The organism is Microbacterium sp. JC 701, from assembly GCF_021026215.1.
Classification (GTDB): Bacteria; Actinomycetota; Actinomycetes; order Actinomycetales; family Microbacteriaceae; genus Microbacterium; species Microbacterium algihabitans.
On the sequence record NZ_JAJNCV010000001.1, the window covers coordinates 1,554,538 to 1,665,808 of the forward strand.

Annotated in this window: 119 protein-coding genes (2 of these 119 running past the window's edge); 75 read left to right on the forward strand and 44 right to left on the reverse strand. The window is 70.2% G+C overall.

Annotated elements, in window-relative coordinates; translation table 11 throughout:
* The 3 genes in view from LPW41_RS07345 to def are tightly spaced (at most 46 nt apart) and all read left to right on the forward strand, a layout consistent with a single transcriptional unit that may run on beyond the window.
* On the forward strand, positions 1–1,077 hold the end of the coding sequence (locus LPW41_RS07345) for a pyruvate carboxylase (RefSeq protein ID WP_230704449.1). 2,331 nt of this gene lie to the left of the window's left edge; 1,077 of the gene's 3,408 nt are visible here — the last part of the coding sequence; its start codon lies beyond the left edge, outside the window; the stop codon is at positions 1,075–1,077.
* Between the two features lie 46 nt (positions 1,078–1,123).
* Entirely contained in the window at positions 1,124–3,700 is a 2,577-nt protein-coding gene (locus tag LPW41_RS17050; RefSeq protein WP_230704450.1) for a MinD/ParA family protein, read from the forward strand.
* Positions 3,697–4,188, forward strand: coding sequence for a peptide deformylase (gene def / locus LPW41_RS07355; RefSeq protein ID WP_144828016.1), 492 nt, complete (start codon positions 3,697–3,699; stop codon positions 4,186–4,188). Before LPW41_RS17050 ends, def begins: the two co-directional genes overlap by 4 nt.
* Positions 4,189–4,492: 304 nt before the next feature.
* Here def and LPW41_RS07360 read toward each other — a convergent pair whose 3' ends face one another.
* Positions 4,493–6,319, reverse strand: a complete 1,827-nt coding sequence (locus LPW41_RS07360; protein ID WP_230704451.1) for a long-chain fatty acid--CoA ligase — start codon at positions 6,317–6,319, stop codon at positions 4,493–4,495.
* 156 nt (positions 6,320–6,475) lie between these two features.
* On the opposite strand from LPW41_RS07360, the gene LPW41_RS07365 reads away from it, so the two are divergent.
* Genes LPW41_RS07365 through LPW41_RS07375 form a run of 3 tightly spaced genes read left to right on the forward strand, consistent with a single transcriptional unit; the run spans position 6,476 to position 9,474 of the window.
* A complete protein-coding gene (locus LPW41_RS07365) occupies positions 6,476–7,411 on the forward strand; it encodes an ROK family glucokinase (RefSeq protein ID WP_144828010.1) in 936 nt (311 codons plus the stop codon).
* Positions 7,412–7,413: 2 nt separating this feature from the next.
* Positions 7,414–8,127: a 1-acyl-sn-glycerol-3-phosphate acyltransferase gene (locus tag LPW41_RS07370; RefSeq protein WP_154095852.1), complete on the forward strand. Its 714-nt coding sequence runs from the start codon at positions 7,414–7,416 to the stop codon at positions 8,125–8,127.
* 9 nt (positions 8,128–8,136) lie between these two features.
* A complete protein-coding gene (locus LPW41_RS07375; RefSeq protein WP_230704452.1) occupies positions 8,137–9,474 on the forward strand; it encodes a class II 3-deoxy-7-phosphoheptulonate synthase in 1,338 nt (445 codons plus the stop codon).
* A 137-nt stretch (positions 9,475–9,611) separates the two neighbouring features.
* Here the strand turns inward: LPW41_RS07375 and pknB are convergent, their stop codons facing one another.
* Positions 9,612–11,561, reverse strand: a complete 1,950-nt coding sequence (pknB, locus tag LPW41_RS07380; protein ID WP_230704453.1) for a Stk1 family PASTA domain-containing Ser/Thr kinase — start codon at positions 11,559–11,561, stop codon at positions 9,612–9,614.
* Between the two features lie 72 nt (positions 11,562–11,633).
* On the reverse strand, positions 11,634–12,629 hold the full coding sequence (locus tag LPW41_RS07385; protein ID WP_144827999.1) for a LysM peptidoglycan-binding domain-containing protein: 996 nt from the start codon (positions 12,627–12,629) through the stop codon (positions 11,634–11,636).
* A gap of 136 nt (positions 12,630–12,765) precedes the next feature.
* Between LPW41_RS07385 and LPW41_RS07390 the strand changes: the two genes are divergently transcribed.
* Positions 12,766–13,110 carry an Rv2175c family DNA-binding protein gene (locus LPW41_RS07390; protein ID WP_144827995.1) on the forward strand — a complete coding sequence of 115 codons (345 nt, stop codon included), beginning with the start codon at positions 12,766–12,768 and terminating at the stop codon, positions 13,108–13,110.
* 68 nt (positions 13,111–13,178) lie between these two features.
* Here the strand turns inward: LPW41_RS07390 and LPW41_RS07395 are convergent, their stop codons facing one another.
* Entirely contained in the window at positions 13,179–14,261 is a 1,083-nt protein-coding gene (locus tag LPW41_RS07395; RefSeq protein ID WP_154095849.1) for a polyprenyl synthetase family protein, read from the reverse strand.
* A 64-nt stretch (positions 14,262–14,325) separates the two neighbouring features.
* Between LPW41_RS07395 and LPW41_RS07400 the strand changes: the two genes are divergently transcribed.
* The 24 genes from LPW41_RS07400 (at position 14,326) to LPW41_RS07515 (ending at position 41,430) form a co-directional block, all read left to right on the forward strand.
* Positions 14,326–14,706 carry a DUF3040 domain-containing protein gene (locus LPW41_RS07400; RefSeq protein ID WP_144827989.1) on the forward strand — a complete coding sequence of 127 codons (381 nt, stop codon included), beginning with the start codon at positions 14,326–14,328 and terminating at the stop codon, positions 14,704–14,706.
* A 365-nt stretch (positions 14,707–15,071) separates the two neighbouring features.
* Positions 15,072–15,503, forward strand: a complete 432-nt coding sequence (gene mraZ, locus LPW41_RS07405; RefSeq protein ID WP_013583202.1) for a division/cell wall cluster transcriptional repressor MraZ — start codon at positions 15,072–15,074, stop codon at positions 15,501–15,503.
* Between the two features lie 98 nt (positions 15,504–15,601).
* Positions 15,602–16,555 (forward strand): 16S rRNA (cytosine(1402)-N(4))-methyltransferase RsmH, encoded by a 954-nt coding sequence (gene rsmH, locus LPW41_RS07410; RefSeq protein ID WP_187358342.1) that lies wholly within the window; start codon positions 15,602–15,604, stop codon positions 16,553–16,555.
* Entirely contained in the window at positions 16,552–17,181 is a 630-nt protein-coding gene (locus LPW41_RS07415) for a hypothetical protein (protein WP_154095847.1), read from the forward strand. Before rsmH ends, LPW41_RS07415 begins: the two co-directional genes overlap by 4 nt.
* 5 nt (positions 17,182–17,186) lie before the next feature.
* Positions 17,187–18,986 (forward strand): penicillin-binding protein 2, encoded by a 1,800-nt coding sequence (locus LPW41_RS07420; protein ID WP_144827980.1) that lies wholly within the window; start codon positions 17,187–17,189, stop codon positions 18,984–18,986.
* Between the two features lie 64 nt (positions 18,987–19,050).
* On the forward strand, positions 19,051–20,463 hold the full coding sequence (gene murF / locus LPW41_RS07425; protein ID WP_154095845.1) for a UDP-N-acetylmuramoyl-tripeptide--D-alanyl-D-alanine ligase: 1,413 nt from the start codon (positions 19,051–19,053) through the stop codon (positions 20,461–20,463).
* On the forward strand, positions 20,460–21,566 hold the full coding sequence (mraY, locus tag LPW41_RS07430) for a phospho-N-acetylmuramoyl-pentapeptide-transferase (RefSeq protein ID WP_144827974.1): 1,107 nt from the start codon (positions 20,460–20,462) through the stop codon (positions 21,564–21,566). Before murF ends, mraY begins: the two co-directional genes overlap by 4 nt.
* A complete protein-coding gene (murD, locus tag LPW41_RS07435; RefSeq protein WP_144827972.1) occupies positions 21,563–23,080 on the forward strand; it encodes a UDP-N-acetylmuramoyl-L-alanine--D-glutamate ligase in 1,518 nt (505 codons plus the stop codon). Before mraY ends, murD begins: the two co-directional genes overlap by 4 nt.
* Before the next feature lie 10 nt (positions 23,081–23,090).
* Positions 23,091–24,341 (forward strand): putative lipid II flippase FtsW, encoded by a 1,251-nt coding sequence (ftsW, locus tag LPW41_RS07440; RefSeq protein ID WP_144827969.1) that lies wholly within the window; start codon positions 23,091–23,093, stop codon positions 24,339–24,341.
* An 85-nt stretch (positions 24,342–24,426) separates the two neighbouring features.
* Positions 24,427–25,500, forward strand: a complete 1,074-nt coding sequence (locus LPW41_RS07445) for a glycosyltransferase (protein WP_230704454.1) — start codon at positions 24,427–24,429, stop codon at positions 25,498–25,500.
* Between the two features lie 238 nt (positions 25,501–25,738).
* On the forward strand, positions 25,739–27,145 hold the full coding sequence (gene murC, locus LPW41_RS07450; RefSeq protein ID WP_144827963.1) for a UDP-N-acetylmuramate--L-alanine ligase: 1,407 nt from the start codon (positions 25,739–25,741) through the stop codon (positions 27,143–27,145).
* A 2-nt stretch (positions 27,146–27,147) separates the two neighbouring features.
* A complete protein-coding gene (locus LPW41_RS07455) occupies positions 27,148–28,074 on the forward strand; it encodes an FtsQ-type POTRA domain-containing protein (RefSeq protein WP_144827960.1) in 927 nt (308 codons plus the stop codon).
* A gap of 151 nt (positions 28,075–28,225) precedes the next feature.
* Positions 28,226–29,413, forward strand: coding sequence for a cell division protein FtsZ (ftsZ, locus tag LPW41_RS07460; protein ID WP_144827957.1), 1,188 nt, complete (start codon positions 28,226–28,228; stop codon positions 29,411–29,413).
* 66 nt (positions 29,414–29,479) lie between these two features.
* Positions 29,480–30,166: a YggS family pyridoxal phosphate-dependent enzyme gene (locus LPW41_RS07465; RefSeq protein WP_144827954.1), complete on the forward strand. Its 687-nt coding sequence runs from the start codon at positions 29,480–29,482 to the stop codon at positions 30,164–30,166.
* 31 nt (positions 30,167–30,197) lie between these two features.
* Entirely contained in the window at positions 30,198–30,668 is a 471-nt protein-coding gene (locus tag LPW41_RS07470; RefSeq protein ID WP_144827952.1) for a cell division protein SepF, read from the forward strand.
* A 2-nt stretch (positions 30,669–30,670) separates the two neighbouring features.
* Positions 30,671–30,973 (forward strand): YggT family protein, encoded by a 303-nt coding sequence (locus tag LPW41_RS07475; RefSeq protein ID WP_154095839.1) that lies wholly within the window; start codon positions 30,671–30,673, stop codon positions 30,971–30,973.
* 134 nt (positions 30,974–31,107) lie between these two features.
* Positions 31,108–31,740, forward strand: a complete 633-nt coding sequence (locus LPW41_RS07480; RefSeq protein WP_144827946.1) for a DivIVA domain-containing protein — start codon at positions 31,108–31,110, stop codon at positions 31,738–31,740.
* Positions 31,741–31,749: 9 nt separating this feature from the next.
* Entirely contained in the window at positions 31,750–32,334 is a 585-nt protein-coding gene (gene lspA / locus LPW41_RS07485) for a signal peptidase II (RefSeq protein ID WP_144827943.1), read from the forward strand.
* 1 nt (position 32,335) lies between these two features.
* Complete coding sequence (locus LPW41_RS07490; protein WP_230704455.1) at positions 32,336–33,259, forward strand: RluA family pseudouridine synthase; 924 nt, start codon at positions 32,336–32,338, stop codon at positions 33,257–33,259.
* 136 nt (positions 33,260–33,395) lie between these two features.
* Entirely contained in the window at positions 33,396–36,908 is a 3,513-nt protein-coding gene (gene dnaE, locus LPW41_RS07495) for a DNA polymerase III subunit alpha (RefSeq protein ID WP_308071706.1), read from the forward strand.
* A gap of 107 nt (positions 36,909–37,015) precedes the next feature.
* On the forward strand, positions 37,016–38,356 hold the full coding sequence (locus LPW41_RS07500) for a hypothetical protein (protein ID WP_230704456.1): 1,341 nt from the start codon (positions 37,016–37,018) through the stop codon (positions 38,354–38,356).
* 211 nt (positions 38,357–38,567) lie between these two features.
* Complete coding sequence (gene hisD, locus LPW41_RS07505; RefSeq protein ID WP_144827934.1) at positions 38,568–39,869, forward strand: histidinol dehydrogenase; 1,302 nt, start codon at positions 38,568–38,570, stop codon at positions 39,867–39,869.
* A gap of 12 nt (positions 39,870–39,881) precedes the next feature.
* Positions 39,882–40,394, forward strand: coding sequence for a transcriptional regulator NrdR (gene nrdR, locus LPW41_RS07510; RefSeq protein ID WP_144827930.1), 513 nt, complete (start codon positions 39,882–39,884; stop codon positions 40,392–40,394).
* A gap of 10 nt (positions 40,395–40,404) precedes the next feature.
* Positions 40,405–41,430, forward strand: a complete 1,026-nt coding sequence (locus LPW41_RS07515) for a quinone-dependent dihydroorotate dehydrogenase (protein ID WP_154095836.1) — start codon at positions 40,405–40,407, stop codon at positions 41,428–41,430.
* A gap of 194 nt (positions 41,431–41,624) precedes the next feature.
* Here LPW41_RS07515 and LPW41_RS07520 read toward each other — a convergent pair whose 3' ends face one another.
* Positions 41,625–42,197 (reverse strand): DUF3043 domain-containing protein, encoded by a 573-nt coding sequence (locus LPW41_RS07520; protein WP_144827925.1) that lies wholly within the window; start codon positions 42,195–42,197, stop codon positions 41,625–41,627.
* A gap of 46 nt (positions 42,198–42,243) precedes the next feature.
* Here LPW41_RS07520 and LPW41_RS07525 point away from each other — a divergent pair, with 46 nt between their 5' ends.
* From LPW41_RS07525 to LPW41_RS07550, 6 genes are all read left to right on the forward strand, one after another.
* Entirely contained in the window at positions 42,244–43,638 is a 1,395-nt protein-coding gene (locus LPW41_RS07525; protein WP_144827923.1) for a dipeptidase, read from the forward strand.
* A gap of 72 nt (positions 43,639–43,710) precedes the next feature.
* Positions 43,711–44,076, forward strand: coding sequence for an iron-sulfur cluster insertion protein ErpA (gene erpA / locus LPW41_RS07530; protein WP_056227791.1), 366 nt, complete (start codon positions 43,711–43,713; stop codon positions 44,074–44,076).
* 165 nt (positions 44,077–44,241) lie between these two features.
* Positions 44,242–45,126, forward strand: a complete 885-nt coding sequence (gene coxB / locus LPW41_RS07535; protein WP_144827919.1) for a cytochrome c oxidase subunit II — start codon at positions 44,242–44,244, stop codon at positions 45,124–45,126.
* Between the two features lie 2 nt (positions 45,127–45,128).
* Positions 45,129–46,892: a cytochrome c oxidase subunit I gene (gene ctaD / locus LPW41_RS07540; RefSeq protein ID WP_144827916.1), complete on the forward strand. Its 1,764-nt coding sequence runs from the start codon at positions 45,129–45,131 to the stop codon at positions 46,890–46,892.
* A gap of 4 nt (positions 46,893–46,896) precedes the next feature.
* A complete protein-coding gene (locus LPW41_RS07545; RefSeq protein WP_144827913.1) occupies positions 46,897–47,313 on the forward strand; it encodes a cytochrome c oxidase subunit 4 in 417 nt (138 codons plus the stop codon).
* A 4-nt stretch (positions 47,314–47,317) separates the two neighbouring features.
* Entirely contained in the window at positions 47,318–48,109 is a 792-nt protein-coding gene (locus tag LPW41_RS07550) for a PP2C family serine/threonine-protein phosphatase (protein ID WP_154095834.1), read from the forward strand.
* Between the two features lie 67 nt (positions 48,110–48,176).
* Here LPW41_RS07550 and LPW41_RS07555 read toward each other — a convergent pair whose 3' ends face one another.
* The 7 genes from LPW41_RS07555 to LPW41_RS07585 form a co-directional block, all read right to left on the reverse strand.
* Positions 48,177–48,797 carry an SdpI family protein gene (locus LPW41_RS07555; RefSeq protein WP_230704458.1) on the reverse strand — a complete coding sequence of 207 codons (621 nt, stop codon included), beginning with the start codon at positions 48,795–48,797 and terminating at the stop codon, positions 48,177–48,179.
* A 47-nt stretch (positions 48,798–48,844) separates the two neighbouring features.
* A complete protein-coding gene (locus LPW41_RS07560) occupies positions 48,845–49,795 on the reverse strand; it encodes an alpha/beta fold hydrolase (protein ID WP_230704459.1) in 951 nt (316 codons plus the stop codon).
* A 38-nt stretch (positions 49,796–49,833) separates the two neighbouring features.
* Positions 49,834–50,241 (reverse strand): rhodanese-like domain-containing protein, encoded by a 408-nt coding sequence (locus tag LPW41_RS07565; protein WP_230704460.1) that lies wholly within the window; start codon positions 50,239–50,241, stop codon positions 49,834–49,836.
* A 143-nt stretch (positions 50,242–50,384) separates the two neighbouring features.
* Positions 50,385–52,229 (reverse strand): cytochrome bc complex cytochrome b subunit, encoded by a 1,845-nt coding sequence (locus tag LPW41_RS07570; RefSeq protein ID WP_144827899.1) that lies wholly within the window; start codon positions 52,227–52,229, stop codon positions 50,385–50,387.
* On the reverse strand, positions 52,226–53,284 hold the full coding sequence (locus tag LPW41_RS07575) for a ubiquinol-cytochrome c reductase iron-sulfur subunit (protein ID WP_144827897.1): 1,059 nt from the start codon (positions 53,282–53,284) through the stop codon (positions 52,226–52,228). The genes LPW41_RS07570 and LPW41_RS07575 overlap by 4 nt, the downstream gene beginning before the upstream one ends.
* 39 nt (positions 53,285–53,323) lie before the next feature.
* Positions 53,324–54,136, reverse strand: a complete 813-nt coding sequence (locus LPW41_RS07580) for a c-type cytochrome (protein ID WP_144827894.1) — start codon at positions 54,134–54,136, stop codon at positions 53,324–53,326.
* Positions 54,137–54,151: 15 nt separating this feature from the next.
* On the reverse strand, positions 54,152–54,787 hold the full coding sequence (locus LPW41_RS07585; protein WP_144827891.1) for a heme-copper oxidase subunit III: 636 nt from the start codon (positions 54,785–54,787) through the stop codon (positions 54,152–54,154).
* A 181-nt stretch (positions 54,788–54,968) separates the two neighbouring features.
* On the opposite strand from LPW41_RS07585, the gene trpD reads away from it, so the two are divergent.
* Both trpD and LPW41_RS07595 read left to right on the forward strand, forming a co-directional pair.
* The gene (gene trpD, locus LPW41_RS07590) at positions 54,969–56,030 is read left to right on the forward strand and encodes an anthranilate phosphoribosyltransferase (protein WP_144827888.1); all 1,062 of its coding nucleotides are present in this window, start codon (positions 54,969–54,971) and stop codon (positions 56,028–56,030) included.
* Between the two features lie 3 nt (positions 56,031–56,033).
* Positions 56,034–57,026, forward strand: a complete 993-nt coding sequence (locus tag LPW41_RS07595; RefSeq protein WP_230704461.1) for a PHP domain-containing protein — start codon at positions 56,034–56,036, stop codon at positions 57,024–57,026.
* A gap of 3 nt (positions 57,027–57,029) precedes the next feature.
* Here LPW41_RS07595 and LPW41_RS07600 read toward each other — a convergent pair whose 3' ends face one another.
* Positions 57,030–57,950: a 5'-3' exonuclease gene (locus tag LPW41_RS07600; protein ID WP_230704462.1), complete on the reverse strand. Its 921-nt coding sequence runs from the start codon at positions 57,948–57,950 to the stop codon at positions 57,030–57,032.
* 463 nt (positions 57,951–58,413) lie between these two features.
* On the opposite strand from LPW41_RS07600, the gene LPW41_RS07605 reads away from it, so the two are divergent.
* A complete protein-coding gene (locus LPW41_RS07605; RefSeq protein ID WP_230704463.1) occupies positions 58,414–60,177 on the forward strand; it encodes a DUF262 domain-containing protein in 1,764 nt (587 codons plus the stop codon).
* 509 nt (positions 60,178–60,686) lie between these two features.
* Here the strand turns inward: LPW41_RS07605 and LPW41_RS07610 are convergent.
* The 5 genes from LPW41_RS07610 to LPW41_RS07630 all read right to left on the reverse strand — a co-directional run bounded on the left by LPW41_RS07610 (position 60,687) and on the right by LPW41_RS07630 (position 67,038).
* The gene (locus LPW41_RS07610) at positions 60,687–61,190 is read right to left on the reverse strand and encodes a YjbH domain-containing protein (protein ID WP_230704464.1); all 504 of its coding nucleotides are present in this window, start codon (positions 61,188–61,190) and stop codon (positions 60,687–60,689) included.
* Between the two features lie 354 nt (positions 61,191–61,544).
* Complete coding sequence (locus LPW41_RS07615) at positions 61,545–61,937, reverse strand: hypothetical protein (protein ID WP_230704465.1); 393 nt, start codon at positions 61,935–61,937, stop codon at positions 61,545–61,547.
* 61 nt (positions 61,938–61,998) lie between these two features.
* Complete coding sequence (locus LPW41_RS07620; RefSeq protein ID WP_230704466.1) at positions 61,999–62,910, reverse strand: P22 phage major capsid protein family protein; 912 nt, start codon at positions 62,908–62,910, stop codon at positions 61,999–62,001.
* Positions 62,911–63,212: 302 nt separating this feature from the next.
* Positions 63,213–64,667: a hypothetical protein gene (locus tag LPW41_RS07625; protein ID WP_230704467.1), complete on the reverse strand. Its 1,455-nt coding sequence runs from the start codon at positions 64,665–64,667 to the stop codon at positions 63,213–63,215.
* A gap of 877 nt (positions 64,668–65,544) precedes the next feature.
* The gene (locus LPW41_RS07630) at positions 65,545–67,038 is read right to left on the reverse strand and encodes a recombinase family protein (protein ID WP_230704468.1); all 1,494 of its coding nucleotides are present in this window, start codon (positions 67,036–67,038) and stop codon (positions 65,545–65,547) included.
* Between the two features lie 98 nt (positions 67,039–67,136).
* Here LPW41_RS07630 and LPW41_RS17055 point away from each other — a divergent pair, with 98 nt between their 5' ends.
* From LPW41_RS17055 to LPW41_RS07650, 3 genes are read left to right on the forward strand one after another with little or no spacing between them, the layout of a single operon-like run.
* Positions 67,137–68,018, forward strand: a complete 882-nt coding sequence (locus LPW41_RS17055) for a TIGR03618 family F420-dependent PPOX class oxidoreductase (protein WP_308071707.1) — start codon at positions 67,137–67,139, stop codon at positions 68,016–68,018.
* Position 68,019: 1 nt separating this feature from the next.
* Positions 68,020–68,694: an SDR family oxidoreductase gene (locus tag LPW41_RS07645; RefSeq protein WP_144827880.1), complete on the forward strand. Its 675-nt coding sequence runs from the start codon at positions 68,020–68,022 to the stop codon at positions 68,692–68,694.
* Positions 68,691–69,467: an isocitrate lyase/phosphoenolpyruvate mutase family protein gene (locus tag LPW41_RS07650; protein WP_230704469.1), complete on the forward strand. Its 777-nt coding sequence runs from the start codon at positions 68,691–68,693 to the stop codon at positions 69,465–69,467. Before LPW41_RS07645 ends, LPW41_RS07650 begins: the two co-directional genes overlap by 4 nt.
* A gap of 11 nt (positions 69,468–69,478) precedes the next feature.
* Here the strand turns inward: LPW41_RS07650 and LPW41_RS07655 are convergent, their stop codons facing one another.
* The 3 genes from LPW41_RS07655 to LPW41_RS07665 all read right to left on the reverse strand — a co-directional run bounded on the left by LPW41_RS07655 (position 69,479) and on the right by LPW41_RS07665 (position 71,695).
* Positions 69,479–70,138 (reverse strand): LON peptidase substrate-binding domain-containing protein, encoded by a 660-nt coding sequence (locus LPW41_RS07655; protein ID WP_144827875.1) that lies wholly within the window; start codon positions 70,136–70,138, stop codon positions 69,479–69,481.
* 130 nt (positions 70,139–70,268) lie between these two features.
* Positions 70,269–71,324, reverse strand: coding sequence for an aromatic acid exporter family protein (locus tag LPW41_RS07660; protein ID WP_230704470.1), 1,056 nt, complete (start codon positions 71,322–71,324; stop codon positions 70,269–70,271).
* Between the two features lie 2 nt (positions 71,325–71,326).
* A complete protein-coding gene (locus LPW41_RS07665) occupies positions 71,327–71,695 on the reverse strand; it encodes a helix-turn-helix domain-containing protein (protein WP_144827872.1) in 369 nt (122 codons plus the stop codon).
* Positions 71,696–71,788: 93 nt separating this feature from the next.
* Between LPW41_RS07665 and LPW41_RS07670 the strand changes: the two genes are divergently transcribed.
* A complete protein-coding gene (locus LPW41_RS07670) occupies positions 71,789–72,649 on the forward strand; it encodes an SDR family oxidoreductase (RefSeq protein WP_144827870.1) in 861 nt (286 codons plus the stop codon).
* A gap of 71 nt (positions 72,650–72,720) precedes the next feature.
* On the opposite strand, the gene LPW41_RS07675 is transcribed toward LPW41_RS07670, so the two are convergent.
* Positions 72,721–73,080 carry a DUF2834 domain-containing protein gene (locus LPW41_RS07675; RefSeq protein ID WP_154095824.1) on the reverse strand — a complete coding sequence of 120 codons (360 nt, stop codon included), beginning with the start codon at positions 73,078–73,080 and terminating at the stop codon, positions 72,721–72,723.
* 52 nt (positions 73,081–73,132) lie between these two features.
* On the opposite strand from LPW41_RS07675, the gene LPW41_RS07680 reads away from it, so the two are divergent.
* The 3 genes from LPW41_RS07680 to LPW41_RS07690 all read left to right on the forward strand — a co-directional run bounded on the left by LPW41_RS07680 (position 73,133) and on the right by LPW41_RS07690 (position 75,131).
* A complete protein-coding gene (locus tag LPW41_RS07680) occupies positions 73,133–73,474 on the forward strand; it encodes a TraR/DksA C4-type zinc finger protein (RefSeq protein ID WP_144827864.1) in 342 nt (113 codons plus the stop codon).
* 38 nt (positions 73,475–73,512) lie between these two features.
* Positions 73,513–73,728, forward strand: coding sequence for an SCO4848 family membrane protein (locus LPW41_RS07685; protein ID WP_144827862.1), 216 nt, complete (start codon positions 73,513–73,515; stop codon positions 73,726–73,728).
* A gap of 125 nt (positions 73,729–73,853) precedes the next feature.
* Positions 73,854–75,131 carry an MFS transporter gene (locus LPW41_RS07690; RefSeq protein WP_154095823.1) on the forward strand — a complete coding sequence of 426 codons (1,278 nt, stop codon included), beginning with the start codon at positions 73,854–73,856 and terminating at the stop codon, positions 75,129–75,131.
* Here LPW41_RS07690 and LPW41_RS07695 read toward each other — a convergent pair.
* Together LPW41_RS07695 and LPW41_RS07700 are read right to left on the reverse strand one after the other, a co-directional pair.
* Entirely contained in the window at positions 75,103–75,834 is a 732-nt protein-coding gene (locus tag LPW41_RS07695) for a membrane protein insertase YidC (RefSeq protein WP_230704471.1), read from the reverse strand. The two genes, LPW41_RS07690 and LPW41_RS07695, sit on opposite strands and share 29 nt — an antisense overlap.
* A 115-nt stretch (positions 75,835–75,949) precedes the next feature.
* Entirely contained in the window at positions 75,950–76,228 is a 279-nt protein-coding gene (locus tag LPW41_RS07700) for a DUF6412 domain-containing protein (RefSeq protein WP_144827854.1), read from the reverse strand.
* A gap of 64 nt (positions 76,229–76,292) precedes the next feature.
* Between LPW41_RS07700 and LPW41_RS07705 the strand changes: the two genes are divergently transcribed.
* Positions 76,293–76,805, forward strand: a complete 513-nt coding sequence (locus LPW41_RS07705; RefSeq protein WP_144827851.1) for a glycine cleavage system protein R — start codon at positions 76,293–76,295, stop codon at positions 76,803–76,805.
* A 36-nt stretch (positions 76,806–76,841) separates the two neighbouring features.
* Here the strand turns inward: LPW41_RS07705 and LPW41_RS07710 are convergent, their stop codons facing one another.
* Positions 76,842–77,225 (reverse strand): DUF3054 domain-containing protein, encoded by a 384-nt coding sequence (locus tag LPW41_RS07710; protein ID WP_230704472.1) that lies wholly within the window; start codon positions 77,223–77,225, stop codon positions 76,842–76,844.
* 111 nt (positions 77,226–77,336) lie between these two features.
* On the opposite strand from LPW41_RS07710, the gene LPW41_RS07715 reads away from it, so the two are divergent.
* A complete protein-coding gene (locus LPW41_RS07715; protein WP_230704473.1) occupies positions 77,337–77,762 on the forward strand; it encodes a VanZ family protein in 426 nt (141 codons plus the stop codon).
* Between the two features lie 116 nt (positions 77,763–77,878).
* Here LPW41_RS07715 and LPW41_RS07720 read toward each other — a convergent pair whose 3' ends face one another.
* Positions 77,879–78,961, reverse strand: a complete 1,083-nt coding sequence (locus LPW41_RS07720; RefSeq protein ID WP_154095819.1) for a HAMP domain-containing sensor histidine kinase — start codon at positions 78,959–78,961, stop codon at positions 77,879–77,881.
* Positions 78,954–79,622: a response regulator transcription factor gene (locus LPW41_RS07725; RefSeq protein ID WP_230704474.1), complete on the reverse strand. Its 669-nt coding sequence runs from the start codon at positions 79,620–79,622 to the stop codon at positions 78,954–78,956. The genes LPW41_RS07720 and LPW41_RS07725 overlap by 8 nt, the downstream gene beginning before the upstream one ends.
* A 78-nt stretch (positions 79,623–79,700) precedes the next feature.
* Here LPW41_RS07725 and LPW41_RS07730 point away from each other — a divergent pair, with 78 nt between their 5' ends.
* Both LPW41_RS07730 and LPW41_RS07735 read left to right on the forward strand, forming a co-directional pair.
* Positions 79,701–80,204, forward strand: coding sequence for a metallophosphoesterase (locus LPW41_RS07730; RefSeq protein WP_230704475.1), 504 nt, complete (start codon positions 79,701–79,703; stop codon positions 80,202–80,204).
* An 80-nt stretch (positions 80,205–80,284) separates the two neighbouring features.
* Positions 80,285–80,890 (forward strand): M15 family metallopeptidase, encoded by a 606-nt coding sequence (locus tag LPW41_RS07735; RefSeq protein WP_230704476.1) that lies wholly within the window; start codon positions 80,285–80,287, stop codon positions 80,888–80,890.
* 47 nt (positions 80,891–80,937) lie between these two features.
* On the opposite strand, the gene LPW41_RS07740 is transcribed toward LPW41_RS07735, so the two are convergent.
* From LPW41_RS07740 to LPW41_RS07750, 3 genes are all read right to left on the reverse strand, one after another.
* Positions 80,938–82,122 carry an acyl-CoA desaturase gene (locus LPW41_RS07740; RefSeq protein ID WP_144827835.1) on the reverse strand — a complete coding sequence of 395 codons (1,185 nt, stop codon included), beginning with the start codon at positions 82,120–82,122 and terminating at the stop codon, positions 80,938–80,940.
* A gap of 218 nt (positions 82,123–82,340) precedes the next feature.
* Positions 82,341–82,544 carry a cold-shock protein gene (locus LPW41_RS07745; RefSeq protein WP_094733682.1) on the reverse strand — a complete coding sequence of 68 codons (204 nt, stop codon included), beginning with the start codon at positions 82,542–82,544 and terminating at the stop codon, positions 82,341–82,343.
* Positions 82,545–82,560: 16 nt separating this feature from the next.
* On the reverse strand, positions 82,561–82,845 hold the full coding sequence (locus LPW41_RS07750; RefSeq protein WP_144827832.1) for a hypothetical protein: 285 nt from the start codon (positions 82,843–82,845) through the stop codon (positions 82,561–82,563).
* A 229-nt stretch (positions 82,846–83,074) separates the two neighbouring features.
* Between LPW41_RS07750 and LPW41_RS07755 the strand changes: the two genes are divergently transcribed.
* Positions 83,075–83,413 (forward strand): biopolymer transporter Tol, encoded by a 339-nt coding sequence (locus tag LPW41_RS07755; protein WP_154095814.1) that lies wholly within the window; start codon positions 83,075–83,077, stop codon positions 83,411–83,413.
* A 54-nt stretch (positions 83,414–83,467) separates the two neighbouring features.
* Positions 83,468–83,959, forward strand: coding sequence for a pyridoxamine 5'-phosphate oxidase family protein (locus tag LPW41_RS07760; protein WP_144827826.1), 492 nt, complete (start codon positions 83,468–83,470; stop codon positions 83,957–83,959).
* 38 nt (positions 83,960–83,997) lie between these two features.
* Here LPW41_RS07760 and LPW41_RS16835 read toward each other — a convergent pair whose 3' ends face one another.
* Positions 83,998–84,129, reverse strand: coding sequence for a hypothetical protein (locus LPW41_RS16835; RefSeq protein ID WP_260979653.1), 132 nt, complete (start codon positions 84,127–84,129; stop codon positions 83,998–84,000).
* 111 nt (positions 84,130–84,240) lie between these two features.
* Between LPW41_RS16835 and LPW41_RS17160 the strand changes: the two genes are divergently transcribed.
* Both LPW41_RS17160 and LPW41_RS07765 read left to right on the forward strand, forming a co-directional pair.
* Positions 84,241–84,396, forward strand: coding sequence for a DUF2256 domain-containing protein (locus LPW41_RS17160; protein WP_144827823.1), 156 nt, complete (start codon positions 84,241–84,243; stop codon positions 84,394–84,396).
* The gene (locus LPW41_RS07765; protein ID WP_230704477.1) at positions 84,393–85,832 is read left to right on the forward strand and encodes a cryptochrome/photolyase family protein; all 1,440 of its coding nucleotides are present in this window, start codon (positions 84,393–84,395) and stop codon (positions 85,830–85,832) included. Before LPW41_RS17160 ends, LPW41_RS07765 begins: the two co-directional genes overlap by 4 nt.
* Before the next feature lie 289 nt (positions 85,833–86,121).
* Here LPW41_RS07765 and LPW41_RS07770 read toward each other — a convergent pair whose 3' ends face one another.
* Complete coding sequence (locus LPW41_RS07770; RefSeq protein WP_154095812.1) at positions 86,122–86,337, reverse strand: DUF2945 domain-containing protein; 216 nt, start codon at positions 86,335–86,337, stop codon at positions 86,122–86,124.
* 179 nt (positions 86,338–86,516) lie between these two features.
* Here LPW41_RS07770 and LPW41_RS07775 point away from each other — a divergent pair, with 179 nt between their 5' ends.
* On the forward strand, positions 86,517–87,011 hold the full coding sequence (locus LPW41_RS07775) for a VanZ family protein (RefSeq protein ID WP_230704478.1): 495 nt from the start codon (positions 86,517–86,519) through the stop codon (positions 87,009–87,011).
* An 80-nt stretch (positions 87,012–87,091) separates the two neighbouring features.
* The gene (locus tag LPW41_RS07780) at positions 87,092–87,346 is read left to right on the forward strand and encodes a hypothetical protein (protein ID WP_154095810.1); all 255 of its coding nucleotides are present in this window, start codon (positions 87,092–87,094) and stop codon (positions 87,344–87,346) included.
* Between the two features lie 175 nt (positions 87,347–87,521).
* Here the strand turns inward: LPW41_RS07780 and LPW41_RS07785 are convergent, their stop codons facing one another.
* From LPW41_RS07785 to LPW41_RS07795, 3 genes are read right to left on the reverse strand one after another with little or no spacing between them, the layout of a single operon-like run.
* The gene (locus LPW41_RS07785) at positions 87,522–88,097 is read right to left on the reverse strand and encodes a hypothetical protein (RefSeq protein ID WP_230704479.1); all 576 of its coding nucleotides are present in this window, start codon (positions 88,095–88,097) and stop codon (positions 87,522–87,524) included.
* Positions 88,098–88,122: 25 nt separating this feature from the next.
* On the reverse strand, positions 88,123–88,956 hold the full coding sequence (locus tag LPW41_RS07790; protein ID WP_230704480.1) for an endonuclease/exonuclease/phosphatase family protein: 834 nt from the start codon (positions 88,954–88,956) through the stop codon (positions 88,123–88,125).
* Positions 88,953–89,720, reverse strand: a complete 768-nt coding sequence (locus tag LPW41_RS07795; protein ID WP_230704481.1) for a glycosyltransferase family A protein — start codon at positions 89,718–89,720, stop codon at positions 88,953–88,955. Before LPW41_RS07795 ends, LPW41_RS07790 begins: the two co-directional genes overlap by 4 nt.
* A 116-nt stretch (positions 89,721–89,836) precedes the next feature.
* Between LPW41_RS07795 and LPW41_RS07800 the strand changes: the two genes are divergently transcribed.
* Genes LPW41_RS07800 through LPW41_RS07810 form a run of 3 tightly spaced genes read left to right on the forward strand, consistent with a single transcriptional unit; the run spans position 89,837 to position 92,026 of the window.
* Positions 89,837–90,574, forward strand: coding sequence for a sulfurtransferase (locus tag LPW41_RS07800; protein ID WP_230704482.1), 738 nt, complete (start codon positions 89,837–89,839; stop codon positions 90,572–90,574).
* A 1-nt stretch (position 90,575) separates the two neighbouring features.
* A complete protein-coding gene (locus LPW41_RS07805; RefSeq protein ID WP_230704483.1) occupies positions 90,576–91,529 on the forward strand; it encodes a dipeptidase in 954 nt (317 codons plus the stop codon).
* Positions 91,526–92,026 carry a GNAT family N-acetyltransferase gene (locus LPW41_RS07810; RefSeq protein WP_230704484.1) on the forward strand — a complete coding sequence of 167 codons (501 nt, stop codon included), beginning with the start codon at positions 91,526–91,528 and terminating at the stop codon, positions 92,024–92,026. Before LPW41_RS07805 ends, LPW41_RS07810 begins: the two co-directional genes overlap by 4 nt.
* 155 nt (positions 92,027–92,181) lie before the next feature.
* Here LPW41_RS07810 and LPW41_RS07815 read toward each other — a convergent pair whose 3' ends face one another.
* The gene (locus tag LPW41_RS07815; protein WP_154095804.1) at positions 92,182–93,417 is read right to left on the reverse strand and encodes an NAD(P)/FAD-dependent oxidoreductase; all 1,236 of its coding nucleotides are present in this window, start codon (positions 93,415–93,417) and stop codon (positions 92,182–92,184) included.
* A 49-nt stretch (positions 93,418–93,466) separates the two neighbouring features.
* Positions 93,467–93,853, reverse strand: coding sequence for a metalloregulator ArsR/SmtB family transcription factor (locus tag LPW41_RS07820; protein ID WP_230704485.1), 387 nt, complete (start codon positions 93,851–93,853; stop codon positions 93,467–93,469).
* Between the two features lie 64 nt (positions 93,854–93,917).
* Here LPW41_RS07820 and LPW41_RS07825 point away from each other — a divergent pair, with 64 nt between their 5' ends.
* From LPW41_RS07825 to LPW41_RS07835, 3 genes are read left to right on the forward strand one after another with little or no spacing between them, the layout of a single operon-like run.
* Positions 93,918–94,325, forward strand: a complete 408-nt coding sequence (locus tag LPW41_RS07825; RefSeq protein WP_144781910.1) for an arsenate reductase ArsC — start codon at positions 93,918–93,920, stop codon at positions 94,323–94,325.
* Positions 94,322–95,617 carry an FAD-dependent oxidoreductase gene (locus LPW41_RS07830; protein WP_230704486.1) on the forward strand — a complete coding sequence of 432 codons (1,296 nt, stop codon included), beginning with the start codon at positions 94,322–94,324 and terminating at the stop codon, positions 95,615–95,617. Before LPW41_RS07825 ends, LPW41_RS07830 begins: the two co-directional genes overlap by 4 nt.
* A complete protein-coding gene (locus tag LPW41_RS07835) occupies positions 95,584–96,111 on the forward strand; it encodes a GNAT family N-acetyltransferase (protein WP_230704487.1) in 528 nt (175 codons plus the stop codon). The genes LPW41_RS07830 and LPW41_RS07835 overlap by 34 nt, the downstream gene beginning before the upstream one ends.
* A gap of 46 nt (positions 96,112–96,157) precedes the next feature.
* Here the strand turns inward: LPW41_RS07835 and msrA are convergent, their stop codons facing one another.
* Entirely contained in the window at positions 96,158–96,712 is a 555-nt protein-coding gene (msrA, locus tag LPW41_RS07840; protein ID WP_144784491.1) for a peptide-methionine (S)-S-oxide reductase MsrA, read from the reverse strand.
* A 53-nt stretch (positions 96,713–96,765) separates the two neighbouring features.
* Positions 96,766–97,224, reverse strand: coding sequence for a peptide-methionine (R)-S-oxide reductase MsrB (gene msrB / locus LPW41_RS07845; protein WP_144781908.1), 459 nt, complete (start codon positions 97,222–97,224; stop codon positions 96,766–96,768).
* A 189-nt stretch (positions 97,225–97,413) separates the two neighbouring features.
* Between msrB and LPW41_RS07850 the strand changes: the two genes are divergently transcribed.
* Entirely contained in the window at positions 97,414–98,241 is an 828-nt protein-coding gene (locus LPW41_RS07850; RefSeq protein ID WP_154095802.1) for an SDR family NAD(P)-dependent oxidoreductase, read from the forward strand.
* Between the two features lie 73 nt (positions 98,242–98,314).
* Here LPW41_RS07850 and LPW41_RS07855 read toward each other — a convergent pair whose 3' ends face one another.
* Genes LPW41_RS07855 through LPW41_RS07865 form a run of 3 tightly spaced genes read right to left on the reverse strand, consistent with a single transcriptional unit; the run spans position 98,315 to position 100,981 of the window.
* Complete coding sequence (locus tag LPW41_RS07855; RefSeq protein WP_154095801.1) at positions 98,315–99,538, reverse strand: MFS transporter; 1,224 nt, start codon at positions 99,536–99,538, stop codon at positions 98,315–98,317.
* Positions 99,522–100,622 (reverse strand): cation diffusion facilitator family transporter, encoded by a 1,101-nt coding sequence (locus tag LPW41_RS07860; protein WP_230704488.1) that lies wholly within the window; start codon positions 100,620–100,622, stop codon positions 99,522–99,524. The genes LPW41_RS07855 and LPW41_RS07860 overlap by 17 nt, the downstream gene beginning before the upstream one ends.
* Positions 100,619–100,981: a metalloregulator ArsR/SmtB family transcription factor gene (locus LPW41_RS07865; protein WP_260979650.1), complete on the reverse strand. Its 363-nt coding sequence runs from the start codon at positions 100,979–100,981 to the stop codon at positions 100,619–100,621. The genes LPW41_RS07860 and LPW41_RS07865 overlap by 4 nt, the downstream gene beginning before the upstream one ends.
* Before the next feature lie 90 nt (positions 100,982–101,071).
* Here LPW41_RS07865 and LPW41_RS07870 point away from each other — a divergent pair, with 90 nt between their 5' ends.
* The 5 genes from LPW41_RS07870 to LPW41_RS07890 all read left to right on the forward strand — a co-directional run bounded on the left by LPW41_RS07870 (position 101,072) and on the right by LPW41_RS07890 (position 105,078).
* Positions 101,072–101,767: a YafY family protein gene (locus LPW41_RS07870; protein WP_230704489.1), complete on the forward strand. Its 696-nt coding sequence runs from the start codon at positions 101,072–101,074 to the stop codon at positions 101,765–101,767.
* Positions 101,768–101,860: 93 nt separating this feature from the next.
* Entirely contained in the window at positions 101,861–102,235 is a 375-nt protein-coding gene (locus LPW41_RS07875) for a VOC family protein (protein WP_144827770.1), read from the forward strand.
* Positions 102,236–102,351: 116 nt separating this feature from the next.
* Entirely contained in the window at positions 102,352–103,782 is a 1,431-nt protein-coding gene (locus tag LPW41_RS07880) for a ferric reductase-like transmembrane domain-containing protein (RefSeq protein ID WP_230704490.1), read from the forward strand.
* Positions 103,783–103,792: 10 nt separating this feature from the next.
* Entirely contained in the window at positions 103,793–104,296 is a 504-nt protein-coding gene (locus LPW41_RS07885; RefSeq protein ID WP_230704491.1) for an FMN-binding protein, read from the forward strand.
* Positions 104,293–105,078, forward strand: a complete 786-nt coding sequence (locus LPW41_RS07890) for an FAD:protein FMN transferase (RefSeq protein ID WP_144827761.1) — start codon at positions 104,293–104,295, stop codon at positions 105,076–105,078. Before LPW41_RS07885 ends, LPW41_RS07890 begins: the two co-directional genes overlap by 4 nt.
* A 10-nt stretch (positions 105,079–105,088) precedes the next feature.
* On the opposite strand, the gene LPW41_RS07895 is transcribed toward LPW41_RS07890, so the two are convergent.
* Positions 105,089–106,564, reverse strand: a complete 1,476-nt coding sequence (locus LPW41_RS07895; RefSeq protein ID WP_230704492.1) for an ATP-binding protein — start codon at positions 106,562–106,564, stop codon at positions 105,089–105,091.
* Positions 106,561–106,872 carry a hypothetical protein gene (locus tag LPW41_RS07900; protein ID WP_056227956.1) on the reverse strand — a complete coding sequence of 104 codons (312 nt, stop codon included), beginning with the start codon at positions 106,870–106,872 and terminating at the stop codon, positions 106,561–106,563. The genes LPW41_RS07895 and LPW41_RS07900 overlap by 4 nt, the downstream gene beginning before the upstream one ends.
* Positions 106,873–107,037: 165 nt before the next feature.
* Between LPW41_RS07900 and LPW41_RS07905 the strand changes: the two genes are divergently transcribed.
* The 6 genes in view from LPW41_RS07905 to pgi are tightly spaced (at most 42 nt apart) and all read left to right on the forward strand, a layout consistent with a single transcriptional unit that may run on beyond the window.
* Positions 107,038–108,018, forward strand: a complete 981-nt coding sequence (locus LPW41_RS07905; protein WP_154095795.1) for a 3,4-dioxygenase subunit beta — start codon at positions 107,038–107,040, stop codon at positions 108,016–108,018.
* A 26-nt stretch (positions 108,019–108,044) separates the two neighbouring features.
* Positions 108,045–108,278, forward strand: a complete 234-nt coding sequence (locus LPW41_RS07910) for a twin-arginine translocase TatA/TatE family subunit (RefSeq protein WP_230704493.1) — start codon at positions 108,045–108,047, stop codon at positions 108,276–108,278.
* On the forward strand, positions 108,275–109,084 hold the full coding sequence (gene tatC / locus LPW41_RS07915) for a twin-arginine translocase subunit TatC (RefSeq protein WP_230704494.1): 810 nt from the start codon (positions 108,275–108,277) through the stop codon (positions 109,082–109,084). The genes LPW41_RS07910 and tatC overlap by 4 nt, the downstream gene beginning before the upstream one ends.
* Positions 109,072–109,575 carry a Sec-independent protein translocase TatB gene (locus LPW41_RS07920; protein ID WP_230704495.1) on the forward strand — a complete coding sequence of 168 codons (504 nt, stop codon included), beginning with the start codon at positions 109,072–109,074 and terminating at the stop codon, positions 109,573–109,575. The genes tatC and LPW41_RS07920 overlap by 13 nt, the downstream gene beginning before the upstream one ends.
* A gap of 9 nt (positions 109,576–109,584) precedes the next feature.
* On the forward strand, positions 109,585–110,286 hold the full coding sequence (locus tag LPW41_RS07925) for a CoA pyrophosphatase (protein WP_154095794.1): 702 nt from the start codon (positions 109,585–109,587) through the stop codon (positions 110,284–110,286).
* Positions 110,287–110,328: 42 nt separating this feature from the next.
* On the forward strand, positions 110,329–111,271 hold the 5' portion of the coding sequence (pgi, locus tag LPW41_RS07930) for a glucose-6-phosphate isomerase (RefSeq protein WP_230704496.1). The gene runs 758 nt beyond the window's last position; 943 of the gene's 1,701 nt are visible here — the first part of the coding sequence; it begins with the start codon at positions 110,329–110,331; the stop codon falls past the right edge of the window.

The following is a 111,271-nucleotide window of genomic DNA, read 5'->3' on the forward strand; positions in this document are numbered from 1 at the left end:
GCGCTCGTCGCCGCGCTCGCGCACACCGATCGCGACACGGGCCTCGATCTCGGCGCCGTGAGCGATCTCGAGCCGTACTGGGAGGCCGTGCGCCACCTGTACCGCCCGTTCGAGTCGGGACTCGCCGGTCCGACGGGGCGCGTGTACCGTCACGAGATCCCGGGCGGACAGCTGTCGAACCTGCGGCAGCAGGCGATCGCGCTGGGCCTCGCCGACGACTTCGAGCTCATCGAGGACATGTACGCCGCGGCCGACCGCATCCTGGGCCGGGTGCCCAAGGTCACGCCGTCGTCGAAGGTGGTGGGCGACCTCGCGCTGCACCTCGCCGCGGTGAAGGCCGACCCCGCCGACTTCGAGCGGAACCCCGAGAAGTACGACGTGCCCGACTCGGTCGTGTCGTTCATGGCGGGAGAGCTCGGCGACCTGCCGGGCGGCTGGCCGGAGCCGTTCCGCTCGAAGGTGCTCGCAGGACGCGAGGCCAAGATCGGCGTCACCCCGTTGACCGACGACGACGCCGCCGCGCTGGCGGGGGAGTCGGCCGAGCGCCGCGCCCGCCTCAACACCCTGCTGTTCCCGGGGCCCACGCGCACCTTCCTCGAGACCCGCGCGACCTTCGGCGATCTCAGCGTGCTCGACACGGCCGACTACCTCTACGGCCTGCAGGCCGGCGGCGAGCACACCGTCGAGATCGAGCGCGGCGTGCAGCTGTTCGTGGGCCTCGAAGCCGTCGGCGACGCCGACGACAAGGGCATGCGCACGGTCATGACGACCTTGAACGGTCAGCTGCGTCCGGTGTTCGTGCGCGACCGGTCGATCGACGTCGAGGCGCGTCAGGCCGGGAAGGCCGACACCTCGAAGCCCGGTCAGGTGGCGGCGCCGTTCTCGGGCGTCGTGACGATGAAGGCCGCTGTCGGCGACCGCGTCGCAGCCGGTCAGGCCGTCGCCTCGATCGAGGCCATGAAGATGGAGGCGGGCATCACCGCCCCCGTCGAGGGAGTGGTCGAGCGGGTCGCGATCGGTACCACACAACAGGTGGAAGCAGGAGATCTTTTGCTGGTAATCCGCCAAGCGCAGTAGCCTGGGAGGGGGCGCTTTCGCGCCCTCTTCCCGTTTGGAGACTGCAGTGACCCCCGACCGCACCGATGCGAACCACGACGAGAGCGCCGAGCACGGCGTTCTCGACGACGGCGGCAATCTCGACACTGCCAGCATCACCATCCTCGGCGGACACATCGCACAGGTCAGTGTCGACCTGCCGATGGCCGCTGACGACGATGATCTCGATGACGACGTCATCGAGGACGAGATCCCGGTCGGCGACGTCGACCTGCCCGCGTTGATCACCTCCCACGACGTCTACGAGCCGCACGACGACGAGACCGACCACCGTGAGGTCGAGCAGCTCGACACCGGCGACATCATCCTCGAGCCCCACGACGGCGAGGAGTCCTCGTCGACCGAGGGCGACGCCGACACGGTGACGCACGATGACGTGCACGAGGCGGAGCTGGTCGACGAGCCCGAGCACGAAGGCTTCTCGCACGACGCTCGCGCCGACGACCTGCACGACGCCGAGGTCGTCGACGACGTCGAGCTCTTCGAAGCGGATGCCGCCGAGCCCGCCGACGAGGCGCTCACGCACGCGCCGTGGATCCCCGAGCAGTCGGACGAGACGGATGCCGCGTCGGACGAGACGATCGTGGGCGATGACGCCGGGCACGAGGGCGTGGAGGGCGACGCCGACCACGCCGCCCCGCATGACGATGCCGAGGGCGAGTCGTTCGTCGCGGAGGAGGACGCGGCCGTCGAGGTGGCCGAGCCCTCGGACGAGACCGCCGTCGAGGAGGACGACGCCGACGCCGGCGACGCTGAGGAGCCTGTCGCCGCGGACGCGGAGGCAGAGGCTTCCTCCCCGGAGGACGAGCTCGAGGCGGGTGACTTCCACGAGGTGGAGGGTGATTTCACCGCTTCTTCGGAATCGTCTTCCGACGAGCCTGCCGCTGAGGAGTCGATCACCGACGACACGTTCGTCGGGGACACGTTCGTCGGGGACACGCTCGTCGAGGAGCCGGTCGCCGACGAGCAGGCTGCTGACGAGCCGATTGCTGACGACCCGATCGCCGACGAGCCGGCGGTGGAGGACGTCATCGTCAACGAGGCGTCTTCCGACGAGCCGGCGCTCGATGAGCCCGCCGTCGAAGAACCCGCCGTTGAAACCCCTGCCGTCGACGGACCTGCCGTGGTCGAGCCCAACGTCGACGAGCCTGTTGGCGCCGAGCCCGCCGTCGAAGAGCCCGCCGACGCGGGCTCGAGTGACGCCGAGCTTTCGGCCGCGGCGTCACCCGCCGCACCTGCAGCCCCGAGCGCGTCGGACGAGGCCACAGCCCCCGCCACCGGTCCTGTCGCCCCGCCGAGCGTCGCGGCCTCGGTCGTCGCCGCCTCGGTCGCCGCGGCCGCCGGCCCCCGCGCGGCCGCCTCGACCGGTCCGGTTTCGACCGGAACCGTCCCGACGGGCTCCGTCCCGACGGCCCCCGCCTCGACGGGCCCCGTGACGACGCGTCGCGAGCGGGCGGCGACGGGTGTCATCGGCACCGTGCCCCTGACGCGCCGCAGCGCCCAGCAGGCCGACGACGCCACCCGCGGATCCGACGAGGCCGCGCGCGTCGACCGCGCCCACGCTATGGAACGCGTGCGTACGCAGACGCCCGAGGTGACGCTCACCTCGAAGCGCATCGGGCAGATCGACGATGCCCGCGAGAGCTCCGACCTGCTGACCGCCGACCGCCTGCTCGACCCGCGTCAGATCGCGCGGCCCGAGCCCGAGGGCGCCTGGCAGCAGCTGGTCTACTCGGCGACCGGAGGCCGGGTCAACCTCGGCGACGGTCGTCGCGCGCGCCAGCGCAAAGACCTCGACCGCCGCATCTCGACCCCGTTGACCGGCGGCGCGCGCTTCGTGCCCGTGCTCTCGCGCAAGGGCGGCGTCGGCAAGACGACCGTCACGTCGCTGCTCGGCATGGCTCTCGCCGACGCCCGCGACGACCGCATCATCGCCGTCGACGCGAACCCCGACCGCGGCACGCTGGCCGATCGCGTCGGTCGGCCCAACGGCCGCACCGTGCGCGACCTGGTGCGCGCGCACGACGAGATGGTCGGGTTCAACGACGTCTCGGCGATCGTCGCGCGTGACGCGACGCGGCTCGACGTGCTGGCATCCGATGCCGATCCCCGGGTGTCGGAGGCGTTCAGCGACGACGACTACCGCCAGGTCGCCGACGTCGCCGCGCACTACTACTCGATCGTGCTGACCGACACGGGCACCGGCATCGTGCACTCCGTGATGGGGGCGACCCTCGAGCTCGCCGACACTCTCGTGATCGTCGCGGGTCTGTCGGTCGACGAGGCGCGACTGGCCTCCGAGACGCTGACCTGGCTCGAGACCAACGGCTACGCCGCGCGCGTGCGCGACGCGATCGTCGTGCTCAACAACTCGCGCCCCGGCACGCCGCTGGTGCGCGAGAGCGAGCTCGAGGCGCACTTCCGCTCGCGGGTGCGCACCGTGATCCGCATGCCGTACGACGCGCGCATCGCCGCGGGAAGCGCCATCGCCTTCCGCGACCTGCAGCCCTCGACTCGTCAGGCCGCGCGCGAGCTCGCCGCCGCCGTGGTGGAGGGTCTGCGCGCCCCGGTGTCCGCCGCATGACCGTCCGCCCGATCCGCCTGTTCGGCGACCCCGTCCTGCGCGCCACGAGTGCGCCCATCGAGACGATCGACGACGGCATCCGCGCCTTGGTGCAAGACCTGCTCGACACCGTGGAGCTGCCGGGCCGCGCGGGCGTCGCCGCCCCGCAGATCGGCGTGGGACTGCGCGCCTTCAGCTACAACATCGACGGCGACATCGGCTACGTGCTGAACCCCGTGCTGATCGAGACCCGCGGTGAACCCGAAGCCGTGGGGGAGGGCTGCCTGTCGGTGCCCGGCCTGTGGCACGACGCGATCCGCTACCCGTGGGCCAAGGTCGTCGGCATCGACCTCGACGGCGAAGAGGTCGTGCTCGAGGGGGAGGGGCTGCTCGCTCAGGCCCTCCAGCACGAGACCGACCACCTCGACGGCATGCTCTACCTTTCGCGGCTCCCCGCCGAGACGCGCCGCGAGGCGATGCGCCAGGTGCGCGAGAGCGACTGGTTCTGACCTGATCTCTGCGGAAGGGCCCGGATGCCGGCATCCGGGCCCTTCGCCCGTCTCTGCTCGCGCATTTCCTCCGCGATTCGCGCAACCTCCGTCGGTTTCGACCCTTCCGAGCCGAGGTTGTGCAGATCGCCGAGGGCGTGCGATCGGTGACGGTGTCCCGGGGCGCACACAACCTCCGCGATTCGCGCAACCTCGGTGATTGTGCCTCGTTCCGGACTGACGTCGTGCGGATCGCTGAGGCTGTGCGCTCGAGAACGAAACGGCCCGGCCCCGCGAGGGGACCGGGCCGTCATCGTCGCGCGCGTCAGGGCAGCGAGACGTTGGTGGTGTTGACCGGCACGGCGTAGATGTCCTCGATGTCGTCGGCGAAGTCCGACGTGATGACGTTGCGCTTGATGCTCATCTTCGGGGTGAGGTGGCCGCTGGCCTCGGTCCACTCGGTCGGCAGGATCGTGAACTTGCGGATCGACTCCGCGCGCGAGACGCGCGTGTTGGCCCGGTCGATCGCGCCCTGCACCTCGGCGCGCACCTTCTCGTTCTGTGCTGCCTGCTCGAGCGTCATCTCGGCGGGCAGGCCGTTGTTGGCCAGCCACGTGGGCAGCATCTCGGGGTCGAGGGTGATGAGGGCGGCGATGAACGGCTTGTGGTCGCCGACCACCACGACCTGGCCTACGATCGGGTTCGCGCGGATGGGGTCTTCGAGAGCGGCGGGGGCGACGTTCTTGCCGCCGGCGGTCACGATGATCTCCTTCTTGCGACCGGTGATCGCGAGGAAGCCGTCGCTGTCGAAGGCGCCGATGTCGCCCGTCTTGAACCACTCGCCGTCGAAGGCCTCCGCCGTGGCATCCGGATTCTGCCAGTACTCGCGGAAGACGTTGATGCCGCGCACCTGGATCTCGCCGTCGTCGGCCAGGCGCACCCCGACGCCGGGGAGCACCGGACCGACCGTGCCGATCTTCGACTTCGTGGCGAGGTTGACCGTGGCCGGGGCCGTCGTCTCGGTCAGGCCGTAGCCCTCGAGGATCACGACGCCGAGGCTGCGGAAGAAGTGCCCCAGGCGCGGGCCGAGCGGAGCCGAGCCCGACACGGCGTACACGACGCGGCCGCCCATGGCCTCGCGCAGCTTCGAGTAGACGAGCTTGTCGAACAGGGCGAACTTGACCTTGAGCGCCAGCGAGATCTTCTTGCCGTCCTGCAGGCGCTGCGAGTGCTCGATCGCGGTGTCGGCGGCGGCGCGGAAGATCTTGCCCTTGCCGCCGGCCTCGGCCTTCTGCTCGGCGGAGTTGTAGACCTTCTCGAACACGCGCGGCACGGCCAGCAGGAACGTCGGCTGGAACGTGCCGAGCGCGGGCAGGAGCTGCTTGGTGTCGGGCTGGTGGCCGGTCTTCACGCCCGCGTGCACGTTGAGCAGCGAGATGAAGCGGGCGAAGACGTGCGCCGTCGTGATGAACAGCAGCGTCGAGGCGCCGGGGGTCTCGACGACCTCGTGCAGCGCCTTCGCGGAGTTACGTGCGAGCTCGACGAAGTTGCTGTGCACCAGCACGCAGCCCTTGGGGCGGCCGGTGGAGCCCGAGGTGTAGATGAGCGTCGCGATGTCGGAGGCCTTGGCCAAGTGACGGCGGCGCTCGATCTCTTCGTCGGTGATGTGCGTGCCGTTCGCGACGAGGGTGTCGAGAGCGCCCTCGTGCATGGCCCAGACCTCGCGGACGAGGGGGAGGTCGCTGCGGACCTCGTCGAGGCGCGCGGTGTGGTCGGCCGACTCGACGACGACGGCAATGGCGCCCGAGTCCGACAGGATCCACGAGATCTGCGACGGCGAGCTCGTCTCGTACACGGGCACCATCACGGCGCCGGCGTAGAAGAGGGCGAAGTCGACCAGCGTCCAGTCGTAGGTGGTGCGGGCGATGAAGCCCACCTTCTCGCCCGGCTGGATGCCGGCGGCGACGAAGCCCTTGGCGAGCTTGACGACTTCTCGCTCGAACTCGGCGGCGGTGATGTCGCGCCATCCGTCGGCGTGGGGGATGGCGAACAGGGGGCGGTCGGGCGTCGAACGCACACGGTCGGCGAGCAGGTCGGATGCGTTGGCATCCGGGTCTGCGGCGACGACGGCGGGGAGGTCGAACTGGATCACGGCAACTCCTTTGGCACCGGAAGAAAGGTCGAGCGGGTCTGTCGAGTCTATGCGCACGGATGCCGTGGCCCCAGGACGTCGCATTCCGATGCGGGTCGCGCGGCATGGCTAGACTTCTCCGGGCCGAGCCGCACGGTCGGCCCGGAAGGGAGCGCGGTGCGCAACGTCGGCATCGACATCGGGGGCACGAAGATCGCGGGAGGCGTCGTCGACGACGACGGCACCATCATCGAGAAGCTCCGCGTCGACACCCCCATCGACCCTGCAGCCCTGGTGGACGCCGTGGTCGACATGGCCGACCACCTGCGTCGCGCGCACGAGATCCACGCGATCGGCGTGGCCGCGGCGGGCTTCATCAGCCGCGACCGCAGCACCGTCATCTACGCGCCCAACATCGACTGGCGCGACGAGCCGCTGCGTGCCCGCCTCGAGCAGCGCCTGAACGCCCCCGTCACGATCGAGAACGACGCGAACGCGGCCGGGTGGGGCGAGTACCGCTTCGGCGCGGGGCAGGGCGTGCGCGACATGGTCATGCTCACGATGGGCACGGGCGTCGGCGGGGCCGTCGTCACCGACGGCGAGCTGTTCCGCGGCGGCCACGGCATCGGCGCCGAGCTGGGGCACATGCGCTTCGTGCGCGGCGGCCACCCGTGCGGGTGCGGGCAGAACGGCTGCCTCGAGCAGTACGCCTCGGGACGTGCCCTGCAGCGCGAGGCCAACGCCATCGCCGACGAGGGCGGCATCGGCGCGGCCCTCGCGGCGATCCGCGACGAGAAGGGCGCGATCCCGGGTCCGGCTGTGTCTCGCCTCGTGCTCGCGGGTGACCCGGGCGCCGTCGAGGCACTGCGCCGCGTGGCCACGGCGCTCGGCGAGGCGTGCGGCGGGTTCCAGGCCGTGCTCGACCCCGAGCTCTTCGTGATCGGCGGCGGTGTCGCCCAGCTGGGCGCGGATCTGCTCGTGCCGGTGAAGCTCGCATACGAGACCTCGCTCCCGGGGTACGGTGAACGTCCGGTCGCGGAGTTCGCGATCGCGCGCCTGGGCAACGACGCCGGTCTCATCGGGGTCGCAGACCTCGCCGGGAAGGAGCGCTGACGATGTTCTACTGGCTCATGAAGTACGTGGTGATCGGGCCGGTCATCAAGGCCGTGTTCCGCCCGTGGATGGTGGGCCGGCGCAACATCCCCACCGAGGGTGCGGCGATCCTCGCCAGCAACCACCTGTCGTTCTCGGACTCGATCTTCCTGCCGCTGATGATCGACCGCCGCATGGCGTTCCTCGCCAAGAGCGACTACTTCACCGGCAAGGGCATCAAGGGCTGGGCGACCCGCATGTTCTTCACCGCGACGGGTCAGCTGCCCATCGACCGCTCGGGCGGCAAGGCCTCGGAGGCGTCGCTCAACACCGGCCTCGGCGTGCTCGGCCGCGGAGAACTGCTCGGCATCTACCCCGAGGGCACGCGCAGCCCCGACGGCACTCTCTACCGGGGCCGCACGGGCATCGCCCGCATGGCGCTCGAGGCCCGCGTTCCGGTCGTGCCCGTCGTCATGGTCGACACCGGAGCCGTCATGCCCATCGGCCAGCGCCTGCCGCGAGTGGGGCGCGTGGGCATCGTGATCGGCGAGCCCCTCGACTTCTCGCGCTTCGAGGGCATGGAGGGCGACCGCTACGTGCTCCGCTCGGTCACCGACGAGATCATGGTCGCCCTGCAGCGCCTCGGCGAGCAGCGTTACGAAGACGTGTACGCCTCGACCGTGAAGGACCGTCTGGCCACCGCGCAGGCGGCGAAGGCGCCGACCTCGCGCCACTAGACTTCAGGGGTGAATCAGCAGCTCCACGACCTCGACCACTGGCGAACCCTGCCCATCAAGCAGCAGCCCCAGTGGTATGACGAGGCCGCTGTGGCCGCGGCATCCGCAGAATTGGCGACCCTTCCTCCGCTGGTGTTCGCCGGCGAGGTCGACATCCTCCGCGACCGCCTCGCGCGTGCCGCCGCCGGCCAGGCGTTCCTCCTGCAGGGCGGTGACTGCGCCGAGACGTTCGCCGGTGCGACCGCCGAGCAGATCCGCAACCGCATCAAGACGGTGCTCCAGATGGCCGTCGTGCTGACCTACGGCGCCTCGATGCCCGTGGTGAAGATGGGCCGCATGGCGGGCCAGTTCGCCAAGCCCCGCTCGAGCGACGTCGAGACGCGCGGCGACGTGACGCTGCCGGCCTACCGCGGCGACATCGTCAACGGCTACGACTTCACCGAGGAGTCGCGAAAGGCCGACCCCGCGCGCCTGCTCAAGGGCTACCACACGGCCGCGTCGACCCTGAACCTCATCCGCGCCTTCACGCAGGGTGGCTTCGCCGACCTGCGCGAGGTGCACAGCTGGAACAAGGGCTTCGCGAGCACGCCGGCCAACCAGGCCTACGAGTCGATGGCGACCGAGATCGACCGCGCCATCAAGTTCATGGAGGCCGCCGGCGCCGACTTCGACGAGCTCACGCGCGTCGAGTTCTACACCGGCCACGAGGGCCTGCTCATGGACTACGAGCGCCCCATGACGCGCATCGACTCGCGCACGGGCCTGCCGTACAACACCTCGTCGCACTTCCAGTGGATCGGTGAGCGCACGCGCGAGCTCGACGGCGCGCACGTCGACTACTTCTCGAAGATCCGCAACCCCATCGGTGTGAAGCTCGGTCCCACGACCACGGCCGAGACGGCGCTCGCGCTCATCGACAAGCTCGACCCCGAGCGCGAGCCGGGTCGCCTCACCTTCATCACGCGCATGGGTGCCGGCAAGATCCGCGACGCGCTGCCCCCGCTGCTCGAGGCCGTGCGCGACTCCGGCGCGACGCCGCTCTGGGTCACCGACCCGATGCACGGCAACGGAATCACCACCCCCACCGGCTACAAGACCCGTCGCTTCGACGACGTGGTCGACGAGGTGCGCGGCTTCTTCGAGGCGCACCGCTCGGTGGGCACGCACCCCGGCGGCATCCACGTCGAGCTCACCGGCGACGACGTCACCGAGTGCCTGGGCGGGTCCGAGATGATCGACGAGGCCACCCTCGCGACGCGCTACGAGAGCCTGTGCGACCCGCGCCTGAACCACCGTCAGAGCCTCGAGCTGGCGTTCCTCGTGGCCGAGGAGCTCGAGAACCGCTGACTCGCGTCTGTCGACACGCGACGCCCCCGACCCCCGCGGTCGGGGGCGTCGTCGTTTCCGGATGCCGCCGACGCGGGCGTGGAGGCATGTGAACGCTCGGCCACACGAACGGTGCCGCGTCAGGGCGAAGCGTGCGACTACAGCGTCGGCGTGATCGTGATGGTCGAGCCCTGCGGAGCCGTCGTACCGGCCTTCGGATTGGTCGAGCGCACCTTGTAGATGTCCCAGTACTTGAACCCGAGGGGGAGGGTGCCGTCGTCGATGCCCGCGTTGACCTCGAAGCCGAGACCCTGCAGGGTCGTCACCGCCTCGCGGATCGACATGCCCACGATGTTGCCGGGGATCTCGACCGGCTTGGGACCGATCGAGACCGTCAGCGGAACGGTGTCGCCGGGGCGCCAGTTGCCGCCGCCGTCGCGGTCGCCCATGCGGATGACGTTTCCGGATGCCACCGAGTTGCTGTACTCCTCGGTGACCGAGCTGTCGAGTCCGACCTCCTCGAGGGCGTTCTGGGCACGGGACTGCAAGTCGCCCGTCACGTCGGGGATCGGACCCAGCGAGGTGACGAACGCCGACGCGTCGCCCTCGTAGACGGTGCAGCCGCCCGTGCAGTCGAAGGCGTCTCCGCCCGAGCGGGGGATGATCGACGCGCTGAGGACCGTGCCGTCGGCGGCATCCGTGAACTGTCTCTCCGGGTCGCCGACGCCGACGAACGCCTGCTCCATGACGGAGCGCGCCTCGTCGAAGCTCAGCCCGGCGAGCGAGGGGATCTGGTGCGTGGCGGGACCGGCCGAGACGAGCACGGTGACGACCGTGTCCTTATCGAGGCGTGATCCCGGGTCGGGGTCGGAGCCGAGGGTCGTGCCCGCGGGGATCTCGCGATCGTTCACGTCCTGCTGCTGCGCGATGAGCTGCTGCTGCGCGAGCAGGGCCTCGGCGTCGGCGAAGCTGCGGCCGGACACGTCGGGCACCGACACCATCGAGCCCGGACCGGAACCGAAGTACCACCCAGTGAAGCTGGCGCCGCCGGCGAGCAGCAGCACGATCACGAGGATCCACGCCCCGCGGGCGGTGCGTCGGCGCGTGCGGGCGCGCAAGCGTGCCGCGTTGTCGGGCTCTTCGGTGGGGACCGGCGGAAGCGATGCGGTCTGCGGGAGCACCTTCGTCAGCTCGCGCGACTCGGCGGCCGAGGCGGGGGAGGTGATGCCGACCGAGACGGCGCGCGCCACCTGCGGGGCCAGGCCCAGCTCCTTCTCGACGGCGCGCAGACGCTCGAGCATCGCGGCCGCATCGAGGGGGCGGTCGTCGGGCTCGCGCTCGGTCGACCACAGCACGAGCTCGTCGAGCTGCTCGGGGACCGACGGGTTCTTCGCGCTGGGGCGGGGGACCGAGTCGGTGGCGTGCTGGTAGGCGATCTGCATCGGCTGCTCGCCCTTGTAGGGCTGCTCGCCGGTGAGCATCTCGTAGAGCATGATGCCGAGCGAGTAGATGTCGCTGCGGGCGTCGGCGGTGCCGCGGGTGACCAGCTCGGGGGCGAGGTAGGCGATCGTGCCCATCAGCTGCGCGCCGCTGGCGGTGTTCGCCGTCGTCGCGCGGGCGAGGCCGAAGTCGCCGATCTTGATGCGGCCGTCTTCGGCCAGCAGCACGTTCTCGGGCTTCACGTCGCGGTGCACGATGCCGGCTCGGTGGGCGGCCGCGAGGCCCGACAGGATGGCATCCATGATCGTCAGGGTCTGATCGACCGTGAGGCGGCGGTGCTCGCGCAGCAGCTCGCGCAGCGTGATACCCGGCAGGTACTCCATGACCAGGTACGCCATCTCGCCGTCCTGGCCCTGGTCGAACACGTTCACCACGTGCGGATCGCTCAGGCGCGCGGCCGAACGGGCCTCTTGGATGAACCGGCTCTGGAACACGGTGTCGTCGCTGAGGTGGCCGTGCATGACCTTCAGCGCGACCCGTCGCTCGAGGCGCAAATCGGTCGCGACGTACACGGTCGCCATGCCGCCGCGCGCGATGCGCGCGCGGACCCGGTACCGGCCGTCGACGAGACGGCCGATCAGCGGGTCGGCCTGCTGACTCGTGCTCACGTGTCGAGTCTACGGAGAGCCCCCTGTGAGGCCGGGCAACGGCTCACCCTCACCTGGGGATCCGAGGCGGGATCAGCCCAGAACGGCGAGCCATGTCGTCGCGGGCTGCTCCCACTGCGCGTACCGGTCGGGGTAGGCCGAGATCTGCACGGCCTGAGCGGCGTCGGCGTAGGGCAGCTGCTCCCAGCCGGGGATGTCGAGCAGGCCGCGCGTCGTGGCGCCGTTGGGGTCGGCCGAGCCGCCGAAGAACACGCGGGTCGAGCGGTCGCGGTCGCGGATCTGCTCGGCCGTGCCCCAGCCCTGGCTCGGACGCTGCTGGAACAGTCCCAGCGAGTCGCGGTCGCCCCAGTCGAGGTTGCGCAGCCACGACTCCTGCATGGCGGTGCCGAGAGCGATGACGATCCCGCGGTCCGAGACGCCGAGCTCGCGGCCGATGCGGATGATCAGGCGGGCGTTCTCGGACTGCTCGGCGTCGAGACCCGGGGCGGTGACGGGCGCGACAGAGGCGGGAGCGGGCCCGGCCGCGGGGATCTGCAGCACCTGCCCCGGGTAGATGATCGAGGCCCGGGTCAGGCCGTTCGCCGACAGCACGGCGTCGATCGACACGCCGTTGCGCGCGGCGATCGCCGACACGGTGTCTCCGGGTCGCACCTCGGCGGTCGCTCCCACGGGCGCGCTCTCGGGGGCGGGGGCGGATGCCGCCGGCGCGGCGGTCAGCGCGAGCACCTGTCCCGGGCGGATGACGTTGTCGGCGCCGATGCCGTTGGCGGCGCGCACGGAGGCGGTGTCGAGCCCGTGGGCGCGGGCGATGCCCCAGACGGTGTCGCCGGGCTGCACGACGTAGGTGAGCGCGGCGGGGGCGGCGGCGAGTACGGGGGTGCCCAGGGAGCGCGGTTCGAGCGCTCCCGTCGGGGGCACGAGGCTCGACGGGGTGAGAAGGGCGGTCGCGTGCGCGGCGTGCTCGCCGACCAGGCTGAGCGCGATCGAACCGACCACCGCGGCGGGCCAGACGGCGGGGGAGCGGCGGGGGGTCTCCGTGGGCAGGGGGGACAGCGTGAGTCGTCGCATGGTGGGGGATTCCGTTCTTCCGACTGCCCGCCACCGTCCCATGCCGTGGGGTGGATGTCAACGAATGAGGTGCATGTGACTCGTGTGACAGGCGAGCACGGGGGTTGATGAGCGCGCGGGGTGAGATAGTGAATCAGTGACCGACAACACCCGTTACGCGACCGACTGGCTGACCATCCCCGATCTGGTGGAGCTGCTCGACGAAGCCCACGGGCGCGTGCGCCGCCTGCTCGACGAGCAGTATCTGGTGGGCACGCGTCGCGACGGCGTCTTGAAGGTGCCGTCGGTGTTCATCGTCGACGGGCGTCCCCTGGCCTCGCTGCGCGGCACGATCATCGTGCTGCACGACGCCGGCTTCGACTCCGACGAGATCATCGACTGGCTGCTCAGCCCCGAAGAGACCATCGGCATGCCTCCGATCGAGGCGCTGCTGGCCGGTCGCAAGAGCGAGGTGCGTCGGGTCGCCGCGACCCTCGCCTGATCGATCCGGATGCCGCGGGCTCGCCCCCGCGGCGCCGTCGCCGGGTCTTCCGGCCGAGGCGTCTCGACTCAGGCGGTGCGCTCGGTCGCCGCTCGCGCCAGCGCGCGCAGTTCGTCGACCGCCCCGGCAGCCAGACTCGCCCCGTCGAGGGCGTCGTCGGCGCGCCGCGCGAAGTCGGCGATGAGTTCCTCGGTGCGCGCGAGGGCGCCGCTGTCGACGATGGCGCGCTGGAGCGTGCCGATCTGCTCGGCGGTGAGGGCCGGGTCGCCGAGCAGCGCGTCGATCGCGTGACGCTCGTCGGCGGGCATCGCCTCGCGGGCGTAGGCGACGAGCACCGTGCGCTTGCCCTCGCGCAGATCGTCGCCGACGGGCTTTCCGGTGATCGCGGTGTCGCCGAAGACCCCGAGCACGTCGTCGCGCAGCTGGAAGGCCATGCCGACGTCGTGACCGAAGCGGCCGAGGGCGTCGAGCTGCCCGTCGTCGGCGCCGGCGAGCGAGGCCCCGATCAGCAGGGGCTGCTGGATGCTGTAGCGCGCCGACTTGTACGAGGCGACGCGCAGCGCGCGCTCGGCGTGCGTCTCATCGGGGTAGACGGTGTAGGCCGACTCTTCGGCGACGTCGAGGAACTGCCCGATCGTCACGTCGCGGCGCATCTGCGCGTACGCGCGACGGGTGGCCGCGGCCGTGGGGGAGCTCGAGGCGAGCCCCTCTTCGAGCAGGTCGTCGCTCCAGGCCACCAGCAGGTCGCCGAGCAGGATCGCCCCCGAGCGGCCGAACGCGTCGGAGTCGCCCGCCCAGCCGGCGTCGCGGTGGGCCGCCTGCAGGGCGCGGTGGGCGGCGGGCTGCCCCCGGCGGGTGTCGGAGTTGTCGACGAGGTCGTCGTGCACGAGGGCGGCGGCGTGGAAGATCTCGAGCGAGGTCGCCACGGCGAGGGCGGCGTCGTCGAACGAGGCGCTCGAGCGGCCGGCGGACCGCCAGCCCGTGAGGCAGAAACGCGCACGCAGGCGCTTTCCTCCCCGCAGGGCGGAGGCGCCCGCACGGGTGAGGGATTCCGCCTCGGGGCCCAGTGCGGAGGCGTACGATAGCTGTTCAGTGAGGAACTTGTCGAGTCGCTGGGAAACAGCTTCGATCGGTTCCGGGGAGGTCGGCACGGGCCTAGCCTAGTGATCCACGCCGCGCGTAGAATCGTCCGCAACGAACAACAGAGGGGGATGCATGCCACTGTCAGAGCAGGAGCAGCGTCTGCTGGATGAGATGGAACGCCATCTCATGAGTAACGACACCGACGTCGTGACCGCCCCCAGTCGTGCCCTCAGCTACCGCAACATCGTCCTCGGTTCGATCCTCGTGCTCGCCGGCCTCGGCGCCCTCGTCGTGGGCGTGTCTGTCGGCTTCAACACGGGCGTCCTCGGCATCGCGATCGGCGTGCTCGGCTTCCTGCTCATGGTGGGTGGTGTGATCTTCGCGGTGACGCCGATGCGCGGCGCCGTGGCGTCCGCTCCCCGCTCGACGAAGCCGCGCGCCGCGCGCGCCTCGGGCGGATCCTTCATGGACCGCATGAACGACAGGTGGGATCGCCGCAACGAAGGGCGCTGATCCCTCGCAGATTTTTTGAAGCACCGGCTCTTCGGAGCCGGTGCTTTTTTTCGTGCCCGGGGCGCGGCATCCGGAACGATCTTCCGACGCGTCGACGGGGCGCGCTCGCGAGGGGGCGAGCCGCGGGGGGAGGAAGGGTGAGGCGCGTTTTCCCTCCCTTTCGCTCCACCCGCGGTGGCGCCACCGCCCGCTGAGCCGTCAGAACCGCGGAATTACGCGGATCTTCGACGTGCGCGGTCAAGCGTCCGGACACAGTACACGGCGACGCCCATCGCGAGAAGAGTGGGTTTTCGATAGCAAAGTGGAGGGCGGTGGAGTAAAGTGGGGGAAACTTCGCAGGCCGGACGAAGGGGGTGGACGCCCGAATGCTGCTCGGTACGCACACACCCAAGCTCGACGACAAGGGTCGGGTCATCCTGCCGGCGAAGTTCCGTGACGATCTCGGCGCCGGAGTGGTGATCACGCGCGGGCAGGACCGCTGCCTCTACGTGTTCAGCACCGAGGAGTTCGAGCGCGTGCACGAGCGGATCCGCGAGGCCCCGCTCAGCAACAAGCAGGCCCGCGACTTCCTGCGCATGTTCCTCTCGGGGGCCAGCGCCGAGAAGCCCGACAGCCAGAACCGCATCACCGTTCCCCCGGCGCTGCGCACCTACGCCGGCCTCGGGCGCGAGCTCGTCGTCACCGGCGTCGGAGCCCACGCCGAGATCTGGGACGCCGAGGCCTGGAACACCTACGCCGAGAGCAACGAAGAGACGTACGCCGAGATGGAGCAGGAGGTGATCCCGGGACTGTTCTGACCCTCCGGCTGTGATGCCCAGCCGCACGCCCTGACGCACTTCCCCGGCGCCAGGTCGAGCGGATGGGGATCAGAGCCGAAGGATCGGACCCCGACATCATGGACATCCGCGACATCCACACTCCCGTTCTCCTCGAACGCTGCGCCGAACTGCTCGGTCCCGCCCTGCAGAAGCCCGGATCCGTCTTCGTCGATGGCACGCTCGGCATGGGCGGGCACTCCGAGGCCTTCCTCGAGCGCTTCCCCGAGGCCCGACTCATCGGCCTCGACCGCGACACCGACGCCCTGCGCATCGCGGGGGAGCGCCTCCAGCGTTTCGGCGACCGCGTCACCCTCGTGCACACCGTCTACGACGGCATCGCCGAGGCCGTGGCATCCGCCGGCGTCTCGAAGGTCGACGGCATCCTGTTCGACCTGGGCGTGTCGTCGCTGCAGCTCGACGAGGCCTCGCGCGGGTTCGCCTACGCGCAGGACGCCCCGCTCGACATGCGCATGGACCAGACCACCGGCGTGACCGCCGCCGAGGTACTCGCCACCTACGGCGAGGGCGACCTCCGCCGCATCTTCGAGCGGTACGGCGAAGAGAAGCTCGCCGGCCGCTACGCCCGCGCCATCATCGCCGCCCGCGCCGAGGCTCCCCTCGAGCGCTCGGGTCAGCTGGTCGACGTATTGCAGGCGGCGACGCCCGCGGCGGTGCTGCGCGAGCGTCACCCGGCCAAGCGCGTGTTCCAGGCCCTGCGCATCGAGGTCAACGCCGAGCTCTCGGTGCTCGAGCGCACGATCCCCGCGGCTCTCAAGGTGCTGGGCGTCGGCGGCCGCATCGTCGTGCTGTCGTACCAGTCGCTCGAAGATCGGCTGGTCAAGCGCGTGTTCGCCGACGCGTCGACCTCGACCGCGCCTCGCGGCCTGCCGGTCGAGCTGCCCGAGCACGCGCCCAAGTTCACGCTCCTCGTGCGCGGTGCCGAGCTGGCATCCGAGGAAGAACGCGCGGTCAACCCCCGCGCCACCCCCGTTCGCCTGCGGGCGGCCGAGCGAATCCAGGAGGACGCATGAGTGCACCACAGGCCATCGATGCGGCTTTCCTGCCCGACTTCCCGACGCCGGTCCGCGAGCGTCGGCTCACCGTCGTCCCCGCGACCGCCCGCCGCCGCGCCCCGCGTCGCCTCTTCGGCGTGATCGCCGTCACGGGTGCCCTCGTGATCGTGCTCGTGCAGATGGGTCTCGGCATCCTGACCACGCAGAGCTCGTTCGAGATCGCCTCGCTCACCCAGCAGCAGCGCGACCTGACGTACCAGAAGCAGATCCTGAACGACGAGAGCGCCGGGCTCGCCTCGCCGCAGTACCTCGCCGCCAACGCCGCCGCGCTCGGCATGGTGATCGACGAATCGCCGACCTACCTGCGCCTGAGCGACGGGGCCGTGATCGGCTCCGACAAGCCCGCCGACGCGGTGTCGTCGGTGGATGCCATGGGGCGCGGTTCCGTGCGCAACGCGCTCATCGCCGGCGTGCCGCTCGTGACCGACCCCGCTGCCTCGACGACGGCGGACGGCGCCGCGACGGAGGCTCCCGCCGCCGACGCCACGGCCGGGACGACGACGACCGGTGCGGCCACCCCGCCCGCCGGATCCGCGACACCCCCGTCGATCAGCGACGGTCTGCCGACTCCCGCGACACGATGAGAGCCATGACGACGACAACCTCCCGGTCCCCGCGGCGTCGCACCGTCGTCGCCCTCTCGATCGTCCTCGTCGTCCTGCTCGCCTTCGTGGTGCGCCTGGTCGACATCCAGGTCGTCAACGCACGCACCCACGTCGACGACTCGCTCGCGATGGGCCTCGAGAGCTCGCGCACCGAGTACGGCTCGCGGGGCTCGATCGTCGATGAGAACGGCGTCACCCTGGCATCCGCCGTCAACCGCTACGACGTGCAGATCGACCCGAAGCTCGCGGTCGAGGGCATCACCACCCGCACCGACGACGACGACGAAGACGGCACCACCACCGCGTGGCCCGTGCTGGCCGCGCAGATCGCCGCGGTCACGGGCCAGGAGGCCTCCGACGTCGAGAAGATCGTCACCGACGCCGTGGCCGAGAACCCCGACTCGCGGTACGCCATGATCGCGCGGAGCGTCTCGACCGAGCAGTACCGCGCGCTGGTCGACCTGCACCTGCCGTTCCTCAGCTTCCCGCCGCAGGCCGGACGCATGTACCCCGACGGCGCGGTCGCCGGCAACCTGCTCGGCTTCGTCGGCAGCGATGGACAGCCCCTCGCGGGCCTCGAGGGGGCCGACAACGCGTGCCTGGCCTCGAGCAACGGCAAGGTCGTCTTCCAGCAGAGCCGCGACGGCGTCGTGCTTCCGGGCACCGAGGTCGTCACCCAGCCCGCCGTCGACGGCGGCACGCTCACGCTCACGATCGACCGCGACCTGCAGTGGTACCTCCAGCAGCTCATCGCCGAGCAGGTGCAGAACACCGGCTCGCTGTCGGGCACCATCACGGTGGTCGAGGCGAAGACCGGCAAGATCCGTGCGCTCGCGGAGTACCCCTCGGTCGACCCCAACGACCCCACCGCGACGCCCGAGAACGACCGCGGCAGCGCGGCCTTCGGCAACCCCAACGAGCCGGGTTCGACGATGAAGGCCATCACGGCCGCGATCGGTCTGGACAGCGGGTCGTTCACCTCCGACACCACCGTGACCGCGTCGTCGAGCGAGACGCTCCCCGGCGGCTCGCGCGTCTCGGACTCGTTCTCGCACCCCGCGAACAACTACACCCTCACGGGCGTGCTCATCGACTCCTCGAACGTCGGCATCTCGAAGTTCGGCGAGATGATCCCGCTCGACACCCGTGTGTCGTACCTCGAGAAGTTCGGCCTCACGCAGCAGACCGCCGTCGGGTTCCCCGGCGAATCGGGCGGCATCATGCGCGACCCCGCCGGCTGGGACAAGCAGACCTTCTACAACACGACCTTCGGCCAGGGCATCTCGGTCACCGTGCCGCAGCTGGCCGGGGCGTACCAGACCATCGCCAACGGGGGAGTGCGCATGCCGCTCTCGATCGTCGAGGGTTGCACCGCGGCCGACGGCACCGTCACCGACGTGCCCGACGCCCAGGGCGAGCGCGTGGTCTCGGCCGACGCGGCGCACCAGGTCGGACTCATGCTCGAGAACGTCGCCACGCAGGGGACCCTCGCCAAGCAGGTCGCGATCCCCGGCTACCGCATCGCCATCAAGACCGGTACCGGTGAGAAGACCGACCCCACCACCGGGGCCTACAAGGGCGACGCGTACTTCACGACGATGATCGGTTTCGCCCCCGCCGACGACCCCCAGTACGTGGTCGAGGTCAACCTCGACGAACCGCGGACGGTAAAATCGTCCGCGGCCACCGCCCCCGCGTTCCAGAAGGCCCTCACGCAGGTTCTCAAGACCTACCGCGTGATTCCGTCCGGAACCACGACCCCCGAACTGCCCAAGTTCGGCTGAGACACCGCCGACGCCGGTCTCGTCTCGGTAACGAATGCGACACGGAAAGGGCGTCCGCACAGCAATGATCTCCACCAGCCTCTCCCACCTCGCCGACGTGCTCGGCGGGCGCCTCGTCGTCCGCTCCGGCGACACCCCCGACACCACGGTCTCGGGGCTCGTCGACACCGACTCGCGCCTCATCGAGCGCGGCGACATCTTCGTCGCCAAGCCCGGTGAGACCACCGACGGGCACCTGTTCGTCGGCACCGCCGTCGAGCGGGGAGCGGCTCTCGCGATCGTCGAGCGCGAGGTCGAGGCCGAGGTGAGCCAGATCGTCGTCGCCGACGTCGTGGCCGCCCTCGCCGACCTGGCCCGCGACGTCGTCGCGCGCGTGCGCGCGCACGGCGACTTGAAGATCGTCGGCATCACGGGCTCCAACGGCAAGACGACCACCAAGAACCTCCTCGCGCGCATCCTCGAGGGTGAGGGCGAGACGGTCGCCCCGCGCGCCTCGTTCAACAACGAGGTCGGCGCGCCGCTGACGATGCTCCGGGTGACGGATGCCACGCGCTACCTCGTGAGCGAGTTCGGCGCCAGTGCCCCCGGCGCGATCGCGCGCCTCGCGGGCCTGGTCACCCCCGACATCGGCGTCGTGCTGATGGTGGGCATGGCCCACGCCGGAGGCTTCGGCGGCATCGAATCGACGTTCCACGCCAAGAGCGAGCTGGTCAAGGCCACCCGCGAGGGCGGCCTCGCCGTGCTGAACGCCGACGATCCCCGCGTCGCGGCGATGGAGCCGATCGCGCGCGAGCGCGGCCAGCAGGTGCGCTGGTTCGGCCGGGGCGAGCGGGCCGAGGTGCGCGCGGTCGACGTCGAGGTCTCGGCATCCGGCACCCGCGCCGACCTGCTGGTCGACGGAGAACCCTTCACCCTCACCCTGCGGGTGCTCGGTGAGCACCACGTGATGAACGCCCTCGCCGCCCTGGCCGCCGCCACCGCCCTCGGCGTGTCCTCAGCCGACGCGATCGCGCGCCTCGAGACCGTCGAGATCGCCGAGCGCTGGCGCATGCAGCCGCTCGGCTCCGACCGCGTGCGCATCATCAACGACGCCTACAACGCCAGCCCCGACTCGATGGCCGCGGCCCTGCGCACCCTCGCGCAGATCACCGGCCCCGACGAGCGCACGGTGGCCGTGCTGGGCGCGATGAGCGAGCTGGGGGAGTACGCCGACGAGGAGCACGACCGCGTCGGCCTGCTCGCCGTGCGTCTGCGCATCCAGCGCATCGTCGTGATCGGGCCCGAGGCGCGCCGCATGTACCTCGAGGCGATCGCTCAGGGCTCGTGGGACGGCGAGGCGGTGTTCTTCGCCGACGCCGACGCCGCGTTCGACTACCTCTCGACCGAGCTGCGCGACGGCGACCGCGTGCTGGTGAAGTCGTCCAACTCGGCCGGGCTGCGACACCTCGGCGACCGACTCGGGGAGCTCTTCGCGTGAGATCACTTCTGACCGCGGCGGCGATCTCGCTGGCGTTCACCCTGTTCCTCACGCCCGTGTTCCTGCGCTGGTTCCGCAAGTGGGGCTGGGGCCAGGTCATCCGCACGCCCGAGAACGTGCACAACCCCTCGCACGGGGCCAAGCGCGGCACGCCCACGATGGGCGGCACGATCTTCATCCTCGGCACGATCGTCGGCTACCTGATCGGCTCGTTCGCCGGCAACAACCCGCCGACGATCTCGGGTCTGCTCGTGCTGTGGCTCATGCTCGGCTTCGGCGTGGTCGGCTTCATCGACGACTACATGAAGGTGCACTACCAGAACAGCCTCGGACTGTCGGGGTGGCGCAAGATCGCCGGCCAGGTGATCGTGGCCGTGCCCTTCGCCATCGTCGCCCTCAACTTCCCCAACGCCATCGGACAGACACCGGCGTCGGAGTACATCTCCGTGTTCCGCGACATCCAGGTGCTCTCGCTGTTCGCCCTGGGCCCCATCCTCGGCTGGCTGCTCTACCTGGCATGGATCTCGTTCATCGGCACGGCGGCATCCAACTCCGTCAACGTCGCCGACGGCCTCGACGGCCTGGCCGCGGGCTCGGGCATCTTCGTCGTGGGCGCCTACAGCCTCATGGCCTTCTGGCAGAACAAGCAGATGTGCGCCGAGGCTCTCGACCCGACGGTCCAGGCCGGCTGCTACGCGGTGCGCGATCCCTTCGACCTCGCCATCGTGTCGGCCTCGTTCGTGGGCGCCCTGGTCGGGTTCCTCTGGTGGAACGCGCCCAAGGCCAAGGTCTTCATGGGCGACTGCGGCTCGATGGCGATCGGCGGCGTCATCGCCGCCATGGCGATCCTCACCCGCACCGAGATCCTGCTCGTGCTCATCGCGGGCGTCTACGTCATCGCGTCGGGCTCCGTGATCCTGCAGCGGGCCTACTTCAAGGTCACCCGGGGCAAGCGGCTGTTCCTCATGAGCCCCCTGCACCACCACCTCGAGATGCGCGGGTGGCCCGAGGTCACCATCGTCGTGCGCATGTGGATCATCGCGGGCCTGCTCGCCGTCTCGGGCATCGGATTCTTCTACGTCGAATGGCTTGCACGCGTATGACCGACCTCACCACCCTCACCAGCTGGCACGCCGACTGGAAGGGCCTGCGCGTCGCCGTGCTTGGCCTGTCGGTCACGGGCTTCTCGGTCGCCGATACCCTCGCCGAGCTCGGCGCCGAGGTGCTCGTCGTGACCGAGCGGGCGGATGCCGAGTACGCCCGGCTGCTGCCGGTGATCGGCGTCGCGCTGCACGAGGGGTCGCTCGACACCGTGCCCGAGGCGCTGACCGCCTTCGCCCCCGAGGTCGTCGTCGCCTCGCCCGGCTTCCCGCCCCACCACCCGGTGATCCGCTGGAGCCTCGAGCACGACATCGCGCTCTGGGGCGACGTGGAGCTCGCATGGCGCGTGCGCGACAAGGTCGTGCGCGCCGACGGCCGACCCGCCGACTGGGTGCTCATCACCGGCACCAACGGCAAGACCACCACCACGCGCCTCACGGCCGAGATGCTGATGACGGCGGGGATGCGCGCCGTACCCGTCGGCAACATCGGCACGCCCGTGCTCGATGCGGTGCGCGACCCGAGCGGCTTCGACGTCTTCGTCGTCGAGCTCTCGAGCCACCAGCTCTGGTACCTCAACCGTCAGAGCGGCGCCGACGCGCTCTCGCCCCACTCCGCGGTGTGCCTGAACCTCGCCGACGACCATCTCGAGTGGCACGGCGGAGCCGACGCGTATCGCGCGGCGAAGGCCGGCGTCTACGCCCGCACGCGCGTGGCCTGCGTCTACAACAAGGCCGACGCCGCCACCCGCGAGATGGTCGAAGACGCCGAGGTCGTCGAGGGCGCCCGCGCCATCGGCTTCGACCTCGGCGTGCCCGGCCCCAGCGACCTCGGTGTGGTCGACGGCATCCTGGTCGACCGCGCCTTCCTCGAGGAGCGCGCGACCTCGGCCCTCGAGCTCACGACGATCGCCGACCTCGCCGAGCGGGGTCTCGCGGCGCCGCACATGGTGGCGAACATCCTCGCGGCATCCGCCCTCGCCCGCTCCCTCGGAGCGACACCGGCGCACATCTTCGACACGCTCGAGCGCTTCCGCCTCGACCCGCACCGCATCCAGGTCGTCGGCGCCCACCGGGGCGTCACGTGGGTCGACGACTCCAAGGCCACCAACCCGCACGCCGCGGCCTCGTCGCTGGCGGCGTATCCCGGAGCCGTGTGGATCGTGGGCGGGTTGCTCAAGGGCGTCGACCTCGGCGACCTCGTGCGCACGCGCGGCGCGACGGTGCGCGCGGCCATCGTGATCGGCACCGAGCGCGATGACATCGTCGCGGCGTTCGCGCGACACGCCCCGGCGGTGCCGCTGTTCGAGGTCGACCACGCTGAGACTGAAGACGTCATGGCGCAGGTCGTCGAACTGGCGGCGGGTGTGGCGCGGGACGGAGACACGGTTCTCCTGGCTCCGGCGGCGGCATCCTTCGATCAGTTCGCGTCCTACTCCGACCGCGGCACGCGATTCGCCGACGCGGTGCGGGCCTGGATCGCCGGCCACGACGGAGCATCACGACCGCAGGACTGAGAGGACACGCGTGACCACGACGGCGCCTCGTCCGCGGCAGAGCCCCGACGAACCCGCGCGCGCGGGTCTCGCGGCCCGCGTCTCGCTGGGCCGGGCCTTCCGCCCGGTGCCGAGCGAGTTCCTCCTCATCGCCTCCGCCGCCCTGCTGCTGACCGGATTCGGCCTGGTCATGGTGCTCTCGGCGACCTCGGCGCTCGACAACGGTCAGACGCCGTTCGACCACGTGCTCAAGCAGGGCATCTTCGCCGTGGTCGGCATCCCGCTCATGTTCGTCCTGAGCCGGATGCCGATGCAGTTCTGGAAGCGCGTGGCGTGGCCCGTGCTGATCTTCGCCACGGCGTTCCAGATGCTGGTGTACGTGCCGGGGCTCGGTATCGCCTCGTACGGAAACCGCAACTGGGTGAACATCGCGGGCTTCCAGTTCCAGCCCGCGGAGTTCCTCAAGCTCGCCCTGGCGCTCTGGATGGGCGCGGTGCTGTACCGCAAGCGCCACTTGCTGACGTCGTGGAAGCACGTATTCATCCCCGTCGTGCCCGTCTCCGTGCTCGTCATCGGCACCGTGCTCGGCGGAAAAGACCTCGGCACCGTGATGATCCTCGTGCTCGTGGTGCTCGGCGCGCTGTTCTTCGCCGGCATCAAGCTGCGCATGTTCGTCATCCCTGCCGTGCTCGCCCTCGCCGTCGTGCTCGCCTCGGCCGTGGGCAGCGAGAACCGCATGGCGCGTATCGCGAGCCTGTTCAACCCCGACGACGCGTCGTGCTACTACACCTCGTGCTACCAGTCGCTGCACGGCATCTGGGGGCTCGCGAGCGGCGGCCTGTTCGGTCTGGGCCTGGGCAACTCGAAGGAGAAGTACGACTGGTTGCCTGCCGCCGCCAACGACTACATCTTCGCCATCATCGGCGAGGAGCTCGGACTCATCGGGTGCATCGTCGTGCTGCTGCTGTTCGCGATCTTCGCGGTGGGCGCGTTCCACATCGTCCGTCGCACCGACGACACCTTCGTGCGCATGATCGCCGGCGCGATCACGCTGTGGATCGTCGGCCAGGCCCTCGTCAACATCGGCGTCGTGCTGCGCATCTTCCCCGTGCTCGGTGTGCCCCTGCCGTTCATGTCGCAGGGCGGAACCTCGCTGCTGTCGGTGCTGATCGCGTGCGGCGTGCTGCTGTCGTGCGCGCGCACGTTGCCCGATCGCCGCACCGAGGTCGTCTCGGCGCCGCGAGCGCCGCGCCGTGGGGCGGCCCCGCGCTCGCGCGGCTGAGCATTTCGCGGCGACACCCCGTACCCGCTCACGTGGCCGGGGCGCCCCGGGCGGGAACGCCCCGCGACCTCGTTAGGGTCGTACGGTGACGACTTACCTCCTCGCCGGCGGCGGTACCGCCGGGCACGTGAACCCCCTGCTGGCCGTCGCCGACGGCCTCCGCGCGCGCGACGCCGCGGCCGACGTGCTGGTGCTCGGCACCCGGGAGGGTCTCGAGGCGCGGCTCGTGCCCCTGCGTGGCTACGAACTGCTCACGGTCGCCAAGGTGCCCTTCCCGCGTCGCCCCGATCGGGCGGCGGCGGCGTTCCCGATGCGTTTCGTGCGCGCGATCTCGCACGTGAGGCGCCTCATCCGCGAGCGCGGAATCGACGTCGTGGTGGGCTTCGGCGGCTACGCGGCGGCGCCGGCGTATCTCGCCGCGCGGGCCGAGCGCGTGCCGTTCGTCGTGCACGAGGCGAACGCGAAGCCGGGCCTGGCGAACGTGCTGGGCGCGCGGTCGGCCGCGGGCGTGGGCGTCGCGTTCGCCGGAACCCCTCTGCGCGGCGCCCGCGAGGTCGGGATGCCGCTGCGTCGCGAGATCGTCGAGCTCGACGCCGAGGCTCTGCGCGCCGAGGCGGCCGCGCACTTCGGACTCGATGCGGCCAAGCGCACTCTGTTGGTGTTCGGCGGTTCGCTCGGCGCGCTGCGACTGAACACCGCGTTCGGCGGTGCGTGGCAGGACGTGATCGACGCCGGATGGCAACTGCTCCACGTCACCGGCCAGAACTCCGACCTGCCCGACCCGGGCGTCGAGGGGTACGCCGTCGTGCGCTACGTCGACCGGATGGACCTCGCCTTCGCCCTCGCCGACTTCGTCGTGTCGCGCTCGGGCGCGGCGACCGTCAGCGAGATCAACGCCCTCGGCATCCCCGCCGTCTACGTGCCGTACGCGGTCGGCAACGGCGAGCAGAGCCTCAACGCCGCCGCGGCCGTGCGCGCGGGCGCGGCGCTGCTCATCGCCGACGCCGACCTCACGCCGGAGCGGGTGCGCGCCGAGATCGTGCCGCTGCTCGCCGACGACGAGCGCCGCGACGCCATGCGGTCCGCTGCCGCGCGCACCGGCATCCGCACCGGTACCGAGAACGTGATCGCCCTGGTCGACGAGGCCCTGGCGCGCTGAGCCCCTGACCCCACCCGCCGTCCCCGGTCCGCCCCGGCGCCGTCCGCCCCGGCCCCGCCGTCCTGCGGATTCCGCGCCCGACACGCCGTCCCGGGGCGCGGGACCCGCGGCGTGTCGACGGTCGACTCCGCAGGACGGTGGCCGCCCCGACCGCGCCGCCGCCCCGGATCACCCGGCGCCCCGACCGCCAGCGCGCCGAGGCCGACGCGCAGGATCGGCGACGTAAACTCGCTACGCCATGATCAGACCCGACCTGAGCCTCCCCATCCCCGAGACCATCACCTCCGCGCACTTCATCGGCGTGGGGGGATCGGGCATGTCCGGACTCGCCCGCATGTTCCTCGACCGCGGCATCCGGGTCTCCGGCTCCGACCGCTCCGACGGCGCGGCCCTGCGCGACCTCGCCGCCCGCGGCGCGACGGTGCACGTCGGTCACGACGCGGCTCACCTCGGCGACGCCGACACCGTCGTGCACACCGGGGCGATCTGGCCCGAGAACCCCGAGTTCGTCACCGCCAAAGAGCGCGGGCTGCACGTGATCCACCGCTCGCAGGCCCTGCACTGGCTCATCGGCGGGCGCCGCCTCGTCTCGGTCGCGGGTGCGCACGGCAAGACCACCTCGACCGGCATGATCGTGACGGCCCTCCGCGCCCTCGAGGTCGACCCGACCTTCGTCAACGGCGGCGTCATCGCCGACCTGGGTGCCTCCAGCGGCACGGGCTCCGACGACCTCGTGGTGATCGAGGCCGACGAGTCCGACGGCACGTTCGAGCTCTACGACACCTCGGTCGCGCTGATCACGAACGTCGACCCCGACCACCTCGACCACTACGGCTCGCGCGACGCGTTCGACGCCGCGTTCGCCCGTTTCGCGAACGCCGCCCGCGAGGCCGTCGTCATCTCGGCCGACGACCCGGGCGCCCGGTCGGTGCGCGAGCGCATCACACACGCGCACGTGGTCACGTTCGGCGAAGACGCCGCAGCCGACGTCCGCCTCAGCGGCATCCGCACCGACGGACCCGTCGCCTTCACCCTCACCGCCGACGGCGAGAGCGTCGACGTGCAGCTGCGCGTGCCCGGCGCCCACAACGCGGTCAACGCCGCCGGCGCGGTCGCCGTGTTGCGCGTGCTCGGGCACTCCCTCGCCGACGCCGCGCGCGCGGTCGAGGGCTTCGGCGGCACGGTCCGCCGGTTCGAGCTGCACGGCGTGCAGCACGGGGTCAGCGTCTTCGACGACTACGCGCACCACCCCACCGAGGTCGCCGCGGCCCTCTCCGCCGCCCGCACCGTCGTGGGCGAGGGGCGCATCATCGCGATCCAGCAGCCCCACACGTACTCGCGCACGCAGGAGATGTACCGCGAGTTCGCCGAGGTGCTCGAGTCGCACGCCGATCACACGGTCATGCTCGACGTGTACGGCGCGCGCGAAGACCCGGTGCCCGGGGTGACGGGAGAGCTGGTGAGCGGAGCGTTCGCCGACCCCGCGCACGTGCACTACGTGCCCGACTGGCAGCAGGCGGCCGACTACACCGCCGGCATCGCCCGCCCGGGCGACTACGTCATCACCCTCGGCTGCGGCAACGTGTACCAGATCATCCCGCAGGTGCTCGACGCGCTGTCGCGCACCGAGGCCGCGGCGGTCTGATCGTGGAGCGGCCCTCGCCCCTGCCGTCGACTCCGGCCTCCGCTCGCCCGGCCAAGACCCCGCGCGAGCCGGTCGCCGCGCCGACGGCCGACGAGACCGCTCCGATCCTCCCTCTCGCGCGCACCGAGGTTCCGCCCGTCGACGAGCGGGTTCCGGATGCCGAGGGCGCGAGCCTGCGCGACGTCTGGCGCGCGTCGAGAGCGCGTCGGCGCGCCCTCTCGGCCGAGGTGCGCCGGTTCACCGTGCGCCAGCGCCGTCGTCGCCGCGTGTGGATCGGCGTGGGTGCGGCGTTCCTGGTGATGGTGCTGGGCACCGCGGGCGCCGCGTACAGCCCGCTGTTCGCGGTCGAGAAGATCGACATCGAGGGCGCGTCGTCGCTCGACGTCGCCGCCGTGACCGACGCGCTCAGCGGCCAGATCGGCACTCCTCTCGCGATGGTCGACGACAGTGCGGTCAAGGCCGCGCTCGTGCGCTTCCCGCTCGTGGAGTCGTACACGCTCGAAGCGCGTCCTCCGCACGACCTGGTGGTGCGCATCGTCGAGCGCACGCCCATCGGGGCGATCCAGGGTCCGGCGGGCTTCACGGTGGTGGATGCCGCCGGGGTCGCCCTGTCGACCACGCCCGAGGCTCCGGCCGGTCAGCCCGTGCTCGATATCGCGGGCGGTCCCGACTCCGCGGCGTTCCGTGCGGCGGGCCGGGTCGTCCGGGCTCTCCCCGACACCGTGCGCGCGCAGGTGACCGCGGTGTCGGCATCCACCCCCGACGACGTCACGCTGACCCTGGGCGCCACCGGGTCGCGTGTGGTGTGGGGGAGTGCCGACCGTTCGGCCGAGAAGGCGATCGTGCTCGACCGGTTGATGGCCAAGAGCCCGCCGGATCGCGTCAAGGAGTACGACGTGACCTCGCCCGAAGCCGGCGTCGTCCGCTGATATCCGAAGCGATCCTCCGACACTCCGCGTGTCGGTCCCGTGGCGTGCGCGCGGCGACCTACCTTCAACTTAAGGAATTGCATACCGGGCAATTCTTTAACCCTCAACATGAGGTTTAGAGTTTCGGGTTCGGGGACAAACGGAGGCCGGCATGAGCCACAACCAGAACTACCTCGCCGTGATCAAGGTCGTCGGTGTGGGCGGGGGCGGCGTCAACGCCGTCAATCGCATGATCGAGCTCGGCCTGCGCGGCGTGGAGTTCATCGCGATCAACACCGACGCACAGGCGCTGCTCATGAGCGACGCCGACGTCAAGCTCGACGTCGGTCGTGAACTGACGCGCGGCCTGGGTGCCGGCGCCGACCCCGAGGTCGGCCGACGCGCCGCCGAGGACCACGCGGAAGAGATCGAAGAGGCCCTGCGCGGCGCCGACATGGTCTTCGTCACCGCGGGTGAGGGTGGCGGAACGGGCACCGGCGGTGCTCCCGTCGTCGCCAAGATCGCCAAGTCGATCGGCGCCCTGACCATCGGTGTCGTCACCAAGCCCTTCTCGTTCGAGGGTCGTCGTCGTCAGAGCCAGGCGGAGGCAGGTGTGGGCCGGCTGAAAGAAGAGGTCGACACCCTCATCGTCGTCCCGAACGACCGCCTGCTCGAGATCAGCGACCGCGGCATCTCGATGATCGAGGCGTTCGCCACGGCCGACCAGGTGCTGCTCGCCGGTGTCCAGGGCATCACCGACCTCATCACGACCCCCGGTCTCATCAACCTCGACTTCGCCGACGTCAAGTCGGTCATGCAGGGTGCCGGCTCCGCCCTCATGGGCATCGGTTCGTCCCGCGGGGCGGATCGCGCCATCAAGGCCGCCGAGCTCGCCGTCGAGTCGCCGCTGCTCGAGGCCTCGATCGAGGGTGCGCACGGCGTGCTGCTGTCGATCCAGGGTGGCTCGAACCTCGGCATCTTCGAGATCAACGACGCCGCCCAGCTGGTGAAGGAAGCGGCTCACCCCGAGGCCAACATCATCTTCGGTACGGTCATCGACGACACCCTCGGCGACGAGGTGCGCGTGACCGTGATCGCGGCCGGCTTCGACGGCGGCGAGCCCTCGCTGCGCATCGACGCGGTCGGCGCCCAGCGCCCGGCATCCGCCCCGGTCGTCCCCGTCATCCCCGCCGAAGAGGTCGCGCGCGACCTCGACGCGGCCGAGGAGCAGAAGGGCTCGACCGAGCGTGCGCCCGAGCGTCGCCCCGAGCCCGCGCCGGTCACCGCCCGCGTGCCCGAGACCTCGTACGACGCCGGCTACGCCGACGACGACCTCGACGTTCCGGACTTCCTCAAGTAAGCACGACCGCCTCGACGAGAGCGGGTCCGGTCTCACCGGGCCCGCTCTCGTCGTCGAAGGAGCCTCATGGACAACGCCCTGGCCGACCGCCTCGCCGCCGTCGACGAGCGCATCCGCGACGCCGCCCGCGCGGCCGGACGCGACCTCGACGAGATCACCCGCATCGTCGTGACGAAGTTCCACCCCGCCGCGCTGGTTACCGACCTGTACGAGCTGGGCGTGCGGCACGTCGGCGAGAACCGGCAGCAGGAGCTCACCGCCAAGCGCGCCGAGCTCGACGGCATCCGGGATCTCACCTGGCACTTCATCGGCCAGGCGCAGACGAACAAAGCGCGTGCGGTGCGGGCGTCGGCGGATGCCGTGCACTCGGTCGACCGCGCGCGCATCGCCGACGCGTTGCACGCAGCGGATCCGGATGCCGCGCCCCTCGACGTGCTCGTGCAGGTCAACCTGACCGACGACCCGGGCCGCGGCGGGGTCGACCCCGACGGTGTCTCTGCGCTCGCGACGCACGTGGCGGGCCTGTCGAGCCTGCGACTGCGGGGCGTGATGGCCGTCGCCCCCCTCGACGAAGAACCCGCGCGGGCGTTCGAGCGCCTCCGTCGCTGCGCCGACGCGACACGCGCGGTCGTGGGCGACGCGACGTGGATCTCGGCCGGCATGACCGGCGACTTCCCCGAAGCGATCGAGATGGGCGCGACACACCTGCGGATCGGCTCCGCAATCACGGGCCCGAGACCCGCGCGCCAGTAGCCTCGAACCAGACGAGCGAACGGAGGATGCGATGTCGAACCCCCTGAAGAAGACCATGGTGTACCTGGGCCTCGCCGACGAGGAAGAGACCTATGAGGAGACCGCGCCGCAGCCCATCGCGCGCAAGCAGGCAGCGCCCGCAGCTCCGGTCGAAAAGGCCGCGCCGGTGACCCCCCTGCACCGTCCCACCGTGGTGCGCCAGCCCTCGGTCGGACCCGTGAGCGAAATCCTCACGGTGCACCCCAAGCAGTACCGCGACGCGCAGCTGATCGCCGAGAACTTCCGCGAGGGAATCCCGGTCATCATCAACCTGTCGCAGATGAGCGACGCCGACGCGCGTCGCTTGATCGACTTCGCGAGCGGACTCTCGCTCGGACTGTACGGCCGCATCGAGCGGGTGACGAGCAAGGTGTTCCTGCTCTCTCCCGAGAACATCGCCGTGTCCGGCGACGGTGCGATCGCGCAGGCCGACCCCGAGGGTGCGCCCTTCGCGTCCCAGTAACAGTGGCCGTCCTGAGCCTCATCGGCTCCATCCTCAGTGCGATCCTGTTCGTCTACATCGTGTTCCTGCTCGCGCGCCTGGTGCTCGAGTACATCCCGATGTTCAACCGTGAGTGGCGTCCCCGTGGCGCCACCCTCGTGATCGCCGAGATCGTCTACACCGTGACCGATCCGCCCATCAAGCTGATCCGTCGCGTCGTCCCACCCCTGCGCATCGGGGGGATCGCGATCGACTTCGGTTTCGCGATCGTGATGTTCGTCTGCTTCCTGCTGCTGAGCGTCACGCGGTCCCTCGCGGCCGCGTAACGCCCTCACCGCCGCCCTTCGTCCGTGCCCTTCGACACCGATGGAGGGCGGCGGCTATGCTGTTCCGAAGCGGTACGCCCCGGTGCGACACCCCCATACAGTTCCGATTCAGAGCTCTCGAAAGAGGAAACACCATGGCACTGACCCCCGATGACGTCGTCACCAAGCAGTTCCAGCACGTTCGCTTCAAGGAGGGCTTCGACCCCGATGAGGTCGATGACTTCCTCGACGAGATCGTCGTGGAGTGGCGCAAGACCATCGCCGAGAACGATGAGCTGAAGACCAAGCTCGCGGCGTACGAGTCGGGCGAGGCCGCCCCCGCCACCACCGAGGCCCCCGTCGCCGAGGCGCCCAAGGCCGAGGAGCCCAAGGTCGAAGAGGCCGCTCCGGCCCCCGTCGCCGCCCCGGTCTCGGCTCCCGCGTCGTCCGACGTCGAGCCCGCCGCGCAGAGCGCCGGCATCATCGAGCTCGCGCAGCGTCTGCACGACGAGCACGTCGCCGAGGGCAAGGCCCAGCGCGACCAGCTCATCGGCGAGGCGCAGGCGCAGGCCGCGTCGATCGTGGCCGAGGCCGAGCAGAAGGGCCGCGAAGAGCGTTCGCGTCTCGAGAAGGAGCGCGTGACCCTCGAGGCCCGCATCACCGAGCTGCGCAACTTCGAGCGCGACTACCGCTCGCAGCTGCGTTCGTACATCGAGGGCCAGCTCCGCGACCTCGACACCAACGCGTCTTCCTCGGGCTCGACGCCGGTGTCGGCGATCGGTCTGTAGGCAGACTCTTTGCGCAGTCGATCACCCCTGCGTTCGGCGGCGGCCGGCATCATCATCGCGATCCTCGCGGTACTGGTGCTGGCCGCCGACCAGTTGGCGAAGACCGCCGCGATCGCCTCGCTCCCCGCTGAGCGCGTCGTGCCGATCATCGGCGAATTCCTGCAGTTCTACCTCGTCCGCAACCCCGGAGCGGCGTTCTCGCTCGGCGAGAGCGTCACGTGGTTGTTCACCATCGCGCTGGCCGTCGTGGCCTGCGTGATCATCTACCTCGGCATCCGCCGCGTGCGCTCGCGCCTGTGGGCCGTCGTGCTCGGCCTCCTGCTGGGCGGCGTGCTCGGCAACCTGACCGACCGACTCGTGCGCGAGCCCGGCTTCCCGGTCGGACACGTCGTCGACTTCATCTCGACGCCGTGGATGATGCCCGCCATCTACAACGTGGCCGACATGTTCATCGTCACGATGATGATCTCGGTCGCGCTGCTCGTGCTGTTCGGCCTGCGTCTCGACGGCACCCGCGAGACCCGCGCCTCGCGCGCCGCCGAAGCCGACGCGTCCGACGACGTCGCCGCGCCGCACGACCCGGGCACCCGCTGACATGGAGTCGCGGAGCCTGCCCGTCCCCGACGGGCTCGAGGGAACGCGCATCGACCAGGCGCTGGCCAAGATGCTCGGCTTCTCGCGCACGTTCGCGGCGGAGGTCGCCGACGCCGGGGGAGTGAGCGTCGACGGACGCATCGCCGGCCGCAGCGACCGCCTGCACGCGGGCGCGTGGTTGAGCGTCGAGTGGGAGCCCAAGCGCGACCCCGAGATCGTTCCGGTGGAGGTGCCCGACCTGGGCATCGTGCACGACGACGACGAGATCGTCGTGGTCGACAAGCCCGCCGGTGTCGCCGCTCACCCCTCCGTGGGGTGGGAGGGCCCGACCGTGCTCGGCGCCCTCGCCGCCGCCGGGTTCCGCATCGCCACGAGCGGCCCGGCCGAGCGCCGCGGCATCGTGCACCGGCTCGACGCCGGCACGAGCGGTCTCATGGTGGTGGCCAAGACCGAGCGGGCCTACACGCTCCTCAAGAGCGCGTTCAAAGAGCGCGAGGTCGACAAGATCTACCACGCCGTGGTGCAGGGGCACCCCGATCCTCTCGCCGGCACCATCGACGCGCCGATCGGACGGCATCCGCACCACTCGTGGAAGTTCGCCGTGACCCCCGACGGCAAGGACTCGATCACCCACTACGAGACCCTCGAGGCCTTCCCGCGCGCCTCGCTGCTCGAGATCCACCTCGAGACCGGGCGCACGCACCAGATCCGCGTGCACATGGCCGCGCACCGGCATCCGTGCGCGGGCGATCCGCTCTACGGCGCCGACCCGACGCTGTCCGCGCGCCTCGGCCTCACCCGCCAGTGGCTGCACGCGCATCGGCTGGCGTTCGCGCACCCGGGCATGGGGGAGCGGGTCGAGTTCGAGTCGCCCTACCCGGCCGACCTCGCGCACGCGCTCGACCTTCTCGGCGACGGCGTCTGATCCCGGCGCGACCGGCGCCGACACGCCGCCGGCGCTGACTCGGCGCCGTCCGACGCGCCCGGTGAACACCCGCGAGCAGGGAGTCCGCCGCGAACATCGAGGGGCCGATGTCGGAGGCCGAACGTAGACTCGATCCGTGGCAGCAGACTCCTTCGTTCACCTTCACGTGCACAGCGAGTATTCGATGCTCGACGGCGCGGCGCGCATCGGTCCGATGGTCCAAGAGGCCGTCACACAGGGCATGCCCGCGATCGCCGTGACCGACCACGGCAACACCTTCGCGGCGTACGAGTTCTACAAGACCGCGAAAGACGCCGGCATCAAGCCGATCATCGGCATCGAGGCCTACGTCACCCCCGGCACCCACCGTTCCGACAAGACGCGCGTGCGCTGGGGCACCCCCGAGCAGCAGAGCGACGACGTGTCGGGTTCGGGCGCCTACACCCACATGACCCTGCTGTCCGAGACGACGCAGGGCATGCACAACCTGTTCCGCCTGTCGTCCAAGGCGAGCATGGAGGGCTACTACTTCAAGCCCCGCATGGACCGCGAACTGCTGCAGACCTACAGCAAGGGCCTGATCGCGACGACCGGCTGCCCCTCGGGCGAGGTGCAGACGCGCCTGCGCCTCGGGCAGTACGAGGCCGCCCGCGCCGCCGCGGCGGAGTTCCAGGACATCTTCGGCAAAGACAACTACTTCGCCGAGATCATGGACCACGGGCTGTCGATCGAACGCCGGGTCATGAGCGACCTGCTCAAGCTGTCGAAAGACCTCGGCATCCCGCTCCTCGGCACGAACGACCTCCATTACACGCACCAGCACGACGCGACCAGCCACGCGGCGCTGCTCTGCGTGCAGTCGGGTTCGACCCTCGACGATCCGAAGCGCTTCAAGTTCGACGGAGACGGCTACTACGTCAAGTCGCCCGCCGAGATGCGGCAGGTCTTCCGCGACCATCCCGAGGCCTGCGACAACACCCTGCTGATCGCCGAGCGCTGCGAGGTCGAGTTCGACACCTCGGCCAACTACATGCCCCGCTTCCCCGTCCCCGAGGGCGAGACCGAGGGCAGCTGGATGATCAAAGAGGTCGAGAACGGCCTGAACGACCGCTACCCCGACGGCATCCCGGATGCCGTGCGCAAGCAGGCCGAGTACGAGACCGACGTCATCCTGCAGATGGGGTTCCCGGGCTACTTCCTCGTCGTCGCCGACTTCATCAACTGGGCCAAGCGCAACGGCATCCGCGTCGGACCCGGTCGCGGGTCGGGCGCCGGCTCGATGGTCGCCTACGCGATGAAGATCACCGATCTCGACCCCCTGCAGCACGGTCTCATCTTCGAGCGCTTCCTCAACCCCGACCGCGTCTCCATGCCCGACTTCGACGTCGACTTCGACGACCGTCGTCGTGGCGAGGTCATCCAGTACGTCACCGAGAAGTACGGCGACGAGCGCGTCGCGCAGATCGTGACGTACGGCACCATCAAGGCCAAGCAGGCGCTGAAAGACGCCGGTCGCGTGCTCGGCTTCCCCTTCAGCATGGGCGACAAGCTCACCAAGGCCATGCCGCCCGCGGTGATGGGCAAAGACATGCCGCTCGACGGCATGTTCAACCCCGAGCACCCGCGCTACAAAGAGGCGAGCGAGTTCCGCACGCTCATCGAGACCGACGCCGAGGCGAAGACGGTGTTCGACACCGCGCTCGGTCTCGAGAACCTCAAGCGCCAGTGGGGCGTGCACGCGGCCGGTGTGATCATGTCGAGCGAGCCGCTGATCGACATCATCCCGATCATGCGCCGCGAGCAAGACGGTCAGATCGTCACGCAGTTCGACTACCCGGCCTGCGAGTCGCTCGGCCTGATCAAGATGGACTTCCTGGGGTTGCGCAACCTCACGATCATCAACGACGCGCTCGACAACATCGAAGCCAACCGCGGCCACCCCCTCGTGCTCGAAGAGCTCGAGCTCGACGACCCCGCGTCGTACGAACTGCTCGCTCGCGGCGACACGCTGGGCGTGTTCCAGCTCGACGGGGGGCCGATGCGCTCGCTCCTGCGCCTGATGCGCCCCGACAACTTCGAGGACATCTCGGCGGTGCTCGCGCTGTACCGCCCGGGCCCCATGGGCGTGAACTCGCACATCAACTACGCGCTGCGAAAGAACAAGCAGCAGGAGATCGAGCCGATCCACCCCGAGCTCGAAGAGCCGCTGGCCGACATCCTCGACACCACCTACGGCCTGATCGTGTACCAGGAGCAGGTGATGGCCGTCGCCCAGCGCGTCGCCGGATACACCCTCGGCCAGGCCGACCTGCTGCGCCGCGCGATGGGCAAGAAGAAGAAGAGCGAGCTCGACAAGCAGAAAGAGATCTTCTTCGGCGGCATGACCGAGCGCGGCTTCGGCGACGTCGCACAGCAGACGCTGTGGAAGGTGCTCGAGTCGTTCGCCGACTACGCCTTCAACAAGGCGCACACCGCGGCCTACGGTCTCGTGTCGTACTGGACGGCCTACCTCAAGGCGCATTACCCGGCCGAGTACATGGCCGCCCTGCTCACCAGCGTGGGCGACTCCAAAGACAAGATGGCGGTGTACCTCAACGAGTGCCGCCGCATGGGCATCAAAGTGCTGCCGCCCGACGTCAACGAGTCGATCCGGTACTTCGCGGCCGTCGGCGAAGACATCCGCTTCGGCCTCGGCGCCGTCCGCAACGTGGGCACCAACGTCGTCGAAGGGATCGTCGCGTCGCGGCAGGACGCCAAGTACACGTCGTTCCACGACTTCCTCGCGAAGGTCCCCGCGCACGCGGCGAACAAGCGCACCGTGGAGTCCCTCATCAAGGCGGGGGCGTTCGACTCACTCGGGTCCACGCGCCGCGCGCTCATCGAGGTGCACGAAGACGCCTGCGAGGGCGCCGTGATCGACAAGAAGCGCGAGGCGAACGGCGAGGTCGGTTTCGACTTCGACTCGCTGTGGGACGAACCGCAACAGGTCGTCAAGGTGCCCGAGCGACCCGAGTGGACCAAGAAGGACAAGCTCGCGTTCGAGCGCGAGATGCTCGGCCTCTACGTCTCCGACCACCCTCTGGCGGGTCTCGAGGTGCCGTTGGCGAAGCACGCGTCCACCTCCATCCACGATCTGCTGGCGTCCGAAGACGTGCAGGACGGCGATCAGGTGACCGTGGCGGGTCTGCTCACGAGCGTGCAGCACCGCGTCGCCAAACAGAGCGGCAATCCCTACGGCATGGTCACCGTCGAGGACTTCAACGGCGAGGTGACCGTGATGTTCATGGGCAAGACCTACGCCGAGTTCGCCCCGGCGCTGGTCGCCGACTCGATCATGGTCGTGCGCGGGCGCGTGTCTCGTCGCGACGACGGGCTGAATCTGCACGCCCAAAGCGCTTTCGCCCCCGATCTCGAAGGACTCGACGAGACCGGGGGACTCACGCTGGTCGTCCCCGAGCAGCGGGCCAACGAGGCGCTCGTCGGCGAGCTCGCGCAGATGCTCCGTCGCCACGCCGGCTCGACCGAGGTGCAGCTCAAGCTTCACAAGGGCGGCACCGCGAAGGTCTTCGAAGTGCCGATGCCCGTGCGCGTGACGGCCGACCTCTTCGGAGAGCTCAAGGGCCTGCTCGGCCCCAACTGCCTCGGCTGAGGTCACCGCCGCCTCTTCCTCCTGCTTCCGCCGCAAGCCCAGCGGATGCCGTAGACCACCTGGTTAGGATGACCGGGCGCTTCGGCGCCTCTGTCGAAAGGACCACCGTGACCGATCAGAACCCCCACGACGGCGTCACGTCTCCCGATGCCCCCGACGAGCGCGACACCGTCGCCCCCGTCGTCCCCGATGTCTCCGCGCACGAAGCCGCGGAACGCGACACCTTCCCGCACACCGGCACCCGTTCGGCCGACGCCGACGGCGACATGCTCGACGACGATTCCTCGTCCTCGGCCGGCTACGCGGCCGCCGCGAGCGCACGCTCCTCGCGTGCCGAGCACACCCCCGTGTCATCCGTCCCCGCGGCGTCTCACGCCAACGCCGCAGCGCACGACCGCGACCGTGAGCGCCCCTCGGGCGACGTGCAGTACGGCGTCGGACCGTTCTCGATCCGCGAGGTCAGCCTGCTGGGCATCTGGGTCGTGGCGTTCTTCGTCTCGTTCTTCCGCACGAACATCCTCGACTCGCCGTCGGGGGTGCTGATCGGCGGACAGAACGTCTGGCTGTCGGGGCTGTGGTGGATCCCGACCGTCGCGCTGCCCACCGTCGCGGTGGGGCTCCTCGTGCTGCGTCGCCTGTCGCCGCAGGGCATCCGCCGCGTCGGATCGCTCGGCATCGACCAGTTCGCCTCCGTCGCGTTCACGGTCTCGGCCCTCGTCTGGGTCGCATGGGTGTGGGACACCGTAGCCGTGTTCAACGAGACGGGCATCTGGACGCGCTCCTGGGTCATCTGGGTCGAGGCGGTGCTCCTCCTCGCCGGAGTCGTGCTCACGGTCTTCGCGCCGTTCATCCCTCCGTTCTCGGCCGACTTCCGCGGCCGCGAAGAGGTCGCCGCGCACCGCAACGCGCGCCCAATTCGCCCCGTCACCGCGCGTCCGCGTACGCCGCGACCGGCCCGCACCGCGGCGACGACGCATCCGGCACCCGTCGAGGACGCACCGACGCCCGGCAGCTACACGGGCTCGACCGATCTGCCGCACGCCGAGGCCGAGGCGCACCCGCGCACGAGCGTGATGCCCGCCGCGCACGACGACAACGACACCGACGTGTTCGCGTCGCTGCGCGACGACCACGACGCCGACGAGCACCGCACCGGCTACGCGCGTCGCAGCAGCGACGCCCACACCGCGCTCTCGGAGCAGCCGAGCGACCGCGACCACCACGAGCACGCGCGCGACGAGCACGAGGCGCACCCGCACGCGCAGGCGTTCTGGGCGCTCGTCCCCGAGGAGCGCGACGTGGTCGACGATTACGGCACGCCGATCTTCCGCATCGGACCCACCGCGTGGGCCCTCGTCATCGAGGACCGCGGAGAGGCGTTCGTCGTCCGCCACGACGACGGTCGCATCGGCTACCTGCACGACGTCTCGGGAGTGACCCGCGGCTGAGGCCGACCCGAAAGGGGTCGCTGTGTTTCTCGCAGCGGCCCCTTTCGTCGTTCCCGGGTCGGAGCGGGGCGACCTCGGTGCCACCATCCTCCCCGGTGGGCTTCGATGCCCTCCTGGCGTCGAGCTGACTGCCGCGCCGCGCGCCTGAGCACACGCTGCGAGCCCACGCGGGCGCGCGAGGGCGTCCGCGGGCGGCCGGTAGCCTGGACGCATGCTCCGCACGATCGATCTCCGCGGCCGCGTGCTCTCGCCGGCCGAGCTCCTCGCCGTCGTCCCCCGCGCCGACGCCGCCCGTGACGAGGCCCTCGCCACGGCCGCGCGACTCGTCGACGACGTCGCCCGTCGGGGCGAAGAAGCCCTTCGGGAGCAGGCTGCGCGCTTCGATCGGGTCACCGACCACGCCCTGCGGGTTCCCGCCGACCACCTCGACGAGGCGCTGCGCGACCTCGATCCCGGCATCCGTTCCGCCCTCGACGAGGCGATCGCGCGCGTGCGTCGAGCCTCGGCGGCGCAGGTGCCCGCCCCGGTCGTGACCGAACTCGGCGAAGGCGCTCGCGTGACGCAGCGCTGGCAGCCCGTGCGCCGGGTCGGTCTCTACGTGCCGGGCGGCAAGGCCGTCTACCCCTCCAGCGTGGTGATGAACGTCGTGCCCGCGCAGGTCGCCGGTGTGCGCGAGGTCGCGCTCGCCTCCCCGCCGCAGTCGGAGTTCGGCGGTCGCGTGCACCCCGTCATCCTCGCCGCGGCCAAGCTGCTCGGCGTCACCGAGGTCTACGCGATGGGCGGCGCCGGGGCCATCGGCGCCTTCGCCTACGGCGTGGCCGAGATCGGACTCGACCCCGTCGACGTCGTCACGGGGCCGGGCAACAACTTCGTCGCCTCGGCCAAGCGCGCCGTCGCCGGCCGCGTGGGCACCGACTCCGAGGCGGGGGCCACCGAGATCCTCGTCGTCGCCGACGACAGCGCGGTTCCGGCCCTCGTGGCGGCCGACCTCGTCAGCCAGGCCGAGCACGACGAACAGGCCTCCGCGGTCCTGGTCACCGACTCGGTCGCCCTGGCCGACGCGGTCGCCGCCGCGCTTCCCGCCCGGGTCGAGGCCACCCGCCACACCGAGCGCGTCACCGCCGCGTTCCACGGACCGCAGTCCGCGGTCGTGCTCGTCGACGACATCGCGCAGGCCACCGCCTTCAGCAACGCGTACGCGCCGGAGCACCTCGAACTGCACCTGGCCGACCCCCGGCCCGAAGACTTCGTCAACGCCGGTGCCGTGTTCGTCGGGCCGTACACGCCGGTCAGCCTCGGCGACTACCTCGCAGGCAGCAACCACGTGCTGCCCACCGGGGGACAGGCGCGCTACGGCGCCGGGCTGTCCGCCGCGACCTTCCTCCGCCCTCAGCAGGTCGTCGAATACGACCGCGCGGCCCTGGCGGCCGTGCACGAGGCCATCGTCACCCTGGCCGACGCGGAGGCTCTGCCCGCGCACGGCGAGGCCGTCACCGCGCGGTTCGACGCGTAGGCCGGGGTCGTCATGCACTGTCCTTTCTGCCGCAACCCCGACTCGCGGGTCATCGACTCCCGCACGAGCGATGACGGCCTCAGCATCCGTCGTCGTCGTCAGTGCCCGAAGTGCGGTGGCCGCTTCTCGACCGTCGAGACCGCGGGCCTGAACGTCATCAAGCGCTCGGGCGTGGTCGAGCCGTTCAGTCGCGAGAAGGTCATGTCGGGTGCGCGCAAGGCGTGCCAGGGGCGTCCCGTGACGGATGCCGATCTCGCCGTCCTCGCGCAGAAGGTCGAAGAGGCCATTCGCCAGACCGGATCGTCGCAGATCGAGGCGAACGAGATCGGCCTCTCGATCCTCGGCCCCCTTCGCGAACTCGACGAAGTCGCGTACCTGCGCTTCGCGAGCGTGTATCAGGCCTTCGATTCGCTCGAGGACTTCGAGGCGGCCATCGCCCAGCTCCGCGCCGACCACGCCGGCCGGACGGATTCCGATGCGCAGTCGGATGCGGAGCGGACGAGCGAGCACGACACCGTCCAGTAATCTGGCCGGGATGTATCCCCTCCTCTTCCGCACGGTTCTCACCCGCTTCGATCCCGAGTTCGCCCATCACCTGGGCGCCCTCGTCATCCGTGTCGCGGGTGTCGAGCCGGTGGCATCCGTTCTGCGTCGTTTCACCGCCCCGGCTCCCGACCAGCGCGTGCACGCGCTCGGGCTGACCTTCGAGTCGCCGTTCGGGGTCGCGGCCGGCTTCGACAAGAACGTCACCATGGGCCGCGGCCTGGGTGCGCTCGGATTCGGTCACGTCGAGGTGGGAACCGTCACCGCCCTGCCGCAGCCCGGTAACCCCAAGCCCCGACTGTTCCGGCTCGTCGCCGACCGTGCCGTCGTCAACCGGATGGGCTTCAACAACGAGGGAGCCGCCGTCGCCGCCGCCCGCCTGCGGCGCCTGCGCCGAGCGCGACGTCGCCCGGTCGTCGGGGTCAACATCGGCAAGAGCCGCGTGGTCGCCGTCGACGACGCCACGACCGACTACGTCCGCTCCGCCCGCCTGCTCGCCCCGCTCGCCGACTACCTCGTCGTCAACGTCTCGTCGCCGAACACTCCGGGCCTACGCGGCCTGCAGGCGGTTGAGACGCTGCGCCCGCTGCTGACCGCGGTGAAGGACGCCGCCGGCGGCACGCCCCTGTTGGTCAAGATCGCGCCCGATCTCGCCGACGACGAGGTGCAGCAGATCGCGCGGCTCGCCGTCGACACGGGGCTCGCGGGCCTCATCGCCACGAACACGACCATCGAGCGGGCCGGGCTGCGCACGCCGGCGGCGACGGTCGAGGCGGCCGGGGCGGGAGGACTCTCGGGAGCACCGCTCAAGCAGCGTTCCCTCGACGTGCTGCGCCTCGTGCGCGCGGCCGTGCCGGCGGAATTCGTCGTCATCTCCGCCGGGGGAGTGGAGACGGCCGACGACGTGCGGGAGCGCGTCGACGCCGGAGCCACCCTCGTGCAGGGCTACACCGGGTTCCTGTACCGCGGTCCGCTCTGGGCTCGCCAGATCAACCGGGGTCTCGCGCGCGGGCGCTGACCTCCGGGGCTTCGCGTCCCGGTCGCTCCGCGACCGCACGTCGAGTGTCCACGACACGCCGCGCCCGGTCGGGTCGAACGGCGTGTCTCGGACGGTCAACGCGGGAGCGGGCCTCGACGCGCGTGGCGCGAAGCGACCCCGCGAACGACGAAGCGGCGCGCCCGGAGGCACGCCGCTCGGTCACATCCGTCGGATCAGACGGGGTACTGTCCGCGCTTGACCTGCGCCTTGGGCAGGCGCATGAAGCGCATCTGCACGGTGCGCATCGCGGCGTACCAGCCCAGGCCCTTCTCGAGACGCGTCTCGCCGAACTTCTCCTTCGCCGCGCGCTTGACGCGAATCGAGGTGATGATCATGTCGCCGACGACGAAGAGGATGAAGATCCAGAGCGCCACGAACGACCAGTACTGGAAGAACGCGACGGGGATCAGCGTCGCCACGATCACGAGCACCATGAAGGGCATCACGCCCTCGCCGAGGTGCCAGCCGGCGTCGACGAAGTCGCGCGCGAACCGGCGCTGCGGGCCGCGGTCGCGGACCGGGAGGTACTTCTCCTCGCCGGCGGCCATGCCGATGCGGGCCTTCTCGCGCTGCGCGGCGAGCTCTGCACGCGCGCGGGCCTTGGCCTCTTTCGTGTCGGGCACCAGCGGACGCTTGCGGGCGGCCTCCTGCTCGGCGCGCGACGGGGTGGCGCGGCCCTTGCCGAATCCACTCACCGTCGGGTCGACGGGGGTGTCGTTGGGGGCGGGGGCGGGGGACTTGGCCACGGGAAACCTCGGTGCTTCGCTGATCGGGAGATTTAAGATTACCCGCATGACCCTCGACCTGTCCCGGCAGGACGCTGTGCAAAAAGCAGCGGACGCCGGCATCCCCTCCGCCCTGGCCGACCTCGGCTCCCTCGTGCGCATCCCCTCGATCGCCTGGCCGGCGTTCGACCAATCGGCCCTCGTGAAGAGTGCGGATGCCGTCGCCGCCCTCCTCGAGGGCACCGGCGTCTTCGACTCGGTCGAGGTGAAGCGCGCCGCGATCCCCGGAACCGACGAGTTCGGCCAGCCCGCCGTCCTGGCCACGCGCGCCGCGCGCAACGGGCGGCCCACCGTGCTGCTCTACGCCCACCACGACGTGCAGCCTCCGGGCGACGAGGCGCTGTGGGACTCACCGCCGTTCGAGCCCACCGTCCGCGACGGTCGCCTCTACGGTCGTGGCGCCGCCGACGACAAGGCCGGGATCATGGCGCACGTCGGCGCGATCCGCGCGGTCGCCGAGGTGCTCGGCGACGACCTCGACCTCGGCATCGCCGTCTTCATCGAGGGCGAAGAAGAGTACGGCTCGCGCTCGTTCGCCCAGTTCCTCGCCGACAACGCCGACGTGCTGCGCGCCGACGTGATCGTCGTGGCCGACTCGGGCAACTGGGACGAGCGCACGCCCGGGCTCACCGTCTCACTGCGTGGCAACGCCCGCTTCACCCTGACCGTCCGCACCCTCGAGCACGCATCGCACTCGGGCATGATGGGCGGCGCGGTTCCGGATGCCATGCTCGCCACCGTCAAGCTGCTCGCGACCCTGTGGGACGACGACGGCGCGGTCGCGGTGGAAGGCCTCGCCGTGCGCGACGCCGAGACCCCCGCCTACGACGAGGCGACGCTGCGCGCGGAGTCGGGCCTGCTCGAGGGCGTCAGCCCGATCGGGCGCGACTCGATCCTCAGCCGCATCTGGAACAAGCCCTCGGTCACCATCACCGGCTGGGATGCCACGCCCGTCGAGGCCGCGTCGAACACGTTGGCGCCGCAGACGAGCGTCGTCATCAGCGCGCGGGTCGCCCCGGGGCAGGATGCCGAAGAGGCCTTCGCGGCGGTCGAGAAGCACCTGCGCGCGCACGCGCCGTTCGGTGCGCAGCTGGAGTTCACCGACGTCGACTGCGGCGACTCCTTCCTCGTCGACACCAGTGGATGGGCGGTGGGGGAGGCCCGCGCGGCCTTCGCCGACGGATACGGTGTCGACTCGGTCGACGTCGGCATCGGCGGCTCGATCCCCTTCATCTCCGACCTCGTGCGCGAGTTCCCGTCGGCGCAGATCCTCGTGACCGGCGTCGAAGACCCTCACGCGCGTGCGCACAGCCCGAACGAGTCGCTGCACCTCGACACGTTCCGCAACGCGCTGGTGTCGGAGGCGCTGCTGCTCACTCGTCTGAACGGCCGCACGGTCTGATCGGATCCGCGGGGGCGCGACGGGCGTAGACTCGTGACGTCCCCGCGACCGATCAACCCGAAGGGCATCGCCATGACCGACACCACTCTGTCGTCCTCCGCCGAGACCCGCGAGCACGGCGTGGGCCTGACCGCGGCCGCCTCCGACAAGGTCAAGAGCCTTCTCTCCCAGGAGGGCCGCGACGACCTGCGCCTGCGCGTCGCCGTCCAGCCCGGCGGATGCTCCGGCCTCATCTACCAGCTCTACTTCGACGAGCGCTATCTCGACGGCGACAAGGTCGTCGACTTCGACGGCGTCGAGGTCATCGTCGACGACATGAGCGTGCCGTACCTCGACGGTGCGAACATCGACTTCAAGGACACGATCTCGGAGCAGGGGTTCACGATCGACAACCCCAACGCCCAGGGCTCCTGCGCCTGCGGCGACAGCTTCCACTGACTCCCGACGCCGTTCGACGGCGCCGACACGAGGGCCCCCGTTTTCCTGGAATCTCCTATGGAAAGCGGGGGTTCTCGATGTCTCGGCACTGGACGAATGGCCTGAGAGTGGTGAGAGGTTGCCCTAGACTGTCAGAGCTACATCCACGACCCGGAAAGGTGCATTGTGCCCTCCAAACGTCGCCTTCGCTGGGCAGCGCTTCCCCTCGGAATCGCCTCCGTCGCCGCTCTCTCCGGCTGCACCACGACTCAGCTCCACGGCTTCCTGCCCGGCTTCGTCGATGACGGCACGCCTGCCACGAACCACACCGACATGGTCGCCGGTCTGTGGGTCAACTCCTGGATCGTGCTCCTCGCGGTCGGCGTCATCACGTGGGGCCTCATGCTCTGGTCGGTCATCGCGTACCGCCGCCGCAAGGGCCAGTCCGGTCTTCCGGTGCAGCTGCGCTACAACATGCCGGTCGAGATCTTCTACACGATCGTCCCGCTGATCCTCGTGGTCGGGTTCTTCGCGTTCACCGCGCGTGACCAGAACACGCTCGAGACGCAGTACGACGACCCCGACGTCTCCATCACCGCCTACGGCAAGCAGTGGGCGTGGGACTTCCAGTACAACGGCGAGCAGGAGGACAACTCCGACGCCGTGTACTCCATGGGTGTGCAGGCCAAGGCCACGTCCGACGGTTACGACCTCCAGGACGTGCCCACCCTCTACCTGCCGGTGAACAAGACGGTGAAGATCGACCTGCGCTCGCGCGACGTCATCCACTCCTTCTGGATCATCGACTTCCTCTACAAGAAAGACATGTACATCGGTCGTGACAACGAGTGGTCGTTCACGCCCACCCGTGAGGGCACGTACGAGGGCAAGTGCGCCGAGCTCTGCGGTGAATACCACTCCGCGATGCTCTTCAACGTGAAGGTCGTCAGCGACGACGAGTACGAGGCATACCTCGGCTCGCTCCGTGAGGCCGGCAACACGGGCGACATCAGCGACCTGACCCGTCTGCAGAACCTCACGACGACCGGTACGGCCGAAGGGAACGAGTGATCATGGCCACGACGCTTCCGCTCCAGGGGACAGGGCCTTCGCGCCCGACGACTCTCCCGCCGCGTCAAGCCGCTCTGCTGAGCACCTCGCGTGTCGAGCAGAAGGGCAACCTGGTCGTCAAGTGGATCACCTCCACCGACCACAAGACGATCGGGTACATGTACCTGATCGCCTCCGTCATCTTCTTCATGCTCGGTGGCGTCATGGCGCTGATCATCCGTGCGGAGCTCTTCGAGCCCGGCATGCAGATCATCCCGACCAAAGAGCAGTACAACCAGCTGTTCACGATGCACGGCACGATCATGCTGCTGATGTTCGCGACGCCGCTGTTCGCCGGCTTCGCCAACGCGCTGCTGCCGCTGCAGATCGGCGCGCCCGACGTGGCGTTCCCGCGTCTGAACGCCTTTGCCTTCTGGCTGTTCCTCTTCGGCTCCACGATCGCGGTGTCGGGCTTCCTCACCCCGCAGGGTGCGGCCGGCTTCGGCTGGTTCGCGTATCAGCCCCTCGCGAATGCGAGCTTCTCTCCGGGCGTCGGCGGAAACCTCTGGATGCTAGGTCTCGGCATCAGCGGTTTCGGCACGATCCTCGGTGCGGTCAACTTCATCACCACGATCCTGACGATGCGCGCCCCGGGTATGACCATGTGGCGCATGCCGATCTTCTCGTGGAACACGCTCATCACGAGCATCCTGATCCTGCTCGCGTTCCCCGTGCTGGCCGCGGCGATCTTCGCCGCCGCCGCGGACCGCGTGCTGGGCTCGCACATCTACAGCCCTGAGAACGGCGGCGTCCTGCTCTGGCAGCACCTGTTCTGGTTCTTCGGTCACCCCGAGGTGTACATCATCGCGCTGCCGTTCTTCGGCATCGTCTCCGAGATCTTCCCGGTGTTCAGCCGCAAGCCGATCTTCGGATACAAGACCCTCGTCTACGCGACCATCGCCATCGCGGCGCTCTCGGTCGCGGTGTGGGCGCACCACATGTACGTCACGGGTGGAGTGCTCCTGCCGTTCTTCGCCCTGATGACGATGCTCATCGCGGTGCCGACCGGTGTGAAGATCTTCAACTGGATCGGAACCCTCTGGCGCGGTTCGGTGACGTTCGAGACCCCGATGGTGTTCGCCCTCGGCTTCCTCGTGTCGTTCGTCTTCGGTGGTCTGACCGGTGTCATCCTCGCGTCGCCCCCGCTCGACTTCCACCTCTCCGACTCCTACTTCGTCGTGGCGCACTTCCACTACGTGGTCTTCGGAACAGTCGTGTTCGCGATGTTCGCGGGCTTCTACTTCTGGTGGCCGAAGTGGACCGGCAAGATGCTCAACGAGCGTCTGGGCATGGTGCACTTCTGGATGCTGTTCGTCGGCTTCCACATGACCTTCCTCATCCAGCACTGGTTGGGTGTCGACGGCATGGTCCGTCGCTACGCCGACTACGCGGCCGCCGATGGATGGACCTGGGAGAACCAGCTGTCCACGGTGGGCTCGATGATCCTCGGCGCCTCGATGATCCCGTTCCTGCTGAACGTCTGGATCACGGCCCGCAAGGCCCCGCGAGTGACCGTCGACGACCCGTGGGGCTACGGAGCTTCGCTCGAGTGGGCGACGTCGTGCCCGCCGCCGCGTCACAACTTCACCTCGATCCCGCGTATCCGCAGCGAGCGTCCCGCGTTCGACCTGAACCACCCCGAGGCCGGCATCCCGGTCGGTGTGGGGCCGGCCAAGGACGCCCCCGACGCCCCCGTCGTGGATCACGCAGCCGGAGAGGTCAAGTAAGAACATGCGTACCAACGTCAACCTCTGGTGGATCCTCGCGGTCTTCGCTTTCCTCATCTCGGCCGTCTACACCGTCTGGAGCCTCATCCAGCATGGTGGGGTCGAGTGGGTCGGCACCGTCGCTCTGGCCTTCCTCGGCCTGATGTCGTCAATGATCGCGTTCTACATTGGCCGCGTGCACAAGTCGCAGCGCGGTGAGCTGCCCGAAGACCTGCTGACGGCCGACATCGATGACGGCGACCCCGAGATGGGCGAGTTCAGCCCGTGGTCGTGGTGGCCCATCATCCTCGCCGGTTCGGCTGCGATCGCGGTGATCGGCCTCGCGGTCGGCAGCTGGCTCGTGCCCGTGGGCTTCGTCGTGTTCGCGATCGCGATCGTCGGCTGGGTGTACGAGTACTACCGCGGGTACTTCGCGCGCTGATCCTGTGCCCATTCGGTTGAATGCGGCCGCCGTCTCCGACGCCGGCGCCCACCGTCCCACCAACCAGGACGCCGCTTTCGCGGCGTCCTGGGGTGCGGCGGTGGCAGATGGCGTCGGGGGAGGCCCTTCGGGAGACCTTGCTTCCGCCGCTCTCCTTCATCGGCTCGTCGCCACCAGCGGTGGCGGGATGGATGCCGATGGTCTGCTCGTTCGCATCCGCGAGGCGAACTGGGACATCCGTGCTCACGTCGAGCGCGATCCCGCCCTGCAGGGGATGGCGACCACCTTCACGGGGCTCTTCCTCAGCACGGGTGGCGAGCTCCTTCTCGCGCACACGGGCGACTCGCGTGCGTACCTGCTGCGCGATGGCGACTTCACGCGCGAGACGCGTGACGACTCCTACGTGCAGGCTCTCGTCGACCACGGCATCATTCCGCCGGAGGCCGCGCAGGCGCACCCGCGCCGGAACATCATCACCGCCTCTCTCGGGGGTGCGGAGGGCGATGTCGTCTCGGTCGCCGAGCGTCCGCCGGTCGTCGGTGATCGGTGGGTGCTCTGCAGCGACGGTCTGACGGACTACGTTCCCGAGGCGGACGTCGCTCGGCTCGTCGCCGAGGCCTCGGATCCCCGCGCCGCTGCCGCGTCTGCGGTCGCTCTCGCCCTCGAAGCAGGGACCCGCGACAACGTCACCGTCGTGGTGTGCGACGTCGTCGACGACGACGAGCCGAGCGGAGTCGACCCGATCTTCTTCGGTTCAGCCGCGCGGTGGTTCGCTGAAGACGTCGAGACCGCCTGACGGACGCGGGCTCGGCCGTGCGGTGACACGCGTTCGGCACGACCCTCGGGCACGATGCTGCGCCTCGTCACTCGGACGACGTTGTCGCGCTCGCTCCCGGAGGCCGGATCGTCGCGAGGACGAAGACGAGCGAGCCGATCAGCAGTCCCACCGGCACCAGCAGGAAGACGGAGGTCGACGGGGTCTCTGCGGCGGTCACCGCGGTGATCCACATGAGAGCGAACGAACCGGTGAGCACCGTCAGACTCCCGAGTCCGATGCTGCCGGAAACCCGTCCGATGTCATCGCCGACGAACACGACTACCGACGCCAGTGGTCGAGCGTCACCCGTGTGATCGACCACTTCGCGCTCTGGGCCGGAGGGAGCGTGGCGCGCAGCGCGAACGGCGACGACTGCGGCCCACCCGAGGGCGCCGATCATGACGATCACGACCAGGATCGGCTCCAGCACGGAGTCGGATCGTCCGAGCGCTGACACGGCGAGCACGAGCGCGCCGACAAGAGCTCCGGCACCGGCCGGTCCGACAGCGGCCGAATGCCCCGCCCGCCAGGCGGCATCCGACGCGAGAAGGGCTGGTAGCCGGATACCGACGACGCGGTTGCGAGGGACGACGTCACGCCCGCACAGCCACAGCAGGAGAACCGACGCGAACGCCGCGACCACGATGATTCCAGCACCGACCAGCACGAGCGCACGCTACCAGTCCGGCGAGCGGTCGGGGTCGTCGGTGTCGCTCACCGGTCGCCGCGCGCGAACGCGTCCATCGCCTCCTGAGTCAGTCCGGCGCTTCGAGGGCCCCCGTGGCCGTCTTCCTCGACGATCTCGAGCCTGCTCCCGGGCCACGCGCGGTGGAGCCGCCACGGCGTCTCGACGGGACCGCTGATGTCGCGGCGCCCGTGCACCAGGACGCCGGGGATGCCGGCAAGCTCATCGGCGCGTGACAGCACCGACCGATCACCGGGGAGGAAGCAGTCGTTGGCCCAATAGTGGGAGGTCAGGGTGGCGAAGTTGAGTCGATGACGGGCGTCGTCGTGCAACGGACCTGGTGTGGCGAGGGGGCCGAGGGACATGTGCGCGACCTCCCAGGCGTCCCACCGTTTCGCGGCATCGCGGCGGACCTCCTCGCGAGGATCCGTCAGAAGCCGCGCGTACCCCTCGATGGTGCGCTCTCCGGGCTCGAGCGGTTCTCTGAGCGCCTCGTGCGCCTCGGGGAAGACCGGTGCGATGCCGTCAGTGATCCAATCGATCTCCCACCGCCGGCCCGTGGTGACGGCGAGATTGACGATCTCGCTCACCCGGTCGGGATGCTCGAGTGCGTACGCGAGCGCGAGCGTCGATCCCCACGACACCCCGTGCAGCAACCATCGCTCGACACCGAGGAAGGCGCGCACCGCGTCGAGGTCGTCGATGAGGTGCGTCATGGTCTGGAAGCGGAGTGTCGACAGGTCGTCGCTCGCCCACGGCGTGCTGAGGCCGCAGCCGCGCTGATCGATGCCGATGATCAGATGAAGCTCCGGATCGAAACGACGGCGATAGCCGCGCTTGCCGAGACCACCGCCCGGGCCTCCGTGCAGATAGAGCGCCGGGCGCCCCTGCGGGTTGCCCGACGTCTCCCAGTACAGACGAGCGCCGTCGGGGCGCTCGAGGTGGCCTGAGGCGAACGGTTCGATCGGGGGATGCTGCATCCGGGACTCCTTCGCGACGCGTCCCGACAGCCTAACGATCAGGTGCGGACGACCATCACCGTCGGGTCGAAGACGCGGGCGCAGGGCCCTCCGTCGTTCTCGAACGGCTGACCCTCGCGCACCCAGTACTCGTAGCCGCCGATCATCTCCCTCACTTCGTACCCGAGCTGGGCGAAGGCGAGGGCGCCCTTCACTCCCGCGTTGCACCCAGGGCTCCAGCAGTACACGACCACCGGCATGTCGATCGGGATCTCGTTCGGCGCGCGGTCGGGGATGGAGCGGTACGGCATGTGCACGGCGCCGCTGATGCGCCCCTGCTGCCATGCGTCGTCGCCCCGGACGTCGACCAGCACGAAGCGCTTTCCGGCCTTCTGCACGGCGTACACGTCGGAGGGATCCGTCTCGTGGGCGAGTCGGGTGGAGAAGAACAGGGCGGCGTCTGACATGACCCTCACGCTAGACAGAGCTGCGAGGGGGAGCCACGACCCCGGATGCCACGAGCGCACCGATCTCTGCCACTTCGCCCCTGCGCGACAATGACGAGACCCCGGTGCCGAAGCGCCGGGGTCTCGTCATTCATGCGGAGTGGTTACTCGCTCTTGTCACCGGAGGGGCGGTTGCGCTCCTCGAGTCCCTTCGGAGCGGGGATCTCGACCTCGACACGCTCGCCGATGGCGTTGCGCGGACGGCCGTCTTCGTCGGCGCGAGCGTTCGCCCCGGCGATCTCGTCGGCCTCTTCGTGGTCGATGTGGTCGAGCTCGTGGTGCTGGTGGGCGACCGCGGCGTCGAGCTCCGCCTGCGTGAGGGGAGCGAGACGGTCTTCGAAGAACCAACGCGACACCGAGGCACGGAAGTTCTCGTGCCAGGGGATCTGACCCTGGTCGTTGGGACGCACGACCAGCGGCTCGTAAGTCTCGTTGTCCACGAGCTTCCAGCGCTCGAACTCGTCGACCGGCTGGTGGACCTCGATGTACTCGCCACCGGGAAGGCGGACGATGCGACCCGACTCGTAGCCGTGGAGAGCGATCTCGCGGTCCTTCTTCTGCAGCGCGATGCAGATGCGCTTGGTGACGAAGTACGCCAGGATCGGCCCGAGGATGAGCAGCGCCTGCAGGGCGTGGATGACGCCCTCCATCGTGAGGTGGAAGTGCGTGGCGATGATGTCCGACGAGGCGGCAGCCCACATGACGGCGTAGAACGTGACGCCGGCCGCACCGATCGCGGTACGCGTCGCGGCGTTGCGCGGACGCTGTGCGATGTGGTGCTCGCGCTTGTCGCCCGTGACCCACGCCTCGATGAAGGGGTAGACCAGCACGAGAACGATGAACAGTCCGAGCACGCCCACCGGGATGATGATGTTCCACGAGAAGGTGCGGTCCCAGAGGACGAACTCGAGGTGCGGCGGGATCAGACGCAGCATGCCGTCGGCGAAGCCGATGTACCAGTCGGGCTGGGTACCGGCCGACACCGGAGACGGGTCGTAGGGGCCGTAGTTCCAGATCGGGTTGATCGTCACGAGCGCGGCGATCAGGACGATCACACCGAACGTGATGAAGAAGAAGCCACCCATCTTGGAGGCGTACACCGGGAGGATCGGGTAGCCCACGACGTTGCTGTTCGTGCGAGCGGGCCCGGCGAACTGCGTGTGCTTGTTGATGATCATCAGCATGAGGTGCACGGCCAGCAGCGCCACGAGGATCGCGGGCAGCAGCAGGATGTGCAGCGTGTACAGGCGTCCGACGATCGCGGTGCCCGGGAACTCGCCACCGAAGAGGAGGAACGAGGTCCAGGTGCCGATGATCGGCAGGCCCTTGATCATGCCGTCGATGATGCGGAGGCCGTTGCCCGAGAGCAGGTCGTCGGGGAGGGAGTAGCCGGTGAAGCCCTCGGCCATCGCGAGGATGAAGAGAATGAAGCCGACCACCCAGTTGAGCTCGCGGGGCTTGCGGAACGCGCCGGTGAAGAACACGCGCAGCATGTGCACGCCGATACCGGCGACGAACACGAGGGCCGCCCAGTGGTGGATCTGGCGCACGAGCAGACCGCCGCGCAGATCGAACGAGATGTGCAGCGCCGACTCCATGGCGGCCGACATCGCGATGCCGCGCATGGGCTCGTACGCACCGTTGTAGTGCGTCTCGACCATGGAGGCCTGGAAGAAGAACGTCAGGAACGTGCCCGAGAGGAGCACGACGACGAAGCTCCACAGAGCGATCTCGCCGAGCATGAAGGACCAGTGGTCGGGGAAGATCTTGCGACCCAGCTCCTTGACCAGACCCGACATGCTCGTGCGCTCGTCGAGGTAGTTCGCGGCGGCACCGACGAACTTGCCGCCGAGCGGCTTGCCGTCACGGCCGGCGGGCGCCTGCGGCGGACCGGAGTAGACGGCCGGCTCGGTGACGACGTTTTCGGTGGGATGGGTACCGGTGCTCATGAGCGCTCCCAGAAGCTGGGGCCGACGGGCTCCTGGAAGTCACTCTGAGCGACGAGGTAACCCTCGGCGTCGACGGTGATGGGGAGCTGCGGCAAAGGACGGGCGGCCGGGCCGAAGATGACGGCCGCGCCGTTGGCGACGTCGAACTGCGACTGGTGGCAGGGGCACAGGAGGTGGTGGGTCTGCTGCTCGTACAGTGCCACGGGGCAACCGACGTGGGTGCAGACCTTCGAGTACGCGATGATGCCGTCGTACGACCAGTCCAGCTTGTTGGTCTCGGGATTGAGCTGCTCGGGCTGCATGCGCATGAGCAGGACGATCGCCTTGGCCTTCTCCTCGAGGTAGCCCTCGTCGTGGCCCAGGCCGGCGAGTTCTTCGGGGATGACGTGGAACGCGGAACCCAGGGTGACGTCGGCGGCGCGGATGGGACGACCGGAGGGGTCGTGGGCCAGGCGCATGCCCTGCTTCCACATGGTGTGGCTGAGCGCGGTCACCGGGTCGACGTCCTGCGGGGCGAGACCGCGGAACAGGGTGATGCCGGGGATGATCGACGCCGCGAGAGCGGCGAAGAGCGAGTTGCGGATGATCTCGCGACGGCCGAAGCCGGAGTCCTTCTCGGCCTCGACGAAGACGTTGACCGCGCCCTCGCGGACCTCGTCGCGACCACGCGTGCCGTGACGGTCTTCGATGAACTCCTTGTCGGACATGACCGACTTGCCCCAGTGGATGGTGCCGATGCCGATTGCGAGCAGCGCGAAGGCGATGCCGAGTCCGATGAAGAGGTTGTTGTACCGGATGTCGATCATCGACCCCGACTCGATCGGGAAGATCATGTAGGCGATGCTCGCCCAGATGCTCGCCGCGACCGAGATGTAGAACAGCGTGTAGACCGTGCGGACCGCGCGCTTCATCTCCTGCGGGTCTTTGTCCGTCATGCGCTGACGGTGGCCGGGGAGTCCCGGATTCGCCGCGGCGTCCGGAACCGCGACGGCGAGGCCCGAGCCGGGCTTCCAGGAAGCCCTCTCGTGCTCGAGTGCGTCGTCCTCGTGTGCCATGGTGCTCCTCGTGCGTTTACGTGATGTCGAAGACGACGGTCAGTTGGACTTCGCCGTGATCCAGACGGTGAGGGCGATGAGCGCCCCGATTCCGAAGATCCAGATGAACAGACCCTCCGACACCGGTCCGAGCGAGCCCAGGGCGTAGCCGCCGGGGGAGTCCGTCTTCTGGAGGTACATCAGGTACGAGATGACGTCGCGCTTGTCTTCGGGGGTGAGGTTGAGGTCGTTGAAGACGGGCATGTTCTGCGGGCCCGTGACCATTGCCGCGTAGATGTTGACCGGGGTCGTGCTGTGCAGGTCGGGGGCGTACTTGCCCTCGGTCAGTGCGCCGCCGGCGCCGGCGACGTTGTGGCACATGGCGCAGTTGATGCGGAACAGCTCCGCACCGTGCGACAGGTCGCCCTCACCGTCGAGGAGTTCGTTCGACGGGTACGACGGACCGGGGGCCGCGGACTGCACGTAGGCGGCGATCGCGTTGGTCTGCTCTTCGGTGAACTGCACCGGCTTGACCGGAGCCTGCGGGCCCTGCGCCTGCAGGGGCATGCGGCCGGTCGAGACCTGGAAGTGCACCGACAGCTCGCCGACGCCGAAGAGCGAGGGACCCTGGTCGCTGCCCTGCAGGTCGAGACCGTGGCAGGTGGCGCAGTTGGCCTGGAACAGCTTCTGGCCCTCTTCGACCGCCGTCGCCGAGTTGGCTTCGCTGACGGGGGTGTCGGAGGTGGCGGCCATCGCGGCCGATGCGCCGGCGTAGACGCCTCCGGTGAGGAGGAGTCCGATTCCGATCAGCGCGGCGGCGGCCAGGGGGCTACGACGCCCGGACGCCCGACGAGTCTTCTTCTCGCGTGCCATGTGAGTACAGCTCTCTTACTTGAGGAAGTAGATGACGAAGAACAGGGCGATCCAGACGACGTCGACGAAGTGCCAGTAGTACGACACGACGATCGAGGTGGTCATCTCTTTGCGTCCGAAGTTCTTCACGGCGTACGCGCGGCCGATCACGAGAAGGAAGGCGATGAGGCCACCCGTCACGTGCAGGGCGTGGAAGCCGGTGGTGAGATAGAAGGCAGATGCGTAGGGGTTGGCGCTGATGGGCATGCCCTCGGCAACCAGCGTCGCGTACTCCCACACCTGGCCCGACACGAAGACCGCGCCGAGGATGAAGGTGAGGTAGAACCACTCGACCATGCCCCACTTGAGGATGCCGGCCCGCGCACCGGTGCGGTACGGCTGGTACCTCTCGGCGGCGAACACGCCCATCTGGCACGTGACCGAGGACAACACGAGGATGATCGTGTTGACGGTCGCGAAGGGGACGTTGAGCAGCTGCGTCTCGTCAGCCCACAGGGAGGCCGAGGTGCTGCGCAGGGTGAAGTAGATCGCGAACAGGCCGGCGAAGAACATGACCTCGCTGCCCAGCCACACGATGGTGCCAACGGCGACCGGGTCGGGTCGCTTCACGGCACGCACGGCCTGGGAATACGTCGCTGAGGTCGTCACCATCCCATTATGCGCGATCCTGCGACGGGATATTCCCATCCCCAACTTGAGATATTCCATCGTCGAGACTTAGGGAAGCCTCAGAATCTGCGGATAATCCCCGGTGCGACGGGTGTTCCGCGGCGACCGTCCGCGCCGCTCGAACGCGACACGCGAGGACAGGTCGCTGTGAAAGGATTGCCGCATGGCGGAACGCTTCACCTGGCCCGATCTTCTCGCCTCGCTGCTCGCCGGCGACGACCTCAGCGTGTCGGAGTCCACGTGGGCGATGCGCGAGGTCATGGCGGGGCGTGCGACGCCCTCCCAATTGGCCGGATTCCTCATGGCGCTGCGCGCCAAGGGCGAGACCGTCGAGGAGATCGTCGGCTTCCGCGACGCCATCCTCGAAGCGGCGGTGCCCCTCCCCGTCCGCGCGGACGTGCTCGACATCGTCGGTACCGGCGGGGACCGCTACGGCACCGTCAACATCTCGACGATGGCGGCCGTGGTGGCCGCGGCATCCGGAGTCCCCGTCGTCAAGCACGGCAATCGCGCCGCGAGCTCGGCATCCGGAGCGTCCGACGTGTTGTCGTCGTTGGGCATCGCGCTGACGCTGTCGCCCGAGAAGGTCGCCGAGATCCTCGACCGCACGGGCATCACCTTCGCCTTCGCCTCGGCGTTCCACCCCGGCTTCCGCCACGCGGCCGCCACGCGCTCGGAGCTGGGCGTGCCGACGGTCTTCAACTTTCTCGGGCCGCTGTGCAACCCCGCACGCGCCGAAGCGAACGCCGTCGGCGTCGCGCACCTCGACCGCGTGCCGCTGATCACGGGCGTGTTCCGTACCCGCGGCGCGACCGCGCTGGTGTTCCGCGGCGACGACGGCCTCGACGAGCTGACCACCACCGGCCACAGCCGCGTGTGGGAGATCAGCCGCGGCGACGTGCACGAGCACGACCTCGATCCGCGCGACCTCGGCCTTCCTCTCGCCGACATGGACGACCTCCTGGGCGGGACGCCCGACCACAACGCCACCGTCGTGCGCCGCGTGCTCGGCGGCGAGTCGGGTCCCGTTCGCGACATCGTGCTGTTGAACGCGGCGGCGGGCCTGGTCTCGTTCCGCCTGTTCCGCGACGCGACCCAGGTGCAGCGGCCCATCCTCGAACGCCTGGCCGAGGCGATGGCCGACGCCGCCGCCGCGATCGACGACGGGCGCGCCGAGGCCAAGCTCGACGCCTGGGTCGACACGTCGAAGGCTCTGGCGGAGTAGATCGTGAACCCGCTCGACGCCCTCACCGAGATCGCGTATCTGCTCGAGCGGGAAAGGTCGTCGCGCTACAAGAGCAAGGCGTTCCGTACCGCCGCCGCCGCGATCGAGGGGCTGAGCGACGCCGAACTCCGCGATCCTGCCCTCCGGCGACGCGCGGGCATCGGCGACTCGACGTACGCGGTCATCACCCAGGCCCTCGCGGGTGAGGTGCCCGAGCGTCTCGCGACCCTCCGCGCCGAGGCGGCGCCCGTCGGCGGAGCCGAGCTGCGCGCGCGCCTACGCGGCGACCTGCACAGCCACAGCGACTGGTCGGACGGGCTCACCCCGATCGAGGCGATGGTCGACGCCGCACGCGGGCTGGGGCACGAGTACCTCGCCCTCACCGACCACTCGCCCCGCTTGACGGTGGCGAACGGCCTGTCGCCCGAACGCCTGCGCGCGCAGATGGAGATCGTTCGCGGTCACCGCGGCGACGGCTTCACACTGCTGACGGGCATCGAGGTCGACATCCTCGACGACGGTGCGCTCGACCAGGAGGACGAGCTGCTGCACGCGCTCGATGTGGTCGTGGCATCCGCCCATTCGAAACTGCGCATGGACCGCGCCCCCATGACGAAGCGTCTGGTGGCGGCGGCGGGGGATCCGCGGGTCGACGTGCTGGGACACGTCACGGGTCGGCTGGTCGAGGGAGCGCGGGGTACGCGCCCTCCGTCGGAGTTCGACGCGGCGGCCGTGTTCGCCGCGTGCGCGGAGTCGGGCGTCGCGGTCGAGATCAACTCGCGACCCGAGCGGCAGGATCCGCCCGACGAGCTGCTGGCGATGGCGATCGAGGCCGGGTGCCTGTTCTCCATCGATTCCGACGCGCACGCGCCCGGACAGCTCTCACTGCTCGATCACGGGGCCGCACGGGCCGAGGCGCTCGGGGTTCCGGTAGACCGGATCGTCACGACGTGGCCGCTCGAGAAGCTGAGGGAGTGGCTCGAGCGCACGCGCTGAGGCTCAGCGGGGGAGTGCGGCGAGCACGCGGGTCATCGACGACCCAAGGTTCCAGGTGTCGGCGAGCGCCACCGCGGCGTCGTGGTCGACGGGACGCAGGCGGTCGTCGAAGGGCGCGAGGTCGAGATCGCGCGCGACGCGCACGACCGTCGGCGCGACGTCGAGGTAGTCGGAGGCGGCGAGGATCTTCGCGCGCTGTGCGGGCGTGCCGGCACTGCCGTCGGCGGCGGCCGCGCGGATGCCGTCGAGGGTCGCGCAGGCCGCGAGCAGCGACGCCGCGGACTTCTCGCCGATGCCGGCGACACCGGGGAGTCCGTCGGAGGGGTCGCCTCGCAGAGCTGCGAAATCGGCGTACTGCGCGGCGTGCACCCCGTACTTGGAGACGACGGCCGCATCGTCGACGATCTCGAGGTTGCTCATGCCGCGCGCCGTGTACACGACGCGGATGCCCCGGTCGTCGTCGACGAGCTGGAACAGGTCGCGGTCGCCCGTGACGATGTCGACCGGGACATCGGCGCGGGTCGCGAGGGTGCCGATCACGTCGTCGGCCTCGTGGTCGCTCGCCCCCGAGATCGGGATGCCGAGCACCTCGAGCGCCGCGCGGATGACCGGCAGTTGCGCCTCGAGCGGGTCGGGCACCTCTTCGACGTCGGGTCCGGTCTCGACCGCCTCGACGACGCGGTGCGCCTTGTAACTCGGGAGAAGGTCGACGCGCCACGCGGGACGCCAGTCGTCGTCCCAGCACGCGACGAGGCGCGTGGGCTCGTACGCGGTGACGAGCTTGGCGATCATGTCGAGCAGACCCCGCGCCGCATTGACCGAGGTGCCGTCGGGGGCCTTCACCTTGTCGGGCACCCCGTAGAAGGCGCGGAAGTACAGCGACGCGGTGTCGAGCAAAAGCAACTTTTCGCGACGGGATGCCATGGTTCTAGGGTAACGATGGTGGCTCAATCGAGTTCGCGATTTCCAACTGCATGACGTGCGCCGGTAACCCGGCCGAGGACACCACCCTCCTCGCGGCCAATGCGTGGGTCGACCAGTCTGCAACCAAGAGCCTGAGGGCGCTCCTCCGCGAGAGTTCACCCGGCGTGGACTCCCGTGTCCATTTCGCCCACGCGCATGTTGGCTTGCTCATCGCCACGCGGGCGGATTCTTGGCCTGCGGAGCCGCCAACGCCGAGGGGGGTTCACGCGGAAGCGCAGCGACGCGGCGTCGAGCGCGATCACCTCTCGGACTCGCGTCGTTGCTGGCGAGAGCGCAACGGTTGACCTGCGCTGCGAGGTGCGTCGTCCGCCGGATGCGCTCCGCAGCGCCATTACGCGCGACACGGTGGCCGCATTTGGCATCGAAGCTGGCTAGTCGTGGTCTGATCTGCAAGATTCGATCCATGGCAGAACTCGACTCGCAGCCGAAGTCCATTCAATCTCTGTATGTATGGTTCGCAGAGGGCAAGCTCACGGTCAACAGGCGGTACCAGCGCAAGTTGGTTTGGACGCTAGAAGAGAAGCAGCGGTTAATCGAGTCGCTGATGAAGCGCTACCCGATACCGGCCGTGCTGCTTGCAGAACAGCCCGATGGCGGATACGAAATCATCGACGGCTTGCAGCGGCTGCACAGTATCGTCTCGTTCATCGAGACGGGGTTTGTGACGCTCGATGGAGAGCATTTCGACGTCGCACAGTTCTTCACAGCCAACGAGCGGTCAGCTGAAGGGCATTTTGAGAAGCGCGATTCCGGGAAACTGATCAGCAAGCGGGACGTCGGCTCGATCCTGGACTACACGCTCGCAGTGTCGATTATGCGAGGTGCGGATGAAGAAGAGATCAATGATGTCTTCGGCAGAATCAACACTTATGGGCATCGGTTGAGCGATCAAGAGCGTCGACAAGCTGGAGTGCAAGACCAGTTCTCTGAGCTGGTTCGCGAACTCGCGTGTGTGCTCCGGGGTGATGCATCGAGTGCGACGTTGGATCTTTCCAAGATGCCTTCCATCAGCATCGATCTGCCGAAGACTAAGCACGGTTACGACGTGCAGGCTGACGAGGTTTTCTGGGTCATCCATGGCGTTCTCAGATCGACGGACCTGAGAGACAGTATGGACGAGCAGTGCATAGCGGACATTGCGGCCTGCGTCGTCGGCGGGATACTGCTTGAGCGTTCGAAGGATGCGTTGGATGCCGTTTACGAGCGTGGTAGCTCGGAAAACTCAAGAATTGCGACTGCGCTCAATGTGTACGGGGTCGACGCCCTCACGGATGAGATCAAGTACTGCATCGACGAGATCCTCAAAGTCGCTTCAGCGGGAACGGCGAGCAAGCTCCGCGACATTCTCTTTTCGAAGCGCACGAACAACGCCTTCCCTGCCATTTTCGCGACGCTCGTCATCGCGTTTCATGAAGTGCTTATCGGCGGCAAGAAGAAGATCACAGATTATGCCGCCGTGAAAACTGTTATCACAAAGCTTGATAATCGCATTGACACGGGTCGCGGTAGCACGACAGTAGTCGAGCGCCGTAAGAACGTCGATGCTGTCAAGGGTTTGCTCAACAATCACGTCGCGGACAGCGATCTCGCGGGTGTGTACAGCAATCAGTCCATCGCCGATATCGATGCTGCGATACGTCGGTCTGAGATCGAATTGCCCGACTATGAACTCAAGCAGGGCATGTTGAGCCTGGGGCCGCAGCGATCGATGCCCAGCGGCTTCATGACTAAAATCGTTCGCACTATTTGTGCGATTGCAAACAACGGTCCGACCCATGGTGGAACCTTAATCATCGGAGTCACCGACAAGCCTTCCGACGCGGTGAAAATTAAGGCTCTTGACGGCATCACTCCCCGCCGAGTCGGGCATCGCGACGTCGTAGGCGTCCGCCGTGAAATGGTGATCTTAGGAGAAACTCCCGAGGTCTATTTCTCCCGATGGAAGAACGCGATCAAAAATTCCGCATTGTCGACCCCGTTGGTGGAGTCGGTCCTCTCGAGCATGAGTTATCACGACTACTTCGGCCTTGGCGTCATCGTAATATCGGTCCCGCCCCAGAAGGCGCTGTCGTTCGTCGGTAAGGATATCTTCTACCGCAGTGCCGATGACACGATGCTCGCAGACGACGGGTTGACCATTGCGGGATTGGCGGCCCGGTTCGCCTGATGGGACTGCGCCGGACAAATCAGTAGCGGAATGGAGACCTTCCGTCGAAGCCGCTGCGGGCGGAAAAACAAACTGCGTATACGTAACCGCTGCGACACGCTATGCCGCACCGGGAGGGAAGGGAGGGGGTGGGGGGAGTTACCCCCCCACCCCTGTCAGCTCCAGCGGCACGTGCGTTTACACGTACCGCGGGAGCCGGGGGTGCCCTCCTCGGTGAGGGCGGAGGTGGCGCGCCGTGTGGGGTGCCTAGCCTCGCCTCGTGCTGTGGGTTGGCGCTGTGTCGAAGAGGGGCGCGCGGGTGGTGTCCAGGGGTACGCGAAAGGCCCCCGCCTGGGCGCCGAGATGGCGGGGCGGGGGCCTTGGGTTGGGGAGCTAGCGGACGGAGGCGAGCTCGGTGAGCGGCACGAGGTAGGCGCCGTCTGGTGCATCCTCAACGAGGACGAGCGGCTCCATAGGCCAGCCGTGCGGGGCGAGTAGATGGCGCAACTCGCTGCGGGGCGAGGCCGCCGTCATCCTCGGCCCTTGCCGTGGACGGAAGTAGCGAGGGCGTTCGCGTTGAACGTAGGCGCCTCGTGGCCACCGTGGCCGGGCATGAGCTCTGCCGCGGGCCGGGCGGGCGCGGGCGCGCTCGTGGTGGCGGTAGTCGCCGTGCTGGGCTTGACGGCGGCCGCGAGCTTGGCGATTTGCTCGGCCATGCCGTGGTCGTCCTCGGCGGTGACGAACGCGTGAAGCTCCTCGGGGAGCTCGGCCTTGGCGAGCGCCGCCGCACGCTTGGAGGATTTCAGGGTGGCCTCGGCGGTGTCGGCGCGGGTGAGTGCGGCGTCGAGGTCGGCCCTGGGGACGCGGCCCTCGGCGGCGGTTTCGAGCTCAGCGATGCGGGCCTTGAGGCCTTGCTCCGCCTCGCGCTGTCGGGTGATCGTCGCCCAGGCGCGCGCCGGGTCGAAGTCGTCTCCCCACGGCGGCGTCGAGCCGTCCGGCTTGGCGGTCGTGGGTTTGGGTGCGTCGGTACTCATGTCGGCCTCCTGGGGCGCGTTTAGGGGTGGGTGGGGTGGACAACGGGGCGAGCCGGTCGTGGCGCATGTGCGTTTACACGGCGCGCGAAGAGTGGGGCGGGTTGTCGACGTTGACAACCCGCGCGGCTGAGCGTGGGGGAGCAAGACCCGAGGCTGAGCCGAATCGGCGACGTCAAGGTCGCCGAAGGGGGGAAAGTGCCCGTCATGCTGGGCCCAAGTTCCGGCATGACGGGGCGCGCGCCGCGCGGGTCTCCTACCCGCCGCGCGTACTCGCCACGCCCCACGAAAGGAAACAGGGCCGCGAGCTCACGACGCCCCCCATGGCAAGGGCGGATGTCGTGCAAGTGGAGGTGGCTACGTGGCTCGTCGCTTGCCCTTGGTGGGGGTGTGGGCGACGGTTGCCTTGAAGCCGTGGGAGGCGAGCCATGCACGGAGCTCGCCGAGGGTGGCCTCGGTGGGCCGGGCGAGGACGATGGCGCCCATTGTCGGCGTGAGCGCCGTGAGTGCGGCGGCGGCGAGGAGCTCGACGACGTCGGCGGGGATGTCGAAGCGGGCGACGGCAAGGTCGCGGCTACCGTTCCACCGGCCCTCGTAGGCCTCGACGGCGAGGCCGAGGCCTACCGTGACGAGCGTGTCGTCGGGGACGGTGTCGAGGGAACGCATGATGTCCTCGTCGCGCACAAGGGCGAGGAAAGCATTGCGGCGGGTACCGGCCGAATCGATGAGCGGGAGCGTGGATGAGGTCATGCGGTTTTCCTGTCGTGGGGGCGAGCCCGCCCAGCAGGGTCGGGCGGGCTCGCCTAGCGCGTTACGCGCCGGTTGCGATGCGGACAGCGCCGCCGTGCTCGACGAGGTCGACCGTGCCGTCCTCGTTGTCGACGGGGAGCGGCATCGACTGGACCGCGGCGAAGGTGCCGACGAGGGAGCGGTCGGCGGCGACATTGCTGTCGTAGTCGTTGATGACGGTGACGGCGAATTGTGCACCGTTCTCGTCGTCGAATACGGGCGTCACGATGCTTGCGCCGTATGCCGCGCCCTGGGGCACGAGGGGCGCGCGGGCGACGAGCGAGAACGCTTGCGGAATGAACGCGACGATGTCCTCGGCGTCGAGTCGGGTGGACTCGATGACCTCGAAGCCGCGGACCTTGCCGTCGGCGTCGAAGCCCTGCCCGACAGGCGCGTCGAGGAGGTCGGCGTAGACGGACGAGCCGACAGCGGCGCGGAGGATCGCGTCTCCAGGGACGCCATTGCCGCGCAGGACGCGCCGCGCCGCGGTGAACGCCTTGGCCGGGGCGGCCGCCGCGTAGGTGATGCCCGTGGCCGCGGGGGTGGCCGTCATCGTCTCGGCGGTGAGGGCCTCGACCTTGGCGGCGATGGCGCGCGTTTGAGGGGCGAGCACTTGTGTCGCGTAGTCCTTGATCGACAGCGACAGGTCGCCCGCGGACAGGACAGCCACGTTGTAGAGGTGATCCTTGAGCGCGACCTCGATGAACGTCTCGGTCAGGTCGTCCGCGACGAGTGGCGTGGTCTTGTCGTAGATGCCGCGGGTGCGCGTCGGGATGGCCGCGGGGACGGGGACACGGACCTTGTTGCCCTTGCCGGGTGCGAACTCGGCCTGGACGTCGCGGCTGATGAGCGCGGCGAGGTTGAAGTCGCGCCCGACGAGCTTGGCGGCGACGTCGGCGACGTGGTTGATGTCGAGGTTGAAGGTGTTTGCCATGATGGCGGGTCTCCTATGGAGTAAGTGGCGCGGGAGCGCCGGAATGAGTGATGGAGACCGCGTCTAGCGGTAGGTGAGCACGTCGCGCCTTGCTTGACGCCCTCGGGAAGGGGCGGCGCCCCCGTCGGGTGTCCGCGCTTGCGGACGGGTGACGGGGGCGCCGGAGGGGAGCCCAGGCCGGAGCGACCGGCGATGGGCATGCCCGCTGTCCCTCGTGCCGTCGCGAGTCGGTGAGGCGGGCGGGCGGAACGCTTCGCCAGATGGCGGCGCGAGTGGTCTGAGCGAGTCGACGTTGGCGTGGACTACGGCCGTGGGTCGATGTCGAGAAGATAGAGGCGTCGTCGACCGCTATCGCGGGTGACGCGGTGGACCGTGACGCGGCGCTCGGCGAGAGCAGCGGTGTGCTGCGTCAGCGCGCGTGCGACTTGTGAGGGTCCGTTCGGCCAGCTTGCGCCAGCCTCGCGCGGGCGTTTCAGGGCGAGCGCGTCGCGGAGCTCGGTCGCTGTTCCCTCCCAGCGGTCAGCCGCGAGACTGGCGACGGCGGTCACGAAAAGATCGCCCTTACGGCCGTCGACGACGCTATCGGCGTATGTCGCGGCGTAGCTGTTGGCGTCCCTCGGGTCGGTGTCGAGGTGGAGGTCGAGCGCGACGAGGTGCTCGTGGTAGTCGGCCATTCGCTCCACCTCGGCGATTTCGGTGCCCGCATAATCGAGGAGCGCAAGCACACCGGCGACGTCGTCGAGTAGGGCCCCGAGGATGGCGGGGTGCTGGGCTCGAAACTCCTCCCAGAGAGCTCGCTCGGTGCGGCGGACGCTGGCGGCTACGCGGGGGAGCTCAACGGCGACGAGTCGCTCGCGCACATCCGCGCCGAGGCCGTCCGGGAGGGCGGCCGTGGTGATGATCCCGGTGCGGCGCAGCGCCGAGCAGTGACGGGCCGTGCCTTGGCTTTCATGGAATGAGGCGGCGCCTGTCACGAGCGCAGCAAACCACGCGGCGACGTCATCGTCAATGCGCGTGACGTTGTCCCAGGTCGGAATGAAATGGGGCGCCACGCTCGCGATGTTCGCGGCGTTGTCGTCAGTTGGTGCGGAGCCGAGCACGCCATCGCGGCCCGTTGCGCCGAGGGCCGGGTCGAGGATCGACTTGACCATGCGCGCAAGGGTGGACTTTCCCGCACCGCTCGGGCCGGCCACGGCGAGCAGGGGGCGAGGCATCGAGGAGAACAGAGCACACACGAGCCACCCCCACACAAGGCGAAACTCGGCGGACCTCGGCGAGAGGCCGAGGATTTTGGCGAGAATGTCGCGTGAGCCGCCACTCACGGGCACCGGAAGGGGCTTGGTGGCTCGGGAGCTCCCAAACAGCACGCCGACGGCGCGCGGGTCGATGAGCTCCCAGCCGGACGGCGTCACGCGCACCGCGCTGCGGAGCTCTCCGGGCCGGGCGAGGTCAAGGACGAGGGTGTTGGATTGCTCGACGGCGCGGAGTGCGACGTCGCGAGCGGGCGCCGTGCGGGCGATGGCCGTGAGCATGGTGGTTGCGGCTAAGAGGTCGCTCGTGGGGGCATCGGAGCCCACACACTCCCATGCGAGGCTCGTCACGGCAGCTGATACGTCCCCGACGGGACGGGCGCGGTGAGGCTCGCCCGGGTCGCGAGGGATGGCGACGAGGGAGCCGTCGGCGAGCGCAAACTCGTAGAAGGCGAGCACCGTGTCAACGATGTCGGAGGGGTCCATAGAGACGGTGGGGGCGGTCATGTGGTGTCCAGTCAGATAGTCGAGCGCCGGGGCTGGCGGCGCGCGAAAGTGTCCAGTCTGAGAGGGCCAACAAGGCGCCGGGCGCCCGCTTACGCGACTGGAAGCGCAAGCGGGCGGACCACGGCTCGCGGGGGCCTATTTCCGCGCCACGACACTTGGTGGTCGGTGGTTGATAGGCCGCGTCAGGCGGCGAGCTTGAGTGCGAACTCCTCGCGAGCGATAGCGGCGAGGTCTGCGGTGAGAGCGGCCCGTCGCGTGTCGTGCCACCGAGAGCGACATGCACCCGAGCACGTCATGGCGTCGCGGCGGGCGGCGGTGAACGCCTGTCCGCATGAGCGGCATTCGAGGCGGGGGGCGTGAGACATGGGGGCATTCCTCTCGGGCATACGTGTCGAACACTTGGGGTCGCTTACATATACCGCCCGGGTGCCCAAACCTGCCCAGACCGGTTGTTCGCACTGAGCGAGGTGCAACACGTCAGGGGCACGGCTGGGGCGCGCCAAGCTGGCATAGAGATTAGTGGTGCGGGGGCACCGTCCAGCGTCCCTGAGGCCCCCTTTAGGCCCGTAATGCTGCGGTTTTTCGGAGGGACGGTGGCAGGGTCGATGCCAGGGTCGATGGGTCGAGAGCATCGCCCCTCGTAGACGTCTTCGCCCCGATGCGGCCGGTCGCAGTGCAGCAGGTGCAACAGGTGCGGCTGTCTTGCTACGCCATAGGTTTCGCGCGGGCGGTCACCGTCGTCACGCGAGGGGATACCGCCCCCGGGGTGGGCCCTGCCCATTGCATAGGTCAAACCATCGCGGTTGGGCGACCCGTAATGGCCAAAGCCCTGTGCGCTGGTTACACGCATAGTGGTCGGAAGGGATCGAGCGAGACCCTAGGCAGTATTGGGATGCGTCGCGCGCCACTCGTCGTAAGCTCGCTCGCGCTGGGCGGCCCTTAGGAATTCTTCGTACCCGTACTCCGGAGCCCATGGCCAAGGAACGCGGACACGGTCGTCGTCGATGCGGCGGTGCCCTCGACCAACGGGGAAGACAGTAATCACGTCACGCAGTACGTCCTCCAGCATCGCGCGGCGACCGTCGGTGTCAGAGTTGTCCCAGCGTTCCCGATAGGTCTCGCCGGTCTCAACCACTTCCATGGTGGAACCTCGTGGCGCGGCGGAGAGCTCCGCCCGGGACTCGTTGAGGCCGCGGAGAACCTCCATCAGGCCTGGCAGGTCGGCATCCGGCGCACGCATTGCATTCGTCGTGTGCGCTATTGCCTCCTCAATCTCGGCTAGGCCTACGTCGTCGCGGAGCACAGCGCGGTGCTCGACAACCTCGTAGTGTCCGACGACCTCCATCAGGCCATCCCGGAGGAAATTCTCTACACGATCCGCGTTGATGCTGGCAGGGCGAGGACAAACTCGACCGTCACCGTTCGCGCGGCAACCGTAGGACTCCACCTGAGCACCCTGAGCTCTACGAGAGTTGATTCGCATGGTGCTGCCGCACGACCCGCACTTGAGGAGACCCGACAACAGACGAGAGGCTTTGCGGCGTGTCATCGTCAATGGCCTCGGGGCCAGGGCCGCACGGAGTCGCTCAACCTCGCCGACGCGGAGGACGGGTTCCCAGGGGGTGAGGATCACACCGTGCTCATCGCGCAGCGGGGCGCCGTGCCGCGACTGCCTCCCTAGAACAGAGTCGCCGGTCAGCACTACGCGGAGGCTCGACAGCGACCACGCCTCGGCCTTTCTCGGTATCGAGCCTCTTTCATTGAGCATCTTGACCGCTTTGTAAAGCGAACCGCCCCCAAGCACGACCTCAGCCGCCATGCGGACAAACGACGCCTCCTCGGGATTAATCATGAGGGTCTTGCCGTCGCCCGTTGGGTGGGCGACAGACCGATAGCCGTAGGGCGTAGGCCCACCTCTCCAGCGGTCGCCCTGGCCGACGCGATACGCGATTGTTGAACGGAGCCTTTCGCCGGTTGTCCGAGACTCCAGTGCTGCAAAGACTTGCAGCACCTCCGCCATCGCTCGCCCCATGGGCGAGATTGTGTCGAGTTGCTCGGTGCAGGAGACAACGTTCAACCCCTCATCGAGCAGGGTGCCGAAGTCGACCACGGAGCGAACTAGGCGGTCAAGCCGCCACACCATGACGGCGTCGGCGCCCCCCTGAGCAATGAGCGACCGCACCTTATTGAGGCCGGGCCGGTCAAGCCGCCGCTTCGAAGCACTCACATCGACGTCTTCAAATATGTCGACCAAGGTGAAACCGCGCTTGTCAGCCTCAGCCCTGATTAGCTGGCGCTGCCGGGCGACGGATGTTGACTCCGCCGTGTCCCGGGAGAGCCTTACGTATCCGACAACGCGAGAAGGTGCCATAGGGCAAGTCTAGCGACGCGGTGTCGAGGAGCATGAGGCGGTCGGTCACACCCCCGATCCTGGCACGGGGGTCCGACACCGCGACCTAGAGTGGCGGGATGTCTTTCGGCTCGGCATCCGTCCGCCCCTCCGCCACCGACGCGTGCCCCTGCGGCGAGGGGGAGTTCGGAACGCACTGCGGCCCCCTCCTCGACGGAGAACCGGCCCCCGGGGCCGAGCGGTTGATGCGGTCGCGCTACACCGCCTTCGCGATCGGCGATGCGGCCCACCTCGCGCGCTCGTGGCATCCGCGCACCCGTCCCGACGAGATCGAGGTCGGCGACGGAACCCGGTGGATCGGCCTCGACATCGTGTCGGCGGAGGAGGGGGCGGATGCCGCGGAGGTGAGCTTCCGCGCGCGCTGGCGGCACGGGAGCGAGGCCGGCGAACTGCGCGAACGCAGCCGCTTCGTGCGTCGAGCGGGCCGCTGGGTGTACGTCGACGGCGACGTGGACGAGCGCGGCGGACGAGCGGCCCGGGGCGAGGCGTCAAGCCCGAACGGGCGTGTCGGAGGTTCGGCGTACGGTCGTGAGCGGATCCTCGGCGAAAGGACACGCATGATCCCCGACGCGCACCGCGACCTGCTCGAGAACCCGAACTACGGAAGCCTCGGCACCGTCCGTCCCGACGGAACTGTGCAGGTGAATCCGATGTGGTTCGACTTCGACGGCGAGCACCTGCTGTTCACGCACACGACCACGCGGCAGAAGTTCCGCAACCTGCAGCAGAACCCCTCGATGAGCCTGATGGTCTTCGACCCGGCGCAGCCCTACCGCTACATCGAAGTGCGCGGGCGGCTCGTCGAGGCCGAACCCGATCCGACGGGCGCGTTCTACGTGCACCTCGGAAAGCGTTACGGCAACGCGGAACAGGAGGCGCCACCGGACAGCGCCGACCGCGTGATCCTGAAGATGTCGATCGAGAAAGTCGGAGGACAGTGACATGGAACGAATTGTGATCATCGGCGGCCACGGCAAGGTGGCCCTGCACCTGGCGCGGCTGCTGGCGGACCGCGGGGACGAGGCCACCTCGGTCATCCGCAAGCCCGAGCAGAAGGACGACATCGAGCAGGCGGGCGGCACGCCCCTCGTGCTCGACGTCGAAAGCGCCGACGTCGACGAGATGGCCGAGGCGTTCGCCGGCGCCGACGCGATCGTATGGTCGGCCGGAGCGGGCGGCGGCAGCGCTGAGCGCACGTACGCGGTCGACCGCGACGCCGCGCAGCGGGCCGTCGACGCCGCCGCACAGGCGGGCGTGCGTCGCTTCGTCATGGTGTCGTGGATCGGTTCGACCCCCGACCACGGCATCGACCCCGACGACTCGTTCTTCGCCTACGCCGACGCGAAGCTCGCGGCCGACGACCACCTGCGCGCGAGCGAGCTCGACTGGACCATCCTCGGCCCCGGCACGCTGACGCTCGACCCGCCGACCGGTCGCATCACCACGGCTCCGCAGGGCAAGGGCGAGGTGTCGCGCGCCGACGTCGCCGCCGTCGCCGCCGCGGTGCTGATCCAGCCCGCGACGATCGGTCGCTTCATCCGCTTCGGTGCGGGTGACACGCTGATCGCCGAGGCCATCGTCGACGACGAGACCCGCACGACAGGAGACCACGCATGACCGCCCTCAGTGACAAGGCCCAGGCCTTCGCCCAGCTCCACACCGCTCCCGAGATCCTCCGGGTCGTCAACATCTGGGACGTCGTGTCAGCCACCGCCGTCGCGGCGCTGCCCGAGACCAAGGCGCTCGCCACGGCCGGCCACTCGATCGCCGCGACCTTCGGCTACCAGGACGGCGAGAACATCCCCCTCGACGTCATGCTCGACATGGTCGGTCGCATCGTCGCCGCCGTCGACGTACCCGTCACGGCCGACCTCGACTCGGGCTTCGGAAACCCCGGCGAGACCACGCGGCGCGCGATCGGCGTGGGAGTCGTCGGAGCGAACGTCGAGGACCGCGTCAAGCCGCTGGCCGAGGCCATCGCGGCCGTCGAAGCGGTCATCGCCGCCGGTGAGGCGGAGGGTGTGCCGTTCGTGCTGAACGCGCGCACCGACGTGTTCCTCAAGGGTGCCGATCGGCCCCTCGACGACAAGGTGGCGGATGCCGTCGAGCGCGGCCGCGCCTTCCTCGCGGCGGGCGCCACCTCGGTGTTCGTCCCGGGGCTGCTCGACGCCGAGACGACGCGACGCCTCGTGGAGGGCATCGGAGAGCGCCGGCTCAGTGTGATCGGTGTGCCCGGGGCGCTCACGGCCGCGGAGTACGAGGCTCTCGGCGTCGCCCGCATCTCGTACGGCCCGCAGACCCAGCGCGTGGCGCTGACCGCTCTGCAGGACCTCGCGATCGACCTGTACGGCGACGGCGTGATCCCCTCGTCGGTGCGCGCGCTGAACTGAGCCCGCGCCGCTCAGTCCTCGTCCCCGGGGGTGGAGTCGTCGTCGGTGACGACGATCACGCCGTCGGGGACGGGGTCGCCGAGCAGAGGCTCGGCGGCGAGGGTCAGATCGATCGTCGCCCGCAGGAGTCCGCCGAGCGTCTTCGAACGCAGCAGCTCCATCTGGTCGAGTTCGCCGAGCGGGGCGATCGCGGCCACCTGCCATGCGCGCGGCAGCGGCTCTTCGGCGAGTTCGACCTCGGGGTCCCACCGCGTGCCGCCGAACTGCTGGGCCTTGCCGAGCACGCGGCGCACGATGCGTTCGGCCTCGTCGAGCAGAGGAGAAAGCGCCTCGTTCCATTCGAGGTCGGGCAGGGACCGGACGTCGGCGCGGGGATAGGGCGCGTCATCGAGCCACTCGACGATCTCGAAGCGCTGCGTTCCGTGCGCGAGGACCTGCATCTGGTCGGCGAGGGGCACAACCTGGCTGAGCTGGGCCATCGTGCCCAGAGCGAAGCGTTGGTCGCCGCCGCCCGTCTCGGTCCCGCGTTCGATGAGAACGACGCCGAACGAGGGGTCGGTCTCGTCGAGCAGACGACCGAGCATCACGAGGTAGCGCTCCTCGAAGATCCGCAGAGCCAGGGGCGTGTGCGGGAAGAGGACGGCGCCGAGGGGGAACATCGCGGTACCCATGCGCCCAGTCAACCAGCGCGGGGCGCGTCGCGGGCCGCGTGCGGCGAATCCACAGCGCGCCGGCGGCGTCGGCGGTGGGAGTCCGCGGTTCGGCCGGGGTGTCGGCATCCGGATGCCGTGTTTCCGTCGGTCAGTCGGCGGCGTCGCGCAGTGTCTCGTGCACGCGGTGCAGGTCCATCAGCAACGACCCCACCAGCACCCAGTGCGCGGTCGAGGGGGTCTGGATCTGCAGGGGCCGGGTCAGTGCCGGCTCCTCTTCGACGAGGCGCTCGGGGCCGGCATCCACCGCGAAGGCGAGACGTACGTCGTGGGCCGCGCGGTGCAGTTGCTCGGCGATCGCGCGCACCGCGGGTTCGTCCGCGATCGTGGCCTCGTAGCCGTCGTAGACGGCGCGGGTCATGCCGATCGTCTGCGTGACGACGGGCGAGAAGCGCTCGAGCAGGTCGCGCATCCCGACGAGGTCGCTGCGGTGTCTCCCGCTGCGCGGGTTGAGGGCGAGAGAGTCGGTGGCGTCGGTGATCGCCGTCGCCGCGGCGTCGCGCACGGGGCGCAGCAGGCGGGCTTCGAGCAGCAGCCCCTCGAGCGAGGCGGGTGTCTGCGGAGTTTCGAGGGCCGCGGCGAGACGCTCGAGCGCCTCGGCCAATTCGCGGCCGAGCACCTCGACCTTCTCGCGCGCGCTCGGAACCAGCACGGGCGGCACGAGCACGGCGTTGACGACGATGCCGATCGCCGCGCCGATGAGGGTCTCGAGCACGCGGTCGAGCGCGTAGTTGGGGGTTGCGGTGCCCAGGGCGAGCACCAGCAGAGCGCTGATCGCGATCTGGTTGGTCGCGCCGGGCGAGATGCGCGCGGCCCACGCCACGACGAGGGCGACACCGGCCGACAGCAGCGCGACCCACGGCTGCGACCCGAAGACCAGCCCGAGCAGGGCGGCGATCACGACACCGACGATGACCCCGACGCTGCGCTCGACGGCGCGCGTGAACGACTGGTTGATGCTCGGCTGCACGACGAGCAGGGCGGCGATGGCGGCGAAGATGGGCGGCGGCCCCTGCACGAGCCAGCCGGCGATCAGCCACGCCGCGACGATCGCGATCGCCGACTTCGTCACCTGCAGCAGCGGGACGCGTCGGGGTGCGCGGACGGTGAGCGAGTCGCGCATGGCGCGCGTCGACGGCAGGCGCACGGTCAACTCCGTCGCGCGACAATGTCGTCGGCGTTGTCGGCGACCCACTCCATGAGGGGGATGACGCGCGTCATGAGGTCGCGGCCGCGGTCGGTCAGCGCGTACTCGACGCGCGGCGGCACCTCGGGGTAGGCGGTGCGAGCGACCAGCCCGTCGGCCTCGAGCGTCTTGAGGGTGCTCGCGAGCATCTTCTCGCTGATCCCGGCGATATTGCGCCGGAGGGCTCCCCACCGCTGCGTCCCGTCGGACAGGGCGACGAGCACGAGGATGCCCCACTTGCCCATCACATGATCGAGCACGGTGCGGGTGGGGCACCCGTCGGCGAAGATTTCGGGGTTGCGTCCCCGCAGATCGCTAAGACTGACGCTCATGTAAGTACCTAACCAGAAAGTGGGTACCGGCATTCCGGAATGCGCTCCCGCGCGGGCGGTTGCACCGGGGGAACCCGTCGAAAGGACCACCCCATGACCATTCTCGTCACCGCCGCCACCGGCCACCTCGGCCGCCTCGTCGTCGACGCCCTGCGCGAGCGCGGCGTCGCGGCATCCGACATCGTCGCCGGCGTCCGCACGCCGGCCAAGGCCGCCGACCTCGCCGACAACGGCGTGAATGTGGTCGAGCTCGACTACGCCCGCCCCGAGACCCTCGCTGCCGCCCTCGAGGGCGTCACGCGCGTGCTGCTCATCTCGGGCACCGACGCCGACCGCGTCTCGGGCCACCGCAACGTCATCGACGCCGCACGCGCGGCCGGCATCGAGCGTCTCGTGTACACCAGCGCCCCGCGCGTCGACGAGGTGGACTACGCGCTCGGCGCCGACCACAAGGCCACCGAGCAGGCGATCGCCGCCTCGGGCGTGAGCGCCACGATCCTGCGCAACAACTGGTACACCGAGAACTACCTGGACTCCGTGGCGCGCGCCGCCGACACCGGCGAGATCGTCGCCGCCGTGGGTGACGCGCGGGTGGCGAGCGCCAGCCGTCGCGACTACGCCGAGGCCGCCGCCGTCGCGCTGACGACCGACGACCTGGCGGGACTGACGATCGAGATCGGCGGAGACGTCGCGTGGACGTACGACGAGCTCGCGGCCGCCGCCGCCGAGGTGCTCGGTCGCCCGGTCACCTACACGCGCGTTTCGCTCGAGCAGCTCACCGCCGGACTCGAGGCCGCGGGGCTGGACGCCGGGACCGCGGCGTTCGTCGCGGGCATCGACGACGCGATCGCGCGCGGGGCACTGTCGGAGACCGACGGATCGCTCGCGCGCATCATCGGCCGCCCGACGACTCCGCTGGTCGAGGGCCTGCGCGCGGGTCTCGCCTCGCGCTAAGCCCGACCCTCTCGCGTGAGGGGTCATCTTCTGTCGCGTGCAGCCCCGCCGAGGCGACACGAAGTGACCTCTCACGCGGGGTGGGTGGGGGAGGACCGCCGCGCGGTCAGGTGCCGCTGGCGCATCGCGAGGAACAGCGGGAACGTGAACGCGAACGCCGTAATCCCCGACAGCACGATGTACAGCCATGCGAAGCGCATGCCGAGCCGTCGCGCCTCGACGATGATGAACACGCTTCCGGCGATGGCGACGATCAGCAGGTCGACGGTGATGGACGACACCGCCGGTCCGCTCGAGACGAGGTCTCCGAGGAAGTCGCGCATCTGCGCGATCGCGAAGACGTTGAAGGTCCAGGTGCCGATGAGTCCCGCGACCGCGAGGGCGAGGAACACCACAGCGGTCGGGGTCCAGTGTCGTCGAAGCTCGCTCATGTGCCGATCCTGCCGCAGTGCCGGTGTCGGCGGTGGGGGCTAGCGTCGAAGGATGGATGCCATGACCGCGGGGCGCATGCTCGACCACCTCGAGCGCGAGGTGGAGCACCGTCTCGCGCGGTTGCACGACGACGAGGAGAGCCTCCGCCACGACCGCGCCGACGGCACCGCCGACGACGAGCACGACCCCGAGGGCTCGACGCTGTCGGGGGAGTGGGCGCAGGTCGATGCGCTGCGACGCGGAGCCGAGGCGGAGCGGGCCGAGATCCGCGCGGCGCGCGAGCGCGTGGCATCCGGGACCTTCGGGGTGTGCGAGGTGTGCGGTCGACCGATCGCCGACGCCCGGCTCGAGGTACGCCCGTTCGCGCGTCGGTGCATCGCGTGCGCCGCGTGACGGCCGGCCGAGAGGCAGCCCGCGCGTAGGCTCGAGGCGTGGAACCCCTGCTGATCGTGCTGCTCTTCGCCAACGCCGTGTTCAACGCCGTCGTCTGGCCCCGCTTCTACCCGCGCATCGCGAAAGACCCGCGCGCGCGGGACGCCGCCGGAAAGCCGACACCGTTCCTGATCGTGCACACGGTGCTCATCGCCGTCGCGCTGGTGCTGGCCCTGGCATCCGTGATCGCGGCGATCGCCGCCCTCGTGAGCTGAGCTTCCCGGGCGCTCTTCAGCGCCCCGCGGTAGAATCGTCGAGCGGGTTCGCCCGCCGCACGCTGTGCAACTACCTACCGGACCCGGCAAGGCGGCACGTTCCATCGCCTCCGAAAGACCGCTCCATGTCTGCGCCCGCACGCCCACCCGCCTCCCCGGCCGTCGCCCACCGCTCCCTGATCCACCACACGGGGTTCTGGTACTTCCCCGTCGCCTTCATCGCCCGTCTGCCGTTCGCGATGATGACGGTGGGGGTGCTGGCCATCGTCGTCGCCGAGCGCGGTTCGGTCGCCCTCGGCGGCCTGACCTCCGCCGCGGTCGGCCTCGGCGTCGTCGTCGCGGGCCCCGTGCTCGGCGACCTCGCCGACCGCTTCGGACAGCGGCGCGTGCTCGTGCCGGTGGGCCTGGCGAACGGCATTCTGCTCGCACTCTTCCCCCTCGTCGTGCAGGCCGCGAGCTCCGAGGCGCTGCTGCTCGGGGCGGCCGCCGCGATCGGCCTCACCGGCCCACAGACGGCGGCGATGTCGCGCAGTCGCGTCATGGCCCTCATCGGCGATCGCGTGCACCCCACGCGACGCGAGCGCACCTTCTCGCGGGCCATGGCGTACGAGTCGGCGGCGGACGAGACGGCCTTCGTGATCGGCCCGTTCGTGGTCGGTGTGCTGGCGGCGCTCATCGCCCCGTGGGCTCCGATCGCGGGTGCCGCGCTGTTGAGCTTCGTCTTCGTCACGGCCTTCGCCCTGCACCCCACCGGGCGGGCGGTTCCGGAGCGGTCGGAGCGCACCGCGATGGCGCCGTTCCGCGAACTGCTGCACCCGCGCATGCTCGTGCTGGTGGCGGCCGTCTTCGGTGTCGGGCTGTTCTTCGGGTCGACCCTCACCTCGCTGACCGCGTTCATGGAGGCGCAGGGCGCTCCCGAGGCGGGCGCGTTGCTGTACGGCGTCATGGGCGTGGGCTCGGCCGTGCTGGCACTGGCCGTCGCGGTGATCCCCGAGCGGTTCACCCTGCGCTGGCGCCTGGTCGTGTTCGCCGTGATCCTCACCGCGTCGGCGGGGGCGTACTCGGTCGGCGGATCGGTGCCCACGGTGACGCTGGTGCTGTGCCTGATGGGCATCGGCGTCGGCCCCTCACTGGTGACGCTGTTCAGCCTTGCCGGGCACCGCGCGCCGCGCGGGCGCACCGCCTCGACCATGACGATCCTCGCGTCGGCCCTCACGCTCGCCCAGGCACTGTCGTCGGCGGTCACCGGAGCGGTCGCCGAGAACGATTCGGTGGAGACCGCGCTGCTCTTCCCGGCCGCGGCCGCGGTGCTGGTGCTCGCGATGGCCGCGGTGAACGCGTCGTGGTCGAAGCGGTGGGACGCCCGCTCGGCGCTCACGCCGGCAGCGGGTAGCGCCGCCTGAGCACCACCCGCTGCACGAGCGTCCACACCGTCGTCACCGTGAGGTAGAGGGCGGCGGCCAGAGGCACGAACAGCGCCACCACCGCCGTCGTGAACTGCAGCGCGCCGAAGAGGGGCGTCGTCCACGCGGGGGCGGCCGGGTCGACCGCCGGCCGCAGCAGACGACGGGTCAGCTCGGCGGCGGCGACGATGACGGCCACCAGCACCGCGAAGACCGCCAGGGTCCGGGCATCCGCGGTTCCGGTCGTGACGGCGGCGACGAGGCTCCGCCCGAGCGGTGCGCCCAGCAGATCGTGCGCGAGCAGGGCGTTGGCCTGGCCGCCCACGGTCGGGTGCAGGAAGACGGCGTAGAGCAGCCCCACCACGGGAGCCTGGGCCAGCAGGGGCAGGCATCCGGCCACGGGCGAGGCCCCCTCGTCGCGGTACAGCTGCATCGTCTCGCGCTGCAGGCGTTCGGTGTTGCCCTTCCACCGCTGCTGCAGGGCGCGCAGGCGCGGAGCGAGACGAGCACGCGTCTGCTCGGCGCGGGCCTGCGAGACCCCGACGGGGATCAGCACGAGGCGCACGAGCAGCGTCACGACGACCACCGCCACAGCGGCGGCCGCCCCCGCGGTGACGGGTTCGAGCGCGGTGGTGAGGGCGAGCAGGGCTCGGGTGGTCAGGTCGAGCAGAAGGGCGAGGGGAGGGAAGGCGAAGAGGTCCAACGGGGCGTCCAATCGGTGCGGCGATCACGGCAGGACCGGTCGCCGGCGCGAGCGCGCACGAACGACCGGTGGTCGCGTGAGGGCACCGGATGCCGCGAGGGCGGCGGACGGCGGGCTACGCGACCGGGATCGCGAGCCCCGGAGCGCGCGGGCGCGGGTGCCCCGCGGCATCCGGATCGCTCTGCGCCACCAGCGCGGAAGGGTCGATCGGACGCGGCGAGGGCCGAGGGGCGGATGCCACGAGCCCGGGCACGACGAGCAGCACGACCGCGACCGTGACGACGACCGCGGCGGCCAGCACGACAGCCAGCAGCGGGGCGTCGGAACCGGGGGTGAGCGACAGCTCGGCGAACGCGAGCAGGAGGTTGATGGTCGCGATGATCGACGCGATCATGCGCTCACCTCCTGTCGGGTCGGAAACCTCACGGTATCAGCGCGGCCGTGGGTACGCTGTCGCCATGACCACCCTCGTCCTCACCGTCGTCGGCGATGACCGCGCGGGCCTCGTGTCCGCGGTCGCCGACATCGTCGGCGCCCACGGCGGCAACTGGGAGAACAGCGAACTCGCCGAACTGGCGGGAGCGTTCGCCGGCATCGTCGAGGTGTCGGTGACTCCCGAACGCGCCGACGACCTGCGCGCCGCCCTCGAGGGGCTCGCGGGCACCCTCACCGTCACGGTTCACGCGGGCAGCGGCTCGCTCGCCGCCGCGGCGCCGCGCTCGGTCACCTTCGACGTGGTCGGCAACGACCGGCCGGGCATCGTCCGCGAGGTGTCGGCGGCGCTCAGCGCGCGCGGGGCGAGCATCGAGCGCATGTCGACGCAGACGACGGATGCCGCCATGGCCGGCGGGCGCCTGTTCGAGGCGTCGATCACGGCGACGGTGGCCGCCGATGTCGAGGTCGACGACCTGGTGGCCGAGCTCGAGCGCCTCGCCGCCGAGATCCAGGTCGACGTCACGCTCGCCGACTGAGGCCGAAGCGGCGCTCGCGCGGACGGGCGACGCGCGTCAGGCCCGACGCCGCCGCGCCGCGAGACGCGCGAGGCCGCGCCACCCGAGCAGGAACATCGCGAGGGTGATCGTCGCGACGATGATGAACGCCACCGCCACGCCCTGACCGCTGAGCGCACGCAGCACCATGCCGAGCGCGACGGTGATCGCCCACACCGGCAGACCGGTGCGCACCACGGTCGTGGGTCGGCGCCACGCGCGCGTGACCGCCCACCCGATCAGCAGCGCCGCGACGAAGGGCCACGCGGTGGTGGCAAGTTCGGAACCGAACGGGCCCAGCACGTCGCCGTCGTGGGTCGCCCTCCCGATCGCCGCGAAGACGACGACCAGCACGACGTCGAGGAGCAGGGCGAGGGCGGGGGAGCGACGCGAAGGAGACACGCCTCCATTCTGCGCGCCCCGCGGCGACGTATCGTCCGTGTATCGCGGTCGCGAGACGCCCGGGCAACAGGCGGGTCGATGGGATGGGATCTCCGCACCCTGGAGGTCACCGTGTCCGATCGATCCGCTTCCGTCTTCTCCGCGCCGCGCCTGCTGGTCGCCGGCGCCGTGCTGGCCGCCGTGGCCGCCCTGACCCTCGCCCCGCGCACGATCGCGTGGCCGGCGCGGACGCTGGTGCTCGACGCCCTCGATCATCTCCCGCCGTGGGGGAGCGCCCTGCTGTTCGGTGCGGGCGCCGACGTGGCGCTCAACGTCCTGTTCTTCGTTCCGCTGGGAGCCGCCGTCGCCCTTCTGCTGCCGCTGCGGTGGGCGCCGGCATCCGTCCTCGTGGGAGCCGCCGTGTCGCTCACCGTCGAGATCGCGCAGACGCTGATCCCGGGTCGGGTTCCGGATGCCGACGACGTGGCGTCCAACACCCTCGGCGCCCTGATCGGGACGGTCGTCGTGCTCGTGATCCGGCTGATCGCGCGGCGCTGAGCCGCGCGTCGGCCTTGCGCCCGCTGATCGGCGCGGGGCGGCGAGTGGCGCGTCGGTCTCGCGCCCGCTGCTCGGCAGAAGGTCGACGCGGGATCGCGCCGCCGAGCGGAGGGGTGTCAGCGCGGCAGGCGCAGGCGGGCGCGCAGCCCTCCGGCCTCGCCCGGCCACAGCTCGAGGTGCCCGCCGTGCGCGCGGGCGATCGAGGCGACGATGGCGAGCCCGAGTCCGGTGCCGTCGGCGCGCCCGCGCGTGCGTCCCGCGCCCCGCACGAACGGCTCGGGCAGGGTGGCGACGAGTTCTCGCGAGAGCACCTCGCCCGAGTTGTCGACGTCGACGACCACCTCGTCGTCGCGGCCGGTCACGGCCACGCGCACCCATCCGCCGTCGATGTTGTGTACGAGCGCGTTGCGCACGAGGTTCGCGACGGCCTGACGCATCAACGTCTCGTCGACGCGCGCGATGCCGCCGGTGCCCGGCAGCACGGCGAGGTCGAGTCGCGCGGCGTCGGCGTCGGGGCGCGCCTCGTCGGCGACCGCGGCGATGACGGCGTCGACGTCGACGGGCTCGCGCGAGAGCTCGCCCGCGCGGGTCGAGCGGGCGAGGGCCAGGAGGGCCTCGGTCAGACGGATCGCGCGTTCGTTGGTGAGGTCGAGCCGGTGCAGCAGGCGCTCGAGGTCGATGCCGTCGGGATCGGCGCGCGCCACCTCGAGCAGCGTGCGCATCGTCGCGTGCGGGGTGCGCAGCTCGTGCGAGGCGTTGGCGGCGAACCGCTGCTGTTCGTCGAGGGTCAGCTCGACCCGCGCGAGCATCGCGTCGAAGGTGTCGGCGAGCTCGGTCAGCTCGTCGCGACGCCCCGGCAGATCGACGCGGTGGGCGAGGTCTCCGCCGCGCACGGCGCGCGCGGCGTCGGTGATGCGGTGCAGGGGCCGCAGCATGAGCCCCGAGACGACCCACCCGCCGCCGAGGCCGATGACGGCGAGGGCGAGCACCGCGTACCAGGCGTAGCGGACGAACACGTCGATCAGATCGCCCCGGCCGGGCGTGAACGTCCCGCTCTCGGAGTACAGGTTGCCGTCGGGAACGAACCGCAGCACGAGAAACCCGACGACGAACACCGCGATCCCCACGATCACGACGAACGCCGCGTAGCTCAGCGTGAGCTTGAGGCGGATCGAGAGCCCCGGGGCGCGCTCACGCATCGGCCGGCCCCATGCGGTAGCCCACTCCCGCGACCGTCTGGATCAGCCACGGCTCACCGAGACGCTTGCGCAGCGTCGAGATCGTGATGCGCACCGCGTTGGTGAACGGGTCGGCGTTCTCGTCCCACGCGCGCTCGAGCAGGGTCTCGGCGCTGACGACCCCGCCGCCCGCGCCCATGAGCACCTGCAGCACCGCGAACTGCTTGCGGGTGAGTGAGACGTATCTGCCGTCGCGGTAGACCTCGCGGCGGAAGGGATCGAGACGGATGCCGTGCTGCTCGAGCACCGGCGGGGTCGAGGCCGCGGGGCGGCGGGCGAGGGCGTGCAGGCGCATCACGAGCTCGCGCAGCACGAAGGGCTTGGTCAGGTAGTCGTCGGCGCCGCTCTCGAAACCGCTCGCCTTGTCGTCGAGCCGGTCGGCGGCGGTCAGCATGAGCACGCGCGGGGCGGCGGGCTGCGCGCTGAGGTGCCGGGCGATCTCGTCGCCGTTCGGCCCCGGGATGTCGCGGTCGAGCACCACGACGTCGTACGAGGTGTACCCGAGCAGCTCGAGCGCGGTGTCGCCGTCGCCGGCGATGTCGGCGGCGATCGCTTCGAGGCGCAGGCCGTCACGGATCGCCTCGGCGAGGAAGGGTTCGTCCTCGACGATCAGCACGCGCATCCCGTCATCGTAGGCGGGGCGGCATATCGTCGACGTATGCCCGGCGCGCATCCCCACCCGCGTCGGTAGCGTGGGGGCATGGCGACCAGACTGCTCCTCGTGGCCGACACGCACGTGCCGAAGCGGGCGCGCGTGCTCCCCGAGGCGGTCCGGCACGCGGCATCCGGAGTCGACCTCATCGTGCACGCGGGCGACTGGGTGAGCGCGAGCGTGCTCGACGAACTCGAAACGCTCGGCCCCGTGCTCGGGGTGTGGGGCAACAACGACGGCGATGACCTACGTTCGCGTCTGCCCGACGTCGCCCGCACGGAGATCGACGGGGTGCGGCTGGCGGTGGTGCACGAGACGGGGGCCGCGACGGGACGGGACAAGAGGATGGATGCCGCGTACCCCGACACCGACCTGCTCGTGTTCGGGCACAGTCACATCCCGTGGGACACGGTGACCCCGAACGGACTGCGCCTTCTCAACCCCGGTTCGCCGACCGACCGACGACGGCAGCCGGCGTGCACGCTGATGACCGCGACGCTCGACGACGGTGCGGTGCGTGACGTCGTGCTGCACGAGGTCTCGCGCGACTGAGAGCCGTCCCGACCGGGTTATCGCCGCCGTATCGTCGCGGCCATACGCCGTGGCAACGCGGCCCCCGCTCGACTGGGGTCATGGCTCCTTCGGCATCCCTCGTCCCTTCGCCCTCCCGTCAGCGACTCGCCCTGCTCGCGATCGCCGCAGCGATCGCCCTCGCCCTGACCGTGCTGGCCGCCCTGCTCGCGGCGAGCACCGCCTCGTCGTTCGCGGCGGGGGTCGCCGCCCACGCGCCGTTCGCCCCCGCCGGGGCCGACGGCATGATCCCGGCCGAGTCGCCGCTGACGGTCGACGACGAGCGTCATCCGGCGATGACCGGACTCGACGGCGAGCTGCGCGAGGCGCTGCGCTCCGCACAGGCGGCGGCCGCGGACGACGGGATCGTGTTCGACGTCACCAGCGGGTGGCGCAGCGCCGACTACCAGCGCTGGCTGCTCGGCGACGCGATCCGCACCTACGGCACCGAGGCGATCGCGCGACAGTACGTCGCCTCACCCGAGGGCTCGAGCCATGTCACGGGCAACGCCGTCGACATCGGATCGCTCGACGCGCAACTGTGGATCATCGAACACGGCCGCGAATGGGGCCTGTGCCAGACCTACGCCAACGAGCGCTGGCACTTCGAGAAGGCGACGGATGCCGGGGGCGAGTGCCCCGAACCGATCGCCGACGCGCGGGGATGAAACGACGACGGCGCCGCCCCTTGCGGGTGCGGCGCCGTCGAACGATCTCACTCGACGTTCAGTTGCCGGGTGGGGGAGGTCAGCGGGCAGTCGAACGGGTCGCGGGCGGCGAGGCCCACGCGGTTCAGGTACGCGATGACGATGCCGTACGACTGGAACAGGGTCGTCTCGACGTAGGGGACGTCCAGCGTCGCGCACTGCTCGCGGACGATGGCGCGGGCCTTGCTGAGGTGCGGGCGCGGCATGTTCGGGAACAGGTGGTGCTCGATCTGGTAGTTCAGACCGCCCATGAGCCACGTGGCCCACCAGCCGCCGGAGACGTTGCGCGAGGTGCGCACCTGCTTGCTGAAGAAGTCGAGCTTGGCTCCGGGCTCGATGATCGGCATGCCCTTGTGGTTGGGAGCGAAGGACGCGCCCATGTAGATGCCGAAGACCGCGACCGAGACGCCGAAGAACGCGAACGCGAGACCCACCGGCAGGAAGATGAAGATCGGCGCGATGAAGAGGGCGTGACGCAGCGTCAGCAGCGCGATCTCGCCCCAGCGGCCCTTGACCTCGCCGCGCGAGAACAGGTGGCGGAAGGCGAGGACGTAGAGGTTAATGCCCTCGAACGCCAGCAGGGGGAAGAACAGGTAGCCCTGGCGCTGGGTGATCCAGCGCTGGACGCCGCGGGCCTTGGCCGCGTCGACGTCGAGGAACGAGATCGTGTCGATCTCGATGTCGGGGTCTTTGTCGACGCGGTTGGGGTTGGCGTGGTGACGCGTGTGCTTCGACGCCCACCACGAGCGGCTCATGCCGACGATGCCGTTGCCGATGAGCAGCCCGAGTCGGTCGTTGGCGGGACCGGAGGCGAAGATCTGGCGGTGCGCGGCCTCGTGGGCGAGGAAGGCGACCTGCGTGAACAGGATGCCGAGCACCGCTGCGACGATCAGCTGGAACCAGCTGTCGCCGAGCAGGATGAAGGCGGTCACGCACCCGGCGAGGCCGAGCACGATCGCTCCGGCGACGACGGAGTAGAAGACCGGCGTGCGCACGAGGAGTCCGCTCTCACGGACGACCTGAGACAGCTCTGTGTAGGCCTTCGTGAGCGGGGGGAACTCCTTCGTGCCGGAGTAGGTCTGACGAACGGGGCCGAGGCGGGACTCGACGATGGTGGAAGCGATGCTCTGCTCCTCGGATCGGGGGTGACCGGGTTCTCGAGCCAGGGCGGCTTCCCGGGCTCGGGCCCACATTATCGGGCGATGTATGGAGGGCTCGGCATACGAGCACACGTCCAGCAGGCTCACGGGAAACGGAAGCGCAAGCGTTCGTCCGCGACCGTGAAAACCCGCGGAAAGACAACGAAAACCGGGGCGTCGCCGAAGCGACGCACCCGGCTCTCACGCCTCGAACGGCGAAGGCCGGCGCGTCGCGTCAGCGACGCACCGGCCCTCGCGGTGCGGAGCGATGCTCAGAGGGGGCGAATGTTCGCAGCCTGCATGCCCTTGGGGCCCTGCTCAGCGTCGAACTCGACCTTCTGGGCCTCTGCGAGCTCCTTGAAGCCGTTGCCCTGGATCGCGCTGAAGTGCGCGAAGAGGTCGGCCGAGCCGTCATCGGGAGCGATGAAGCCGTAGCCCTTTTCGGAGTTGAACCATTTCACGGTGCCAGTGGCCATCGTGTTCTTCCTTTATTCATGTTGGGCCGCAGACGCGGCCGTGGGTGCCGCTCCGACGCATGCGGAGCGGACGGGGACGCCGCAACACCGGGAAGGTGTCGCGTACGCGATGCCCGTCGACGGCGGCCTGAGCCGCCACGACGGACGCGTGGACGCCGAGATTCTCGCCGAGCGGACCCTGGGCTTCATAGCCCGAGGTGGCCGCGCCGACGAAACCGGCGTAGTCGGATCCGGCCATCGCGACGAACACGTCGAGATCGGCCTGGCGCCACGCGAGTGGCGAAGGGTGAAGCAGAGACACAGAAACTTTCCGCGAGTGCGATGCGGTGGCGGATGCCATCAAGCGGTGCACGCGATGATTGAGGGAGGGATTGCCTTCGTGAACGGCTCGGCGCCGTGCGCCCGGCATCTCAGCGATGAGGCGGGCGTCGATGAAGCAAGTCCCAGAACGAATAACCTCACCGTAGCACGGAAGTCTGCGAGACGCCCGGGTGATTTCGCGGGGACGGTGGCTGCGCTGCACTGGGCACATGGCATCCGCAGACGACGACGACCGATGGCTGGTGATCGACGGACGCCGGTGGCGTCGCACCGACCCCGCACTGCCCGCGCAGATCGCTGAGCGCCTGCGCTCGCACCTGGGTCGCGCACGGTCGGCGGTGGGCACCGCGAAGCGGGCCGGCGACGACGAGACCGTCGCCGCCGCGCGGCGCCGGGTGGGCCTGGCCAAGCACGGGCTGGGGGAGCGCGGGCCCCGGTGGTGGGACGACGAGGTCGCGGCGCGCGTGGGCCGCGCCGAAGAGGCACTCGACGAACTCGACGCGATCGCGCCGCCGAGAGCAGATGGCGACGACGGCGTCAACGCGTAGCGCCGGACGCGAGGAGGCGGTGGGCTGAAGGTCCACGAAACGAGGGGGAGCCCCATGTCATCCACCGCCACCGAGCTCGAGACGCTCAACGATCTGCTCAAGAAGTTCCGCTTCGCCATGGTCACCACCCGCGCCGAAGACGGCGCACTGCACGCGCACCCGCTGACCGTGCAGGAGAAGGAGTCGGACGGCGACCTCTGGTTCATCGTCGGCACCCACGCCTCGGCTGTCGAACACGTGCGGCGCGACCCCAAGGTCGGGCTGTCGTTCAGCACCGACGGCACGTGGCTGTCGCTCGCGGGAGAGGCCGAGGTGGTCGACGACCTCGCGAAGTTGAAGGAGCTGTGGTCGACCACGGTGGAGGCATGGTTCCCCGATGGTCCCGAGTCGCCTGGGGTGACCCTCTTGAAGGTCTCGACCCTCACCGGCGAGTACTGGGGGAGCGTCGGCGGACGCCTCGCCACCGCGATCGCCCTCGTCACCTCGAAGGTCACCGGCGACCGGCCGCGCGGCGGCGAGAAGCAGACCTTCGACCTGACCGACTGAGCACGGCGCGGACCTCGCGGCCGCGCCGTGCCGCGAGGTCACCCGCCCGAGGGATTGTCGACGGGCGCGTCGTCGTCGTCGGTGGTGTCGGGGATGACGGGCGCATCGGCCGTCTCGAGCTCGTCGGGCTCGTCGGCGGTGTCGTTGCTGCGGTCGTGTGTGGTGTCCATGCCGACACCCGACCACGATCCGCCGCCTCCGCGCGCGGGCCTTGCGCGCACCGGTGTGCTGTGCAGCGCAAGCCCCCGGATGCCGCATGCCCGCTTTGCGACGATGACGGCATGTCACGACCCGAGGTCCGCTCGAAACCCTGCGCCTACTGCGGACGGCCCTTCACCGACCGCAAGCGCTGGAGCGGACGCGACCAGTGGGACCAGGTGCTCTACTGCTCGCGGGGCTGCCGCGCGAAAGCCGCCGCTCAGAGGCGCCACGCATGAGGGCCGCCCTGATCCTCGCGACGCAGCAGTTCGACGAGCACCCCGCGTACGCCGACGAGGGCATCGAGGAGTTCTTCTTCATCGAGTCGGCGCCCCGCTTCGCCAAGCTCCCCTACCACCGCCACAAGATCGTGCTGCTCGTCTCGGCGATGCGGCACACCGCCGAACGCCTCGAAGCCGAGGGCAAGACCGTTCGTCGCATCACGCTCGACGACGACCTCACCTTCAAGGCCGGGCTCGAGAAGCTGCTCAAAAAGCACCGGGTCACCGAGCTGACGTGGATGAGCGACCCCAACCGCCCCGTCGACGAGCGCATCGCGCGCATCTGCCAGGCGCACGACGTCGAGACCGACGTGCTCTCGGACGGGCTCTTCCTCACCCCCGAAGACGACGTCGACGCCTGGTTCTCGGAGCACCAGACGCCGCTCATGGAGGACTTCTACCACTGGCAGCGCCGGCGCACCGGCATCCTGATGGACGGCGGGAAGCCCGCGGGGCGGCGCTGGAACTTCGACGCCGACAACCGCAAGGCGCTGCCGAAGAAGGGGATCGAGATCCCCCCGCTGCCGCAGCTCGAGCACGACGAGATCACTCGCACGGTGATCGCCGAGGTCGACGAGCGCTACCCCGAGCACCCCGGCAGCGCGGCCGACTTCTGGCTCCCCGTGACTCCCGCGGACTCCCGCGACTGGCTCGACGTCTTCGTCGCGGAGCGCCTGCACGACTTCGGCCGCTACGAAGACGCGATGAAGGCCGACGAGCCGTTCCTCTTCCACGCGATCATCTCGCCGATGCTCAACATCGGCCTGCTCACCGTCGAAGAGGTGGTCGCCGCAGCCACGCGGACGGATGCGCCCCTGGCATCTGTCGAGGGGTTCATCCGTCAGGTCATCGGGTGGCGCGAGTACATGCGCGGCATGTACCGGGCGCACCCGAAGCTCGAGCACGTCAACGCGCTGCACCTCGAGAAGAGGATCGAGAAGTACTGGTACTCGGGTGAGCGGATGCCGAGTGACCTGCCGATCCCCGTGCGCACGGTGCTCGAGCGCGTGCACGAGTGGGGCTACGCGCACCACATCGAGCGCCTGATGGTGCTGGGCAACTGGTTCCTGCTGCAGGGCTACGCGCCCCGGCAGGTCAACGACTGGTTCCTCGCGCTGTTCGTCGACGCGTACGACTGGGTCATGGTGCCCAACGTCATGGGCATGAGCCAGTTCGCCGACGGCGGGTTCGTCGCGACCAAGCCCTACGTCTCGGGCGGCGCGTACCTGCAGAAGATGGGGTCGTGGTGGCCCTCGGCGCAGGAGGCCAAGGACTCGGTCTTCACCGACGCGTACTGGGGGTTCCTCGAACGGCACGAGGACGTGCTGGCCGGCAACCACCGGCTGAGCCTCGCGCTGGCGCAGATGCGCAAGCGGCGCGACGCGCAGGGGTAGCGCGGGCGGAGGTGGCTGAGCTTGTCGAAGTCACCGGTCTCGCGGTGGTTCCGGTCCCTTCGACAGGCTCAGGGACCTGGGTTCGGAGGTGGCTGAGCTTGTCGAAGTCACCGGTCTCGTGGTGGTTCCGGTCCCTTCGACAGGCTCAGGGACCTGGGTGGGCCGCCGGTCTCGCGGTGGGTCGGATCCCTTCGACAAGCTCAGGGACCTGGGTGGGCCGCCGGTCTCCCGTGGGGTCCGGTCCCTTCGACAGGCTCAGGGACCTGGGTGGGAGGCCCCGCGACCTGGCTCAGCTCTTCAGCTTGTTCAGCGCCGAGCCCTTGTGGGCGGCGGTGGCATCCGTCTTCTCCGACTTCACGATGTAGGCCGGGTCGTCGTCGGATGCCGTGAACTTCTGCCCGTCGTGCTGGAAGTCCTTCGTCTTCTTCTCCACGACCTCACCCTGGGTGCGGCCCTGCGGGGTGTCCCAGCTCACGCGGTCGCCCTTCGACAGATCCTTCGACATGACGCTTCCTTCCGTTGATGTGGGTTCATGGTGTCGAGCGGCGGGAGCGTGCATCGGGGGATTGACAGCAGCGGAGCGCGTCGCGAGCGATCGCTGCGATGATGGACGGCCGGGAACGACGAACGCCACCACACCGGCGTGACGTCCCGCACGTCGCCAGAGAGATGAGGGAGCTCCGCGTGATCGCGACCCTCCTCGTCGAGTACTCGCGGGCCGTTCCTGTGCTGTTCTGGGTCGCCGTCGTCGCGGCGTCCGTCGTGGCGTGGCTGCTGCACCGCCTCGGACTCCGCTCCGTGCTGTTCGTTCTGGCCGGGCTGTCGCTCGTCGCCGTGCTCGCCCTCACCCTCGTACCCGAGAGCGAGCCCGCGCCGAGCGGATGCACGGTGCAGTTCTCCGTGCCGTTCCAGGGGATCGACACCCTGGCCAACATCGCGATGACGGTTCCGCTCGCCCTCTTCTTCGGCGTGGCGACGCGGCATCCGCTGCTCGTCTTCGCCGGGGTGTCGGCGCTCTCGGCGGTCATAGAGACCGTTCAGTCGCTCGCTCCCGTCATCGGTCGCCGGTGCGACACCGACGACTGGCTCATGAACACGATCGGTGCGGCGCTCGGTGCGGGGGCGGTGCTCGTCATCCTCTGGATCGAGGGTCGACGGCGGGCGACGGTCTCCGCGTGAACGGATTCACGCGTTCGCACGGCGGCCGAAACGGCATCCGGATGCCGAGGATCGGGGCGACCGTCTGAGAGGCTGCCGTCATGAGAGGACCTGTGTGGGGGATCGTGACGGCGGGCATCGGCGTGCTCATGATCGGGCTGCTCGTGGCGTGGGGTACGGCCTACGGCACGTGGCTCGATGAGATCGGCCCGTTCATCGACGACCCCGGCGCGGCCCCCGAGGCCCCGACGATCATCCTCCCGGGTCTCGTGGGGCTCCTCGCCGTCGCGCTCGTCGTCGGCGGTGCCGTCATCGCGGCGACGACGGGGCCGGAGCGCGAGCCGCGGGGACGGTGAGTCGCGCCGGCGCCGAGTCGCGCGCTCGCTGAACCGCCTCGGTCGCCTTCTGGGCCGCGAGACTGCATCTCGCTGACAAATCGGCGTCACCCTGCAACCAATTGGTCAGCGAGATGCAGTCTCGCGGTGAAAAGAGAAAGCTCAGCGCGAGCCGCGTGGTCGCTGACCGCGACGCCTACAGCGCCGCGCGATCAGCGCGCGTCAGGCGGAACCGGGATGCCACGATGCCCAGCAGCAGCGCGCCCGCGCCTCCCGCGATCATGTCGCCGATCGTGTCGTCGTAGGTGACGAAGATCGCGTCGGTGATGAAGCGGTAGCCGAACCACTCGATCATCTCCCACACGGCGCTCAGGGCGAGGCCCGCCATCGTGGCGACGACGATGGGCGTGCGACGTCGGCCGGTCGGCTCGATCACGCACGCGTCGTCGAGCAGAACGAGGGCGACGGCGGCGAGCACACCGGTGCAGACGGCGTGGACGATCAGGTCCCACCCGGTCCAGGCGCGGTACAGGTCGATGACGTTGCTTCCCGCGGCGACGAACACGGTGACGCACGTGACGAGATCGAGTCCCGAACGCAGGCCGATCATGCGCGAGAGCATCACCGCCGGCAGCGACATCGACAGCACGGCGAAGTCGGTGAACGGCAGGGTGAACAGCGAGACGATCACGACGACGATCGCCACGGCCCGCACGACATCGGCCAGCCACTCGACCACCGACCGCGGCGGCCGCTTGAGGTTGGCGTACATCGCCCGGATCATCGGCATCCGCCCGTCACGGCGTCGCCACCGGATGGATGCGCACGATCGCCTGCACCGGCAGATGATCGCTCGGCCACTGCGTGCCGGTCGGGCGCGGGTCGATGCCGACCGCGCGGACTCCCACGTCGGGAGTCGCGAGGAGGGCGTCGATGCGGCGCGCGCCCACGCGCGGGCTGGCGTAGTTGTTGAACGTGCCCCACTCCGCCGTGCGGCGGGCCGGCGCGTACGACCACGTGTCGACGAGCAGGCCGTCGGCGAACATGTCGGACAGCTCCGCCGAGCGGATGTGGGCGTTGACGTCGGCGGTGAACAGCAACGGGTGGGTGCGGGCGGCGACGAGGTCGTGCAGCCATGTCGCCGAGCGGCGGCGCGCCCGGCGCGAGAACGCGTCGAAGTGCGTGTTGACGAACGTGAAGCGCGCATCGGTCGCGCGGTCGCGCATCTGGGCGATCACGGCGATGCGCGGGATGGTGTTGCCCCACCCGGTGGATGCCGGGGTGTGCGGGGTGTCGGAGAGGGCGACCTGCTCCCAGCTCTCGACCTCGAGGCGGTCGCGGTCGTAGAACAGGGGAGTGCCCTCGCCGTCGAGGCGCGGACCCCGGCCCAGCCCGACGCGACCGTAGTTCGACCCGAGCGCGGACCGCACCCACTGCGCCTGGTCGGGCATCGCCTCCTGCGTGCCGAGCAGGTGCGGGCGGTTGGCCTCGAGGAAGGTGCGCAGGCGCTGCTTGCGCAGGGGCCACCGGTCGGCGGGCGGCCAGGTGATGCGGTCGAACCGTCGGCGGATGTTGAAGCTCATCACGTGCAGGTCGGGCGCGTCGACCTCGCCGAACAGCACGCCGGTCACGACCGCGCCCCCGCCCCGTCGCGGCGCTCGCGCGCGAGCCGCCACCAGCGCACGGGCGGCGCGTCTCCCGGCCAGTGCGCGAACACCGTGCCCGCCCCGCGGCGGAAGCACCGGACGAACCGGCCGGGCTCCACCGTGCGTGACGAGACGCGCATGTGCTCGCCCGACACCCGGCGGATCCGGTGGGCCCGGCCGAGGTGGTACGCCAGATCGAGGTCGTCGTGAAGTTCGGGGTCGAGGTGCACGTCGCCGCGCACCGCCTCCCACGCGCTGCGGCGGAACGCCATGTTCGAGCCCCACAGCGGAACGTGCCCGAGCGCGGGGGTCGCGAACGCGGCATAGGTGCCGAGGAAGGCCCGCGCCAGGCCGACACGGCCCCGCGCAGGACCGTCGTGGAACACGGCGCCGCCGGTCACGGCATCCGTCTCGGGGTCGGCGAGGGCGTCGACCATCGACCGCACCCACTGCGGGGAGGGGAGACTGTCGGCGTCGAGTCGCAGGATCAGGTCGCCGCGCGCGGCGTCGTAGCCGGCGGCCGCGGCGGCGGGGATGCCGCGCTCGCCGCAGAAGACGACGCGGGCCCCGGCGGCGCGGGCGATCGCGGCGCTGTCATCGCTTGAGTCGTTGTCGACCACGACGATCTCGGTGGGGGCGAGGGTCTGCGCGGCGAGAGCGCGTAGGCAGCTCCAAAGATGCGGGCCGTCGTTTCGTACGGGGATGACGACGGAGACGGTGGCCGAGGCGGGTGCGGCGGGGGTGGGCACAGCGGGGGTCCTCCCGGGGACGAGTGCTTTCACGCTAGGCGATGCGCGCGCCGCGTTTCCCGGCTTGACGCCTGCGCCGTCGGCTGACACCGCTCGGCTTTCGTATCGTGGAGGTCATGGCATCCGTCCTCAACGTCTCGGCGTACCTGTTCGCGCGCATCGACGACCCGGCCGCCCTGCAGGTCGTGCTGCGCGAGCGGGCGGGGGCCGCGGGGCTGCGCGGGACGATCCTGCTGGCGGAGGAGGGCATCAACCTATTCCTCGCGGGCGACCCCGCGGGGGTGCGCACCTTCGTCGACGCCCTGCGCGCCGACGCGCGTTTCGCCGCCCTGCAGACCAAGGAGAGCTGGTCGGATGCCGTGCCCTTCGGCAAGCTGCTCGTGAAGGTCAAGCGCGAGATCATCCGCATGGACCGGCCCGAGGTGCGCCCGCAGGACGGCCGAGCGCCCGCCGTCACCCCCGACACCCTGCGCCGCTGGCTCGATTCGGGCGTCGACGACGCGGGTCGCGAGGTCGTGCTCGTCGACACGCGCAACGCCTTCGAGGTCGACTACGGCACCTTCGCCGGCGCGAAGGATTGGCGCATCGAGAGGTTCACGCAATTTCCGGATGCCGCGGACTCCCACCGCGACGAGCTCGAGGGCAAGACCGTGGTGAGCTTCTGCACCGGCGGCATCCGCTGCGAGAAGGCGGCTTTGTATCTGCGCGAAGAGGGCGTCGAGGCCTACCAGCTCGAGGGCGGGATCCTCGGGTGGTTCGCCGCGCAGGGCGACGCGCACTGGGACGGCGACCTGTTCGTGTTCGACGAGCGCGAGGCCCTCGACGCGGATCTCGCCGCACGGGCCGGGGCCTGACGTGCTCTGGGACCAGCACGCGTGTGCCGAGCTCGTCGAGACCGCCGACCTCCGCGAACTGCACCGTTACCGTCCGGCCGGGGGCGGGCTCGTCTCGCTCAACGTCGGCTTCGCCCCGCATGGGCCCGAGGTCGCGGCATCCGTCCTCCGTTCCTTCCGCGCCCAGGTCGAGGCGATCGAGGGGCTCGCGCTCGCGGCATCCGTCGATGACGTCGATCGAATCGCGGCGGCCGGAGACACCGCGGTCGTGTTCGACCTCGAAGACATCGCCCCTCTCGGCGGCGACCTCGACGCCGTCGCCCGGCTCGTCACGCAGGGCGTGCGCACTCTCGGGCCCGTGTACAACCACGCCAACGCCGCCGGCGGCGGATGCCTCGACGCCGTCGACGAGGGACTCACCGCGTGGGGCCGCGACCTCGTCGCCGAGATGAACGCGCGCGGCATGGTGCCCGATGGCTCGCACGTGGGCGCCCGCACCACCTTCGACATGTGCGCCGCGTCGACCCGGCCGGTCGTGTTCAGCCACTCGAACCTGCGCGCAGTGTGGGATCACCCCCGCAACATCACCGACGACCAAGCCCGCGCGGTCGCCGACACCGGGGGAGTGGTGGGCGTGACCGGGGTGGGCATCTTCCTCGGGCCGAACACCCCGACCCTCGAGGCGATGGTGCGCCACATCGAATACGCGGTCGAGGTCGTCGGCATCCGTCATGTGGGGGTCAGCACCGACTTCTCGTTCGATTGGGAGACGTTCCGCATCGCCCTGGCCGACACCCCGGCGCTCTACGACTCCAGCTACACCGCGTGGGGACCCGTGGAGTGGATGCCGCCCGAGACCTTCATCGGCATCGGAGCGGCGCTCGCCGCGCGAGGATGGAACGACACCGATGCCGCCGCGGTGCTCGGCGGGAACTTCCGCCGCGTTGCGGCCGAGAGCTGGGAGCCCCTGTCATGACCGACCTGAGAGACGGCGCCGTCCTGCGCCCCGCCCGCTCCGGCGACGAAGCGGGCATCCTCGCGTGCATCCAGGCGCTCGCCGACTACGAACGCGAGCCGGATGCCGTGGACAACACCGCTGCGATGCTCACCGCCACGCTGTTCGGCGACGACCCCCGCGCGTTCGCCTTCGTCGTGGAGGGCCCCGACGGCGGCATCCGGGCCATCGCGATCTGGTTCCTCACCTATTCGACGTGGACCGGGCGCCACGGCATCTGGCTCGAAGACCTGTACGTGCACGAGCAGTACCGTGCGAACGGCTACGGCGTGGCCCTGCTGGCCGCGCTCGCCACCGAGTGCGTCGACAAGGGCTACTCGCGCCTCGAGTGGACGGTGCTCGACTGGAACGAGCCCGCGATCGGCTTCTACCGCGCGCTCGGCGCCGAGGCGATGGAGGAGTGGACGACCCGCCGCGTCACGGGCGAGGCTCTGACGGCGCTGGCGGCGCGGGGGTAGCGCGGGCTCTACGTGCGGGCTCCGCGGATTGCGGGGGCGCACCGTGCGCCGCGGACACCGAGACTGCATCTCGCTGACGAACCCGCGTCAGGCTGCAACGGGGTTGTCAGCGAGTTGCCGTCTCGCGGTCTCAGACGGGTCGCGACGCCGCCCGCTCACCGCGCGAGGTCGGCCAGCACCGCCTCGGCGGCGCGCTGCCCCGACACCAGTGCGCCCTGGATCGACGCGGTGTCGCGGTGGTCGCCGGCGAGGTAGCGGCCGTCATCGAGCCGCACGGGGCGGCGCAGGCGCAACGGCGGATCCTGCACGGGGAGCGCGTGGGCGATGTCGTCGCGCCGCAGCAGGCGCCACGGCCGGGTGTCGGCCTCCCACACCTCACCGAGCTGACGCCGCACGTCGTTCTCGGTCGCGTCGGACGGCAGCACGCACGTCGCCTGGATGAGGTGCTGCCCGCGCGGGGCGTACGTGGGGGCGGTGTTCGTCATGACCGCGGTGTTCACGATCAGCCCGCGCCGGCGTCCGTCCACGCGCAGGGCGGCATCGGCCGAGGGGGCCTCATCGGCGGCGAACCACCACGTCTGCAGCCCGCGCGTGCGAGGGTGCGGGGCGTCGAGGGCGTGGTCGAGGCCGCTCGCGAGCACGAGGGTGCGGGCGGTCACGGCATCCCGACCCTCCACCCCGAGGTGCCAGCCGTGCGCGCGCCGCCGGGTCGACACGACGCGGTGCGAGAGGCGGATGCCGGCACCCGCACGCCGCGCGGTGTCGGCGAGCTGCGCGGGAAGGGCGCCGATCCCCGCGGCGGGGACACCCGGGCGCCCGAGCGCGAAACTGCGGATGAGCAGGCGCACGAACGCGTCGGAGGTTTCTTGCCGGTCGTCGGCGATCACCCCGGCGAGGAACGGCTCGAGCACCGCCTCGCGGAGGGGGCCGCGCAGGCCCGCCCGGTCCCAGCCCTCGTCGAGCGAGAAGTCGCGGCCCTTCTTGGCAGCCCGGGCGTTGAGCACCGTCGGCGCGGCCCATCGGATCAGCGCCGCGAGGTCGGCGGGCCGCACCAGGCCCGAGCGCAACGTCGTCGGAAGAGATCCCGGATGCCGCAGCGGATGCGCCACCCGCGCGACCCGGTCGTCGAGCCGCACGCCGACGGCGACCGGAAAGCGCCGGAGCGCGAGGGCGTCGACGTCGACCCAGCGCCGCACGGCCGGATACGCCGGGTTCAGCACGTGGAAGCCGAGGTCGAGGCGGAACCCGTCGACGATGTCGGTGCGCTCGCGTCCGCCGACCGCGTCGTTCGCCTCGAGCACCACGACATCGCGCCCGGCCTCGGCCAGGCGGGTCGCGGCGCGGAGTCCGGCAAGCCCTGCTCCCACCACGACGACGTCGTACTCGCTCATGCCGCGAGCCTAGGCAGGCGAACGCGAGCGGACGCGGGGGTTGCGAGCGTCAGCGACGGGGCGCGATGGCCGCGGCGACGCTGTAGAGAGCGCCCGGCACGAGCGAGAAGTACGCCCAGGTGCCGCGCTTCTCGCGGGTCAGGATGCCGGCATCCACCAGCACCTTCGTGTGGTGCGAGACCGTGGGCTGCGAGAGGCCGAGGGGTTCCTGCAGGTCGCACGCGCACGTGGCGCCGGCGTCCTGCGCGGCGATGATCGACACGATCCGCAGGCGCGCCGGATCGGCGAGCGCCTTGAGCGTCTTCGCCAGCGTCTCCGCTTCGGCCGGGGCCATCGCCGCGTCGCCCGACGAGACGCAGCAGGGGGCGTCGAGCAGGGGCAGGGCGATGGTCGAGGTCATGGCATCCATCATCGCCTTCACATCGATGAACGTCAATATTGACGAGCGTCGATGTGTTGCGTCATGCTGTTCCCGTTCGACCCGACCCGAAGGAAGCGCCATGTCCGACACCGCCACCATCCTCTTCGTCTGCGTGCACAACGCCGGCCGCTCGCAGATGGCCGCCGGCTACGCCCGCACCCTGGGCGGCGACCGCGTGCGCGTGCTGTCCGGCGGCAGCGCCCCCGGCGACGCCCTCAACCCCATGGCGGTGGCCGCGATGGCCGAAGAGGGGATCGACATCAGCGCCGAGGTGCCGCAGCTGCTGCTCACCGACGACGTGCGTGCCTCTGACGCGGTCATCACGATGGGCTGCGGAGACGCGTGCCCGATCTTCCCCGGCAAGCGCTACGAAGACTGGGAGCTCACCGACCCGGCGGGCAAGGGCCTCGACGAGGTGCGCCCGATCCGCGACGACATCAAGGCGCGGGTGACCACGCTGCTGCGCGAGCTCGGGATCGACGCATGAGCCTGACCCTCACCGTCCCACCGCGTCCCGAGGCCGATCGCCGCGCGGGTCTGCCCATCGCGATCATCGGCGCCGGCCCCGTCGGCCTGGCGGCCGCCGCGCACCTCATCGAACGCGGGCTGCCCGTTGTCGTCTTCGAAGCGGGCGACACCGCCGGCGCGGCCGTTCGCGCGTGGGGGCACACCCGTCTCTTCTCACCGTGGCGCTACGTCGTCGACGCCGCCGCGCGCCGCCTGCTCGAGGCCGAGGGGTGGACGGCTCCGGATGCCGAGGGCCTGCCCACCGGAGACGAGCTGGTCGACGGCTACCTCGAACCCCTCGCGCGCACCGCCGCCCTGGCATCCGTCATCCGGTACGGCACGCGCGTCGAGGCCGTGGCCCGCCAGGGCATGGACCGCACGCGGTCGGTGGGTCGGGCGGCCACCCCCTTCGTCCTGCGACTGCACACGGAGGAGGGCGTGGCGGATGCCACGGCTCGCGCCGTCATCGACACCTCCGGCACCACGAGCTCGCCGCGGTCTCTGCTGTCGTCGGGTCTCGCGCACGACGACCTCGGTGATCGCGTGACGACGGCGCTCCCCGATGTGCGCGGACCCGACCGCGACCGCTTCGCCGGTCGGCGCGTGCTCGTCGTCGGTGCGGGGCACTCGGCGGCGAACACCCTGATCGCCCTCGCCGCCCTCGCGCGCGACGAGCCGGCGACGCGGGTGTCGTGGGCGGTGCGCAACGACGGCACCGCGCGTCTGGCCGCCGACGCCGCCGACGACCTCGCCGCGCGCGGACGCCTCGGCACGGCGGTCCACGACCTGGTCGCCGATGGTTCAGTCGAGCAGATCGCCTCGTTCGAGATCGACGACGTGCGGCTCTGCGACGACGGCGTGCGCGTCAGCGGCCGCCGCGCGGGTGAGACGTTCGCCCTCGAGGTCGACGTGGTCGTCAACGCCACCGGATTCCGTCCCGACCTGACGATGCTGCGCGAGATCCGCGTGGGGCTCGACGAGATCGTCGAGGCACCGCGGGCGCTCGCCCCGCTGATCGACCCGAACCTGCACTCGTGCGGCTCCGTGCCGCCGCACGGGGTCGCCGAACTGACGCATCCCGAGCCCGACTTCTACCTCGCGGGCATGAAGTCGTACGGGCGGGCGCCCACGTTCCTGCTGCTCACCGGATACGAGCAGGTGCGCTCGATCGCGGCGGAACTCGCCGGCGACCGGGCGGGGGCACGGCAGGTCGATCTCGTGCTGCCCGAGACGGGCGTGTGCACGACCGACGCGGGGTCCTGCTGCGCGTGAGCGTGTCGCTGCGCCCGCTCGCCGCGGCCGACTGGCCGGAGGTGCACCGCATCTACGCGGAGGGCATCGCGACCGGTCACGCGACCTTCGAGACGGCGCCCCCGGCGACATGGGAGGAGTTCGATGGGGCGAAGCTGGCCGCGCATCGGCTCGTCGCCGTGAGCGACGACCGGGTCATAGGTTGGGCGGCCGTCGCCGCCGTGTCGTCGCGCCCCGTCTACCGCGGAGTCGTGGAGCACTCGGTCTACGTCGAGGCCGACGCCCGCGGCCGGGGGATCGGTCACCTGCTGCTCGACGCCCTCATCGCCTCGACGGAGGCCGCTGGTGTCTGGACGATCCAGTCGTCGATCTTCGCCGACAACCACGCCTCGCTCGCCCTGCACGCGCACCATGGATTCCGCACCGTCGGCGTGCGCGAACGCATCGCCCGCGACGTCGCCGGCATCTGGCGCGACACCGTGCTGATCGAGAGACGCAGTCCCACTGTCGCCTGACATGACGAAGGGCCCGGATGCCATGGCATCCGGGCCCTCCTAACGCTTACGCGGAGGCTTGCTCGCGCTTGGGCAGCACCCAACCGGGACGCACGAAGTGGCACGTGTAGCCGTTGGGGATGCGGATCAGGTAGTCCTGGTGCTCGGGCTCGGCCTCCCAGAAGGGCGCCTCGGGCTCGATCGTGGTGACGACCTTCGCGGGCCAGATGCCCGACGCGTCGACGTCGGCGATCGTGTCGCGCGCGACCTTCTCCTGCTCGGGCGAAAGGGGGAAGATCGCCGAGCGGTAGCTCGTGCCGATGTCGTTGCCTTGACGGTTCAGGGTCGACGGGTCGTGGATCTGGAAGAAGAACGCCAGGATGTCGCGGTACGACGTCTGCGTGGGGTCGAAGACGATCTCGACGGCCTCCGCGTGACCGGGGTGGTTGCGGTACGTCGCGTGGTCGTTCTGACCGCCGGTGTAGCCGACGCGCGTGTCGAGCACGCCGGGCTGACGGCGGATGAGGTCTTCGACGCCCCAGAAGCATCCGCCCGCGAGGACGGCGGTCTCGGTGCCGGGGCGACGGGTGATCTCGCCGGTGTCGGTGGATCCGCTGGTCATGGTGGTGCTCCTTCTGCGGTTGACGCTGCTGCGGGTGAGGAAAGAGAAGAGGTTCATGAGGCTCGGCTTTCGCGGAACAGGGGGAGGTACGCGCCGTACCCCTGGGCCTCGAGCTCGCTGACGGGCACGAAGCGCATCGCCGCCGAGTTCATGCAGTATCTCAGCCCGCCGGCGTCGCGCGGGCCGTCGTCGAACAGGTGTCCGAGGTGGCTGTCGGCTCCGGCCGAGCGCACTTCGGTGCGCGTCATCCACAGCGAGCGGTCGGTCTTGTTCACGACGGCGGCGTCGTCGATGGGCTTGGTGAAGCTCGGCCAGCCCGATCCGCTCTCGAACTTGTCGGTCGAGGAGAACAGCGGCTGTCCCGACACGACATCGACGTAGATGCCGTCCTCGTGGTTGTCCCAGTACTCGTTGCGGAACGGCGGTTCGGTGGCGTCGTCCTGCGTGACGGCGAACTGGCGGTCGGTGAGGCGGCTGAGCGCCTCCGACGTCTTCCGGTACTCCGTGCTCACGGTGCGTATCCCTTCGTCATGTCGCCCTGTGTCGGGCGTCAGTGAGGAGAACGCGGGGGCGGCCGGATTTGGTCCCGTGGGGCTGGGAGCGGGCTGTGAGTTCTTTTCGGGACCGGATGCCACGGGCAAGCCCTGACGTTCACATCGGAGCCCGCAGTAGCGTGGCGCTCTTCGACCCAGGAGGTTCGCATGACCCGCACCATCGTCATCACCGGAGCCAGCGACGGCATCGGCGCCGCATCGGCGAAGCAGCTCACCCAGGTGGGCGAAGAGGTGGTCGTGGTGGGCCGCAACCCCGACAAGACCGCCCGCGTCGCGCGCTCGCTGGGGGTGGACTCGTTCGTCGCCGACTTCAGCGACCTGGCGCAGGTGCGGGAGCTCGCGGCATCCCTCCTCGAAAAATACCCGCGCATCGACGTGCTCGCCAACAACGCCGGCGGCGTCTTCGGCGAGCGCACGCTGACGAAGGACGGCTACGAGACGACGTTCCAGGTGAACCACCTCGCGCCGTTCCTGCTCACCAACCTGCTGCGCGAGCGCCTCATCGAGTCGGACGCCTCGGTCATCCAGACCTCGAGCGCCGCGGCCAAGCTGTTCCCGCGTTTCGACCTGAACGACCTGCAGGGCGAGCGGCGCTACTCCTCCACCGCGGCCTACGGCAACGCGAAGCTCGCGAACGTGCTGTTCACGAAGGAGCTCAACCGGCGCTTCGGCGACCAGGGGGTGTCGGCCGTGGCGTTCCACCCGGGCGTGATCGCCTCGAACTTCGGATCGTCGAGCGACGGCCCCTGGAAGTTCCTCTACGGCGGCCCGCTCGCCAAGAGCCTCATGACCTCGACCGCCGTGGGCGGCGCACGTCTGACCTGGCTCGCGCTCGGGAAGCCCGGCGTCGACTGGGAGCGCGGCGGTTTTTACTCCAACAACAAGCCCGCGAAGACCAACCGCATCGCCGACGACCCGGCCGTGGCGAAGGTGCTGTGGGAGCGGAGCGCAGCGCTGGTCGGTCTCGACGACTGAGCGGCGGCTCGGGCGGTTTCCCGCCCCGACCCCGCGACCCGGGGCGAGGCGACCGGTCTCGCCCCCGGGTGCGTCACCCTCGGTCGTCCTCGGCCGCGGCCGGTGTGCCTCGTCCCGCCCAGGTCGCCCCCAGCGCGGCCGAGGCCGCTGTCGCGATCGACACGACGACGAGGGCGATCGGAAGACTCGCTGCGGCCGCGACCGCGCCGACGAGGATCGGGCCGCCGGCGTCTCCGATCTCCCTCCCGAGTTCGGCGCTGCCCATCGTCCGGCCCATCCGATCGGGCGGGGTGGTGGCGGCCAGGCGGGCGAAGCCCAGGGGCGTGACGATGCCGACCCCTGCTCCGACGAGTACCGCCGCGACGATCAGAATGGGAAGGGCCGGGATCGCCCCCGCGAGCACGAGCGACAACACCAGTGCCACGGAGCCTGCCGCCATCAGCGGACCGGCCCGGTGAGCGGCTTCGTCGTGCAGCCGACCGATGCGCGGCTGGACGGCGGCGGAGATGACCGCGATGACGCTGACGAGGCCCATCCCCACGATGGGGTTCAGGCCCAGCTGGGCTCCGATGAGGGGGAAGAACCCGACCGCGATGCCGAGGGTGGAGGTGGCGACGGCGAGGAGGGTGACCGGTCCGAGGAACGCCGGTGCGGTGGACTGTCGGAACAGCTCGACGACGGTGACCCGCTGCTTGGGGAGCACGGGGAGAGCGGGCACGCGCCACGCGGTGGCGATCGCGGCGACGGCGGCGAGCACGGCGAGCACGACGAAGAGCGCCGGCAACCCCAGCCAGAGGATGAGCGCTCCGCCAATGAGCGGCCCGCCGGCGTAGCCGAGGCTCTTCCACGAGCCGTACTTGCCAAAGTACCGACCCGCTTGCCCGGGGCCGACCATCCGAGCGACGGCCGACGACGACGCGGGGGAGAAGGCCGCAGCCGCGCCGCCCTGCGCGAGGCGCGCGAGGGCGAGCAGAGCAGGGCTGGCCGCGAAGACCCCCAGCGCCGAGGCGGCGGCGAACACGAGGAGTCCGCCGACGATCACCGGCTTGGTGCCGATGCGGTCGCTGAGGGCGCCGAAGACGGGCTTCAGAACGACCTCGGCGATGTCGTAGAGCGCCAGGATGAGCCCGAGCCCCCACAGGGTGAGCCCGATGTTCTCGGATTCGGTTCCCAGCGCCGCGGCGACGCCGTGAGCTCCGAACGCCGTGGTGAAGCCGGCGAGATACAGCGGCCCCAGCCGGGGCCGGGGGTCGAGCCGCGGATCGCGGGGGGCGCGGGAGTCAGTGCGGCGCGACATGAGCGACAGAGGAGGCGGGGGTGACGGTGAAGACGTCGACATTGCCGATGGCTGCGCGCACGGCCGCGGCCGCGCGCGCGGCCACGTGTTCGGCGGCGTGCAGATCGGTCGTATCGACCTCAACGGTGGCCGAGCCGGTCAAGCGATGTCCGACCCACCGCAGCCGCAGATCGCGGATCGCCTCGACGCCCGCGGTGCGGGCGAGTGCGTGCTCCGCGGTGTTCACGAGGGCGGGGTCGATGGCATCCATCAGGCGGGCACCGATCGACTTCACCGTGCCCCAGAGCAGGACCATGATCGACGCGGAGATCAACAGGCCGATGAGGGGGTCGGCGAGGGGGAAGCCGAGCAGCACGCCGATCGCGCCCAGGACGACCGACAGCGACGTGAATCCGTCGAGTCGAGCGTGCACGCCGTCGGCCACGAGCGCCGCGGAGCCAATCTTGCGCCCGACGCGGATGCGGTAGATTGCGACCGCTTCGTTGCCGGCGAACCCGATCAGACCGGCCGCGATGAGCAACCACGGGAAATCGATGGGGCGGGGATTCACGAACCGGTCGATCGCCTGCCACCCCGCCACGACGGCGGAGAGGGCGACGACGAACACGATGAACATGCCGGCCAGGTCTTCCGCGCGGCCGAACCCGTAGGTGTGGCGGCGATCGGCGACCCGGCGGCCGAGAACGAACGCGATCCACAGGGGCACGGCGGTGAGCGCGTCGGCGAAGTTGTGGATCGTGTCGGCCAGCAGCGCGACCGACCCGGTGAAACCCACGACGATCGCCTGGAGAACGGTCGTGGCCAGCAGGATCAGCAGACTGATCTTCAGCGCCCGGATGCCGGCGGTGCTGGCCTCCATCGCGTCGTCGATCGAGTCGGCGGAGTCGTGGGTGTGCGGCACGAACAGGTCGTACAGGAAGCCCTTCACGCCTCCGTGCGGGTGCGCGTGCGCGTGGTCGTGATGATGGTCCTGATGATGGTCGTGGTCGTGGTCGTGGTCGTGGTCGTGGTCGTGGTCGTGGTCGTGGTCGTGCGCGTGTCCGTCCTCGTGACCGTGCGTGTGCGGGTGCACGTTCCCGGTCATGACAGGGCCTCCGTCGCGGTGTGGTGCGACGGGTGCCCCAGCACGTGTTCGGCCTGCTTCACGGCATCCATCACGAGTTCCGACGCGTGCTCGTCGGTCAAGCGGTAGAACACCGTCGTGCCGTCACGTCGGGTCGACACCATTCGCGCCATGCGCAGCTTCGCGAGATGCTGCGACACCCCGGCCGCACTCTTGTCGACCATCTCGGCGAGGTGGTTCACGCTCGCTTCGCCCTCGTTGCGCAGCGCGAGGATGATCTTCACCCGGGTGGCGTCCGCGAGCATCGCGAACACCTCGACGGCGAGCTCGACGTACTCGGAATCCGGGCCGAGCCCGCTTATCTGCTTATCTACGTGCACACGAAAATAGTAGCCCGGATGCCGCGGCGAGAGGACCCAGGAGACGTGCCCGGAGGGATCCGCGTGAAGACGTGCCGGATGATGGGGAACGTGAATCGCACCGATCGTCTCTACGGACTGGTGGAGGAATTGCGGGCCGTCTCGCCGCGGCCACGCAGTGCTCGTCGTCTGGCGGAGCGGTTCGAGGTGTCGGTGCGCACCATCGAGAGGGACCTGTCGGCGTTGCAGGAGGCGGGCGTGCCGATCTGGGCGGAGCCCGGCCGGACCGGCGGATACGTCATCGATGCGTCCGCGACGCTGGGGCCGGCGGGGTTCACCCTCGACGAGGCGCTCGCGGTGCTGATCGGGCTCGGAACCCTCGGGCGCAGCCCGTTCCGGCAGTCCGCACGCACGGCGGCCCGCAAGATGCTGGCGGTCATGCCGGAGGGGGAAGCCGCGCGTGCCCGGGCGCTCGCCTCCCGCGTGCACGTCCTCGAGAGCGAGGACGAGGCCGTCGTGCCTGCCGAGTTCGCCGCAGCCCTGCGCGCGGATCGCGTCGTGCGCATCCGCTATCGAGACGCCGAGGGTGCCGAGTCGAGCCGCGACGTCGAACCACTGGGGTCGATCGGCAAAGACGGGCAGTGGTACCTCCTCGCATGGTGCCGACTGCGCGACGGGGTGCGGGCGTTCCGGGGAGACCGGATGCTGTCGATCGAGGTGACCGAGGAGCGACCGCCGCAGCGCGCCCTGCGTGCCGCCGACCTCGCGATCCCGTACGGACGGTTGCGGTCGGTCGTCGAGGACTGATCTCACGGGACTTCGCGAAACACCGACAGGACGGTGTCGCGATGCCGGGGGAGGCTGGGGTTCTCATCCCGTCGACATCACCGAAGGAAACCCATGCCGTTCGCCTCCATCCGCATCGTGACCGCTGACCTCGACGCCCTCGTCGCCTTCTACGAGCGCGTCACCGGCCAGCAGGCCGAACGGCCCGCCCCCGTCTTCGCCCAGTTCCGCGGTCCCGGCGCGACCCTCGCGATCGCGAGCACGGACACCGTCGCGATGCTGAACGGGGCTCTCGTTCCCGCGGCCAACCGATCGGTGTTCATCGAGTTCGAGGTCGACGATGTCGACGCCGCGTTCGCCGTGCTCCAGACGCCCCGACAGGACGTCGTCCTCGAACCGACCACGATGCCGTGGGGCAATCGATCCGCACTGGTCCGCGACCCCGACGGCAACGTCGTCAACCTGTTCAGCCCGCCCGCCGCGAGGTAACGCCTCGGCGCCCGCTCTTTGAACGAGCGAAGCCGCAATCTACGTGTTCCCTATGCATCACCCCCGGGCGCCCCATTCTTGGAGCCGTCTGGGGAGCGCGCGGGCACGCTGAGCGCATGACCGCAGCACCCGCCCTCGCCGCCCCGCCCGCCGCCGCCGTGCGCCGCGCTCGCCAGGTCTCGCGGAGAAGGCCGAACACCCGTCCGCTGTGGAACCTCGCCGCGATCGTCGTCATCTGGGCGACGAGCCTCGTCGTCGTGGCCGTGTGGGTCGCGGGCGGCGAAGTGCAGTCGCTGCTGGCCGGGGGAGCCGACTCGCTGAACTCCCTCGGTCGCGCCGCGGGCCTGGCATCCGCGAACCTGCTCTTCTACCAGGTGCTGCTGATGGCGCGCGTGCCGCTGTTCGAGCGGGGGTTCGGCCGCGACGGCATCACCCGCATGCACCGCATCGTCGGATTCTGGTCGTTCGCGCTGTTCGCGGCGCACATCGGGCTGCAGATCCTCGGCTACGCGGTGCAGGCGGGCATCAACCCCGTGGTGCAGGCGTGGCAGTTCGTGTGGGACTACCCGGGCATGCTGTTGGCGACCGCGGGCACCGCCCTGTTGCTGCTGGTCGTGGTCACCTCGGTGCGCAAGGCCCGCAAGCGCCTGCGGTACGAGTCGTGGCACCTGCTGCACCTGTACGCCTACCTCGGCGTCGGTCTCGCCATTCCGCACATGCTGTGGACGGGCGCCGACTTGACCGTCTCTCCCGCCGCCACCGTGTACTGGTGGGCGATGTGGGGTGTGACCGTGGCGACGGTCGTCGTCTTCCGCCTCGGGCTTCCGCTCGTGAGGTCACTGCGCCACGGCATCCGGGTCAGCGCCGTCGAACGCGACGGGCAGAGCGGCGTCTCGGTGCGCATGACCGGGCGCCGGATCGACGCGCTGAAGGCCCGCGGCGGACAGTTCTTCATCTGGCGCTTCCTCGATGGCGCGGGTTGGACGCGCGGGCACCCCTTCTCACTCGCCACCGATCCGGCCGACGGCGAGCTCGTCATCTCGGCCCGTTTCGTCGGCGACGGCACGCAGCGTCTCGCCGCGCTCCGACCCGGTACGCGCGTGCTCATCGAGGGCCCGTACGGGACGATGACCGCCGACGAGCGCCGCGGCGGACACCTGCTCATGATCGGCGCGGGTGCGGGAGTCGCGCCCCTGGTCGCGATGCTCGAAGAGGCCGAGTGGGCTCCGGGCGAGGCGACGCTCATCGTGCGCGACCACACCGCCGCCGACGCCCTGCGCGCCGACGCGATCGACCGCCTCGTGCGGGAGCGCGGCCTGCGTCACGCGCCGCTGCCCGGCCGTCGAGCCCTGACCACCTCGTCGTGGCTGCCGACCTCTCACGCGCAGTGGGCGGGGGCCGACCTCATCCGCTACGTCTCGCCACGACCCGCCGACACCGACGTGTTCCTCTGCGGTCCCCAGCCGTGGATGGATGCCGTGCGCGCCGACCTCCGCCGCGCCGGCGTTCCCGCGGAGCGCGTCCACCTCGAAGCCTTCACCGTCTGAGGAGATTCCGATGAAGAAGATCGTCTACGCCCTCATGGCGACCGTCACCGGCCTCGTGCTGCTGTTCAGCTACCGCACCTCGACGGTCCCCGAGTCGACGAGCGCGCTCGCCGACGCCCCCTCGTCGGGGGTCGCCACGGCTCCGAAGACCACGCCGAGCCCCTCGGCATCCGCCTCCTCCGGTTCGACCTCGAGCGGCTCGACCTCGGGCGCGCAGACCTCGTCGAGCGGCCTCACCGACGGCACCTACACCGGGCAGGCGGCGAACACCCGCTTCGGTCCCGTGCAGGTGCAGATCACCGTGTCGGGCGGCGCGATCGCCGACGTGCAGGTGCCGCAGTACCCCTCCGAGAGCGGACGCGACCAGCAGATCAACTCGCGCGCGCTGCCCGTGCTGGTGAAAGAGACCGTGCAGGCGCAGAGCGCCCAGGTCGACATGGTCTCTGGTGCCACCTACACCAGCACCGGGTACCGCACCTCTCTGCAGTCCGCCCTCGATCAGGCCCGCGCATGACCGGGGCGTTCACGGTCGTCGAGCCCGTGATGGGAACGGTCGCCTCGATCACCGTCATCGGCGAGCGCACCGACCGGGTGGAGCGGGCGATCGCCGCGTGCGTGGCGCGCCTGCGCGATGACGAGCGCGTGTTCTCGACGTACCGCGACGACTCCGACATCTCGCGGCTGCGCGACGAGGGGCTCGAACTCGGCGACGTCGACCCGCGGGTGGCCGAGGTCGCCACGCAGTGCCGCGATCTGCGCGAGCGCAGCGGCGGCCGCTTCGACGCGCACTGGCGGGGTTGGTTCGACCCGACCGGGTACGTGAAGGGATGGTCGACGGATGCCGCGACCCGGGCTTTCGACGAGCTGCTCGCCGACGGCGAGATCGAGGCGGTCGGCGTCAACGTGGGGGGAGACATGCGCTTGCGCACGGCAGCGACGAGCGACCACGTGTGGCGCATCGGCATCGCGCACCCGACCCACGAGGGCGAGCTGCTGGCCACGGTCGAGGTCGTCGACGGGGCCGTGGCCACCTCGGGCACGTCCGAGCGCGGCGCGCACCTCGTCGATCCGCGCACGGGCGTGCACCTCGCGGGTCCCGTGAGCGCGACGGTCATCGCCGACGACCTCACCACCGCCGACGCCTGGGCCACGGTGGCGGCCATCGCCGGGATCGACGACCTCGACTGGATGCCGGTGGCCCCCCTGGCATCCGGGATCGTCTGGGAACACGGACGCACGCGCCGCTTCGCCGGCCGGGTCGAGGTGTCGGCGTTCCACGACGCGCTCGTCGGCTGAGCCCGAGCGGTCAGCGGGCGCGGGGGAGGCGCAGGGCGAACACCGTGCCCGTGGGAGAGGTGCGCTCGACCTCGATGCTGCCGCCGTAGCGGGTCGCCGCCTCGCGGACGAGCGCCAGCCCGAGACCGAACCCCCGGCGCCGACCCGACTCCGCCCCGCGTGCGAAGCGTTCGAAGATGCGGGGCAGATCGTCGTCGCGGATGCCGCTTCCCCCGTCCTCCACGCGGATGACGACGTCGCGCTCGTCGGCGTCGGCGGTGACCGTGACTGTGGAGCCCGCGGGCGTGTGCCCGATGGCATTGTCGAGCAGGGCGGTGCACATGCGTACGACGGTGACCGCGGGCACCGCGACGGTCGCGGTCGTCAGCCGGGCCGGGCGCAGGTGCACCCCCGCGTCGTCGGCGAGCGACCCCAGCGCCGCCGTCGCCGCCCGCACGCTGTCGTCGACCCGCGCGGTTCCCGTGTGTACCTCGCCCTCGGCGGTCAGCAGCATGTCGGCCAGCACGTCGTCCATGATCTGCGCATCGCGCCGCAACTGATCGAGGGGGTCGTCGGCCGGTTCGCCGCGGTGCAGGCGTCGCTGCACGATCTGAATGCGACTGGTCAGGGCGGTCAGGGGCGTGCGCAGCTCATGGCTCGCATCCGAGACGAACGCGCGCTGGCGGCGCAGGGCCTCGTCCAACGGGCGCACCGACCAGCGGGCCGCGGCCCAGCCGACCAGCCCGAGCACCACGACCCCGACCAGACCCAGGCCGAGGATCCAGGGCAGCACGTCGTCGAGGTCGACGACGAACCGATCGCCCACGGGGGCGCCGCCCGGGCCGCGCCGACCCCCGCCCCCGCGCACGGTCTCGACCAGATCGGTCGCCGTCTTGCGGCGCAGGTAGTGCACGTACGTGTCGACGGTGGTCACGGCATCCGGAGACGAGAACACCCCGCGGGCGATCTCCTCGCGCGAGAAGACGTGGTCGGGGCTGCGGGTGAGCAGTTCGAGCACGGCGTTCTCGGTCGAGGTGAGGGCGATGCGCTCGCCGGAGGGGCCATAGACGACGGCCGTGTCGGGGAGGTAGGTCCAGTCGGCGACCGCGCGTCGACGCCCCTCGGCACGGAACCCCCGCCGCAGCGCCCGCAGCCGCGCGAGCAGCTCGTCGAAGTCGAAGGGCTTGAGCAGGTAGTCGTTCGCGCCGGCATCCAGTCCCTCGACGCGGTCGGCGACGGCACCCAGCGCCGTGAGCAGCAGCACGGGGGTCGTGATGTGGGCGGTGCGCAGGTCGCGCACGATCTCGGCGCCGTCGCGGCCGGGAAGACGGCGGTCGAGCAGGATGACCTCGAAGCTGTCGCGCAGCGCCCGATCGCGACCCGCCAGCCCGTCGGCCTCGTGCACGACGTCGTAGGTCTCGCGGAGCACCTCGAGCATCATCGCGGCGATCTCGGCGTCGTCCTCGACGTAGAGCAGACGCGGCCGCGGCGCGGCGGTCTCGCTCACTGCACGCCCGCGCGCGGCGGGCTCACGTTCCAGCCGAAGCGCTCGAGGGCGTCGAACAGGCGCCGGGCCTGCGCCCACGCCACCGCGCCCGACACGTCGGAGTACACGTCGATCGCGAACGGCGGGGGATCAGCGAACTTGGGGATCTCGACCTCGGCCCACGCGTGCGGGGCGAGCCAGACGCGCGGGCTCATCGTGCCCGCACCGTCGACACCCCCGTCGGCGGCGAAGGCGATCGCGTCGAGGGCGTCGATCTTGGTGATCGGCATGTTCACGACGAGGGTCACGGCGTGCAGTGTTCCGGTCATCGCGTACCTCCCTCGTTCATCCTGACACGTGCATCGGGGGCGGGGACGGTGGATCCCGGGCGGATCCGCCGCGCATAGCCGGTCCATAGATTCGGTGAGGGAGGGGGCAGGGTCCCTGCGTCATCGTCGCTTCATCGACACCCGCCTCGACCGATGGAGCACACCGTGAGCAGAATCCCCGACACCCAGATGACCCCCGACGGCCCCGCCTACGAAGGCCGTCTGCTCGACCGCGCCGACGAACCCGTCGTCGACCAGGGCGCGCCCTTCGACATCCGCACGCTGGTCTCGCGGCGCGGCATCCTGGGCCTCGTCGTGCTGGGCGCCGGCACCGCCACTCTGGCCGCGTGCGCTCCGTCCGCCTCCGGCGCCGCGACGACCGCCGCGACGGCGACCCCGACCGCGACGCCCACGGCGAGCGCGACCCCGAGCGCCATCGCGACGAGCGCGGCCGCCGCCCTCCCCTCGGGCGAGATCCCCGACGAGACCGCCGGCCCCTACCCGGGCGACGGCTCGAACGGCCCCGACATCCTCGAGCAGTCCGGCATCGTCCGCAGCGACCTCCGATCGAGCCTCGACGGCGGAGCCACGGCCACGGGCGTGCCGATGACCCTGAACCTCACGATCTTCGACTCCGCGAACGGCGACGTGCCCTTCGCGGGTGCCGCCGTCTACGTCTGGCACTGCGACGACCAGGGACGCTACTCGATGTACTCCTCGGGCATCGAGAACGAGAGCTACCTCCGCGGCGTCCAGGTGGTCGGCAGCGACGGCGTCGTGTCGTTCACCTCGATCTTCCCCGGCTGCTACGACGGCCGGTGGCCGCACATCCACTTCGAGGTGTACCCGAATGTGGACGCCATCACCGACGCCGCGAACGCGATCGCCACCTCGCAGGTCGCCCTGCCGCAGGCCGCCTGCGACGTGGTCTACGCCGACGCGGCCTACCCGTCCTCGGCATCCAACCTCACCCGGGTGTCGCTGGAGAGCGACAACGTCTTCGGCGACGACGGGGGAGCCCTCGAGCTCGCCACCGCCACCGGCGACAACACCACCGGGTGGACGGTCGCCCTCGGCGTCCGCGTCGACACCACCACCACCCCGACCGCGGGCGCGATGCCCGGCGGTGCGCCCGGCGGGCGCTGACCCCTCCCTCGAAAGGAACCCCTCTCATGCTGCAGAACCTCACCGGCTGGCACGCGCTGATCGCGCTGGCGGTCATCGTCCTCATCTTCGGAGCCGCCAAGCTCCCCGCCCTCGCCCGCAGCCTCGGTCAGTCGGTGCGCATCCTCAAGACCGAGGTGAGTGACTCCCGCGCCGAGGCGACGGGCGCCGACCCGCAGGCCCCGGCCCCGGCGCGGGCCGAGTCCGCCGCACCCGTCCTCGCACCCCCGAGCACGCCGTGACCTCCGCCGCCGCTCCCACCGTCGCGTCTCCTCGAGCCGAGGCTCCCCGGTCGGCCGCCATGCCCGTCGCGGCGCACCTCGACGAGGCGACGCGACGGGCGGTGCGGGCGGCGGTCGCCCTCGCGGTCTGCGCCCTCGCCGGCTGGTTCCTGTACGAACCGGTGATGGACCTGGTCCGCGCCCCGATCGCGCAGATCGCGGCCGAGCGCAACGCGAGCCTGAACTTCGACAGCGTCACCGGGGCCTTCGACCTGCGCCTTCGCGTGGCCCTGATCGCCGGATTCGTCCTGTCGAGTCCGGTCTGGCTGTACGAGCTCTTCGCGTTCGTGCTCCCGGGGCTCACGCGGCGCGAGCGGCGGTACGTCCTCGGCTCGGTCGGGGCCGCGGTTCCGCTGTTCGCCGCCGGGTGCGCGACGGGACTGCTGCTGTTCCCGCACATGGTCTCGGTGCTGGCGGGCTTCGCCTCGAGCGACGACTCCACGATCCTCGACGCGGGCGCCTACATCGACTTCGCCCTGAAGATCGTCATCGCGACGGGCCTCGCCTTCGTCCTGCCGGTCGTGCTGGTGGTGCTGAATCTCGCGGGCATCGTCTCGGCCCGCGCTCTCGCGCGCAGCTGGCGGTACGCGGTCGTGGCGATCGTGCTCTTCAGCGCGCTCGCGACGCCGTCGGCCGATGTGATGTCGATGTTCGTCGTCGCCGTTCCGATGACCGCCCTGTACGCCGCGGCGCTCGCGATCGCCGCCCTGCACGACCGCGCCCTCGCCCGGGCGTCGGCATCGGAGGAGACCTCATGTTCGGCCTGACTCTCGAGAAGCTCCTGCTCGTGGGGCTCATCGCCGCGGTGGTCATCGGCCCGCAGCGCCTGCCCGCGGTGGTCGCGCGCGTCGCGTCCCTCCTTCGAGGGCTTCGCGCAACGGTGGATGCCGCGCGGCACCGCGCCGCGACCGAGCTCGGCGTCCCCGCCGACGTGACCGAATGGCGCGCCCTCGACCCCCGGCGGTACGACCCGCGTCGCATCATCGCCGAGGCCCTCGCGGCACCGCCCATCGCGATCGCCGCCGACACGGCATCCGCCCCCGTCCCGATCGAGCAGTCGGTTCCGGATGCCGCGGACACCGCCGGTCCCGTCACGCCCGAGCCCCCGAGCGCCCCGATGCGTCGCGTGCGGGTCGGAGGCTCCGCCCACCCGCGCTGGATCGAGGTGCCCGACGCGTCCGAGCCGGCCGCTCTCGCCTCCGATGTACCGGCCGCCACGGACGGGGAAGCGACCGCGCGGGTCGGCGTCACGGCATAGCCTCGAGGCATGTCCTCGCCCCGCGCCCAGCTCGAAGCCCTGCTCGCGCGCGGCCTCGGCGACGTCTCCCCGGCGTTGCAGGCGCTGCCGGTCGAGGGCGAGGCGCGGGCGGCGGCGGTGCTCATCCTCTTCGGCGTGCTCGACGGGGTGCCCAGCCGCCGGGCGTCGAGCACCGTCCCGAGCGATCTCGACGTCCTCCTGCTCGCGCGAGCGAGCACCCTGCGCGCCCACCCCGGGCAGGTCGCGTTCCCCGGTGGCCGGCTCGATCCCGAAGACGCGGATGCCGTGGCGGCGGCGCTGCGCGAAGCGCGAGAAGAGACGGGGCTCGACCCGAGCGGCGTCGACGTGCTGGGGACGCTCGAGAACGTCCCACTGGCGTTCTCCCGTCACGAGGTGACCCCGGTGCTGGGGTGGTGGACCCGCCCGACGCCCGTGCGCGCGGTCGACGCCGCCGAATCGGCCGAGGTGTTCCGCGCCCCCGTCGCCGACCTGCTCGACCCCGACCAGCGCGGGGTCACCGTCATCCGCCGCGACGGCCGCGAGTGGCGCGGCCCCGCGTTCTCGCTCGAGACGCCGCGCGGACCCCAGACCGTCTGGGGCTTCACCGCGATGCTCCTCGACGGCCTGTTCGACCGGCTCGGGTGGACCGAACCGTGGGACGACGCGCGCGAGATCGCCCTTCCGGTGCCCCCGTCGGCCGCGCGCGCCTAGCGCGTCGCGCGGTGTTCGTCATCCGGCCCGCGCGCCGGCCCGATGCTCGCTAGCGTGGGGTCTGTGACTGCGCCTATCGACCCCACCTCCACCTCCGCCTGGTCCCGCCTCACCGCTCTGCGCGACGGGTTCGAGCCCGACCTGCGCGGCTGGTTCGCCGCCGACGCCGACCGTGCCGCGACCCTCACCCGCACGATGGGCGACCTGCACGTCGACCTGTCGAAGAACCTCGTCACCCCCGAGGTGCTCGAGGCCCTCCTCGCGCTCGCCGACGAGACGGGCGTGCGCGAGCGCTTCGCCGACATGCTCCGCGGCGTGCACCTCAACACCAGCGAAGACCGGGCCGTGCTGCACACCGCCCTCCGCCGCCCGGCCGGCGCCGAGCCCGCACTCGTCGTCGACGGTCAGCAGATCGACCACGACGTGCACGAGGTGCTCGACCGGCTGAGCGCCTTCGCCGACCGTGTGCGCTCGGGCGAGTGGCGCGGCGTCACCGGCAAGAAGGTCACGCACGTCGTCAACATCGGCATCGGCGGCAGCGACCTCGGCCCCGTCATGGTCTACGAGGCTCTGCTCCCGTACGCCGACGCCGGCATCCACGCGCGGTTCGTGTCGAACATCGATCCCACCGACATCGCGCAGAAGACCGCCGACCTCGACCCCGAGACGACGCTGTTCATCGTCGCGTCGAAGACGTTCACCACCCTCGAGACGCTGACCAACGCCCGCCTCGCGCGCGACTGGCTGTGGGCGCAGCTCGCCGAGAAGGGCGCGATCGCCGACTCCGACGAGGCCCGCACCGACGCCGTGGCCCACCACTTCGTCGCCGTGTCGACCGCTCTCGACAAGGTCGAGGCGTTCGGCATCGACCCGACCAACGCGTTCGGTTTCTGGGACTGGGTGGGCGGGCGCTACTCCGTCGACTCCGCCATCGGCCTGTCGCTGGCGATCGCCCTCGGGCCCGACGTCTTCCGCGAGCTGCTGG

What these genes read in the sequence shown, in the direction of transcription:
- LPW41_RS07615 (WP_230704465.1), bottom strand. Translation starts at nt 61,937, where the DNA reads ATGACCTCATCCACGCTCCCGCTCATCGATTCGGCCGGTACCCGCCGC.
- LPW41_RS07770 (WP_154095812.1), bottom strand. Translation starts at nt 86,337, where the DNA reads ATGTCGAAGGATCTGTCGAAGGGCGACCGCGTGAGCTGGGACACCCCG.
- LPW41_RS07655 (WP_144827875.1), bottom strand. Translation starts at nt 70,138, where the DNA reads ATGGGTACCGCGATGTTCCCCCTCGGCGCCGTCCTCTTCCCGCACACG.
- LPW41_RS07780 (WP_154095810.1), top strand. Translation starts at nt 87,092, where the DNA reads ATGAGAGGACCTGTGTGGGGGATCGTGACGGCGGGCATCGGCGTGCTC.
- LPW41_RS07690 (WP_154095823.1), top strand. Translation starts at nt 73,854, where the DNA reads ATGTCTGCGCCCGCACGCCCACCCGCCTCCCCGGCCGTCGCCCACCGC.
- LPW41_RS07470 (WP_144827952.1), top strand. Translation starts at nt 30,198, where the DNA reads ATGTCGAACCCCCTGAAGAAGACCATGGTGTACCTGGGCCTCGCCGAC.
- LPW41_RS07385 (WP_144827999.1), bottom strand. Translation starts at nt 12,629, where the DNA reads ATGCGACGACTCACGCTGTCCCCCCTGCCCACGGAGACCCCCCGCCGC.
- LPW41_RS07605 (WP_230704463.1), top strand. Translation starts at nt 58,414, where the DNA reads ATGGCAGAACTCGACTCGCAGCCGAAGTCCATTCAATCTCTGTATGTA.
- LPW41_RS07890 (WP_144827761.1), top strand. Translation starts at nt 104,293, where the DNA reads ATGACCGGGGCGTTCACGGTCGTCGAGCCCGTGATGGGAACGGTCGCC.
- rsmH (WP_187358342.1), top strand. Translation starts at nt 15,602, where the DNA reads ATGGACATCCGCGACATCCACACTCCCGTTCTCCTCGAACGCTGCGCC.
- LPW41_RS07665 (WP_144827872.1), bottom strand. Translation starts at nt 71,695, where the DNA reads ATGAGCGTCAGTCTTAGCGATCTGCGGGGACGCAACCCCGAAATCTTC.
- LPW41_RS07725 (WP_230704474.1), bottom strand. Translation starts at nt 79,622, where the DNA reads ATGCGCGTGCTGATCGTCGAGGACGAACCCTTCCTCGCCGAGGCGATC.
- LPW41_RS07885 (WP_230704491.1), top strand. Translation starts at nt 103,793, where the DNA reads ATGAAGAAGATCGTCTACGCCCTCATGGCGACCGTCACCGGCCTCGTG.
- trpD (WP_144827888.1), top strand. Translation starts at nt 54,969, where the DNA reads ATGGCGGAACGCTTCACCTGGCCCGATCTTCTCGCCTCGCTGCTCGCC.
- LPW41_RS07730 (WP_230704475.1), top strand. Translation starts at nt 79,701, where the DNA reads ATGGCGACCAGACTGCTCCTCGTGGCCGACACGCACGTGCCGAAGCGG.
- LPW41_RS07875 (WP_144827770.1), top strand. Translation starts at nt 101,861, where the DNA reads ATGCCGTTCGCCTCCATCCGCATCGTGACCGCTGACCTCGACGCCCTC.
- LPW41_RS07525 (WP_144827923.1), top strand. Translation starts at nt 42,244, where the DNA reads ATGACCCTCGACCTGTCCCGGCAGGACGCTGTGCAAAAAGCAGCGGAC.
- LPW41_RS17055 (WP_308071707.1), top strand. Translation starts at nt 67,137, where the DNA reads ATGTCTTTCGGCTCGGCATCCGTCCGCCCCTCCGCCACCGACGCGTGC.
- LPW41_RS07490 (WP_230704455.1), top strand. Translation starts at nt 32,336, where the DNA reads ATGGAGTCGCGGAGCCTGCCCGTCCCCGACGGGCTCGAGGGAACGCGC.
- LPW41_RS07545 (WP_144827913.1), top strand. Translation starts at nt 46,897, where the DNA reads ATGCGTACCAACGTCAACCTCTGGTGGATCCTCGCGGTCTTCGCTTTC.
- LPW41_RS07720 (WP_154095819.1), bottom strand. Translation starts at nt 78,961, where the DNA reads ATGCGTGAGCGCGCCCCGGGGCTCTCGATCCGCCTCAAGCTCACGCTG.
- LPW41_RS07745 (WP_094733682.1), bottom strand. Translation starts at nt 82,544, where the DNA reads ATGGCCACTGGCACCGTGAAATGGTTCAACTCCGAAAAGGGCTACGGC.
- LPW41_RS07575 (WP_144827897.1), bottom strand. Translation starts at nt 53,284, where the DNA reads ATGGCACACGAGGACGACGCACTCGAGCACGAGAGGGCTTCCTGGAAG.
- LPW41_RS07705 (WP_144827851.1), top strand. Translation starts at nt 76,293, where the DNA reads ATGACCACCCTCGTCCTCACCGTCGTCGGCGATGACCGCGCGGGCCTC.
- LPW41_RS07785 (WP_230704479.1), bottom strand. Translation starts at nt 88,097, where the DNA reads ATGTACGCCAACCTCAAGCGGCCGCCGCGGTCGGTGGTCGAGTGGCTG.
- LPW41_RS07760 (WP_144827826.1), top strand. Translation starts at nt 83,468, where the DNA reads ATGTCATCCACCGCCACCGAGCTCGAGACGCTCAACGATCTGCTCAAG.
- LPW41_RS07670 (WP_144827870.1), top strand. Translation starts at nt 71,789, where the DNA reads ATGACCATTCTCGTCACCGCCGCCACCGGCCACCTCGGCCGCCTCGTC.
- LPW41_RS07370 (WP_154095852.1), top strand. Translation starts at nt 7,414, where the DNA reads ATGTTCTACTGGCTCATGAAGTACGTGGTGATCGGGCCGGTCATCAAG.
- LPW41_RS07420 (WP_144827980.1), top strand. Translation starts at nt 17,187, where the DNA reads ATGACGACGACAACCTCCCGGTCCCCGCGGCGTCGCACCGTCGTCGCC.
- LPW41_RS07825 (WP_144781910.1), top strand. Translation starts at nt 93,918, where the DNA reads ATGTCCGACACCGCCACCATCCTCTTCGTCTGCGTGCACAACGCCGGC.
- LPW41_RS07855 (WP_154095801.1), bottom strand. Translation starts at nt 99,538, where the DNA reads ATGTCGCGCCGCACTGACTCCCGCGCCCCCCGCGATCCGCGGCTCGAC.
- LPW41_RS07570 (WP_144827899.1), bottom strand. Translation starts at nt 52,229, where the DNA reads ATGAGCACCGGTACCCATCCCACCGAAAACGTCGTCACCGAGCCGGCC.
- LPW41_RS07415 (WP_154095847.1), top strand. Translation starts at nt 16,552, where the DNA reads ATGAGTGCACCACAGGCCATCGATGCGGCTTTCCTGCCCGACTTCCCG.
- LPW41_RS07585 (WP_144827891.1), bottom strand. Translation starts at nt 54,787, where the DNA reads ATGGTGACGACCTCAGCGACGTATTCCCAGGCCGTGCGTGCCGTGAAG.
- LPW41_RS07740 (WP_144827835.1), bottom strand. Translation starts at nt 82,122, where the DNA reads ATGTGGGCCCGAGCCCGGGAAGCCGCCCTGGCTCGAGAACCCGGTCAC.
- def (WP_144828016.1), top strand. Translation starts at nt 3,697, where the DNA reads ATGACCGTCCGCCCGATCCGCCTGTTCGGCGACCCCGTCCTGCGCGCC.
- LPW41_RS07620 (WP_230704466.1), bottom strand. Translation starts at nt 62,910, where the DNA reads ATGGCAAACACCTTCAACCTCGACATCAACCACGTCGCCGACGTCGCC.
- LPW41_RS07565 (WP_230704460.1), bottom strand. Translation starts at nt 50,241, where the DNA reads ATGTCAGACGCCGCCCTGTTCTTCTCCACCCGACTCGCCCACGAGACG.
- LPW41_RS17160 (WP_144827823.1), top strand. Translation starts at nt 84,241, where the DNA reads ATGTCACGACCCGAGGTCCGCTCGAAACCCTGCGCCTACTGCGGACGG.
- ftsZ (WP_144827957.1), top strand. Translation starts at nt 28,226, where the DNA reads ATGAGCCACAACCAGAACTACCTCGCCGTGATCAAGGTCGTCGGTGTG.
- LPW41_RS07850 (WP_154095802.1), top strand. Translation starts at nt 97,414, where the DNA reads ATGACCCGCACCATCGTCATCACCGGAGCCAGCGACGGCATCGGCGCC.
- LPW41_RS07650 (WP_230704469.1), top strand. Translation starts at nt 68,691, where the DNA reads ATGACCGCCCTCAGTGACAAGGCCCAGGCCTTCGCCCAGCTCCACACC.
- LPW41_RS07920 (WP_230704495.1), top strand. Translation starts at nt 109,072, where the DNA reads ATGTTCGGCCTGACTCTCGAGAAGCTCCTGCTCGTGGGGCTCATCGCC.
- LPW41_RS07630 (WP_230704468.1), bottom strand. Translation starts at nt 67,038, where the DNA reads ATGGCACCTTCTCGCGTTGTCGGATACGTAAGGCTCTCCCGGGACACG.
- LPW41_RS07580 (WP_144827894.1), bottom strand. Translation starts at nt 54,136, where the DNA reads ATGGCACGCGAGAAGAAGACTCGTCGGGCGTCCGGGCGTCGTAGCCCC.
- LPW41_RS07675 (WP_154095824.1), bottom strand. Translation starts at nt 73,080, where the DNA reads ATGAGCGAGCTTCGACGACACTGGACCCCGACCGCTGTGGTGTTCCTC.
- LPW41_RS07480 (WP_144827946.1), top strand. Translation starts at nt 31,108, where the DNA reads ATGGCACTGACCCCCGATGACGTCGTCACCAAGCAGTTCCAGCACGTT.
- LPW41_RS07810 (WP_230704484.1), top strand. Translation starts at nt 91,526, where the DNA reads ATGACCGACCTGAGAGACGGCGCCGTCCTGCGCCCCGCCCGCTCCGGC.
- LPW41_RS07830 (WP_230704486.1), top strand. Translation starts at nt 94,322, where the DNA reads ATGAGCCTGACCCTCACCGTCCCACCGCGTCCCGAGGCCGATCGCCGC.
- msrA (WP_144784491.1), bottom strand. Translation starts at nt 96,712, where the DNA reads ATGACCAGCGGATCCACCGACACCGGCGAGATCACCCGTCGCCCCGGC.
- LPW41_RS07925 (WP_154095794.1), top strand. Translation starts at nt 109,585, where the DNA reads ATGTCCTCGCCCCGCGCCCAGCTCGAAGCCCTGCTCGCGCGCGGCCTC.
- mraZ (WP_013583202.1), top strand. Translation starts at nt 15,072, where the DNA reads ATGCTGCTCGGTACGCACACACCCAAGCTCGACGACAAGGGTCGGGTC.
- LPW41_RS07735 (WP_230704476.1), top strand. Translation starts at nt 80,285, where the DNA reads ATGGCTCCTTCGGCATCCCTCGTCCCTTCGCCCTCCCGTCAGCGACTC.
- LPW41_RS07610 (WP_230704464.1), bottom strand. Translation starts at nt 61,190, where the DNA reads ATGAGTACCGACGCACCCAAACCCACGACCGCCAAGCCGGACGGCTCG.
- LPW41_RS07560 (WP_230704459.1), bottom strand. Translation starts at nt 49,795, where the DNA reads ATGCAGCATCCCCCGATCGAACCGTTCGCCTCAGGCCACCTCGAGCGC.
- hisD (WP_144827934.1), top strand. Translation starts at nt 38,568, where the DNA reads ATGCTCCGCACGATCGATCTCCGCGGCCGCGTGCTCTCGCCGGCCGAG.
- LPW41_RS07815 (WP_154095804.1), bottom strand. Translation starts at nt 93,417, where the DNA reads ATGAGCGAGTACGACGTCGTCGTGGTGGGAGCAGGGCTTGCCGGACTC.
- LPW41_RS07465 (WP_144827954.1), top strand. Translation starts at nt 29,480, where the DNA reads ATGGACAACGCCCTGGCCGACCGCCTCGCCGCCGTCGACGAGCGCATC.
- LPW41_RS07765 (WP_230704477.1), top strand. Translation starts at nt 84,393, where the DNA reads ATGAGGGCCGCCCTGATCCTCGCGACGCAGCAGTTCGACGAGCACCCC.
- LPW41_RS07860 (WP_230704488.1), bottom strand. Translation starts at nt 100,622, where the DNA reads ATGACCGGGAACGTGCACCCGCACACGCACGGTCACGAGGACGGACAC.
- LPW41_RS07600 (WP_230704462.1), bottom strand. Translation starts at nt 57,950, where the DNA reads ATGGCATCCCGTCGCGAAAAGTTGCTTTTGCTCGACACCGCGTCGCTG.
- LPW41_RS07900 (WP_056227956.1), bottom strand. Translation starts at nt 106,872, where the DNA reads ATGACCGGAACACTGCACGCCGTGACCCTCGTCGTGAACATGCCGATC.
- LPW41_RS07700 (WP_144827854.1), bottom strand. Translation starts at nt 76,228, where the DNA reads ATGATCGCGTCGATCATCGCGACCATCAACCTCCTGCTCGCGTTCGCC.
- nrdR (WP_144827930.1), top strand. Translation starts at nt 39,882, where the DNA reads ATGCACTGTCCTTTCTGCCGCAACCCCGACTCGCGGGTCATCGACTCC.
- LPW41_RS16835 (WP_260979653.1), bottom strand. Translation starts at nt 84,129, where the DNA reads ATGGACACCACACACGACCGCAGCAACGACACCGCCGACGAGCCCGAC.
- erpA (WP_056227791.1), top strand. Translation starts at nt 43,711, where the DNA reads ATGACCGACACCACTCTGTCGTCCTCCGCCGAGACCCGCGAGCACGGC.
- LPW41_RS07755 (WP_154095814.1), top strand. Translation starts at nt 83,075, where the DNA reads ATGGCATCCGCAGACGACGACGACCGATGGCTGGTGATCGACGGACGC.
- LPW41_RS07645 (WP_144827880.1), top strand. Translation starts at nt 68,020, where the DNA reads ATGGAACGAATTGTGATCATCGGCGGCCACGGCAAGGTGGCCCTGCAC.
- LPW41_RS07515 (WP_154095836.1), top strand. Translation starts at nt 40,405, where the DNA reads ATGTATCCCCTCCTCTTCCGCACGGTTCTCACCCGCTTCGATCCCGAG.
- LPW41_RS07910 (WP_230704493.1), top strand. Translation starts at nt 108,045, where the DNA reads ATGCTGCAGAACCTCACCGGCTGGCACGCGCTGATCGCGCTGGCGGTC.
- murF (WP_154095845.1), top strand. Translation starts at nt 19,051, where the DNA reads ATGATCTCCACCAGCCTCTCCCACCTCGCCGACGTGCTCGGCGGGCGC.
- LPW41_RS07800 (WP_230704482.1), top strand. Translation starts at nt 89,837, where the DNA reads ATGGCATCCGTCCTCAACGTCTCGGCGTACCTGTTCGCGCGCATCGAC.
- LPW41_RS07680 (WP_144827864.1), top strand. Translation starts at nt 73,133, where the DNA reads ATGGATGCCATGACCGCGGGGCGCATGCTCGACCACCTCGAGCGCGAG.
- LPW41_RS07400 (WP_144827989.1), top strand. Translation starts at nt 14,326, where the DNA reads ATGCCACTGTCAGAGCAGGAGCAGCGTCTGCTGGATGAGATGGAACGC.
- LPW41_RS07880 (WP_230704490.1), top strand. Translation starts at nt 102,352, where the DNA reads ATGACCGCAGCACCCGCCCTCGCCGCCCCGCCCGCCGCCGCCGTGCGC.
- ctaD (WP_144827916.1), top strand. Translation starts at nt 45,129, where the DNA reads ATGGCCACGACGCTTCCGCTCCAGGGGACAGGGCCTTCGCGCCCGACG.
- murC (WP_144827963.1), top strand. Translation starts at nt 25,739, where the DNA reads ATGATCAGACCCGACCTGAGCCTCCCCATCCCCGAGACCATCACCTCC.
- murD (WP_144827972.1), top strand. Translation starts at nt 21,563, where the DNA reads ATGACCGACCTCACCACCCTCACCAGCTGGCACGCCGACTGGAAGGGC.
- LPW41_RS07625 (WP_230704467.1), bottom strand. Translation starts at nt 64,667, where the DNA reads ATGACCGCCCCCACCGTCTCTATGGACCCCTCCGACATCGTTGACACG.